General features: G+C 64.1%; 107 protein-coding genes and 1 tRNA gene (1 of these 108 cut by a window edge). 55 read left to right on the forward strand and 53 right to left on the reverse strand.

The features are described from left to right. Positions 1-357 (forward strand): integrase core domain-containing protein (locus tag C7451_RS13910; protein WP_146215371.1); only part of this gene is annotated, 357 nt, incomplete at its 5' end. Positions 358-393: 36 nt separating this feature from the next. Here C7451_RS13910 and C7451_RS20010 read toward each other — a convergent pair. Beyond that, complete coding sequence (locus C7451_RS20010; protein ID WP_167398556.1) at positions 394-1,062, reverse strand: reverse transcriptase domain-containing protein; 669 nt, start codon at positions 1,060-1,062, stop codon at positions 394-396. A 1,004-nt stretch (positions 1,063-2,066) separates the two neighbouring features. Here C7451_RS20010 and C7451_RS13920 point away from each other — a divergent pair. Then, positions 2,067-2,879: a tyrosine-type recombinase/integrase gene (locus tag C7451_RS13920; RefSeq protein ID WP_167398557.1), complete on the forward strand. Its 813-nt coding sequence runs from the start codon at positions 2,067-2,069 to the stop codon at positions 2,877-2,879. Positions 2,880-3,431: 552 nt separating this feature from the next. Next, positions 3,432-5,711, forward strand: a complete 2,280-nt coding sequence (locus tag C7451_RS13925) for a TonB-dependent receptor (RefSeq protein ID WP_110299583.1) — start codon at positions 3,432-3,434, stop codon at positions 5,709-5,711. A gap of 89 nt (positions 5,712-5,800) precedes the next feature. Here the strand turns inward: C7451_RS13925 and C7451_RS13930 are convergent, their stop codons facing one another. Beyond that, on the reverse strand, positions 5,801-5,995 hold the full coding sequence (locus C7451_RS13930; protein ID WP_110299584.1) for a hypothetical protein: 195 nt from the start codon (positions 5,993-5,995) through the stop codon (positions 5,801-5,803). Positions 5,996-6,014: 19 nt separating this feature from the next. Beyond that, positions 6,015-7,337, reverse strand: a complete 1,323-nt coding sequence (locus C7451_RS13935) for an MFS transporter (RefSeq protein ID WP_110299585.1) — start codon at positions 7,335-7,337, stop codon at positions 6,015-6,017. Positions 7,338-7,465: 128 nt separating this feature from the next. Between C7451_RS13935 and cyoA the strand changes: the two genes are divergently transcribed. Genes cyoA through C7451_RS13970 form a run of 7 tightly spaced genes read left to right on the forward strand, consistent with a single transcriptional unit; the run spans position 7,466 to position 14,238 of the window. After that, positions 7,466-8,671, forward strand: a complete 1,206-nt coding sequence (gene cyoA, locus C7451_RS13940) for a ubiquinol oxidase subunit II (RefSeq protein WP_110299586.1) — start codon at positions 7,466-7,468, stop codon at positions 8,669-8,671. Next, positions 8,668-10,689: a cytochrome o ubiquinol oxidase subunit I gene (gene cyoB, locus C7451_RS13945; protein ID WP_110299587.1), complete on the forward strand. Its 2,022-nt coding sequence runs from the start codon at positions 8,668-8,670 to the stop codon at positions 10,687-10,689. The genes cyoA and cyoB overlap by 4 nt, the downstream gene beginning before the upstream one ends. Before the next feature lie 4 nt (positions 10,690-10,693). Continuing rightward, positions 10,694-11,320, forward strand: a complete 627-nt coding sequence (gene cyoC / locus C7451_RS13950) for a cytochrome o ubiquinol oxidase subunit III (protein WP_110299588.1) — start codon at positions 10,694-10,696, stop codon at positions 11,318-11,320. Then, positions 11,320-11,706 (forward strand): cytochrome o ubiquinol oxidase subunit IV, encoded by a 387-nt coding sequence (cyoD, locus tag C7451_RS13955; protein ID WP_110299589.1) that lies wholly within the window; start codon positions 11,320-11,322, stop codon positions 11,704-11,706. Before cyoC ends, cyoD begins: the two co-directional genes overlap by 1 nt. Beyond that, a complete protein-coding gene (locus C7451_RS13960; RefSeq protein WP_110299590.1) occupies positions 11,703-12,410 on the forward strand; it encodes an SURF1 family protein in 708 nt (235 codons plus the stop codon). The genes cyoD and C7451_RS13960 overlap by 4 nt, the downstream gene beginning before the upstream one ends. Then, positions 12,407-13,702 carry an ATP-binding protein gene (locus C7451_RS13965; protein ID WP_244181903.1) on the forward strand — a complete coding sequence of 432 codons (1,296 nt, stop codon included), beginning with the start codon at positions 12,407-12,409 and terminating at the stop codon, positions 13,700-13,702. Before C7451_RS13960 ends, C7451_RS13965 begins: the two co-directional genes overlap by 4 nt. Beyond that, positions 13,699-14,238, forward strand: a complete 540-nt coding sequence (locus tag C7451_RS13970; RefSeq protein ID WP_110299592.1) for a response regulator transcription factor — start codon at positions 13,699-13,701, stop codon at positions 14,236-14,238. The genes C7451_RS13965 and C7451_RS13970 overlap by 4 nt, the downstream gene beginning before the upstream one ends. Positions 14,239-14,430: 192 nt before the next feature. On the opposite strand, the gene mtgA is transcribed toward C7451_RS13970, so the two are convergent. From mtgA to C7451_RS13985, 3 genes are read right to left on the reverse strand one after another with little or no spacing between them, the layout of a single operon-like run. Next, complete coding sequence (mtgA, locus tag C7451_RS13975; RefSeq protein WP_110299593.1) at positions 14,431-15,126, reverse strand: monofunctional biosynthetic peptidoglycan transglycosylase; 696 nt, start codon at positions 15,124-15,126, stop codon at positions 14,431-14,433. Between the two features lie 7 nt (positions 15,127-15,133). Then, a complete protein-coding gene (locus C7451_RS13980) occupies positions 15,134-15,637 on the reverse strand; it encodes a DUF192 domain-containing protein (protein WP_110299594.1) in 504 nt (167 codons plus the stop codon). Continuing rightward, complete coding sequence (locus C7451_RS13985; protein WP_110299595.1) at positions 15,631-16,203, reverse strand: regulatory protein RecX; 573 nt, start codon at positions 16,201-16,203, stop codon at positions 15,631-15,633. The genes C7451_RS13980 and C7451_RS13985 overlap by 7 nt, the downstream gene beginning before the upstream one ends. Before the next feature lie 209 nt (positions 16,204-16,412). Here C7451_RS13985 and C7451_RS13990 point away from each other — a divergent pair, with 209 nt between their 5' ends. The 5 genes from C7451_RS13990 to C7451_RS14010 all read left to right on the forward strand — a co-directional run bounded on the left by C7451_RS13990 (position 16,413) and on the right by C7451_RS14010 (position 22,837). After that, complete coding sequence (locus C7451_RS13990) at positions 16,413-18,140, forward strand: fatty acyl-AMP ligase (RefSeq protein WP_110299691.1); 1,728 nt, start codon at positions 16,413-16,415, stop codon at positions 18,138-18,140. A gap of 213 nt (positions 18,141-18,353) precedes the next feature. Next, a complete protein-coding gene (locus C7451_RS13995; RefSeq protein WP_110299596.1) occupies positions 18,354-19,559 on the forward strand; it encodes a toxic anion resistance protein in 1,206 nt (401 codons plus the stop codon). A 13-nt stretch (positions 19,560-19,572) separates the two neighbouring features. Beyond that, positions 19,573-20,295: a hypothetical protein gene (locus C7451_RS14000; protein ID WP_110299597.1), complete on the forward strand. Its 723-nt coding sequence runs from the start codon at positions 19,573-19,575 to the stop codon at positions 20,293-20,295. Positions 20,296-20,308: 13 nt separating this feature from the next. Further along, positions 20,309-20,917 (forward strand): YqiJ family protein, encoded by a 609-nt coding sequence (locus C7451_RS14005; protein WP_110299598.1) that lies wholly within the window; start codon positions 20,309-20,311, stop codon positions 20,915-20,917. A gap of 270 nt (positions 20,918-21,187) precedes the next feature. After that, positions 21,188-22,837, forward strand: coding sequence for a flotillin family protein (locus C7451_RS14010; RefSeq protein ID WP_425266494.1), 1,650 nt, complete (start codon positions 21,188-21,190; stop codon positions 22,835-22,837). Here C7451_RS14010 and C7451_RS14015 read toward each other — a convergent pair. Beyond that, positions 22,834-23,232 carry a gamma-glutamylcyclotransferase family protein gene (locus tag C7451_RS14015; RefSeq protein ID WP_244181905.1) on the reverse strand — a complete coding sequence of 133 codons (399 nt, stop codon included), beginning with the start codon at positions 23,230-23,232 and terminating at the stop codon, positions 22,834-22,836. The genes C7451_RS14010 and C7451_RS14015 overlap by 4 nt on opposite strands. A 36-nt stretch (positions 23,233-23,268) precedes the next feature. Between C7451_RS14015 and C7451_RS14020 the strand changes: the two genes are divergently transcribed. Both C7451_RS14020 and C7451_RS14025 read left to right on the forward strand, forming a co-directional pair. After that, positions 23,269-23,595 carry an Mpo1-like protein gene (locus tag C7451_RS14020; protein WP_110299600.1) on the forward strand — a complete coding sequence of 109 codons (327 nt, stop codon included), beginning with the start codon at positions 23,269-23,271 and terminating at the stop codon, positions 23,593-23,595. Positions 23,596-23,648: 53 nt separating this feature from the next. Further along, positions 23,649-23,873: a hypothetical protein gene (locus C7451_RS14025; protein ID WP_110299601.1), complete on the forward strand. Its 225-nt coding sequence runs from the start codon at positions 23,649-23,651 to the stop codon at positions 23,871-23,873. On the opposite strand, the gene C7451_RS14030 is transcribed toward C7451_RS14025, so the two are convergent. The 7 genes from C7451_RS14030 to C7451_RS14060 form a co-directional block, all read right to left on the reverse strand. Then, on the reverse strand, positions 23,860-24,270 hold the full coding sequence (locus C7451_RS14030) for a hypothetical protein (RefSeq protein WP_110299602.1): 411 nt from the start codon (positions 24,268-24,270) through the stop codon (positions 23,860-23,862). The two genes, C7451_RS14025 and C7451_RS14030, sit on opposite strands and share 14 nt — an antisense overlap. Before the next feature lie 4 nt (positions 24,271-24,274). After that, positions 24,275-25,510 (reverse strand): NupC/NupG family nucleoside CNT transporter, encoded by a 1,236-nt coding sequence (locus C7451_RS14035; RefSeq protein ID WP_110299603.1) that lies wholly within the window; start codon positions 25,508-25,510, stop codon positions 24,275-24,277. 108 nt (positions 25,511-25,618) lie between these two features. Continuing rightward, positions 25,619-26,554, reverse strand: coding sequence for a DMT family transporter (locus C7451_RS14040; protein ID WP_208625220.1), 936 nt, complete (start codon positions 26,552-26,554; stop codon positions 25,619-25,621). Positions 26,555-26,614: 60 nt separating this feature from the next. Then, the gene (locus tag C7451_RS14045) at positions 26,615-27,541 is read right to left on the reverse strand and encodes a hypothetical protein (RefSeq protein ID WP_146215372.1); all 927 of its coding nucleotides are present in this window, start codon (positions 27,539-27,541) and stop codon (positions 26,615-26,617) included. A gap of 25 nt (positions 27,542-27,566) precedes the next feature. Continuing rightward, entirely contained in the window at positions 27,567-28,199 is a 633-nt protein-coding gene (locus C7451_RS14050; protein ID WP_110299605.1) for a glutathione S-transferase, read from the reverse strand. 10 nt (positions 28,200-28,209) lie between these two features. Then, positions 28,210-29,043, reverse strand: a complete 834-nt coding sequence (locus tag C7451_RS14055) for an ATP-binding protein (RefSeq protein WP_110299606.1) — start codon at positions 29,041-29,043, stop codon at positions 28,210-28,212. A 122-nt stretch (positions 29,044-29,165) separates the two neighbouring features. Beyond that, a complete protein-coding gene (locus C7451_RS14060) occupies positions 29,166-30,902 on the reverse strand; it encodes an acyl-CoA dehydrogenase family protein (protein ID WP_110299607.1) in 1,737 nt (578 codons plus the stop codon). A 49-nt stretch (positions 30,903-30,951) separates the two neighbouring features. On the opposite strand from C7451_RS14060, the gene C7451_RS14065 reads away from it, so the two are divergent. Further along, on the forward strand, positions 30,952-31,920 hold the full coding sequence (locus C7451_RS14065; RefSeq protein WP_110299694.1) for an L-threonylcarbamoyladenylate synthase: 969 nt from the start codon (positions 30,952-30,954) through the stop codon (positions 31,918-31,920). Between the two features lie 107 nt (positions 31,921-32,027). Here C7451_RS14065 and C7451_RS14070 read toward each other — a convergent pair whose 3' ends face one another. Both C7451_RS14070 and lgt read right to left on the reverse strand, forming a co-directional pair. Beyond that, positions 32,028-33,098, reverse strand: a complete 1,071-nt coding sequence (locus C7451_RS14070) for a class I SAM-dependent methyltransferase (protein WP_244181924.1) — start codon at positions 33,096-33,098, stop codon at positions 32,028-32,030. Between the two features lie 5 nt (positions 33,099-33,103). Next, positions 33,104-33,994 (reverse strand): prolipoprotein diacylglyceryl transferase, encoded by an 891-nt coding sequence (gene lgt / locus C7451_RS14075; protein ID WP_244181907.1) that lies wholly within the window; start codon positions 33,992-33,994, stop codon positions 33,104-33,106. Positions 33,995-34,061: 67 nt separating this feature from the next. Here lgt and C7451_RS14080 point away from each other — a divergent pair, with 67 nt between their 5' ends. After that, positions 34,062-35,780 carry a class I adenylate-forming enzyme family protein gene (locus C7451_RS14080; RefSeq protein WP_110299609.1) on the forward strand — a complete coding sequence of 573 codons (1,719 nt, stop codon included), beginning with the start codon at positions 34,062-34,064 and terminating at the stop codon, positions 35,778-35,780. A gap of 31 nt (positions 35,781-35,811) precedes the next feature. Further along, the gene (locus C7451_RS14085) at positions 35,812-38,553 is read left to right on the forward strand and encodes a [protein-PII] uridylyltransferase (protein WP_110299610.1); all 2,742 of its coding nucleotides are present in this window, start codon (positions 35,812-35,814) and stop codon (positions 38,551-38,553) included. A gap of 4 nt (positions 38,554-38,557) precedes the next feature. On the opposite strand, the gene C7451_RS14090 is transcribed toward C7451_RS14085, so the two are convergent. Next, entirely contained in the window at positions 38,558-38,827 is a 270-nt protein-coding gene (locus C7451_RS14090) for a hypothetical protein (RefSeq protein WP_110299611.1), read from the reverse strand. Positions 38,828-38,911: 84 nt separating this feature from the next. Continuing rightward, positions 38,912-40,204, reverse strand: a complete 1,293-nt coding sequence (locus C7451_RS14095) for an adenylate/guanylate cyclase domain-containing protein (RefSeq protein WP_167398558.1) — start codon at positions 40,202-40,204, stop codon at positions 38,912-38,914. Positions 40,205-40,335: 131 nt separating this feature from the next. Here C7451_RS14095 and C7451_RS14100 point away from each other — a divergent pair, with 131 nt between their 5' ends. The 5 genes from C7451_RS14100 to C7451_RS14120 all read left to right on the forward strand — a co-directional run bounded on the left by C7451_RS14100 (position 40,336) and on the right by C7451_RS14120 (position 45,321). Beyond that, entirely contained in the window at positions 40,336-41,508 is a 1,173-nt protein-coding gene (locus C7451_RS14100; RefSeq protein WP_110299613.1) for an acyl-CoA dehydrogenase family protein, read from the forward strand. A gap of 106 nt (positions 41,509-41,614) precedes the next feature. Beyond that, positions 41,615-42,850, forward strand: coding sequence for a hypothetical protein (locus tag C7451_RS14105; RefSeq protein ID WP_110299614.1), 1,236 nt, complete (start codon positions 41,615-41,617; stop codon positions 42,848-42,850). A 91-nt stretch (positions 42,851-42,941) separates the two neighbouring features. Then, complete coding sequence (locus C7451_RS14110; protein WP_244181909.1) at positions 42,942-44,183, forward strand: hypothetical protein; 1,242 nt, start codon at positions 42,942-42,944, stop codon at positions 44,181-44,183. 74 nt (positions 44,184-44,257) lie between these two features. Further along, positions 44,258-44,905: a glutathione S-transferase family protein gene (locus C7451_RS14115; RefSeq protein ID WP_110299615.1), complete on the forward strand. Its 648-nt coding sequence runs from the start codon at positions 44,258-44,260 to the stop codon at positions 44,903-44,905. Beyond that, entirely contained in the window at positions 44,902-45,321 is a 420-nt protein-coding gene (locus tag C7451_RS14120; RefSeq protein WP_110299616.1) for a GFA family protein, read from the forward strand. Before C7451_RS14115 ends, C7451_RS14120 begins: the two co-directional genes overlap by 4 nt. A 177-nt stretch (positions 45,322-45,498) precedes the next feature. Here C7451_RS14120 and C7451_RS14125 read toward each other — a convergent pair whose 3' ends face one another. Beyond that, a complete protein-coding gene (locus C7451_RS14125) occupies positions 45,499-46,131 on the reverse strand; it encodes an ankyrin repeat domain-containing protein (RefSeq protein WP_244181911.1) in 633 nt (210 codons plus the stop codon). A 101-nt stretch (positions 46,132-46,232) separates the two neighbouring features. Here C7451_RS14125 and C7451_RS14130 point away from each other — a divergent pair, with 101 nt between their 5' ends. From C7451_RS14130 to C7451_RS14140, 3 genes are all read left to right on the forward strand, one after another. Then, positions 46,233-46,832: an SCO family protein gene (locus C7451_RS14130; RefSeq protein ID WP_110299697.1), complete on the forward strand. Its 600-nt coding sequence runs from the start codon at positions 46,233-46,235 to the stop codon at positions 46,830-46,832. Continuing rightward, positions 46,820-47,257: a YcgN family cysteine cluster protein gene (locus tag C7451_RS14135; RefSeq protein ID WP_110299618.1), complete on the forward strand. Its 438-nt coding sequence runs from the start codon at positions 46,820-46,822 to the stop codon at positions 47,255-47,257. The genes C7451_RS14130 and C7451_RS14135 overlap by 13 nt, the downstream gene beginning before the upstream one ends. Positions 47,258-47,368: 111 nt before the next feature. Next, on the forward strand, positions 47,369-48,112 hold the full coding sequence (locus tag C7451_RS14140) for a M48 family metallopeptidase (protein WP_146215373.1): 744 nt from the start codon (positions 47,369-47,371) through the stop codon (positions 48,110-48,112). A 130-nt stretch (positions 48,113-48,242) separates the two neighbouring features. Here the strand turns inward: C7451_RS14140 and C7451_RS14145 are convergent, their stop codons facing one another. The 8 genes from C7451_RS14145 to C7451_RS14180 form a co-directional block, all read right to left on the reverse strand. After that, positions 48,243-48,530, reverse strand: a complete 288-nt coding sequence (locus C7451_RS14145; RefSeq protein WP_110299620.1) for a type II toxin-antitoxin system RelE/ParE family toxin — start codon at positions 48,528-48,530, stop codon at positions 48,243-48,245. Beyond that, positions 48,527-48,775: a type II toxin-antitoxin system ParD family antitoxin gene (locus tag C7451_RS14150; RefSeq protein WP_110299621.1), complete on the reverse strand. Its 249-nt coding sequence runs from the start codon at positions 48,773-48,775 to the stop codon at positions 48,527-48,529. The genes C7451_RS14145 and C7451_RS14150 overlap by 4 nt, the downstream gene beginning before the upstream one ends. Positions 48,776-48,833: 58 nt before the next feature. Further along, positions 48,834-52,523, reverse strand: a complete 3,690-nt coding sequence (locus C7451_RS14155) for an SDR family oxidoreductase (protein WP_110299622.1) — start codon at positions 52,521-52,523, stop codon at positions 48,834-48,836. A gap of 43 nt (positions 52,524-52,566) precedes the next feature. Continuing rightward, entirely contained in the window at positions 52,567-58,059 is a 5,493-nt protein-coding gene (locus C7451_RS14160; protein WP_110299623.1) for an AMP-binding protein, read from the reverse strand. A gap of 198 nt (positions 58,060-58,257) precedes the next feature. Next, a complete protein-coding gene (locus tag C7451_RS14165; RefSeq protein ID WP_110299624.1) occupies positions 58,258-59,340 on the reverse strand; it encodes a serine hydrolase in 1,083 nt (360 codons plus the stop codon). Positions 59,341-59,669: 329 nt separating this feature from the next. Further along, positions 59,670-61,262 carry an L-aspartate oxidase gene (gene nadB / locus C7451_RS14170; protein ID WP_110299625.1) on the reverse strand — a complete coding sequence of 531 codons (1,593 nt, stop codon included), beginning with the start codon at positions 61,260-61,262 and terminating at the stop codon, positions 59,670-59,672. Continuing rightward, a complete protein-coding gene (locus C7451_RS14175; protein ID WP_146215374.1) occupies positions 61,262-61,819 on the reverse strand; it encodes a hypothetical protein in 558 nt (185 codons plus the stop codon). Before C7451_RS14175 ends, nadB begins: the two co-directional genes overlap by 1 nt. After that, on the reverse strand, positions 61,816-62,751 hold the full coding sequence (locus C7451_RS14180) for an ABC transporter ATP-binding protein (RefSeq protein ID WP_110299627.1): 936 nt from the start codon (positions 62,749-62,751) through the stop codon (positions 61,816-61,818). The genes C7451_RS14175 and C7451_RS14180 overlap by 4 nt, the downstream gene beginning before the upstream one ends. 255 nt (positions 62,752-63,006) lie before the next feature. Between C7451_RS14180 and C7451_RS14185 the strand changes: the two genes are divergently transcribed. The 4 genes from C7451_RS14185 to msrB all read left to right on the forward strand — a co-directional run bounded on the left by C7451_RS14185 (position 63,007) and on the right by msrB (position 66,890). Further along, positions 63,007-63,345 carry a P-II family nitrogen regulator gene (locus C7451_RS14185; RefSeq protein ID WP_110299628.1) on the forward strand — a complete coding sequence of 113 codons (339 nt, stop codon included), beginning with the start codon at positions 63,007-63,009 and terminating at the stop codon, positions 63,343-63,345. 12 nt (positions 63,346-63,357) lie between these two features. Then, positions 63,358-64,755 carry an ammonium transporter gene (locus C7451_RS14190; protein ID WP_425266489.1) on the forward strand — a complete coding sequence of 466 codons (1,398 nt, stop codon included), beginning with the start codon at positions 63,358-63,360 and terminating at the stop codon, positions 64,753-64,755. A 315-nt stretch (positions 64,756-65,070) separates the two neighbouring features. Beyond that, positions 65,071-66,309: a cytochrome P450 gene (locus tag C7451_RS14195; protein WP_110299629.1), complete on the forward strand. Its 1,239-nt coding sequence runs from the start codon at positions 65,071-65,073 to the stop codon at positions 66,307-66,309. A 77-nt stretch (positions 66,310-66,386) separates the two neighbouring features. Continuing rightward, positions 66,387-66,890 (forward strand): peptide-methionine (R)-S-oxide reductase MsrB, encoded by a 504-nt coding sequence (gene msrB, locus C7451_RS14200; protein ID WP_110299699.1) that lies wholly within the window; start codon positions 66,387-66,389, stop codon positions 66,888-66,890. 138 nt (positions 66,891-67,028) lie between these two features. Here the strand turns inward: msrB and C7451_RS14205 are convergent, their stop codons facing one another. The 4 genes from C7451_RS14205 to C7451_RS14220 form a co-directional block, all read right to left on the reverse strand. Beyond that, entirely contained in the window at positions 67,029-68,408 is a 1,380-nt protein-coding gene (locus C7451_RS14205; protein ID WP_110299630.1) for a DEAD/DEAH box helicase, read from the reverse strand. A 332-nt stretch (positions 68,409-68,740) separates the two neighbouring features. After that, positions 68,741-68,941, reverse strand: coding sequence for a zinc-finger domain-containing protein (locus tag C7451_RS14210; RefSeq protein WP_110299631.1), 201 nt, complete (start codon positions 68,939-68,941; stop codon positions 68,741-68,743). 56 nt (positions 68,942-68,997) lie between these two features. Then, positions 68,998-69,207 carry a putative signal transducing protein gene (locus C7451_RS14215; protein WP_110299632.1) on the reverse strand — a complete coding sequence of 70 codons (210 nt, stop codon included), beginning with the start codon at positions 69,205-69,207 and terminating at the stop codon, positions 68,998-69,000. Between the two features lie 6 nt (positions 69,208-69,213). After that, positions 69,214-69,777 (reverse strand): pyridoxamine 5'-phosphate oxidase family protein, encoded by a 564-nt coding sequence (locus C7451_RS14220; RefSeq protein ID WP_110299633.1) that lies wholly within the window; start codon positions 69,775-69,777, stop codon positions 69,214-69,216. A gap of 81 nt (positions 69,778-69,858) precedes the next feature. Here C7451_RS14220 and C7451_RS14225 point away from each other — a divergent pair, with 81 nt between their 5' ends. The 7 genes from C7451_RS14225 to C7451_RS14255 all read left to right on the forward strand — a co-directional run bounded on the left by C7451_RS14225 (position 69,859) and on the right by C7451_RS14255 (position 74,838). Beyond that, complete coding sequence (locus tag C7451_RS14225) at positions 69,859-70,503, forward strand: queuosine precursor transporter (RefSeq protein WP_110299634.1); 645 nt, start codon at positions 69,859-69,861, stop codon at positions 70,501-70,503. Next, positions 70,500-71,396: an acetylglutamate kinase gene (gene argB, locus C7451_RS14230; RefSeq protein WP_110299635.1), complete on the forward strand. Its 897-nt coding sequence runs from the start codon at positions 70,500-70,502 to the stop codon at positions 71,394-71,396. The genes C7451_RS14225 and argB overlap by 4 nt, the downstream gene beginning before the upstream one ends. Positions 71,397-71,475: 79 nt before the next feature. Continuing rightward, positions 71,476-71,766, forward strand: a complete 291-nt coding sequence (locus tag C7451_RS14235) for a YggT family protein (RefSeq protein WP_110299636.1) — start codon at positions 71,476-71,478, stop codon at positions 71,764-71,766. A 60-nt stretch (positions 71,767-71,826) separates the two neighbouring features. Next, complete coding sequence (gene folD / locus C7451_RS14240; RefSeq protein WP_110299637.1) at positions 71,827-72,717, forward strand: bifunctional methylenetetrahydrofolate dehydrogenase/methenyltetrahydrofolate cyclohydrolase FolD; 891 nt, start codon at positions 71,827-71,829, stop codon at positions 72,715-72,717. After that, entirely contained in the window at positions 72,717-73,472 is a 756-nt protein-coding gene (locus C7451_RS14245) for a hypothetical protein (protein ID WP_110299638.1), read from the forward strand. The genes folD and C7451_RS14245 overlap by 1 nt, the downstream gene beginning before the upstream one ends. Further along, a complete protein-coding gene (locus C7451_RS14250; RefSeq protein WP_110299639.1) occupies positions 73,469-74,089 on the forward strand; it encodes a MarC family protein in 621 nt (206 codons plus the stop codon). The genes C7451_RS14245 and C7451_RS14250 overlap by 4 nt, the downstream gene beginning before the upstream one ends. Before the next feature lie 386 nt (positions 74,090-74,475). After that, positions 74,476-74,838, forward strand: coding sequence for a hypothetical protein (locus C7451_RS14255; RefSeq protein ID WP_146215375.1), 363 nt, complete (start codon positions 74,476-74,478; stop codon positions 74,836-74,838). 78 nt (positions 74,839-74,916) lie between these two features. Here C7451_RS14255 and C7451_RS14260 read toward each other — a convergent pair whose 3' ends face one another. The 4 genes from C7451_RS14260 to C7451_RS14275 all read right to left on the reverse strand — a co-directional run bounded on the left by C7451_RS14260 (position 74,917) and on the right by C7451_RS14275 (position 80,185). Further along, positions 74,917-78,492: an autotransporter domain-containing protein gene (locus C7451_RS14260; RefSeq protein WP_110299641.1), complete on the reverse strand. Its 3,576-nt coding sequence runs from the start codon at positions 78,490-78,492 to the stop codon at positions 74,917-74,919. Positions 78,493-78,689: 197 nt separating this feature from the next. Beyond that, the gene (locus tag C7451_RS14265; RefSeq protein WP_110299642.1) at positions 78,690-79,157 is read right to left on the reverse strand and encodes a Dps family protein; all 468 of its coding nucleotides are present in this window, start codon (positions 79,155-79,157) and stop codon (positions 78,690-78,692) included. 101 nt (positions 79,158-79,258) lie between these two features. Next, entirely contained in the window at positions 79,259-79,822 is a 564-nt protein-coding gene (locus C7451_RS14270) for a TMEM165/GDT1 family protein (RefSeq protein WP_110299643.1), read from the reverse strand. Positions 79,823-79,843: 21 nt separating this feature from the next. Further along, the gene (locus C7451_RS14275; RefSeq protein WP_110299644.1) at positions 79,844-80,185 is read right to left on the reverse strand and encodes a hypothetical protein; all 342 of its coding nucleotides are present in this window, start codon (positions 80,183-80,185) and stop codon (positions 79,844-79,846) included. A gap of 252 nt (positions 80,186-80,437) precedes the next feature. On the opposite strand from C7451_RS14275, the gene rpmG reads away from it, so the two are divergent. The 5 genes from rpmG to C7451_RS14300 all read left to right on the forward strand — a co-directional run bounded on the left by rpmG (position 80,438) and on the right by C7451_RS14300 (position 84,165). Next, positions 80,438-80,605 carry a 50S ribosomal protein L33 gene (rpmG, locus tag C7451_RS14280; RefSeq protein WP_023839125.1) on the forward strand — a complete coding sequence of 56 codons (168 nt, stop codon included), beginning with the start codon at positions 80,438-80,440 and terminating at the stop codon, positions 80,603-80,605. Positions 80,606-80,707: 102 nt separating this feature from the next. After that, positions 80,708-81,361, forward strand: coding sequence for a LolA family protein (locus C7451_RS14285; RefSeq protein WP_110299645.1), 654 nt, complete (start codon positions 80,708-80,710; stop codon positions 81,359-81,361). Positions 81,362-81,747: 386 nt separating this feature from the next. Then, positions 81,748-82,554, forward strand: coding sequence for an exodeoxyribonuclease III (locus C7451_RS14290; protein WP_110299646.1), 807 nt, complete (start codon positions 81,748-81,750; stop codon positions 82,552-82,554). Between the two features lie 25 nt (positions 82,555-82,579). Continuing rightward, entirely contained in the window at positions 82,580-83,629 is a 1,050-nt protein-coding gene (gene ribA / locus C7451_RS14295) for a GTP cyclohydrolase II (protein ID WP_110299647.1), read from the forward strand. Next, a complete protein-coding gene (locus tag C7451_RS14300) occupies positions 83,626-84,165 on the forward strand; it encodes a L,D-transpeptidase family protein (protein ID WP_425266491.1) in 540 nt (179 codons plus the stop codon). Before ribA ends, C7451_RS14300 begins: the two co-directional genes overlap by 4 nt. Before the next feature lie 84 nt (positions 84,166-84,249). Here the strand turns inward: C7451_RS14300 and C7451_RS14305 are convergent, their stop codons facing one another. From C7451_RS14305 to C7451_RS14330, 6 genes are all read right to left on the reverse strand, one after another. Continuing rightward, positions 84,250-84,684, reverse strand: coding sequence for a hypothetical protein (locus tag C7451_RS14305; RefSeq protein WP_146215376.1), 435 nt, complete (start codon positions 84,682-84,684; stop codon positions 84,250-84,252). 550 nt (positions 84,685-85,234) lie between these two features. Continuing rightward, complete coding sequence (locus C7451_RS14310; RefSeq protein WP_110299649.1) at positions 85,235-85,996, reverse strand: LytR/AlgR family response regulator transcription factor; 762 nt, start codon at positions 85,994-85,996, stop codon at positions 85,235-85,237. Then, positions 85,986-87,098 carry a sensor histidine kinase gene (locus tag C7451_RS14315; protein ID WP_110299650.1) on the reverse strand — a complete coding sequence of 371 codons (1,113 nt, stop codon included), beginning with the start codon at positions 87,096-87,098 and terminating at the stop codon, positions 85,986-85,988. The genes C7451_RS14310 and C7451_RS14315 overlap by 11 nt, the downstream gene beginning before the upstream one ends. A gap of 105 nt (positions 87,099-87,203) precedes the next feature. Further along, positions 87,204-88,931: a gamma-glutamyltransferase gene (ggt, locus tag C7451_RS14320; protein WP_110299651.1), complete on the reverse strand. Its 1,728-nt coding sequence runs from the start codon at positions 88,929-88,931 to the stop codon at positions 87,204-87,206. 43 nt (positions 88,932-88,974) lie between these two features. After that, positions 88,975-89,181, reverse strand: a complete 207-nt coding sequence (locus C7451_RS14325) for a DUF2061 domain-containing protein (RefSeq protein WP_110299652.1) — start codon at positions 89,179-89,181, stop codon at positions 88,975-88,977. A gap of 144 nt (positions 89,182-89,325) precedes the next feature. After that, entirely contained in the window at positions 89,326-90,357 is a 1,032-nt protein-coding gene (locus C7451_RS14330; RefSeq protein WP_110299653.1) for a quinone-dependent dihydroorotate dehydrogenase, read from the reverse strand. Positions 90,358-90,477: 120 nt separating this feature from the next. Between C7451_RS14330 and C7451_RS14335 the strand changes: the two genes are divergently transcribed. Further along, on the forward strand, positions 90,478-92,286 hold the full coding sequence (locus C7451_RS14335) for a DUF885 domain-containing protein (protein WP_110299654.1): 1,809 nt from the start codon (positions 90,478-90,480) through the stop codon (positions 92,284-92,286). Between the two features lie 297 nt (positions 92,287-92,583). Beyond that, positions 92,584-93,423, forward strand: coding sequence for an AraC family transcriptional regulator (locus C7451_RS14340; RefSeq protein WP_167398559.1), 840 nt, complete (start codon positions 92,584-92,586; stop codon positions 93,421-93,423). A gap of 8 nt (positions 93,424-93,431) precedes the next feature. Here C7451_RS14340 and C7451_RS14345 read toward each other — a convergent pair whose 3' ends face one another. Continuing rightward, complete coding sequence (locus tag C7451_RS14345; RefSeq protein ID WP_110299656.1) at positions 93,432-93,848, reverse strand: ATP-binding protein; 417 nt, start codon at positions 93,846-93,848, stop codon at positions 93,432-93,434. Between the two features lie 44 nt (positions 93,849-93,892). Between C7451_RS14345 and C7451_RS14350 the strand changes: the two genes are divergently transcribed. From C7451_RS14350 to C7451_RS14360, 3 genes are all read left to right on the forward strand, one after another. Further along, positions 93,893-94,327: a FecR family protein gene (locus C7451_RS14350; RefSeq protein WP_110299657.1), complete on the forward strand. Its 435-nt coding sequence runs from the start codon at positions 93,893-93,895 to the stop codon at positions 94,325-94,327. 17 nt (positions 94,328-94,344) lie between these two features. After that, positions 94,345-94,926: an OmpA family protein gene (locus C7451_RS14355; RefSeq protein WP_167398561.1), complete on the forward strand. Its 582-nt coding sequence runs from the start codon at positions 94,345-94,347 to the stop codon at positions 94,924-94,926. A 164-nt stretch (positions 94,927-95,090) separates the two neighbouring features. Beyond that, positions 95,091-96,761, forward strand: coding sequence for a formate--tetrahydrofolate ligase (locus C7451_RS14360; RefSeq protein WP_110299659.1), 1,671 nt, complete (start codon positions 95,091-95,093; stop codon positions 96,759-96,761). A gap of 63 nt (positions 96,762-96,824) precedes the next feature. Here C7451_RS14360 and C7451_RS14365 read toward each other — a convergent pair whose 3' ends face one another. After that, complete coding sequence (locus tag C7451_RS14365) at positions 96,825-97,505, reverse strand: YiaD family glycine zipper/OmpA-like lipoprotein (RefSeq protein ID WP_110299660.1); 681 nt, start codon at positions 97,503-97,505, stop codon at positions 96,825-96,827. Positions 97,506-97,721: 216 nt separating this feature from the next. Here C7451_RS14365 and C7451_RS14370 point away from each other — a divergent pair, with 216 nt between their 5' ends. Next, positions 97,722-99,035 (forward strand): hemolysin family protein, encoded by a 1,314-nt coding sequence (locus C7451_RS14370; protein WP_110299661.1) that lies wholly within the window; start codon positions 97,722-97,724, stop codon positions 99,033-99,035. A 17-nt stretch (positions 99,036-99,052) separates the two neighbouring features. On the opposite strand, the gene C7451_RS14375 is transcribed toward C7451_RS14370, so the two are convergent. Beyond that, positions 99,053-99,553 carry an outer membrane protein assembly factor BamE gene (locus tag C7451_RS14375; RefSeq protein WP_244181912.1) on the reverse strand — a complete coding sequence of 167 codons (501 nt, stop codon included), beginning with the start codon at positions 99,551-99,553 and terminating at the stop codon, positions 99,053-99,055. 177 nt (positions 99,554-99,730) lie between these two features. On the opposite strand from C7451_RS14375, the gene C7451_RS14380 reads away from it, so the two are divergent. Beyond that, entirely contained in the window at positions 99,731-100,258 is a 528-nt protein-coding gene (locus C7451_RS14380) for a ubiquinol-cytochrome C chaperone family protein (protein WP_110299663.1), read from the forward strand. Then, on the forward strand, positions 100,258-100,791 hold the full coding sequence (locus C7451_RS14385) for a YceD family protein (RefSeq protein WP_244181913.1): 534 nt from the start codon (positions 100,258-100,260) through the stop codon (positions 100,789-100,791). Before C7451_RS14380 ends, C7451_RS14385 begins: the two co-directional genes overlap by 1 nt. A gap of 88 nt (positions 100,792-100,879) precedes the next feature. Here the strand turns inward: C7451_RS14385 and rplT are convergent, their stop codons facing one another. From rplT to C7451_RS14400, 3 genes are all read right to left on the reverse strand, one after another. Beyond that, positions 100,880-101,242: a 50S ribosomal protein L20 gene (gene rplT, locus C7451_RS14390; protein WP_023837523.1), complete on the reverse strand. Its 363-nt coding sequence runs from the start codon at positions 101,240-101,242 to the stop codon at positions 100,880-100,882. Positions 101,243-101,285: 43 nt separating this feature from the next. After that, positions 101,286-101,489, reverse strand: coding sequence for a 50S ribosomal protein L35 (gene rpmI, locus C7451_RS14395; protein ID WP_023837522.1), 204 nt, complete (start codon positions 101,487-101,489; stop codon positions 101,286-101,288). A gap of 142 nt (positions 101,490-101,631) precedes the next feature. Further along, positions 101,632-102,009, reverse strand: coding sequence for a VOC family protein (locus tag C7451_RS14400; RefSeq protein ID WP_110299664.1), 378 nt, complete (start codon positions 102,007-102,009; stop codon positions 101,632-101,634). Between the two features lie 160 nt (positions 102,010-102,169). Between C7451_RS14400 and C7451_RS14405 the strand changes: the two genes are divergently transcribed. After that, on the forward strand, positions 102,170-104,302 hold the full coding sequence (locus C7451_RS14405) for a PQQ-dependent dehydrogenase, methanol/ethanol family (RefSeq protein WP_167398562.1): 2,133 nt from the start codon (positions 102,170-102,172) through the stop codon (positions 104,300-104,302). 31 nt (positions 104,303-104,333) lie between these two features. Here C7451_RS14405 and C7451_RS14410 read toward each other — a convergent pair whose 3' ends face one another. From C7451_RS14410 to C7451_RS14425, 4 genes are all read right to left on the reverse strand, one after another. Then, a complete protein-coding gene (locus C7451_RS14410; RefSeq protein WP_110299665.1) occupies positions 104,334-107,111 on the reverse strand; it encodes a bifunctional diguanylate cyclase/phosphodiesterase in 2,778 nt (925 codons plus the stop codon). Positions 107,112-107,244: 133 nt separating this feature from the next. Next, positions 107,245-107,320, reverse strand: a tRNA-Ala gene (locus tag C7451_RS14415). A 75-nt stretch (positions 107,321-107,395) separates the two neighbouring features. Then, a complete protein-coding gene (locus C7451_RS14420; RefSeq protein WP_146215377.1) occupies positions 107,396-108,202 on the reverse strand; it encodes a hypothetical protein in 807 nt (268 codons plus the stop codon). Positions 108,203-108,460: 258 nt separating this feature from the next. Continuing rightward, positions 108,461-109,204: a Bax inhibitor-1/YccA family protein gene (locus C7451_RS14425; protein WP_110299667.1), complete on the reverse strand. Its 744-nt coding sequence runs from the start codon at positions 109,202-109,204 to the stop codon at positions 108,461-108,463. Positions 109,205-109,303: 99 nt separating this feature from the next. On the opposite strand from C7451_RS14425, the gene thpR reads away from it, so the two are divergent. Next, positions 109,304-109,900, forward strand: coding sequence for an RNA 2',3'-cyclic phosphodiesterase (gene thpR, locus C7451_RS14430; protein WP_279629501.1), 597 nt, complete (start codon positions 109,304-109,306; stop codon positions 109,898-109,900). Between the two features lie 4 nt (positions 109,901-109,904). Here the strand turns inward: thpR and C7451_RS14435 are convergent, their stop codons facing one another. Beyond that, a complete protein-coding gene (locus C7451_RS14435) occupies positions 109,905-110,297 on the reverse strand; it encodes an acyl-CoA thioesterase (RefSeq protein ID WP_110299668.1) in 393 nt (130 codons plus the stop codon). Positions 110,298-110,530: 233 nt separating this feature from the next. Here C7451_RS14435 and C7451_RS14440 point away from each other — a divergent pair, with 233 nt between their 5' ends. Further along, the gene (locus tag C7451_RS14440; protein WP_146215378.1) at positions 110,531-112,135 is read left to right on the forward strand and encodes a hypothetical protein; all 1,605 of its coding nucleotides are present in this window, start codon (positions 110,531-110,533) and stop codon (positions 112,133-112,135) included. Positions 112,136-112,151: 16 nt separating this feature from the next. On the opposite strand, the gene clpA is transcribed toward C7451_RS14440, so the two are convergent. Beyond that, a protein-coding gene (gene clpA, locus C7451_RS14445) for an ATP-dependent Clp protease ATP-binding subunit ClpA (protein WP_110299670.1) crosses the window boundary here: on the reverse strand, positions 112,152-113,656 show its 3' portion. 835 nt of this gene lie beyond the right edge of the window; 1,505 of the gene's 2,340 nt are visible here — the last part of the coding sequence; its start codon lies off the right edge, out of view; it ends in the stop codon at positions 112,152-112,154.

A 113,656-nucleotide genomic window follows, 5' to 3' on the forward strand; every position in this document is an offset into this window, starting at 1 on the left:
CACGACCGGCGGCCAGTTCATCGGGGCGGACTGATCCATCACAGCGATCGCGGAAGCCAGTATGTCTCGATCAAATACACTGAGCGCCTCGCCCAAGCCGGCATCGAGCCTTCAGTCGGCAGCGTCGGCGACAGCTATGATAACGCTTTGGCAGAAACGATTAATGGCCTTTACAAGGCCGAGGTGATCCACCGTCGCGGACCTTGGCGATCTTTCGAGGCCGTCGAGTTCGCAACGCTCGAATGGGTCGACTGGTTCAACCACCGGCGGCTCCTCGAACCTATCGGCAACATCCCACCCGCCGAAGCCGAACAACGCTACTACGCCATGCTGGACGACGTTCCTGTGGCCGCCTAACTTAAGCCAATCTGCCTCCGGGAAACCCGGGGCGGTTCAGATTGGCCTGGCCGCAGTTACCTCAAATGGTCCGGCAGCCGAGGACGCAAAAGCCCCTCGGACAAGGTCCACAATAGCGTCCACCTCCGTCTGCCTCACGAATATGCCGAGATTATCGGAATACGCGTGAAGGCTCGGGACGAATAAGCCTGACATTGATGCCGCATGGCGATCCGCCAACTCCCCCAGCACCTTTGACATGACAAATTCCGCCACCAACGGAGACAGCGCTGACCCTGTTGGCAAGCCCTGCCGAACCATCATTTCAAATGCCCCGCTATCGGCAATACCGAGGCGGGCTGCGACGTTGTCCCTCACAGGGAACACCGCCATTCCCCCAACATGCACCTGAGAACGAATTATGTCCTTGGGGAGCGGGAGATTGTCCTCCAACCACGAATGCGACACAGACTGGTAGAACTTCGTCACATCCATCTGCACAAACACGTGGTCTGATGTCAGCCTTGGCAGCTGGCTCAGGAGGGATTTGCTGACTGCGGATCGCCCACGCCCTTGCCCAGTCTGCCGAAGCATGAACTGACTAGGGTGGAAGTCAACAAATGGGTCGAGGCTGGACCTGATCAGGCGCTGACGCGCCGCATCGATCGAGCCGAATTCGTATATGGCCCGGTATTGACCGGGAATTGATTTTGCGCGCGTGGACAAGGTGTATCTCGCAGGCGAAGTCAGGTCACCGACCCGCCCCAGCCCGTCCGAGATGCAGGCCCAGCGCCTTTCCCGCAGGTCAGCCTCTTCGGCCCCAGAAAGGAATGGATGGCTTCGCAGGGCACGGGGCAACGAGCAGAAGAGTGCCTTAGCGCGTGCCGCCAATGCCCCCCTGAGATCAACGGCGGTTCGCCTGGCAGACCTATGTGCACCGCGTTGCAGATGCGCCCGTATCCGCTCCTGGCGCTGGTCAACTTCGACAGAGCAGGCGCGCAGTATCTGGGCCTCATCCGCTCGCGTGATCGACGAGGGCGATCGCCCCCCTCGCACGAGCTCCACCAGAACACTCTTTCCGTCCGTCACCATCAAAACCAGCGCCTTTACGACCCAAACAGGCGGCCCTGTTGAACCATCCGCACCTCATCGTCAAGTCATTATATCGAAAAAGTTTAGCATTTCGTTGTCATTCACAAGTATCCGTACCAATTTTCTGGTACAGATTGCGCCGTGCGACTACCAGACTGCAACCCTGCTGCAACTTTTTGTGTTTGCATTGAGCTTGATACCTACATATGTGGATCGACCTTATTGCATGGAGGTCGAGTATGCTGTTAACTGCCCGCCAGGTGATGGATGAGTTCGGGCTCCCATCGCTAAGTACCGTTGCGACCATGCGCAGACGAGGGCTGCCATTTATAAAAATCAGCAGAAATCATCTATTTGATCGTAATGATGTAATCCGCTTCATTGAAGGTATAAAAGAAAAGATATGCCGAGAAGAAATAACGGGCCCTACCTCAAATACTATTCGCCCAGAAATAGCTACTACATCTTCTATAGCGAACACGGGGTTACCCGCAAGCGCGCCACGGGTACATCAGACCGCCGAGAAGCTGAAATCGCTCTCGCGCGGTTCATCACGAACCGCCAACGGGAAGGACTAAGCCAGACGGCTCCCAAGGAACCGTCCATGTTCACGGTCGCCGATGCTTTGGAGCTTTACGGTGAGGAGCACGCCCCCGGGAACTGCAGACCCCGCGCGAATTGGCTATGCCATTTCCGCCCTATTGCCGTTCTGGGAGAATAGAACTGTTGACCAGATCACCAAACAGACATGCCAGAGCTATGCGAAGCAACGGCAACGATCGCCGGGAACGATCAGACGAGAATTGACGACGCTGCGGGCGGCCATCAATTTCGCATTTGCGGAAGGCCGCATCACCCGCACAGCACCGATCTGGATGCCCGAACGGCCAAGGGGACGTGACCGATGGTTAAAGAAGACAGAGGCAGCGGCGTTGTTGAATGCAGCCCGCACCCACGGCAGGCAGACTCGACTCTATCTCCCCCTGTTTATCGTTATAGCCCTGTACACCGGCGCTCGGAAGGAGGCGATATTGTCGCTTCGCTGGTCGCAGATAGATATGGATGCTGGGATCATCGACTTCCACGATCCGACGCGCACGCGGACCAACAAACGCAGGTCACGTATTCCGATACCGGACCGCCTCAAGACATTCTTGAAGCTCGCCGCACGGCGGGGCAACGGAGGATATGTGATTAATCGCAACGGAGAGCGCATCCTCGACATCAAACGCGCATTTGCAGTCGCCTGCCGGGTCGCGGGCTGTGCGAATGTCACGCCGCACACGTTGCGACATACATGCGGCACGTGGATGGCACAGAGCGGGGTACCATTGTTCGAGATCGGCGGCTGGCTAGGTCAGTCTCATGAGCGCACGGTCGAACTTTACGCCCATCACTGTCCTGAACATCTCTTGCGGGCCAAGCAGGCCGCAGATCGTAAGTCGCGATGACCACAGCTTCGTGCGTCGGAGCATCGCAATTATCCGACCCCACAACATAATTCGACCAATAATTGCATTTTCTGCAACTTCGTATCAGGCGGCTGGTTCTGTGGTAGTTATGTGTTCGCTACCCAGGCTATCGTGACAGTTTGCGGACCGTATAGACGCTTTGAATCAACGCATTTGCGCGCGTTTGCGCACAATCCCGAGCCCTCCGAAGGCAGAGGCCACAGGTTCGAATCCTGTCGGGTGCGCCAGTTTTCCGGCGCTTGCGAAGTGGTATGCGCACCTCCTGCCCACTGCACACGCCATCCCAGCTGTCTGTTGCTGACAGCATCCTAAGCTCTTGAAAGCAGTGGCGACGTCTGTCGCGGAGCTTGTCGCTCCGGAACCGCCGAGCAGCGCCTGCATGTCTCAAATATGCCACAGAGGTGAAAATTATTGCGGCGCAGCACAGCTTTGGTTGACGCTGCAGGCCCCATTCAGCGATGGGAATGGAATACGCGGCCCGTGTTGCCGCTGTTTCCTTTCTGCCACACTTGTAACCTTGGGGAATTTCCGATGCGCGCATTGTCCCGCCGCCTTGTTTCGTCGATCGCGCTTTCCGCGGCCGCTTTCGGATGCGCGCTTGCCTGCCCTGCCGCCGCACAGAGCGCGGGCGAACAGGCGGATGATGCAGCGCCCGGCGTCGGCGTCATCGTCGTGACCGCGCAGAAGCGCGAGCAGGACCAGCGCGACGTGCCGCTGTCGATCTCGACGCTGAGCAACGATGCGCTGGCGGCGGTGCAGGCGGGCGGCGGCGACATTCGCGGTCTCGCCGGACGCGTGCCCAACCTCAATATCGAAAGCTCGTTCGGCCGCAGCTTCCCGCGCTTCTACATTCGCGGCCTCGGCAATACCGATTTCGACCTCAACGCCTCGCAGCCGGTCAGCCTGGTCTATGACGATGTCGTGCTGGAAAACCCGATCCTGAAGGGCTTCCCGATCTTCGACCTCGACCGGATCGAAGTGCTGCGCGGCCCGCAGGGCACGCTGTTCGGCCGCAACACGCCCGCGGGCATCGTCAAGTTCGATACCGTCAAGCCTGGTGCCGATGGCGGCTATGCCAAGGCCAGCTGGGCGCGGTTCAACACCATCCAGCTCGAAGGCGCGGTCGGCGCGAACCTGGGCAACGGCTTTTCGTTCCGCGCCTCGGGCTTCTACCAGCACCGCGATCACTGGGTCGACAATATCGACAATGGCGCTGGCGATGACCTGGGCGGTTATGACGATTTTGCCGGTCGCCTTCAGCTGCAATATGAGGACGGCCCGCTGACGGCGCGGCTGACCGGCCAGGTCCGCGTGCTCGATGGCTCTGCCATCCTGTTCCGCGCCAACGTGTTCCAGCGCGGCAGCAACGAGCTGATCGGCCTGGGCGGGCCCGGCACCGAATTCCGCCGCGACCAGATCCGTTCGGACGGGATCAACTTCCAGGAGCTGAACACCTATAATGTCGGCCTGACCGTCGATTATGATTTCGGCAATGCGACCCTGACCTCGGTCACCTCCTACTGGAACGGCAACCTGAAGAGCCGCGGCGATATTGATGGCGGGTTCGGCAATGCATTCGCGCCGAGCCAGGGTCCGGGCTTCATTCCCTTCTCGGCGCAGACCCGTGACGATGTTCCAAGCCTCGATCAGTATACGCAGGAAGTCCGCCTCGCCTCGAACACCACGAGCGGCCTCGGCTATCAGATCGGCGGCTTCTTCTTCAACGAGCGGCTGAACATCTCCACGCTCGATTATGGTGCTCCTGCCGATACGGTTGCAGCGGCGGTGGCACGGCAGCGTCAGGTAACCAATGCGTTTGGCCTGTTCGGCACGCTCAGTTACACCTTCGACAACGGCCTGATCCTCCAGGCCGGTGCGCGGTACAATGACGACGATCGCGACTTTGCCGCCAACCGTCCGATAGACACACGCCCAGGCTTCCTCGGCTTTGGCGGCCCGGTTCCGGTGCTGCGTACCGAGGCGAAGGCCAATCTGCTAACCTGGGACCTGAGCGCGGTATACCCTGTCAGCGACGAGGTGAACATCTTCGCCCGCGCCGCGCGCGGCTATCGCGCACCGTCGATCCAGGGTCGCCTCGCCTTCGGTCGCTCGCTTTCGGTTGCCGATGCCGAACGCACCATGTCGTACGAAACCGGCATCAAGACCGTATTGTTCGACGGCGCGGCACGGTTCAACCTCACGGGCTATTATTTCAACACCGAAGACCTGCAGCTGACTGCGGTCGGCGGCGGCGGAAACGTCACCGCGCTGCTCAATGCCGATGATGTCGAAGGCTATGGCTTCGAGGCAGAGCTGGCGGCGCGCCCGACCGATGGCCTCGATCTCAGCATCGGCATTGGCTTCAACGAGAACGAGATCAAGTCGCCGGGTCTGGGAGTCGCGGGATGCGGCGCACCGTGCACCGTGCTCGACGCGCCGATCGCCGGGCGTCCGGGCATTTTCTCGATCGACGGCAACCGTCTGCCGCAATCGCCGAAATGGTCGCTCAACTGGACCGCCGGTTACGCGCATCCGGTCGGCAATGGCGAGCTGTATGTCTTCACCGACTGGTATTATCGCTCGCGCATCCAGTTCTTCCTCTACGATTCGGTCGAGTTCAGCGACGACAGCCTGATCGAGGGCGGACTGCGCTTCGGCTATCGCACCGAAGACGGCAAGTTCGATGTCGCCGCCTTTGCGCGCAACATCACCAACAATGTCTCGGCCACCGGCGGCATCGATTTCAACAATCTGACCGCCTATGTGAACGAGCCGCGCATCTTCGGCGTCGAGGTCGGCACGCGCTTCTGATCTCCGGCCAGGGCGAGGCAGCAACAAAAAGGGGGAGCAGCGCACTGTTCCCCCTTTTTCGTGTTCGCGCGGGTCGAGGCGCAGCGCCGCTAGCCCCACCAGCCGAAGAGAGCAGCGATGACCGTAGCGCCGCCGATCGGCGCGACCACCGCGAGCAGCAGGTTGAAGCCGATGGCCTGCATCAACCGCTTTTCCTGCGCGGCGCTGATGCGGCGCGGCGGCCTTGGCGGTTCGCGACGCGGCGGGTCGAGCGGCGGCCAGTCGGGATCGAACGGAACGAACATCGCCGGCTTGCTCCGCCGCTTACTGCTGCTGGCCGAGTTCGCGGTTGAACCACAAGGCGGTCAGCGTGGCGAGTGCGCCCGAGAGCAGGTAGGCGCCTGCTGCGAGCAGCCCGTAATTGGCGGACAGCCACAGGGCGACCATCGGCGCAAAGCCCGCGCCGAACAGCCAGGCGAGGTCCGCAGTCAGCGCGGAGCCGGTATAGCGGTGCTTGAGCGGGAAGGACGAGGACAAGGCACCCGAGGATTGGCCGAAGGCGAGGCCGAGCAGGATGAACCCGCCGAACATGAACGCCGCCTCGCCCGCACCGCCCGCGTCGAGCAGCTGGGGAGCAAAGCCGCTGAACGCAGCGATGGCAACGGCGGTAGCAGCGAGCAGGGTACGCCGACCATAGGCGTCGGCGAGCTTGCCCGAGGCGAGGATCGCCAGCACGCCCAGCGCCGCGGCAAAGGCCTCGATCAGCAGGAAGCGCACCGGCGATTCCTCGGTGAACAGGAACACCCAGCTCAGCGGATAGACGGTGACCATGTGGAACATCGCAAAGCTGGCGAGCGGGGCGAACGCGCCCAGCACGATGATCTTCCACTCGCTTCGCACGGTCGCCAGAACCGGTTCGGGCTGGAGCGTCTGGCTTTCGAACAGCTCGGTATATTCGGGTGTGACCACGATGCGCAGCCGCGCGAACAGCGCGACGACGTTGATCGCGAAGGCAACGAAGAACGGATAGCGCCAGCCCCAAGCAAGGAAATCCTCTGCCGGCAGCGCCGAGATCAGGAAGGCGAAGAGCAGGCTGGCGACGATCAGCCCGAACGGTGCGCCCAATTGCGGGATCATCGCATACCAGCCCCGCTTTTCCTTGGGTGCATTGAGCGCGAGCAGCGAGGCAAGACCGTCCCACGAGCCACCCAGCGCCACGCCTTGCCCCATGCGGAACAGCGCGAGCAGCAGCGCCGAGCCAATGCCGATCGTGGCATGGCCGGGCAGGAAGGCGATCGCGGCAGTCGATCCGCCAAGCAGGAACAGCGCGATCGTGAGCTTTGCACCCCTGCCATAGGCCCGGTCGACCGCGGTGAAGATCAGCGTGCCCGCAGGACGCGCGGCAAAGGCGAGCGCGAAGATCGCGAACGACCAGAGCGTGCCTTCCAGTGGATCGAGATAGGGGAAGACCAGCTTGGGGAAGACCAGCACCGAGGCGATCGCATAGACGAAAAAGTCGAAGAATTCCGACGTCCGGCCAATCACGACGCCAATCGCGATTTCACCCGGCCCGACCGAATGGCCATCGTCATTGACCGCGCGCGCATCGCGCTCGGCCTCGGTCGTCGGGACGGTGCTGGCCACCATGGTGGTTCCTCAAACATTGGAGTGCGGACAAAATACTACGCACACCTTATGCAACTTTGATCCAGATCAATGCACTTGGACAAAATGTCCTATGTGCGCGCCGCGCGCGCAGGTCTAATTGGGCTGTCATGTCTGGGATCCTGACTCGCACTCGCCTTCCGCTGGGAATAGCTGCCACCTGCCTGTTGCCGCTGCTGGGCGGCTGCAACATGGTCGTGCTCGATCCCGCTGGCGATGTCGCGCAGCAGCAGGGCGATCTGGTCGTCATCTCGACGCTGCTGATGCTGATCATCATCGTGCCGGTGATGGCGCTGACCGGATATTTCGCGTGGAAATATCGCGCTGCGAACGAGGCCGCGACATACAAGCCCGACTGGGACCATTCGACCCAGCTCGAACTCGCGATCTGGGCGATTCCGCTGCTGATCATCATCTGTCTGGGAGCGGTGACCTGGGTCGGCACGCATCTGCTCGACCCCTATCGCCCGCTCGCCCGCACCGCGCCCGGACAGGCGGTGACCGAAAAGGACAAGCCGCTCGAGGTCCAGGCTGTCGCGCTCAACTGGAAATGGCTGTTCATCTATCCCGAGCAGGGCATTGCCACGGTCAATGAACTTGCCGTGCCCGAAGGCCGGCCCTTGCGGTTCCGCATCTCTTCGTCGTCGGTGATGAACAGCTTCTACGTTCCTGCCATGGCCGGACAGATCTATGCGATGCCCGGCATGGAGACCAAACTGCACGCGGTGTTCAACGAAACCGGCAATTACGAGGGCTTCTCCGCCAATTATTCGGGCGCAGGCTTTTCGAACATGCGCTTCGCCGCGCGGAGCATGACGGCAAAGGGCTTTGACCTATGGGTGGCCAAGGCGCGTGCCGAAGGCCAGACGCTCGACCGCGCGACCTATCTGAAGCTCGAACGCCCGAGCGAGAAGGAACCGGTGCGCCGCTATGCCAGCGTGGAGCGCGACCTGTTCGACCGCATCGTCAACATGTGCGCCGAGCCGGGCAAGATGTGCATGCACGACATGATGGCGATCGATGCGCGCGGCGGCATGGGCCTTGCCGGGCTGCACAACGTGCGCCAGCTGGCTTACGACAAGCACGCCGCGCGCGGCACCGGTGATACCGCGAGCGACCGCTATATCGCCGAAAACTGCACCAACCCCGAACTGCTGAGCGCCAGCCTGGCGCGGATCGAGGATCGCGTGATCGATCTTTCCACGCTGACCGGCGCGGGCCTCAACCGCCCGGGCGGCCCGCTGTTCCGCAAGCGGCAGACCTCTACCAAGTCGCCTGAGCTGACTCAGGCAGGCACCACGGACCCCGTATCATGAGCACCGACGCCATTCCCTCGACCTCCGCTGCCGAGCCGACCTTCCTGCTCGGCAAGCTATCCTGGAACTCGCTGCCGCATGACCCCATCGTGCTCAGCACCATGGTCGTTGTCATCATCGGCGGCGTCGGCCTGCTCGCGCTGGTCACGCGCTACAAGCTGTGGGGCTATCTGTGGAAGGAGTGGTTCACCACGGTCGACCACAAGAAGATCGGGATCATGTACATGATCCTTGGCCTCGTCATGTTCCTGCGCGGCTTTGCCGATGCGATCATGATGCGGCTGCAGCAGGTGATGGCGTTCGGCGGGTCCGAAGGCTATCTCAATGCGCATCATTACGACCAGATCTTCACCGCGCATGGCGTGATCATGATCTTCTTCGTCGCGATGCCGTTCATCACCGGCCTGATGAACTATGTGGTGCCGCTGCAGATCGGCGCGCGCGACGTAAGCTTCCCGTTCCTCAACAATTTCAGCTTCTGGATGACGACATCGGGCGCGGTGCTGACCATGGCCTCGCTGTTCGTCGGTGAATTCGCCGCGACCGGATGGCTCGCCTATCCGCCGCTCTCGGGCATAGCGTACAGCCCCAGCGTTGGTGTCGATTACTATATCTGGGCGCTCCAGATTGCCGGGGTCGGCACGACATTATCCGGCATCAACCTGATCGTGACGATCCTCAAGATGCGTGCGCCGGGCATGGGTCTGATGAAGATGCCGGTGTTCACCTGGACGTCGCTGTGCGCCAACATCCTGATCGTCGCCAGCTTCCCGGTGCTGACCGCCGTGCTCGCGCTGCTGACGCTCGACCGCTATGTCGGCACCAATTTCTTCACCAACGACTTTGGCGGGTCGTCGATGATGTACGTCAACCTCATCTGGATCTGGGGCCATCCGGAGGTGTACATTCTCATCCTGCCGCTGTTCGGCGTGTTCAGCGAAGTGACCTCGACCTTCTCGGGCAAGAAGCTCTTCGGTTACACGTCCATGGTCTATGCAACGGTCGTGATCACGATCCTGAGCTATGTCGTGTGGCTGCACCATTTCTTCACCATGGGTTCGGGCGCGTCGGTCAACAGCTTCTTCGGCATCACCACGATGGTGATCTCGATCCCCACTGGCGCCAAGCTGTTCAACTGGCTGTTCACCATGTATCGCGGCCGCATCCGCTACGAACTGCCGATGATGTGGACCGTGGCGTTCATGCTTACCTTCACCATCGGCGGGATGACGGGCGTACTGCTCGCGGTGCCGCCTGCGGACTTCGTGCTGCACAACTCGCTGTTCCTGATCGCGCATTTCCATAACGTGATCATCGGCGGCGTGCTGTTCGGCATCTTTGCGGCGATCAACTACTGGTGGCCCAAGGCGTTCGGCTTCAAGCTCGACAAGTTCTGGGGCAAGGTCAGCTTCTGGTGCTGGGTGCCGGGCTTCTGGGTCGCGTTCGCGCCGCTCTACGTGCTCGGCCTCATGGGCGTGACGCGCCGGATGCGGGTGTTCGATGACCCGAGCTTGCAGATCTGGTTCGCCATCGCTGCGGTCGGCGCGTTCATGATCGCCGCCGGGATCGCCGCAATGCTCATCCAGTTCGCGGTCAGCATCTGGAAGCGCGAGGCGCTGGCCGAGACGACCGGCGACCCGTGGAACGGCCGCACGCTCGAATGGGCGACCAGCTCGCCCCCGGCCGATTACAATTTCGCCTTCACCCCGCGCATCCACGCGCTCGATGCCTGGTACGACATGAAGGCGGCGGGCGTCGAGCATCCGGCCGAGGGCTACAAGGACATCCACATGCCGAGCAATACGGGCGCCGGCGTCATCCTGGCGGGGATCAGTACCGTCGCCGGGTTCGCGCTGGTCTGGCATATCTGGTGGCTCGCGGGCCTCAGCATGGTCGGGCTGATCGGTGCCGCAATCGCGCACACGTTCAACTACAAGCGCGACTTCCACATCCCGGCGTCGCAGGTGGCGGCGACCGAGGCAGCGCGCCTGCGTCAGTTGCAAGCGGCAGGAGCCTGAGCCCATGAGCAGCATCACCCTGCCCGCTGGCGAAGACAAGCCAGTCTATTACGAGATCGACGAGCATCCGCATCCCGAGGGTCACAGCACGCTGCTGGGCTTTTGGATCTATCTGATGAGCGACTGCCTCATCTTTGCGATCCTGTTTGCCTGCTATGCGGTGCTGGGCGGCAATTTCGCCGCCGGACCCGGGCCGAAGGACCTGTTCGACCTGAACCTGATCGCGCTCAACACCGCGATGCTGCTGTTCTCCTCGCTGACCTATGGCCTGGCGATGATCGCGATGCAGAACAGGAACCTGCGCCATGTGCAGATGTGGCTCGCGGTCACCGGCCTGTTCGGCGCGGCGTTCCTCGCGATCGAGCTCTACGAATTCTCGCATCTGATCCATATCGGCGCGACGCCCCAGCGCAGCGCGTTCCTCTCGGCCTTCTTCACGCTGGTAGGAACGCACGGGCTGCACGTGACCTTCGGCCTGATCTGGCTGGTGACGCTGATCGTCCAGCTCGGCCGCCATGGCCTCAACCCCGCCAACCAGCGCCGCGTTGCGTGCCTCAGCCTGTTCTGGCACTTTCTCGACGTGATCTGGATCGGCGTGTTCACCTTTGTCTATTTGATGGGAATGCTGTGATGAGCGCTGCCACCACCCATGCCGAACAGGCCGCGCACGATGCCCATGGCATCGAGATCCCCCACGCCTCGTACCGCGACTACACGATCGGGTTCGTCCTTTCGGTCATCCTGACCGCGATCCCGTTCGGGCTGGTGATGACCGGCGCGCTGTCGCCTGCGGTCACAGCGGTGACGATCCTCGGCTTGGCCGTGGTGCAGATCGTCGTCCATATGGTCTATTTCCTGCACATGAGCCCCAAGGCCGAGGGTGGCTGGTCGATCACCTCGCTGATCTTCACGATCATCGTCGTCGGCATCATGCTGTCGGGATCGCTCTGGGTGATGAGCCATCTCAACGCCAACATGATGCCCCAGGCGCATGAAGAGATGAGCCAGATTCCGTGACCCGGTCCCGGCCAGCCGCGCGGGTCGTGCTGGTCGCCTCGCTGCTCGCGCTGGCTTTGGTCGGCTTCGGCCTCAGCGCCTGGCAGATCCAGCGCCGCGCGTGGAAACATGCGCTGATCGAAGCGGTGGACAGCCGCAGCACCGCCGCGTCGGTCGCCGCGCCCGGGCCATCCGAATGGCCGCGCATCACACAGGAGCGCGACGCCTATCGCCGGGTCACGTTCACCGGACGGTTCGTCCATGATCGCGAGACGCTGGTGCAGGCGGTGACCGAGCGCGGCGGCGGCTATTGGGTTCTCACGCCGCTGGTGGGCGAGCGTTTCACCGTGCTGGTCAATCGCGGCTTCGTGCCACCCGAGCGGCGCGATCCGGCAACGCGCGCGGCGGGCAATCCGACAGGCAATGTCACCATAACCGGCTTGCTGCGCATCACCGAACCGGATGGCGGCTTCCTGCGCGCGAACGATCCGGGGGCGAACCGCTGGTATTCGCGCGATATTGCCGCAATCGCCAGCGCGCGCGGGCTGACCCGCATCGCCCCCTATTTCATCGACGCCGATGCCGCGCCCAATTCTGGCGGCTATCCGGTCGGCGGCCTCACCGTCATTCGCTTCAGCGACAACCATCTGGTCTATGCGCTTACCTGGCTTGCCCTCGCGCTCGGGTGCCTCTGGGGTGCAAAGCTGGTATGGCAGCGGCGATGATCGCGACACCCGCCCCCCAGATTACCGATGCCGTGCGGCGCAACATGGCGCTGCTCATCCAGCTGCGCTGGCTGGCGGTGGGCGGACAGCTGCTGACCATATTGGTCGTGCACGGACCGATGGACATCGAACTGCCGCTCGCGCCGCTGCTCGCCGCGATCTCGCTGCTGGTGTTCATCAATCTGGCGACGCTCTACATTCTCAGGCGGCACACGGCGGGGCTGGAATATGCGCTGTTCACCGCCTTGATGTTCGATATTGCCGCGCTCACCTGGCAGCTGCATTTCACCGGCGGGCTCGCCAATCCGTTCGCAGCGCTCTTCCTGCTGCAGGTCGTGATCGGCGCGATGGTGCTGCGCCCTGCCGCATCCTGGGCGATGGTCGCGGCATCCCTGGGCGCGCTGGCCGTGCTCGCGATCGACCCCGTCCCGCTGGCGCTGCCGCCCGAGTTGCAGGACGAGGAATTCAGTCTCTACCTGCAGGGCAGCTTCGTCTGTTTCGGGCTGATCGCGGTGCTGCTCGTCGCGTTCGTCACGCGGATCGCGCGGAACCTGCGCGAACGCGATGCCGCGCTGGCCGCGATCCGCCAGCGCGCGGCGGAGGAGGATCATATAGTGCGCATGGGCCTGCTCGCCTCGGGCGCTGCGCATGAACTCGGCACCCCGCTCGCCACGCTTTCGGTGCTGGTCAACGACTTCCGCGCCATGCCCGAACTGAACGCCGTCACCGATCTGTCCGCCGATCTCGACGACATGGAAAACGCGGTGCAACGCTGCAAGACGATTGTCAGCGGCATATTGATGTCCGCGGGCGAGGCGCGCGGCGAGGCCACCGAGCGCACGACCATGCGCGCGTTCCTGCGCGATATTGTCGACGAATGGCGGGTGACGCGCGGGCTCGATACGCTCGAATATCACGACCGGTTCGGTCAGGACGTTGCGATCGTCTCCGATCCGGCGCTGCGCCAGGTAATCGGCAATGTCATTGACAATGCGGTCGAGGTCTCGCCGCAATGGGTCGGCATTCGCGCTGCACGTGAAGGCGAGGCGCTGCAACTGACCGTCACCGACCGCGGGCCGGGGTTCACGCAGGACATACTCGATGGCCTGGGCAAGCCCTATCGCTCGACCAAGGGCAAGCCCGGCGGCGGCCTCGGACTGTTTCTGCTGGTCAACGTGATGCGCAAGCTGGGCGGAGAGGTGCGTGCGGGCAATCGCGAGCAGGGCGGCGCGGAAGTCACCATATGGTTGCCATTGGATGCCATTGCATATCCTGCAGGAGAAAGGACATGACCGATCCCCGCCAGCTGCTGATCGTCGAGGACGACGAGACCTTTGCCCGGACGCTGCGCCGTTCGTTCGAGCGACGCGGCTATGCGGTCGACAGCGCGTCGGGTCATGACGGGCTTGTCGCGCTGCTCGATGGCGGGCTTCAGCCCAGCCATGCGGTGATCGACCTCAAGCTTGCAGGCAGCGTCTCGGGCCTGACCTGCGTGCAGGCCGTCCGCGCCGCTGCTCCGGATGCGAAAATCGTCGTGCTCACCGGCTTTGCCAGCATCGCGACGGCCGTCGAGGCGATCAAGCTGGGTGCCGACCATTATCTCGCCAAGCCTTCGAACACCGACGATATCGAAGCCGCCTTCGCGCGCACCGAAGGCAATGCCGATACCGCAGTCGACACCCGCCAGTCCTCGATCAAGACGGTCGAATGGGAGCATATCCACCAGACTTTGGTCGATACCGGCTTCAACGTCTCCGAAACTGCGCGGCGGCTGGGCATGCACCGGCGCACCCTCGCGCGAAAGCTGGAGAAGCGGCAGGTGCGGTAAGGGGCGGCTGCGGGATCATGGGAATTGGTTTGCCTCATGTAACCACCTCCGCTCAGCCTGAGCTTGTCGAAGGCCCCGCGATACGGCCAGCGTGGGCGCGGGTCCTTCGACGACGCGGGCTGAAGCCCGCTGCTCAGGATGAGCGGAGGTGGGAGCAGGGTAAAGCCCCTGCAGCGCTAACCGCAAATCTCCTCAAGGCCGCGCGCAGCTATCCAGGCCGTCGCGCTGGACGATGCGGATGCGGCGGGCGATGTTGTTGCCATAGCGGCGCACAAAGCCGCTGGGGTTCTTGACCGATCGCTTCTTGGGCAGCGGCAGGGCTGCGGCCATGCGCGCAGCCTCGTCGCGTGACAGCGATCCTGCGCTCTTGCCGAAATAGCGCTGCGATCCCGCCTCGACGCCATAGGTGCCGATGCCGGTTTCGGCGACGTTGAGATAAACTTCCATGATCCGGCGCTTGCCCCAGATGCCCTCGATCAGCACGGTGAACCAAGCCTCCAGACCTTTCCGGAAGAAACCGCCGTTCTGCCAGAGGAACACGTTCTTGGCGGTCTGCTGGCTGATCGTCGAACCGCCGCGGATACGTCCACCTTCCATGTTCCGCCGCATCGCCTGCTCGATCGCCTCGGTATCGAAGCCGTTATGCGTGCAGAACTTGCCGTCCTCTGCCGCAATGGCGGCGGACACCATGTCGCGGTCGATCCGGTCGAGCGGCGTCCAGTCGCGCGTCGCCCCGTTGCTGTCGGTCAGCATCGTGATCGTCGTCGGCGGTGGCACGAAGCGGTAGACGAGCACCATCGCCACCGACAGCAGGACGAAGCCGAACACCAGCTTGAACAGCAGGGCGATGAGACGCGCGATCACGCCCCGTTTGCGCGCAGCCGCCATGCCTGCCTCAACGCTTGTCGCGCCAGGTGACGGTGTCGCCGGGCTTGATCCCGAGCTCGGCCGCCCGCCCTCCGGCAAGTTCGAGCACGGCAGCCACAGGGCCGGTCGAGCTCAGCGGAGCGATCGAATAGGGCACGGCATTGGCCGCAATGCTTTCGATGCGGCCATCGGCACGAATGAACAGGAGGTCGAGCGAAATGACCGTGTTCTTCATCCAGAAGCTCGCAGGCTTCGGCGTCGGGAAGGGAAACAGCATGCCGGCATCGGGCGCCAGCTCGGTCCGGAACATCAGGCCCTGGGCCTGCTCCTGCGGACTGCGGGCCATTTCCACGGTAAACTGGTGCGATTTCGTGCCGCTCCTGATCGTCAGCGGAACGAGATCAAGCCCGGCAGGCGACAGATCGGGCTTCTCCGCCGCCGGACGCTGTGCCGCCGCATCGCTGGGTGCAGAGGCGTTGCATGCCACCAGGGCCAGCGTCGCCAGCATCGCACCGCAGAATCTCGTCACCATGAATCTCTCCCGATCAACTCGTCCAGCCCCGTTATCTCTTCCATGCTATCGGCGAAAACAAGGCTGCGAGCGAGTGCAAAATCATGCCCTGCGCGGATGAAGGCCTGCAACTGCTTCTGGCGCCGCTCGGCCGGGGCAGGCTCAGGGGCGAACGGGCCGATCCGCTTGCGCCGGGCAAAGGCGATGGCTGATGCTGCCGCCTGATCGCTCGCCGTCTCCCTCACCGCTCCTCGCTCAACCTCGCCCACGCCTGCAGCCACCAGGGCCTGCTCGACCCGGCGCGCGCCATAGCCCCGGCGCAGCAACGCGCCGCCTTTCATGGCGGCAAACGCAGCATCATCGACATAGCCGAGTTCGACGCAGCGATCGGCCAGCCGATCGAAATCGGGAGCGCGCTCCTCGGCCCATCCGCGCTCGCGCACCTTGCGCTGCATATACTGGACGAGCCGCGCGCGCGTCGTGGCAAACCGGCCCAGATAATGGAGCGCCAGATCCTTGAGCGCCTGCTCGTTCAAGGGCTTGGGGGGGCGCTTTTCGCGCTTGCGTCGATCATCGGGAGCGGTCATGCGCCATTTTTGTGCCACAGTCGGGTCGAATTTAGAACGCTTGTCATCGGCTAGAGGCAAGACGGGGCATTTCGGGAATGAGGCAGCGGAGGACGCGGCGTTCATCTCGAGGCCATGACGGCATGGGCAGACGCTAGCGGGTCTGGTCCATGCAGGCGCGACAGACCGGGGAACCGGCGCGCGCAGAGGAAAGCAACGGGTTAAAACGCATGACGCAATTGCAGCCAACTCCCACCGCCGACGCGCTGCCGCGCCGGTTTGCCGATTTCGCGACGCTGGGCGATGCGCTTGACTATGCCGCACTTGGGCAACGCGGGTTCAACTTCCACGATCCGCGCGGCACACTGGTTCGCCCTTATCCCTATAGCGAGCTGCGCAGCGACGCGCTGGCTCATGCAAGGCGGCTGATTGCGCGCGGCGTGAAGCCGGAAGACCGGATTGCCATCGTCGCCGAAACCAGCGCGGAATTTGCCTCGCTGTTCTTCGGCGCAGTCTATGCCGGCGCCTGGCCGGTTCCGCTGCCGCTGCCCACCAGCTTTGGCGGCAAGGAAAGCTATGTCGAGCAGCTGGGCGTGCAGTTGCGCAGCAGTGACCCCAGATTCCTGTTCTATCCCGCCGAGATCGCGGAAATGGGCAGCGAAGCCGCAAGACGCTGCGGTGTCGAGGGCATCGACTGGGAGAGCTTTGCAAGCGAAGCGGCGCCCGAGGTCGAGTTGCCGAGCGCCAGCCCCGAAGATATCTGCTATCTGCAATATTCGAGCGGATCGACCCGCTTTCCGCACGGCGTCGCGGTCACCCATGCCGCGCTGCTGAGCAATCTCGCCGCGCATTCGCACGGCATGCACGTGTGCGAGACCGACCGCTGCATCTCGTGGCTGCCCTGGTATCATGACATGGGCCTCGTTGGCTGCATGCTCTCGATGGTCGCCAATCAGGTCTCGACCGATTATCTGAAGACCGAGGATTTTGCGCGGCGTCCGCTCGCCTGGCTCGACCTGATCAGCCGCAACCCCGGCACCTCGTGCAGCTATTCGCCGACCTTCGGCTATGACATCTGCGCGCGCCGCATCGGCAGCCAGTCGCGCGTCGAGGAGCGCTTCGACCTGTCGCGCTGGCGGCTCGCAGGCAATGGCGCGGACATGATCCGCCCCGATGTCATGCAGGCGTTCGTCAACGCCTTTGCCCCTGCCGGGTTCAAGGCCAGCGCCTTCCTGCCGAGCTATGGCCTGGCTGAAGCGACGCTTGCTGTCACGCTGATGCCGCCGGGCGAAGGCATTGTCGTCGATCTGGTCGAGGAACAGCGCCTGTCGGGCGCGCCGGTCGATCCGTCCAAGCCCAAGCGCTACCGCTCGATCGTCAATTGCGGCAAGGCCTGCCGCGACATGTCGATCGAGATCCGCGATGCCGATGGCAAGGTGATGCCCGATCGCGAGATCGGCAAGGTCTGGACCGCAGGCCCGTCGATCATGCACAGCTATTTCCGCGATCCCGAAGCGACCGAGGCCTGCCTTGTCGATGGCTGGCTCGATACCGGCGACATGGGCTATATGGTCGATGGCTATCTCTATATCGTCGGCCGCGCCAAGGACATGATCATCATCAACGGCAAGAACCACTGGCCGCAGGATATCGAATGGGCGGTGGAACAGCTGCCCGGGTTCAAGTCGGGCGACATTGCCGCCTTCTCGATCACCACGCCGGCTGGCGAAGAGGCCCCTGCCGTGCTGGTGCAGTGCCGCACCACCGACGAGGCCGAACGGCGACGGCTGAGGGACGAAATCCGCGAGAAGGTGCGGTCGATCACCGGTATGAACTGCGTGATCGAACTGGTGCCGCCGCGCACGCTGCCACGCACCTCTTCGGGCAAGCTCAGCCGCGCCAAGGCCCGCAACCTGTATCTGTCAGGGGAAATCCAGCCGTACGAACTGGCGGCCTGAACCGATTTGCAGCAGGCGGTGTTCCATTCCGGAACACTTGCCAGCTCTAGCTGATCCGGACGACGCGATGCCCCGGCCATTGCCTGGTCTTGCCGCATTGCGCTTGCATTCCCGCGCTGTATTGTTATCTTAACACAGTAACACTTATCACTTGCCTGAAACCGGGACTCCCCTCATTTTGGTGTCCAGGCGGGAACGGGAGCTGACATTGCCATGGCGACGCAAACTGCGATTGCGGACAAGAAACTGACGCTGGAGGCACCCGATCCGGTGCCGATCGTGACTGCTGCCGAGGCGACGGGCCTGGTGCCGGTGTCCGAAGAGGTGCGCTCGAAGCTCGACGAGAAGGTTGACGGCTTCATCAGCGATCTGGTCGCGCAGGACGTCAACTCGCCCGAATTCGGCAAGCGCGTCGACCAGATCACCAATATGGGCCGCAAGGAAATCACCGATGCGGCGGGCCAGTCGAACCGCTTTCTCGATCGCCCGGTGCGCGCGATGGACAGCGACAATTCGGTCGGCGCGAACCTCGCCCAGCTGCGCCGCACGGTCGAGGATCTCGACCCCGGCAAGAAGGGTGACCTGTTCACCCGCAAGAAGATTTTCGGCATCATCCCCTTCGGCAACAAGATGCGCGACTATTTCGACAGCTACAAGTCGAGCCAGGGGCATATCCAGTCGATCCTGGGCAGTCTCCAAAGCGGCAAGGACGAACTGCTGATGGACAATGCCGCGATCGACGTCGAACGGCAAAATCTGTGGGCCGCGATGGGCAAGCTCGAGCAGATGATCCATGTGTCGAAGACGCTCGACGCGCGGCTCGAAGCCAAGGCCGCCGAGCTGGAAATGACCGATCCTGCCAAGGCCAAGGCGATCAAGGAAACAGCGCTCTTCTATGTCCGCCAGCGCACGCAGGATCTGCTCACCCAGATGGCGGTGACCGTGCAGGGCTATCTCGCGCTGGACCTCGTCAAGAAGAACAATGTCGAGCTGGTCAAGGGCGTCGACCGCGCCAGCACCACCACGGTCGCGGCACTGCGCACCGCCGTCACCGTCGCGCAGGCGCTGGTCGGGCAGAAGCTGGTGCTCGACCAGATCACCGCCTTGAACACCACCACCGCGAACATCATCGATTCGACCGGCACGATGCTCAAGGACCAGACCGCGAAGATTCACGAACAGGCGGCATCGGCGACGATTCCGGTCGAGACGCTGCAGCGCGCCTTCCAGAATATCTATGACACGATGGACAATATCGACACGTTCAAGGTCAAGGCGCTCGACAGCATGAAGACCACGGTCGACACGCTAAGCAAGGAAGTCGAGAAATCCAAGGGCTATATCGCGCGCGCCGAGGGCGCCTCGCAGGGCGGCGGCACGACGTCCGGCCCGTCGCTGCTGAGCTCGCTGGAGGCTTGAACCAGGCTTGCCCATGTCCAAATCGCTGACCAGCCAGTCCGACCAGATCCTCGCCGATGCCGCCGCGGTCAAGCGCCGGGTGCAGATGGGTCCGTCGATCGGCAGCAAGTCGCGCGCATTGAAGCGCGAGCATCTGTGGAAGAAGATCGCGGCGATCGCGATCAGCATCGGCGTTATCCTGGTGGCGGCGGGCATCGTCGGCGCGATCATCGATGGCATCGGCTTTTATGGCGTGCTCCTCACCGTCCTCGCGGCGGTTGTCGCCACGGTCGTGCTGGGCAGCGGCATGAAGCTGAAAGTACCGACGCCCGAGCGGCTGGCCAAGGAGCCCTTGAAGGTGCTTGCGGGCAAGACCGAGATCTGGCTCGAGAGCCAGCGCCCCGCGCTGCCCGCGCCCGCCGTCACGCTCGTCGACCAGATCGGCGTGCAGCTCGACATGCTCGCGCCGCAGCTTCAGACGCTGGAAGAAAACAGCGAACCGGCACGCGAAATCCGCAAGCTGGTCGGCGAACATCTGCCCGAGCTGATCACCGGCTATCGCAAGATCCCGGCGAGCATGCGCCAGGAAAAGCGCGGCGAGCGGACCCCCGACGAGCAGCTGATCCATGGCCTCGGCGTCATCGAACGCGAAATCGCCAGCGCCACCCGCACCATTGCCGAGGGCGATGCCGACAAGCTCGCGATCCGCGGCCGCTATCTCGAACTCAAATATGATGGTGTTGCCGACACCGAGTGATTAGGCTGGTGCGATGCTCGATTTCCTGCTCGCCAGCCAGAACACACCCTTTGCCGCAGCCATCGTATTGATGCTGCTGATCGGCGGCGCGCAGGTAGCTGGCCTGGGCGATTTCGATGCCGATCATGACCTGGGCGATGCCGCGAGCGATGGACTGCTGTCGCTGCTCGGCCTTGGTCGCCTGCCGTTGCTGCTCTGGGTCGCCCTGTTCCTGATGATCTTCGGCATCATCGGCTATGCGGGCCAGCAATTCTGGCAGGCGCTGACCGGCAGCCTAGCCAGCGCGTGGCTTGCAGGCCCAGTCGCCGCCGCCGTCTCGCTGCCCTTCACCGGCGCAGGCGCGCGCGTGCTGGCGCAGATCATGCCGCAGGACGAAACCACCGCTGTGGCCGTCGATTCCCTGGTCGGCCGCTTCGCCACCATCCAGACCGGCACCGCCCGCCCCGGCTCACCCGCCCGCGCCCGCGTCACCGACGTGCACGGCCACCCGCATTACGTGATGGCTGAACCCGACAATGCCGACCAGGTGCTGCATGAAGGCGAGGACATCCTGCTGGTCCGCCGTGAGGGCGAGGTCTTCCGCGCGATCAGCAAGGGTGGTCATTTTCTGCCGGGGTTGTGAGAAAATTGCTCTCTCCCCTTCAGGGGGAGAAACGAAGGCTTGGCAGCTTGCTGGCTAGCCAGAGTTGAGGGAAGCGGGCGTGGCGCGGGGCCTTCGACAAGCTCAGGCTGAGCGGGTCTGATCATCCGCAAACTGGCGTCAGTTCTGCTTCGATTGTCCTCGCAACGGCCTCTTCGACTGGTTAGCTTCGATACCAGTTTCAACGATTCTTCCTGGCCCCAAGGAGCCCCCATGACCGACATCATCCCCAGCGGGGTCGTTACCATCGCCATGCTCGCGGGCACGGTGTTCGCGTTTCTGCTGATCGTTGGCCTCATCATCACCCGGCTGTACAAGCGCGCGACCAAGGAGATTGCTTTCGTCCGCACCGGCTTTGGCGGGGAGAAGGTGGTAATGAACGGCGGTGCGCTGGTGCTGCCGGTGCTGCACGAGACGATGCCGGTGAACATGAACACCGTGCGGCTGGCGGTGGAGCGCAAGAATACCGATGCGCTGATCACGCTCGACCGGCTGCGGATCGACGTGAAGGCGGAATTCTATGTGCGCGTGCGGCCCGATGCGGGGGCGCTCGCCATGGCGGCGCAGACGCTGGGCCTGCGCACGATGCAGCCCGAGGCATTGAAGGATCTGGTCGAGGGCAAGTTCGTAGACGCGCTGCGCTCGGTCGCGGCGGGCATGACGATGAACCAGTTGCACGAGCAGCGCAGCGATTTCGTGCAGAAGGTGCAGCAGGTCTCGTCGGCCGATCTGGCGATGAACGGACTGGAGCTCGAATCGGTCTCGCTGACCGGGCTCGACCAGACCAGCATCGAGCATTTCAACGCCAACAACGCGTTCGACGCCGAGGGCCTGACCAAGCTGACCGAGCAGATCGAGCTGCGCAAGAAGGCGCGCAACGATATCGAGCAGGATACACGCGTGCAGATCGAGACCAAGAATCTGGAGGCGGACAAGCGGTCGCTCGAAATCTCGCGCGACAATGAATTCGCCCGGCTGGAGCAGGAGCGCGAGATCGAGATGCGCCGCGCCGAACAGGCGGCCGAGGTCGCCCGCGAACAGGCGCTGCGCAACCAGGAGGCCGAAGCGGCGCGGATCGAGGCGAAGAAGCTGGTCGACAGCCAGCAGATCGAGGCCGACCGCGCGGTGCAGCAGGCGCGGATCGCGCAGCAGCAGGCGATCGAGATTGCCCGGCAGGAACAGCAGATCGCCATCCAGAACAAGAGCCGCGAGGAAAGCCAGGCCAAGGGCGAGGCCGATACCGCGCGCGCCACTGCGGTCGCCGCCGAGGAGCAGGTGACCACCGCACGCGAGACCGAGATTGCCGAGCGTTCCAAGCGCATCGAGCTGATCGAGGCGGCCAAGCAGGCCGAGCGCGATGCGATCCGCGTCAAGGTCGAGGCAGAGGCCGAGAAGGCCGCCGCCGCCAACCGCGCCGAAGCGGTGCGGCTGGAGGCCGAGGGCGAATCCGAAGCCGAAAAGCTGCGCGCGGACGCAGCGCGGGTGCGCTTCGAGGTGGAAGCTGCAGGCCAGCGCGCGGTCAACGAAGCGGCGAACCTGCTGTCATCCGACCAGATCTCGCTGCAGACCAAGCTTGCGCTGCTCAAGGTGCTGCCCGAAGTCATCCGCGAGGCGTCCAAGCCGCTGGAAGCCATCGATTCGATCAAGATCGTCAAGGTGGACGGGCTGGGCCAGTCGGGCGGCACGTCCGGGTCCGCGAATATGGGCAGCAGCGGCAATCTCGCCAGCGACGCCGTCGCCGCCGCCCTGAGCTATCGCGCCCAGGCCCCGATCATCGACGGGCTGATGAAGGACCTCGGCCTCAACGGCGCGTCGCTCGACGGGCTGGTGGCGGGCGCGGCGCAGATCGAGGCAGCCCCGGCAGCCAATGATGCGCCGCCGCCTGCGGAGGGAACTGCTTAAGCGCTCAGCCAGTCGCCGCCGGGTATCCGCTCCAGCGCGTCGCGCGGCAGGTTCCAGACATAGACCATCGCGGAGACCGCCCCGCCTGCCGTCATGACAGGCGCGATCTCACGGCGATAATCGTGCGGCGGCGGATCGTCGGGGCCGCAGCTTTCGAAAATGTCGAGCCAGGGGAGGCTGGCGGCGGGGTCGGTGAGGCGCAGCAGATCGCCGGTGATGCTATCGCTGCCCTCCAGCACCAGCGCCGGGTACCAGCTGACGCGGTAAAGCGTGCCGGTGAGCGTACCCATGCCCAACCACTCGCTTTCGCGCGCGAGCCGTGTCGCATTGGGATGATCGCTTCCCCGGCGCAGCGTGCCGTAGACGAACAGCAAAGGGGTCTGGATAGCGGACATGGATTATGGCTATCATGCCGCCAGGAGACAATCGAGATGCAGCGCTACACCAGCTTTGCCGAATTCTGGCCTTATTACCTGAGCGAGCATAGCCGCCCGCTGACCCGCGCATGGCATTATGTCGGCACGACGCTGGTCGTGCTGCTGGCGCTGGCGGCGCTGCTCACCGGGAGTTTCCTGCTGTTCGCGATGATGCCGGTCGCGGGCTATTTCTTCGCCTGGATCAGCCACTGGCGGATCGAGCGAAACCGGCCTGCCACCTTCACCTATCCGCTCTGGTCGCTGGCGGCGGACTTCAGGATGTGGGCTCTGTGGCTGACCGGCCGGCTGGGGCCCGAGCTCAGGCGCGCCGGGGTCGCCTGACGGGAACCGCCCTGCGCGCCCCGGCGTAGTCCGGGCAGCAAGGAGAGTTCCCCATGACCGATACCGAAAACCGCCAGCCGACCGATCCCGTCGACTGCACCGATGAAACCGCCCAGCGCGCAGGCGCGAAGAAGTCTAGCCTGAACGAGCAGGCGCACGGTGATACCGAACCGCCCGAGCCCGATGTCGACAAGGACAATGTCAGCGAAGACGAACTCGACGATGCGCTCGACGATTCGATGGACGCGTCGGACCCGCCGGCCTTTACTCAGCCCTGACGCGCTTTGCGCGACCGACGAGCAGCGGGAACAGGGCCAGTGGACCCTGTCCCGCAAGGCCCGCCACTCCGGGCATGTGGAAGAGATCGTCATACCATTGCTCCGCGCTGATCCCCAGCGCGAGGCCCAGCAGAAGCTCGGCGAGCATGAGGACCAGCGATCCGGTTATCCCCATGACGACCAGGTCGCCATTTCCTGCAAGAGCGGAAGATCGCTGGACGATGGCGTGTGCGCGCCAGGCCATGGCGAGCAGCAGCAGCGGAAGTTCGATCAGTACGGCGATCGATGTTCCCAGCGCAGGCGCGACGATCAACGTTCGGATGACACCGAGGACGAACCCCAGTGCAAAGGCTTCGAGCCCGTAGCGCAATCCCGCACGAAGTGCCGGGCCCCGCATATCGTCACACCGTGATCAGCAACCCGGCGAGCGCCGCGCTCATCAGGTTCGCCAGGCTGCCGGCGGCCAGTGCCTTCAATCCCAGCCGCGCGATCATCGGCCGCTGGCTGGGGGCGAGCCCGCCGGTCACCGCCATCTGGATCGCGATCGAGGAGAAATTGGCAAAGCCGCACAGCGCGAAGGTGACGATCGCGATGGTGCGCGCGGACAGCCCGGCATCGGGACCGCCGAGTTCGATGAAGGCCACGAATTCGTTGAGCACGATCTTGGTGCCGAACAGCCCGCCTGCGCGCAGCGCCTCGTCCCACGGCACGCCGATGAGGTACATGATCGGCGCAAAGACATAGCCGACGATCTGCTGGAACGAGAGGCCGGGCTGACCAAACCAGCCACCGATGCCCGCCAGCATGCCATTGGCAAGCGCGACCAGCGCGACGAACGCCAGCACCATGGCGCCGACCGCCACGGCCAGCTTGACGCCGGTCTGCGCGCCCATGGCCGCCGCCATGATGACATTGGCGGGGCGCTCGTCCTCATATTCGACATCGAGCGGCATCACGGCTTCATTGTTCCGGTCGGCTGGATCGTCGGGCATGATGATCTTGGCCATCAGGATGCCGCCGGGCGCGGACATGAACGCAGCGGCGAGCAGATAGTCGATGCGGATGCCCATCGCGGCATAGGCGGCGAGGATCGTGCCGGCGACGCCCGCCATGCCGACGCTCATCACCGTGAACAGCTGCGCGGGCTTGAGCCCCGCCAGATAAGGGCGGATCACCAGTGGCGATTCGCTCTGGCCGACGAAGATGTTGGCCGCCGCGCACAGGCTTTCGACCTTGGAAATGCCGATCAGCTTCTCGATGCCGCCGCCGACCCACTGGATCACGCGCTGCATGATGCCGAGATAATAGAGGATCGACACCAGCGCCGAGAAGAAGATGATCACCGGCAATGCGGCAATCGCAAAGCTGTTGCCGCCGACCTCGGGGCTGGCGAGCGGGCCGAAGATGAAATTGGTACCCGCCTGGGCATAGCCGAGCAGATTGGCGACGCCGCGCGACATCGCCTGGATGGCGGTGCGTCCTGCGGGCACATAGAGCACCAGCACGGCGATGCCCGCCTGCAGCGCAAAGGCGGCGCCGACAACACGCAGCCTTATGGCGCGACGGTTGTTCGACAGCAGCAGGGCAATCACCAGAATCAGCGCAATGCCTGCCACCCCCAGCAAAATCCGTGTCATGCCTGCGCCCGTGTCCCGTCTATCGAATTTGAAGATTGTCCCCGGTTCTGCCTAGCCAGAATGACGCGGCGGGGAAAGCAGGAACTGACGCTCGCCCTGGCCAGCGGATCAGGCGGGTTGACGCTTTGCAACCTGCCAGCAGCCGCTGACGATCAGCGCCGCGCCGGCCAGGGTGGTCCAGCCGATCGTCTCGTCGAAGATCAGCCAGCCGAACAGCGCGCCCCAGATGAACATCGAATATTCCAGCGGTACCAGCGCCTGCGCCTCGGCCCGGGCATAGGCCCAGGAAAGCAGCGACAGCGACAGGATCGCCAGCACCGCCGCCAAGGTCAGCAGTCCCCAGCCCAGCGGCGCTGCCATGGCCGAATCGCCCGGCAGAGCGCCGGCAAAGGGCATGGCGAGCCCGATCCAGAAGGCCATGATGACATTCTGCACCAGCACGATTTCCTGCGGGCTGGCGATCTGCGCCTGCTGGCGCTGCAGCACCAGGTTCCAGGCATAGAGCACGGCCGACGCCATGATCGCGGCGATGCCCTGCCATCCGGGCGCGCTGTCGCTCGCGACCGCTGCACTGCCCAGCCAGCCGAGCCTGCCTGCCGATATGACGAGCACGCCGCCAAAGCCCAGCACCGATGCCAGCACCGCGCCGCGCCCGATTCTTTCCTTGAGCAGGACTGCCGCGAGGAACAGGGCGATGATCGGCGCGATGAAGGTGATCGCTACCGCTTCTGCCATGGGTGTGCGCGCGAGGCCCCAGAAGAACAGCACCGCCATGCCCGCGACCACCGTGCCGCGCAGCAGGTGCAGTCGCAGGGCTGCGCCGCGGGGGAGGCGTCGGTTGCCTCTGGCGACGAAAAGGATGCCCGCCAGCACCGACCCGATCACGCAGCGCCAGAACAGAGCTGCGATCACGCCGATATCGATCGTCACCGCCTTCATCGCGCTGTCCATCGCGCCGAAGAACATCATCCCGCCCAGACAGGCGAGCATGGCCAGAAGCGGCGCGCGCGGCGATGTCGTGAGCGGAGCGGGAACGGTGGCCATGCCGCCGCTATCGGGGCGCGAAGCTGCGCTGTCCAGTGCTGTCAGCCAGGCAAGGGGTTTTCAGCGGTCCAGCTTTGCCAGCGCCGCGCGCGTCGCATCGCGATAGGCAGTGCCGTCATGCCGGTGCGCGCCGACAAAGTGCATGAACCGGCAATCGGCATCCCAGGGTTCGGCCCAGTAATTGGCATACTGGCGATAGGGCAAAAGCACGGGATCGGGATCGTTGGCGACGACGAAGCTGGAGGTCACCTGCTCGCTGCCCCATTCGGCCATAGCCTCGCGGCCGAGCAGCCGGACCATCTCGTCATGGAAGAAGCGCGCGGTCTCGCGCCCGTTGCCACCCCGGGCAAAACCGGCGAACCCTGCGCAACCACGGATATAGTTCAGTCGCTCGGCGTCGGACACAAGGGCGAGCGAACGTTCCATGCGCGCCTGGATATGGCGCGCATCGGCGGGAGAATTGGGCGCAGGCGGCTGAAATCCGGTACAGTTCCTCACCCCGATTTCCCATTCCTCTCCGCCCAGCAGGGTGAAGCTGCGATTGGCGGCAATGGCGTCGGCCACCACGCCGGGATGCCCCAGGGTCACCGTGTCGCTGTCCAGCTGTATGACATAATGGTCATGGCGCCGGTCGAGTATCGACAGGAAACGCTCCCATGCGCCGCCGGCCGGGAAGCCGCTATGGTCGACATCGGCAATGTCGATGATTTCGGGATTGCCGCAATGCCAGGCGAGCACCTCGCGATCCTCGGTGGTCAGCGTTCCGTCAGACAGGATGACCACCCGTCCCTGGCGCAGATGCCCCCAGAAGGACTTTACCGCGACCAGATAGGGCAACAGCACCGCCGTGCCCATCATCGAAAAGATGATCAGCCCATCATGTGCGGGGCGGATCGGCGCGGTTTCCAGCACCGGACGGCACACCGAATCATGTCGCCAGTTGTCGAGGCGCGCTTGCAGTCGATAGGGCAGAAACCGGGTCAGCATCGCAGGCACGCTTAGCATCTGGCGGTTAACCGGTGGCAAACAGGACAGGCGCGTCGCCCGGCTGCCAGGGTGGCAGGCGCAGCATCGCGGCCCCGAACAGATCAGACGCGATCAGTCCCGCCAGCCAGGCATGGACCTGCGGCACAGGCTGCGTATCGAACCAGGCCTGATCGGTCGCGGCAAACTGACGGACAAACGGGAACAGTGCAACATCGGCCAGTGTCCGCAAAGGCCCGCACAGAAAGGCGCTGGCGGCAAGACGCTGATCGAGCATGTCGAGAAACGCCATCCCTGCTGCGCGGTGTTCGATCGGGTCGCTGCCATGCCGATTGGGGTATTTGTAGCGATCGAGATGGTGCTTGAATGGCCCGTCGAACGTATCGATCAGCGCCCGGTCATCGCCCTGCAGCCAGCCTTCGGGATCATGGCGTCCCAGCGCCCAGCGCATGATGTCCAGGCTCTGGTCGATCACCGTCGCGTCGGGAAGCAGCAGCACCGGCACCGTGCCCTTGGGCGACGCATCGAGCATCGCCTGAGGCTTGGCGCGCAGCACGATCTCGCGCAGCTCGACTGCCTGGCCGCTGACCAGCAGCGCCATGCGCGCGCGCATCGCAAAGGGGCAGCGGCGGAAGCTGTAGAGGACAGGCAGCATCGTCATGCCGCCAGCATCAATCGAGCAAGCGGCCTGCGCGGCCCGCCAGTTCGGTCACATAGTGCCAGGCAATACGGCCCGAACGCGCGCCCCGCTGCCGCGCCCAGAGCAAGGCGTCCTCAGGAGCGAACTCGAGCCCGTACGCATCGGCATAGCCGCTGATGATATCGAGATAGGCATTCTGGTCGCAGACCGGGAAGCCGAGGCTCAGCCCGAACCGGTCGGCCAGCGCCAGCCGGTCGTCGACTGCATCGCGCGGATTGATCGGATCGTCCTGTTCGCTCATTTGCCGCTCGACGATCGCGCGGCGGTTGGAGGTGACCGCGAGCCGGACATTGGCCGGACGTGCCATCGCTCCGCCTTCGAGCAGCGAGCGCAGCGACCGCGCGGCGCTGGCAGCTTCGGGGCCGTCGAAGCCGATATCGTCGATAAAGAGCACGAAGCGGCGATCGACCTGGCCCAGCGCAGAGAACAGTGCAGGCAGCTGGATCAGCGCATCAGGCTCGCCGCCGGTCTGGACCAGCGCAATCGGTGCGCCCGATCCTTGCGCATCCGCGACCGCCGCCTTGACCAGAGCCGACTTGCCCATGCCGCGCGACCCCCAGAGCAGCACGTCATGCGCAGGCACCCCTGCGGCATGGCGCCGGACATTTTCGACAAAACTCGCCTTGTGCGCATCGATGCCGCGCAGGCGCTCGAGCGGCACGGCCTTGAGCTCGGGCACGGCCTCGGCTCCGCGTGCGCTCCAGACATAGGCAGGATGCGTGGTCCAGTCTGTCTCGCGCACCGGCGGTAGCGCGAGGCGTTCGAGTGCCTCTGCGATGCGGGCGAGAAGCTCAGTTTCATCCATAACCGGGCTCCCCCTACCCGTTTGTCCCGAGCGAAGTCGAGGGACGTGATCGGTACCGTTCGAACATACGTCCCTCGACACGCTCGGGACAAACGGAGTTGGAGGCTGCGCTCACCAACCGATCAAGCCGCCAGCGCCTCGGCATCCAGTGCATAGAGCAGGTCCGCGCCCGCCATGGCCGCTGCCTTCAGGCCCCCCGCCTCGGGCACCATGCGCTCCAGATAGAAGCGCGTCGTCACCAGCTTGGCTTTCAGGAATTCGGCATTGCCTTCGCCCGCGTCGAGCATCGCTTGCGCCGCGCGGCTCTGCTTGAGCATCAGCCAGCCTGCCGTCATCACCGCCATCATCGTGCAATAGGGATAGCTACCGGCGAGCCGGTCATCGACGCTCGCGCCGACCATATACTCGGTGACTTCCGCGACATCGCCGGCGAGCGAGGCCAGCGCGGGGTGATTGCCGGCATCGGCCTGCACCTCTGCGATCAGGCCGCGCACCACATCGCCGCCCGCCATGCCGAGTTTGCGCCCGACCAGATCCGCTGCCTGGATGCCGTTCGTGCCCTCGTAGATCTGCGCAATGCGGATATCGCGATAATATTGCGCCGCGCCGGTCTCCTCGACATAGCCCATGCCGCCATGGACCTGCACACCCAGCGAGGCGATCTCGCTGCCGAGATCGGTGCCATAGGTCTTGGCGAGCGGGGTCAGCAGATCGACCATCTCGCGCGCACCGGGCACGCCCAGATTGGCGCGGTCGACCTGGCCCGACGCGTAATAGAGCAGTGCACGGATCGCCTCGGTCCCCGCCTTCATGCGCAGCAGCATGCGGCGGACATCGGGATGCTCGATGATTGCGACCGGATCGCGGCCGGCCCCTGCGCGCGCCGACTGGACGCGTTCGCGCGCGAACCACAGCGCCTTTTGCGTTGCGCCCTCGGCGATCTGCACGCCCTGCAAGCCGACATTGAGCCGGGCGTTGTTCATCATCGTGAACATCGCGCGCATGCCGCCAAATTCGGGACCGATCAGCTCGCCGACGCTCTCGCCTTCCTCGCCGAACTGCAGCACGCAGGTCGGCGAAGCGTTGATGCCCATCTTGTGCTCGATCGACACCGTCTTGATGCCATTGGCCTCGCCCGGATTGCCGTCCGCGTCGAGCCGGTACTTGGGCACCAGGAACAGCGAGATGCCCTTGGTTCCGGCAGGCGCATCGGGGGTGCGCGCCAGCACCAGGTGGATGATGTTGTCGGCCATGTCATGATCGCCGAACGAGATGTAGATCTTCTGCCCGCGGATCGCATAGGTGCCGTCGCCGCGCGGGGTGGCGGTGGCGCGCAAGGCCCCCACATCGCTGCCCGCCTGCGGTTCGGTAAGGTTCATCGTGCCGGTCCATTCGCCGGTCGAAAGCTTGGGCAGGTACAGCGCCTTCTGCTGGTCGCTGCCGTGATGGTGCAGCGCCTCGATCGCGCCGACGGTCAGGATCGGGCAGAGCGCGAAGGCCATGTTGGCCGCGCCGAGCGAATCGAGCGCGACGGTCGCCAGGCTGAACGGCAGGCCCTGGCCGCCATGATCGGCAGGGGCGCTCAAAGCGCTCCAGCCCGCTTCGACATAATGCTGGTACGCCTCGCGGTACCCCTCGGGCATTGTCACCGCCCCGTCGATCAGCCGCGCACCGACGGTATCGCCGATGCGGTACAGGGGCGCGAATTCCCCGGCGGCAAATTCGCCTACGCCCTCGACAATCGCCTCGACCAGATCGGGCGTCGCTTCGGCAAAGCGATCATGGCCTTGCAGTTCGTCGATGCCGGTGATCGTCTTCAAGACGAACAGCTGTTCGGTGGTCGGTGCGGTGAAAGTCATGCTCTATTCCCTGCTGTCCCTTGCGTTTGAGCGCTGTATAGGCAGCAACATGCAAGCTTCCAAGCCTTCTGACCCGCGGATCGTGCCTGCCGATGCTGACGGAATGGCGCGCGCGGTGACGATCCTGCGCGAAGGCCGGCCCGTCGCGCTGCCGACCGAGACGGTCTATGGCCTGGCTGCCGATGCTTCGCGCGCAGATGCCGTAGCGGCGATCTATCGCACCAAGGGCAGGCCCGATTTCAACCCGCTGATCGTGCACGTGCCGGACATGACCAGCGCGCGGGCCATCGCGAGTTTTGATGAGCGCGCAGAAAAATTGGCCGCCGCCTTCTGGCCGGGTCCGCTGACGCTTGTTCTGCCGCTGCAAGAGGATGCAGGAATCGCGCCTGCGGTCACCGCAGGACTGCCGACGATCGCGCTGCGCTGCCCCGCGCACCCGGTGATGCGCGAGGTATTGCAGGCGAGCGGGCTGTATCTGGCCGCACCGTCCGCCAACCGTTCGGGGGCCATCAGCCCGACCGAGGCCGCGCATGTTGCGGCAAGCCTCGGCGACGGGCTTGAGCTGATCCTCGACGGGGGGCCGTGCAAGGCGGGGCTCGAATCGACCATAGTTGCGCTGCGCAACTTCGAGGATGCGCCTTCAGGCTGGCAACTGCTGCGCCCCGGACCGATCGATCCTGTCGCGATCGCAGCCCTGCTGGGCGAGCCTGCCATCCCGCTCGCAGACCAGCGAATCGAGGCACCGGGCCAGCTCGCCAGCCATTACGCACCCGGCAAGCCGCTGCGATTGGGAGCAGTGTCGGCGGATGCAGACGAATGGCTGATCGGTTTCGGCGATGTGGCAGGCCAGGACACGCTGTCGGCGGCGGGCGATCTCGCCGAGGCAGCGGCCAGTCTCTACGCCGCGCTCCACCGCGCCGATGCGAGCGACCGTGCCCGCATTGCAGTGGCGCCGGTGCCGGTGGGCGGCATGGGCGACGCCATCAATGACCGGCTGAAGCGCGCAGCGGCGGGCTAGAATATTTCGCCATCTCTACCCGTCACCCCCGCGCAGGCGGGGGTCCCGCTTCTGCGCCAACGTACCGAAGAAGCGGGATTCCCGCTTTCGCGGGAATGACGAAAACTTCAGGCTGCGCCTCCAAAACCCGCACCCACCGGCCAGCCGGGCCCGCGATAGGCAAGCACCTTGAACAGCGCGCCCATCTGATCGGGCGACACCAGCCGGTCGAGCGCGGTCATGATCTCCTGCGCCTTGGCGGGCTGACCCCTGGCGAGCACGGCCGCGCGCTGCGCGATGCCCAGCGCCATCAGCCAGTCGCCCTGCCCGACCGGACCGTGGCAATCGACATCGCCCGCCAGCGCGATCTGCTTGAGCTGCGCGAAATCGACCAGTGCGGTCAGATCGGCAAGGCCGGGATCGACGAACGGATCGACCTTCTGATGCGCGCGCACCGCCTGCAGCGTGCTGCCGGTCTGCGGTTCGGCATAGCCATAATCGATGAACAAGGCCGCCCCGCCCTGCGCCTTCAACCGCGCGGCAATCTCATAGGCCATGCCCGCCGCTGCCGGATTGCTCTCGAGGATCGTGCCGAGCGGGCTGTCTGCCCATTCCTTGGGCACTGCCGAGTCCATCGGCCGCGCCCCCGCGACCGGCAGGAAGCGCTCGCCATTGTGCACCACCACCCGCTCGCGCCAGCCCTGTTCGGCGCGCACGATCTGCCGCACCGGCAGCGCATCGAGAAATTCGTTCGCGACGATCAGCAAAGGCCCCTCGCGCGGAACGCTATCCAGCCCGTCATGCCAGGTGGCACCAGGCACGCTCAGCTTCTGCGCCATGCGCAGCGCGCTGCTGCCCTCGATCAGATGCACCTTGGGGTGGAACTGGAACTGCCCCATGGCACGCAGCGCATCGGCAGCAAGCGTACCCCGGCCGGGCCCGAATTCGACGAAATGGCAAAGCTGCGGCTTGCCGGCCTGCTGCCATTGATCAGCCAGCCACAGCCCGATCATCTCACCGAACATCTGGCTGATCTCGGGCGCGGTGATGAAATCGCCGGTCACGCCGAGCGGATCGGCGCGGTTGTAATATTGCGCGTTCGCCTCGGCCATGTAATGGGCGACGCTGATCGGTCCCGTGGCCCCGATCAACCGCCTGAACACCACCTCCAGCCCCTGGGGCGGATCCTGCTCTTCCACGAGGATCAGGCTGTCGCGGGCAGCGGCTTGGCCGTGCGCCCGCGCGAACTGACGATCAGGTACAGGCCGATCAGGATCATGGGTACGGTCAGCCACTGGCCCATGCTCATGCCCGTCTGATTGGCGAATTCGATCAGATGCGCATCGGGATTGCGGAAATATTCGACGATGAAGCGGGCAATTCCGTACCCTGCCAGGAACACGCCGCCCAGAAAGCCCGGGCGATGGCGGACCTGTGTCTTCCAGAACAGCAGCATCAGCACGATGCCCAGCACCAGCCCTTCCAGCCCGGCCTCGTAGAGCTGGCTGGGATGGCGCGGCAGTGCATCGGGATCGGTGGGGAAGATCACCGCCCAGGCGACGTCGGTCGGGCGGCCCCAGAGCTCTGCATTGACGAAATTGGCGAGGCGCCCGAACAGCAGTCCGAACGGCACGACACAGGCAACATAATCGCCGACGCGCAGATAGCTCAGCCTGTTGCGCCAGACGAGATAGCCGATCGCCAGCAGCACGCCGATCAGCCCGCCGTGGAAGGACATGCCCCCTTCCCACACCTTGAACACTTCAAGAGGGGTCTCGTACAGATCGGGCCGGTAGAAGGTGACATAGCCCAGCCGCCCGCCCAGGATGATGCCGAGCGTCGAATAGAGCATCAGGTCATCGGCATGGCGCTGCGCCATCGGCGCGCCGGGCGCCTTCAGCATGCGGCCCATATACCAATAGCCCAGCAGGATGCCGAACAGATAGGCCAGGCTGTACCATTTTAGCTGGAACGAACCGATCGAAAGGGCGACCGGCGACAGCCCCAGCTCCTCGAAGCGGATCGCGGTCTTCGCGGCAACGGTCCCAGAGGTCGATGCGATATTGGCGGCTAGCGCCGAAATGGGCAGGATCAAGGCTTTTCCCCAAGGGTTTTCCCCTTCATAAGGGCAGCCAAGCACAAGCGAAAGAGGAGAGATTTTGATGGCGACCGAGCTGGACCAGATGATGGATGAAGCCATCCAGGCGCTGACCGGCGAAGGAGGAATGCTCCCGCTGACGACCTTCGAGAAATATGGCCACAAGCTGCCCATGATCGCGTCGGCTCCGCCAGCGCTGTCGCATTTCTTTGCCTATTTCTGCATGCAGCATGCCGATGCCGAATTTCTGGTCGATGGCGAAACGCGGCTGACCTTTGGCCAGAGCTATGCCGCCGCGCGCCATGTCGCTGCCGCCCTGGTTGCAGGCCATGGCATCCGGAAGGGCGACCGGGTCGGCCTCGCCGCGCGCAATTCGGCCAACTGGATCATCGCCTATATGGGCATCTTGATGGCGGGCGGCGTCGCCACACTGCTCAACGGCTGGTGGCAGGGCCCGGAACTGTGCGCAGGGATCACCGATGTCGATTGCACATTGGTGCTTGCCGATGACCGCTGCGCGAGGCGCATTGCGGAATGCGGCGCGACCGGCAATGCCCGCTTGATCGTGTTCAGCCATGACGGCCCGCCCGAAAGCGGCCTTGCGCCGGTGCTCGAAGCCGGCGGCGACGCATCGACCGAGCTTCCCGAACTGACCGGCGACGATATTGCCACCATCCTGTTCACTTCTGGCTCCACCGGCCAGTCCAAGGGTGCCTATTCCGACCATCGTGGTGTGGTGCAGGGCGTGTTCAGCTATGTCGCACAGACGCTGATGGCGCTGAACATCGTCACCCGCCAGGGCAAGCCGCCCGAAGGCCAGCCCGCCACGCTGCTCAACGTACCGCTCTTCCATGTCACCGCCGAGGTGCCGGTGCTGCTGCAGAGCTTCGTCATCGGCCGCAAGCTCGTGCTGATGCCCAAATGGGATGCCGAAGAGGCGATGCGGCTGATCGAGAAGGAGAAGATCAGCTATTTCGTCGGCGTGCCGCTGATGAGCTACGAGATCGCCCAGCACCCCAATCGCGACAAGTATGACCTCAGGACCTGCGTCACCTTTGCCGCAGGCGGCGCGCCGCGCCCGGTCGAGCATGTCAAGCGCATCAAGGAGACGATGGACTGGGCCTTTCCGATCCTGGGCTATGGCCTGACCGAAACCAACGGTGTGGGCTGTGGCAATTTCAACGAGAATTACATGGCCAAGCCCGACAGCACCGGTCAGCCGTCGCGTCCGCTGGTCGATCTCGCCATTCTCGACGACAATGGTTACCCGCTGCCCCAAGGCCAGGTGGGCGAGGTTTCGATCCGATCGATCGCCAATTTCCTCGGTTACTGGAACAACGAGGCGGCGACGAAGGCGGCGATCATGCCCGACGGCTATTTCCGCACCGGTGATCTCGGCTATCTCGACGCCGACGGCTATCTGTTCATCGTCGACCGCAAGAAGGACATCATCATCCGCGGCGGCGAGAACATCAGCTGTGTCGAGGTGGAATCGGCGATCTATGCGCATCCCGACATTGCCGAGGCGAGCGTGTTCGGCATTCCCGACGAGCGGTTCGGCGAGATTGTCGGCGCGGTCTATGTCGTGCGCGAGGGCGCGAGCCTGAGCGACGAACAGCTTACCGAATTCCTGTCGGGCCAGCTCGCCGCGTTCAAGGTCCCGGCGCGCCTGTGGCAGAGCGCCGAGGCGCTGCCGCGTCTGGGTACGGCAAAGATCGACAAGGTCAGCTTGCGCAAGTCCTATCAGGCTGCCGTGGCGGCCGAAGCGGGAGCAGCCACCTGACCTTAACTTCGCGCCTGTATCGCTGCTTGCCATGAACCCCGTTGCCAACCAGCGCGCGATCATCGATCGCCGTGCGCTCGACGCCCGCATCGCCGAATTCGCTGCCGAACTCGGCGACAAGGCACGCATGCCGGTCGTCACGATATTGCGCGAGGCGCTGGCGGCAGGGCGCGCGGAAATTGCCGCGCGGCTGCATGCCAATCCGGCGGCGGGGCACGACTGCGCCGCCGCCCAAGCGTTTCTGATCGATCAGATCGTCCGGCTGATCCACGATTATGTCGTGCGATTTCAGTATCCGGTCGCCAATCACAGCGCGGGCGAGCATTTCTGCATCGCGGCGGTGGGCGGCTATGGCCGGGGCGAGATGGCCCCGCACAGCGATGTCGACATCGCCTTCCTTACCCCCATGCGCAAGAACAGCTGGACCGAGCAGGCGATCGAGGCGATCCTCTATATCATGTGGGATCTGGGGCTGAAGGTCGGCCATTCCAGCCGCTCGATCGACGAGATGGTCCGCCAGGCGCGCGGCGACCTCACCATCCGCACCGCCCTGCTCGAAGGGCGCTATGTCTGGGGCGACCAGGATATCTATCGCGAGGCCTCGGTGCGTTTCTGGAAGGATGTCGTCACCGGCACCGCGCGCGATTTCGTGTCGCAGAAGCTGGAGGAACGCGACCAGCGGCACAAGCGCATGGGTGACAGCCGCTATGTCGTCGAACCCAATGTGAAGGACGGCAAGGGCGGCCTGCGCGATCTGCACACGCTCTACTGGATCGGCAAATATATCCACCAGGTGCGTTCGGCGGCCGAACTGGTCGACGCGGGGCTTCTGACCATGACCGAATATCGCGGTTTCCGCCGTTCGGCCAATTTCCTCTGGGCGGTGCGCTGCCATCTGCACGATATTACCGGACGCGCAGAGGACCGGCTGACCTTCGACCTGCAGCGCGAGGTGGCGACGCGGATGCGCTTTGCCGACCGTCCGGGCAAGTCGGCGGTCGAGCGGTTCATGCAGTATTTCTTCCTCAACGCCAAACGCGTCGGCGACCTGACCGGCGTGTTTCTGGCGCAGCTGGACGACCAGTTCGCCGCGCGCGACCGGCGCTTCATTCCCGCGATCCTGCGCAGGCGCCCGCGCAAGCTTTCCGGCTTCATCCTCGATCGCGGACGGCTCGCCCTGCCCCGCCCCGATTTCTTCCGCGAAGACCCGATCCGGCTGATCGAGATCTTCCAGCTGGCCGACCGGCACAAGGTGGAAATCCACCCCAGCGCGATGCGCCAGGCGAGCATGGATGCGCATCTGATCGACCGGCATGTCCGCGCCGATCCGCGCCCCAATTCGCTGTTCATGGATGTGCTGTGCAGCCCACGCGACCCGGAACTGGTCCTGCGCTGGATGAACGAGGCAACGGTGTTCGGCCGCTTCGTGCCCGATTTCGGCCGCGTCGTCGCGCAGATGCAGTTCGACATGTACCACCATTATACGGCGGACGAGCATTCGATCCGCGCCATCGGCCTGCTCGCGCGGATCGAATCGGGCGAGCTCAAGGACGACCACCCGCTCGCCTATGACGTGATGCAGAAACTGATCAGCCGCCGCGTACTGTTCGTCGCGACGCTGCTGCACGATATTGCCAAGGGCAGGCGCGGCGATCACAGCGTGCTCGGCGCCGAGGTCGCGATGAAGCTCTGCCCGCGGCTCGGCATGACGGAGGCGGAAACCGAGCAGGTTGCCTGGCTGGTGCGCTATCACCTGCTGATGTCGGCCACCGCGTTCAAGCGCGATCTGACCGATTACAAGACCATCGCCGATTTCGCCGCCATGGTGCAGAGCCCCGAGCGGCTCAAGCTGTTATTGGTGCTGACCGTGGTCGACATTCGCGCGGTCGGCCCCGGAATCTGGAACAGCTGGAAGCGCCAGCTGCTCGGCACACTGTTCGAATCGACCGAGGAACTGCTGCGGCTCGGCCACAAGCAGCATGGTCGGCGCGAGCGCGTCATCGCCAAGCAGGAAGCCGCGCGCGCGGCCTTGGGGATCGACGAGGCCCGCTTTGTCCAGCTAGCGCGCAAGCTCGACGACGCATACTGGATCGCCGAGCCGGACGATATCATCGCGCAGAACCTCAAGCTGATCGATGCGCACGATACCGAGCCGCTGACGGTGGCGGCAGAATTCTATCCGGCACGCGGCGCGACCCTGGTGACGGTCAGCGCGGCCGACCATCCCGGCCTGTTCTATCGCATCGCAGGCGGCATTCACCTTGCAGGCGGAAACATCATCGATGCGCGCATCCACACCCGGCGCGACGGCATGGCGCTTGACAATTTCCTGGTGCAGGATCCGCTCGGTCGCCCGTTCATGGAAGAAAGCCAGATAGCGCGCCTGAAGACTGCCATTGCCGATGCGCTGGCCAACCGCGTTGCCTTGACCCCGCGCCTGATCGCGCGCCCGGTCGCCCGACCCCGCGCCGAAGCCTTTAGCATCGCGCCCAATGTTCTGGTCGACAACAAGGCGTCAAACCGTTTCACCGTGATCGAGGTCAATGCGCTCGATCGGCCTGCCTTGCTCAACCGCCTGGCGTTCGCCCTGTTCGACCTCAAGTGCATCGTCCACTCGGCGCATGTCGCCACCTATGGCGAGCGCGCGGTCGACACCTTCTATGTCACCGATCTGCTGGGGGGCAAGATCGACAGCAAGAGCCGGCTGAAGACATTGGAAAAGCGATTGCTGGCAGCAGCCTCGCAAGACAGCGAACAGGCGGTCGCGGCTTGAGCCGTCAGATCTTGCCGGTCAGGATTGCCCAGCCGGCAAGACCATTCATGCCGGTATAGACGATATAGGCAGGCAGCGCGATCGTGTAGCCCAGCGCAGCAAAGCCGAGCGCCGAGAGCAGGATCAGATATTCCAGCATATAGCTGCCCCAGCCGCGCATGAAGCCCTGGAACAGTGCGTGCATCTGCGCCGCCATGGGGTGCCCGGATTCCATCGTCGCCTTGTGCAGGGCGAAGTTGATGATGCCGCACAGGAAGATGAGAATGGTTGCCATGGCGTTAATCTAACGCCATTCGCGCTGGAGTTGGAAGCCCTCAAATCGTGCTGGTCGATTTCGGGACGCCCGGGGCGAAAGGCGTTAACCCGCGAGCCGGACGATCTCCGCCTCCGGCTGCTGCCTCGCCAGGCGATAGACCGGCATGTCGCCCACGCCCTTGAGCGTGATGACCTGCGGCAGTTCGAACTGCCGGTCGCCCCGCCCGCGCATCCATGTGCTCTCGGACACGGCGATTCCATCTGGATGGGCCGTGCCCTCGATGCGGCTGGCGATGTTCATCGTTTCGCCCCAGTAATCATAGGCCATGCGCGTCTCGCCGATCACGCCGCCGACCACCGGGCCGGTATGGATGCCGATGCGGATGTGCAGATCGATGCCGGTCGCGGCGCGCAAGCCGGGCAGTCCGGCAATCACCGCCTCACCGAAGCAAATCGCGGCATCGGCGCTGTTATGTGCGGGATTGTTGCCACCGCTGATCGCCAGATACGCATCGCCGATCGTCTTGACCTTCTCCACCCCGGTTTCTGCTGCACATTTGTCGGCGAGCAGGAAGAAGCCGTTCAGCAGATCGACCAGATGCCCGGGCGAGATCCGCCGCGACAGATCGGAAAAGCCGCAAATGTCGATGAACACCACCGAGACGTCGGGATAGGCATCGGCCACGACCTGGCCTGCCTTCAGGCGCGCGGCGACTGCGGGCGGCAACACGTTGAAAAGCAGTTCCTCGGTTTTGGCCTTTTCAGCTGCAAGCGCGCCAGACAGGAGGAAGCTCTGGCGATGCGCCTGACCGACCGACCAGTTGAGCAGCACCATCACGGAGGCGCTGGTGATGTACGTCATCGTGCCATAGAGCACGGGCACCAGCGCGCTGCCGGTCTCGATCATCACGGTGAAATAGATCGCGGCGTGCGCCGCGAGCCAGGCGCCGAACCAGCGCGTCTGCCCGGCAAAGGCAATGGCGGCAAAGGCCATGACGATAAGACCGTTGATGGCGATCGGCGCATGCAACTGCACATGCTCGCGGTGCATTTCCTCGAACAGAAGGGCGTTTTCCGCCATGATCAGAAAGGCGACGCCGAGCAGGCTCGCAAAATCGGTCATCGGCCGCGCCGCATAGCCGCGCCAGAAGGTGGCGCCGACAAAGCCTGCGAGAATTGCGAGTATCGGCAGCAGCAGGAGCGAGAATTTCACCTCGTCTGCGCGGGAGAAATATAGCGGGTTGACCAGGGCGTAGCCGATCAGCATCGCTGCCAGAAAGCCTGCGAACATGCGCATGTGGACAACGCGCGCCTCGCGCTCTTCCGTCACGAACCGCGCTTCGAGCGCGGCATCGCGGAAACGACCAGTCCTGGTCCGCGCTACATGGGGCATCATGTCATCCGGCTGCATTGTCGGCTCCCCCGCCCTGTCGGCTGCGGCATGGTGCTCCCCATTAGCATGGAGGAATTGACAAAGCGGTAACGCCGCCGGAATCGTGGTTCCAACAAGCACAAGCGGAGGATGCCTTGACCGATTTCGACAGCTGGCGCGCACGTTCGCCCTTTTACGACGACAGCCACGAGGCCCTGGCGCAATCGGTCCGGCGCTTCGTCGCGCGCGAGATCGCCCCGCATATCGATCAATGGGAAGCAGAGGGCGAGCTGCCGCGCGAGCTGCACCGCAAGGCCGCCGAGGCGGGCATCCTGGGCCTGCGCTATCCGGAAGCCTATGGGGGCCATTCCGAAGGCTTCGACATCTTCCACGGGATGACCCAGACGGAGGAACTGGCGGCGGTCGGCGCGGGCGGGCTGTCTGCCTCGCTGATGACGCACGGCATCGGCCTGCCGCCGGTGCTGGCACTGGGCAGCGAGGAATTGAAGCAGCGTGTCGCGCCGCCGGTGCTGGCAGGCGAGAAGATCATCGCGCTCGGTATCACCGAACCGTCGGGCGGGTCGGATGTCGCGAACCTGAAGACCCGTGCCGAAAGACAGGGCGATCATTATGTCGTCAACGGCTCCAAGATGTTCATCACGTCGGGCATGCGCGCCGACTGGCTGACCTGCGCGGTGCGCACCGGCGGGGCGGGCGCGGGCGGCATATCGCTGCTGCTGATCGAGATGGACGCGCCCGGCGTTACCCGCACCCGGCTCGACAAGATGGGCTGGCGCTGTTCGGACACGGCTGCGATCTATTTCGAGGATGTGCGCGTTCCGTTCGAGAATCTGATCGGGCCGGAAAATGGCGGGTTCATCGGCATCATGCGCAATTTCAACAGCGAGCGCCTTGGCATGGCCATGGGCTGCTGCGCCTATGCGCGGGTGTGCCTGAAGGAAGCGGCCGAATGGGCGCAAAGCCGCGAGACCTTCGGCAAGCCGCTGGTCAAGCACCAGTCGATCCGCATCAAGCTTGCGGACATGGCGCGCCGCATCGCCGCGACCCAGGCCTGGGTCGATCAATGCGCCTGGGCGGTTGAAAACGGCCGCGACCAGCCCGCGGATTTCGCGATGCTGAAAGTCCAGGCGACCCAGATGCTCGAGATCGTCGCACGCGAGGCGGCGCAGATCCTGGGCGGGGCGAGCTATATCACCGGATCGAAGGTGGAGCGCATCTATCGCGAGGTCCGCGTCAACGCGATCGGCGGCGGATCGGAGGAGATCATGCTCGATCTGGCAGGAAGGCAGCTGTTCGGCGGAAAATGAACGGGAATGGCGACGATTGTCGCGTTTCTGCACGATAACGGTTCGGGAAATGGTGGCTTGAACGGCCGCGTCATGGCCTGCTGCGGTGACGCGGGAGGGCCGGGACATGCATATCTTCAAGGAAGAGGGCTATATCTCGCGCATCTATTATGAATCGATGCGCGACAATTTCGAAGGTTATGCCTGGGATCTCCATCCAGACAGCAAGCTGGAGCAGGAGAGCAACCAGCAGAAGACCGATCAGCTCAATGCACTGCGCGACGAGTTCGACGAGCTTGATCCGCTGAAGGGAGCCCATCCCACGCTGGGGCAGCTGTTCAAGATCGAGCTCGCACTCGTCTGGCTTGTTCCCGAAGCCGCCCTGCGCGCCCGTTTCTGGACGATCGAAGACAGGTTCCATCGCGTGGTTCCTACGAGCGTTGCACAGTCCTATCGCTCAAGCTTTACCTCGCAGCCGATCGAGGAGGTGTCGGACGAGGTACTGCGCCAGCGGGCGCGCAATCTGCTCGACGTCATCCACGCGAATTATCTGATCAATCTCGCGCGCGAAAACTCGATCAAGCGGATGATGACGATCCTCGGCGTCATGGCCTTTGCAATCCTGATCGGCTCGCTCAGCTTCGTGTGGTTCTCGGCTGAGCTTGCGGTGCAAGGCCTGGTCGCGATCATGGTTGCCGGAATGTTCGGCGCGATGATCTCGATCATCCAGCGGCTGCAGAAGGCGACCTCGCGTGACGCCATGGTGGAAGATGGCATATTCGAGCTCATCGGCCTCAGGGTCGGCTGGGTCAGCGTGCTGATGTCGATCGGCATTGGCGGCGTGTTCGCGCTGTTCATCTATGTTCTGATATCGGGCAATCTGTTCGACCAGCTGCTGCCGCACAGCAATAATCCTCTTGGGGATTCGGGCGGCGGAGCATTGGGGGATGCAGGTGGCGGCGATCTTGTCGGGCTCGATGTTCCGCAAGCAGCCGCGCCCGATATTGAAACCGCCGATGCACCCGGCAACCCATCCGCCATGACAGGCGACACCGGTGCCGGACCGGTAGCGGAGGATGACCGCGCGGCAGCACTTGCCGATACGAACCCGCCCACACGCGGTCCCACATGTCCAAAACTGCCGATCTGCCCGGCGGACAATGACAGAATGTGGGTCGATCAGGTTCGTACATCGCTCGGCCTGACTGACCGCATCGATTTCTACAAGATGATCGCTACTGCATTCATTTCGGGGTTTGCCGAGCGGTTCGTGCCCGACATCATCAACAAGCTGGGCAAGCAGAACCCCGTTTCGGCCACCGGCAGCGCGCCGGGAGCGGGCGGCGGCAACCCGACGATATGACCTGGCGCACTGCGGCCAGGACTCCCCCCGGCTAGAGGACAATGCTATCAGGCGACTCGCCTGCATGTCCTTGTTCCCAGAGGAGTCCATCATGCCCCTGCGCCTGCGTCGTCACGCCGCTCTCAGCCTTTCCGCCGCAGCCATCGCGGTGCTCGTCGCCAGCCCGGTGAGCAGCCAGCAGGCCGCTTCCCCGATCGCACGGTATGACATGGATGTCGGCACCGTCACGGGCCTGGCTGCAATGGGCAGCGGCATGGGCGCCGGTCTCTCGATGATGTTCGGCGGCGGCGGCAACAAGCAGGCGCACGAGCTGGTCTTGCGGCTCGGATCGGTCAATGCGGCGGCCGACGGCAAGCCCAGGGCTGATCATTTCATGCCTGCTGTCGCCCGGCTGGGGGCATCGGTGCCGCTGCTGACGCCCAAGCCCGGTACCCGTGTCGATACGCCCGAGGAACTGCCCCGTGATTTCCAGCGCCCCAAGGGACGGCTGCTCATCTATTGGGGATGCGGTGCCAAGGCGGGCCCCGGCCAGCCGGTGGTAATCGACTTCGCCAAGCTGAGCGCAGGCCAGATACCGCCCAACCTGTTCGCAGGCGCGATGCCGATCGATCACAGTGTCACCGTCGGCAACAGCAAGACCTATGGCGAATGGCCCAATGCCGAGACGCGAAAGCTGCTGAGTGCGGACAGCTCGCTGCTGGGCGAGCACCGCATTGCGGGCAATTATTCGCCCGAGATCAAGTTCGCGCTGGCGCAGGATTTCATGCCCGCGATCACCGGAAAGTCCTCTCCGCTGGCGGGCGGCGCGACGCAGATCAGCTGGAACAGCGTCGCCAATGCCACCGGCTATTATGCCTGGGTGATGACCGCAAAGGCCAACAGCAAGGGCGAATTCCAGGACATGGTGTGGTGGTCGTCCTCGGCCTCGCGCCAGTTCGGCGGGGCCCTGTGGGACTGGATCGCACCTGCCCAGGTGGCGAAGCTGATCCAGCAGCAGGTCGTGATGCCGCCGTCGCAGACGACCTGCACCGTGCCCGCCGAGGTGACCGCAGCAGGCGGCGAGTTCGGGCTCGGCAACCTCTATGCCTATGGCCCCGAAGCGAATTTCGCCTGGCCGCCGCGTCCTGCCAATGCCAGGACGCCCTGGAAGCCGGAATGGACCGCGCGCGTGCGCTATCGGTCCAACTCGATGTGGCTGCTCAATGGCCCCGACATGGACGCGATGATGCGCGGCGGCGACAGCAGCGAAGCCGAACCGCCCAAGAAGAAGAAAAAGTGCAAGGGTGGCCTTGGCGGCCTGCTCGGCGCGGTGGTCACCGGCGAGGGCTGCTGACTCCGCTTGGAGCGCCGATATGTTCCTGCTATGTTCCCAGCGCAACCTCGAGTCGGAACAAAGGGGATGAAGCGATGAGCGAGTTGATATTCTACACCAACCCCATGTCGCGCGGGCAGATCGCGCGCTGGATGCTGGAAGAGGTGGGCGCGGACTACGAGCAGCGCCTGGTGCAGTATGGACCCGAAATGAAGGGGCCGGATTACCTGGCGATCAACCCGATGGGCAAGGTTCCGGCGATCGTGCATGACGGCAAGGTCGTCACCGAATGCGCGGCGATCTGCGCCTATCTGGCCGAAGCCTTTCCGGAAGCCGCGCTGGCCCCGACGGCAGAGGAACGCGCCGATTATTATCGCTGGATATTCTTCGCCTCCGGACCGATCGAACAGGCCGTGATCAGCCGCTCGATGGGCTGGCAGACGCCCGAGGACAAGCAGGCGATGCTGGGCTTCGGCAGTTATGAGCTTGCCGCCGCGACGCTCGCCAGCTGGCTGGCGGAGCATGATTATGTCTGCGGCGATCGCTTCACTGCGGCCGATGTCTATGTTGGCGCGCAGGTCGATTGGGGCCAGGCGTTCGGTACCCTGCCTGCCCTGCCTGCCTTTGCCGCCTATGCCGAAAGGCTGCGCGCGCGCCCGGCCTATCAGCGTGCCAAGGCGATCGACAACGAGCTGATCGCGCAGGCCAAGGCCAAAGCCGAGGCCGAAGGAGCCAGCGCATGACCCGGCAGGAGGGCGGATGCCATTGCGGCGCGGTGCGCTATGCCGTCGATGCACCGGGCGAACAGGACGAACCCGCGCGCACGGCGCTGTGCCATTGCGTCGATTGCCGTCGCTGTGCGGGTGCGCCCGCTGTCGGCTGGACGGCAGTGGCAGGCACGACCTTTCACCTGCTGAAAGGCGAGCCATCGGTCTATCGCTCGTCCGAACATGCCGAGCGCAGCTTCTGCGCGGTCTGCGGGACGGGCCTGTTCTATGTCAACGAGGCGGTGTTGCCGGGGCTGGTCGATATCCAGACCGCAACCTTCGATGATCCCGACGCCTTTCCGGCCATGGCGCATATCCAGACGGCAGACCGGATAGGCTGGATGAGAAACGCGCACGAGCTGCCCGAGTTCGAGCGTTTTCCTGAAGGGTGAGGAAATCCTCCCCGAGCTTGTCTCGGGGAGGGGGACCGCCGACCGCAGGTCGGTGGTGGAAGGGAAGCGGGATCGCGCTTCCCTTCGAAATGCACTCCATCCCCCGGCCCCTCCACCACCCGCTGCGCGGGCGGTCCCCCTCCCCCAACAAGCTGAGGGAGGATTTGGGGTAAAGCCTCACCCCGTCGGACCAAACACCTTGGGCGTCTTGGTGCCTTCCTTGCGTTCCTTGTCGTTCGCGACGATAGCCTCGAGAATTTGCGGATTGCGGAAATCGCCATCGGCATAATCACGCGCCGATTGTCCTGCGATCGTATCCTGCTTGTCAGGATTCGCGCCATTTTTCAGCAACAGGCGTACCATCGCCAGATCGCGCAGCTGGACCGCGCGGATCAGGGCGGTTTCACCCGAATTGTTGGTCGCGTCCACCTGTGCCTTGCGGGACAAAAGCGTGTCGGCCCCCTCGACGAAGCGCAGATTGGTCGCGATCATCAGCGGCGTGATCCCGTCCTTGTCGCGTGCATTGGGGTTGGCGCCCCGCTGGAGCAGAAAACCCATCCAGGTGAGGTCGCGCCGCGCCGTGACGATATGCAGTGCGGTTTCGCCGCTGGTGATGTCCTTGGTGTTGACGATGGTGCTGCCCGGCTCGTTGAGCAACTGCGTCGCCTTGTCGCCGTCACGCTCGCGCACAGCCTTCAGAAAATTGTAGCTGTCCGAAAACTGCGCCTGTGCCGCGCCCGGCAACAGCAGCGCCAGCGCTGCCAGCAATGCCCATGGTCCACGAGTCACGATGCGGCTGAAGCCATCCACTGTTTCAGGTTCCTTGTGCAGGGTGCGCCCGGCGCGCCGGACGGCAGGTTGATCACGCCCCCTTGAAACGCGGCCCATAGCAGAGCATGGACGAACCTGTCATGAACAAAACCCTTTCGCTCCTCGCTGCCGCCCTGCTGCCCCTCTCTCTCGCCGCCTGTGGAGGCGCCGCTACCAAACAGGAGGCTCCGCTGGCAGGCGCGAAGATCGGCGGTCCCTTCACGCTGACCAATCAGGATGGCGAGACGGTGAAGGACAGCGACTTTGCGGGCAAGTTCCGCATCATCTATTTCGGCTACAGCTATTGCCCGGACGTCTGCCCGGTCGATCTGCAGAAGATCGCCGCCGGTTTCGCGAAGTTCGAAAAGGCTCAGCCCGAGCGCGCGAAGGCGATCCAGCCGATCTTCATCACCATCGATCCCGCGCGCGACACGCCGGAGGTGCTGAAGCAATATGTCGGTGCGTTTCATCCCCGGCTGATCGGCCTGACCGGTACTCCTGCGCAGATCAAGCAGGTCGCCGATGCCTATCTCGTGATGTACAAGGCCCAGAAACCTGCCGGGCCCGACCCCAAGGCCTATCTGGTCGATCACAGCCGTCAGGCCTATCTGATGGGCAAGCAGGGCGAGCCGATCGCGTTGCTGCCTTATGATGAAGACCCGGAAGCGATCGCTGCCGAAATCGACAAATGGACGAGTTGACCCCGTTCTGGGAACGCCCGCTGGCAAGTCTCGATCGCGCGCAATGGGAGGCATTGTGCGACGGCTGCGGCAAATGCTGCCTGCACAAGGTCGAGGACGAGGACACGGGGCATATCTACCCCACCAATGTCGCCTGCCGCCTGCTCGACACGCACACGGCACGCTGCGCCGACTATCGCCACCGCCGCGCGCTGGTGCCCGATTGCCTGCGGCTGACCCAGGGCAATGTCGGCTCGATCGCCTGGCTGCCCTCGACCTGCGCCTATCGCCTGCGCGCCGAAGGCCGGTCGCTGCCCGACTGGCACCATCTGCGCACCGGCAGCCACGCTGCGATGCATGCCGGTGGCCATTCGGTGATCGGCCGGGTGATTTCCGAGGTGCATGCAGGTCCCATCGAGAACCATATCATCGAGGAAGAACTGTGAGGGGTCAGGTCGCCCTCATCCTTCCGGCGCTTCGCGCCTCCTTCCCTCTCCCATCGGTAGAGGGAAGGGGCCCGCGCCGTGAGGCGTGGGAAGGGTGAGGGCGAGCGGCCGATGCCCATAGCCCGCCTGCTCCTGCGCAAGCCCGCTGCCCCTGAAGCACCGCAACGCCTGACCATCAACGGCCGCGACTATGCGCTGGTCGTCCGCCGTCATCCCCGCGCGCGCGCGATCCGGCTGCGCACCGATCCGGCCAGGGGCGCACTGCTGCTGACGCTTCCTCGCCACGCCCGGCTGGGCGAGGGCATCGCCTTTGCCCGCGCGCAGGCCGACTGGATCGAGGCAAGCTTCGCGCGCGCAGGCACCAGCACGCCGATCGAGCCCGGCGCGCTCATCCCCTATCGCGGGCATCCGCACCGGATCGACTGGAATGCACGCCATGGCCGCAAGGTCATCGCGTCCGACGGCATCATCCGCGTCGGCGGCGCACCTGAGACGCTCGAACCGCGCCTCACCCGCTGGCTCAAGGCCGAGGCCAAGCATCTGTGCACCGCCGATCTCGCCGATTACTGCGCCCGCGCCGGGACAGCTACACCGGCGCTCGCGCTCAGCAGCGCAGGCCGCCGCTGGGGCAGCTGTTCAGCGAACGGCACCATCCGCATCAACTGGCGGCTGATCCTCGCACCGGACATGGTTCGCCGCTCGGTCGTCGTGCACGAGGTCGCGCATCTCAAACACATGAACCACAGCCGGGATTTTTACGCCTGGCTCGATCACCTGTTCGAAGGCGACCGCAAGACCGCCGACCGCTGGCTGAAGGCGCATGGGCGCGGGCTGTATCTGGTAGGGGGTTGTTAACGCCTTACCCTTGGCCGCAAGCGTCTGCGCACACGTCCCTCGACTATGCTCGGGAACTCGGAAAGGCTGTAATTCTCCCATAACCACTCCCGTTTGTCCCGAGCGAAGTCGAGGGACCTATGCACAATGATTACAGATTCCGTTCGACATCCTGTGCGCTGTGCAGGAGGCGGACAACGACGATGCGGTCGGCCTCGCTCCGGAAATAGATCATGTGCGATGCCATCCGGCATTTCAGCAGCCCGGGTCGCACATCTACGGGCCTGCCTGACTTGTCGCCCCTTGCCACCGCTTCACACAAGATGCGAATGTCGTCAGTGTATCGATCCGCCTGATCTTCGCCCCAGCGGTCCGCACTATAGTCCCAAATCGCTTCGATATCGGCTTCCGCAGCTGGCAGAAAGGCGAGCGATTTCACCGCGGGGCCCGCTCCGCCCGCTTGCGCGCTTTCAAAGCATCGAAGTCAATAGGGCTAGGTTCCCCCGACTGTTCTCCTTCGATCAGCGCCTCCTGCAAGGCGCGCACCTTCGCTTCATGCTCTTCGAGCAACCGCAAACCGGCGCGCACCACATCGCTGGCAGAGCCGTAACGACCGGTCCGAACCTGATCGGCAATGAAACCAGAGAAATGATCTCCGATGGTTACAGACGTGTTGCGCGGCACAGTAATTCCCAGCAGCAGTTGACGTCGCAAGAATATACCAAAATGTATTACAGATCAATCACACCGTCATCGACGTGCCCCGGTAGATCCGCGCCCGATACCGCGAATCCTGCGCATCCGGCAGCGGCGCACCCACCAGCAGGACCGCGCGGGCGAAGCGCTTGAGCTCTTCCTGATGCTCGACGGCATTGCGCGGCTCTTCCGAACGCACCCGCCGCGTCAGGTTGATCTGGTTGGTCGGCACATCATGCACCAGCCGCTCGTTCTCCACCGCCAGCGTCGCAGTAAAGGCATGCAGCGTCGTCTTGACGAAATTGGCGAGCGCGAAGGCCGGGCCGCTCTGGCCGAACGGCACGTCGGGCGAGACCAGCACAAGCTGGCAGCCGTCATAGAGCGAGGCCTTGCGCGAGACGCGGAAATGCTGGGTGAGGTTCTCTTCGCACAGCTCCCGGAACTCCTCGGGCTCGAGCATTGCGCCTTCCTCGAACAGCCGGTCGGGCAGGCCCGCCATCGGGGTCGAGACGACCGTGGTCGGACGGCCGAAATCGGTCAGCGCCTGGTCCATCGCGCCTTCGACATCCGCGCCGCACACACGGACGGTGACCTTGTCGGCGATTTCCTGGTCGAGCAGCGCCAGAACGCTCGCACCCCCCGCCTCGCTACGGGTGAGGAGCACCAGCCGCGCCACGCCCAGCCCGCCGATCAGATGGTTGGCAGTCTCCGCGATGTAATCGGCGAGATGCTCGCCGATCACCCAGACGGTCTTGCCCTTCATCTGTTCGAGCCGCTCCTGCTTGGGGCTGCCGAACATCTCGCGCTCGGTATAGGAGCGCTCGACGCTGAGCCCGCCCGAGGGCATGAAGGTCTCGCCGCTGACCGCGCGATCGGCGAGATAGAAGACCGTGGCCTGCGCGACCTCGCTTTCCTTGGGCATCGCGCCCAGATGCAGCTGCGACAGCACGCCGCGCCCGACCTTGTCCGCTTCCTTGCCGATGCGTTCCTGCGGCAGGTACGGCATGTCGTCGGGCGGCAATGCCAGCAGCCAGCCGGTGCGGCCTTCGGCGCTCGCGCTGCGCTGCTGCCATTCGTCATGGGCAAGCAGATAGCCCGCCGAGGCAAGCCGCATCAGCAGCCGGCCCGCGATATCCGGGGTGAGCAGATAACGGTCCCAGGTGCAGATGCCGTCGCCCTCGCGCGCGAGTTCGAGGCACAACAGCCGCAGCGGATCGGGGGTCGAGCGGTCGTGGCTGAGATAGCCGGTATCGTTGCGTGCAAGGCGGCCGAGCACATGCGGCACCTCCGCGCCTTCGCGGATCGATTCGATCACCGCCGCATAGATCGCGTTCAGCCGCTTGTTCTCGAGGATCAGCCGCGCGCGGCGCAGGAACAGGCCGGGCTTGCCGCCGGTCCCCGACAACCGGTCGCCATCGACAGGGCCGGGCGCAATCGCATTGACCTGGATTTCGGGGCCGAGGAAGCGCGAGAAGCTTTCCACCATCGCGCGCTGCCCCGCCTTTGACACGGCATAATCGGCGCGGTTGGGATAGGCGACCGCGAGGAATTTCTCGCCGCCGAAATAGCTCGACACGTTGAGGATATAGCCCGAACCCTGCCGCTTCATGATCGGGACGACATAATGCATCAGCAGATAGTTGCTGATGAGATTGGCATCGAGCGTCCAGCGCCACATGTCGAGGCTCATGTCGATGACCATGTCCTCGGCGCCTGCGACGCCTGCATTGTTGATCAGATAGTCGATCCGCCCGAACTCGGCCATGGTGGCGTCGGCGGCGCGGCGCAGCGAATCGAAATCGCTGACATCGACATCGGCCATGATCTTCACGCGGCGTTCGACGCCCGAAAAGCCGACATCCTGCAGCTCGCCGACGATGCGTTCGCGCGCGGCCTCGAGCTCGCTGGCCCGGCGCGCGACCATCATGACTTTCGCACCGGCGAGCGCGAGCAGCCGCGCGACCTGGCCGCCGATTCCGGCAGAGCCGCCGGTGATCATCGCGACCTTGCCCAGATGCAGCCCGGTAATGTTCTCGGCAAAGCCCAGCATCGCCCGGCGCGCGCCTGTCTCCTCGCCGATATTGGCGGGAAGGTAGAGCGAGGTCTCGGTGATCTTCTGTTCCTTGAAGACGATGCGCGTCGCATGGCCGGCGGCAAAGCGCGTGTTCTCGTCCTCCTCGTTCGTGTAGCGCACGATCTGATTGCCCCAGGCGGCGCGCTTCTGGCGCCCCTGTGCCAGATCGACGCGCGATTCGTCGCGCCAGATGGTGATCAGCTGCGCGATCGCGGCGGTGAGGATGCGCCCTGCCTTGTTGCCCTTGCCGTCACTGGGGCCGGACATGAACACGAAACGCGGGTCCTGCATCAGGTCGTCGCGACCCTTCCAGTAGCGGCGCAGCGTGCGCGCGATGGCGATGGTGCCGGTCAGCTCGACATCGATCAGCGAATCGACTTCGGAATCGGCTGCTTCGACCAGCGAACCGCCGAAATGCCCGGCAGGCTTGACGGGAAGCACGATCGCGCTGTGGATCGCGCCGTGCGCGTCCGAATAGGCGCGGATCGCAGCCTCCATGCCCTCGGGCTCGGCGCGGTTGAAGCGCATGATGGTAAGGCCCTCTTCGGCTCCTTGCGCCTTCACCCGCGCTTCGGCCTGCGCAACATCGACCTGGCGCGTCATGCCGAGCAGCACGCGCGCGCCGCACGCCGCCTGGATCTTCGCCATGTCGAGCGCGTCTTCCCACGCCTCGCCCGCCGCGATCAGCACGGTGAGCCCCGCGCCATCGAGCGAGCGCATCGACGGGCGCGTCATATAGGTCGAGCGCGAATCCTTGCGCACCTGCATGCCGTGGGTCACGTCGATCTCGTTGCCGTTCAATGCGGCGGATTCATCGCTGGCGAGGAACAGGCATGCATCGGCAATGTCGCCGGGCACGGGCAGCGTCTTCTGCTTGGGGCTACCGCCGACCGCGCGTTCGAGCGTCATCCGGCCCATGAAATGGTTCGCGGTGGTGTTTTCCGGCTCGCCCTGCAGCGCATCCATAGCGGCGAACACGGTGCGGATGCGCTCGCTCTCGATCGGGCCGGGGAACACGGTGTTGACGCGGATGCCGGACGCGCCGAGTTCCTTGGCAAGCTCCTGGCTCAGCGCATTGAGCGCGGCCTTGGGCACGACATAGGCGGTGCGGCCATAATAGCGGGTGTGCGAGAAGATGGTCGAGATGTTCACCACCGATCCGCCCACCGGCATGATCGGGGCTGCGGCGCGGGTAAGGTTCCAGCTGACGCCGAGCAGGTTGCGCATGGCATCGGCGACGGTTTCGGTATCGCCATTGGCCTCCATTTCGGCCCGGGTCAGCGGCACGTTTTCCAGCGTCTGGCGCGGGCCTGCCGATCCCGCATTGTTGACCAGCACGTCGATCCGGCCGAGCGCCGCCTTGACCTGATCGATCCCGGCGCGCACCGAATCCGGATCGGCCCCGTCGAGGATCACGGTAAACACGCGCGCCTCGTCCACGCCGGTCTCGTCGAGCAACGCCTGCTTGGCCGCCGCCAGCCGCTCCTCGGTGCGCCCGGTCATCACCAGGGTCGCGCCCTCGCCGATGAAGCGGCGGATGATCGCGCCGCCCAGATTGCCCGCGGCGCCGGTGACCAGGGCCACCTTGCCCGCGAGCCTGCCGGTCGCCGCCTTGCCGCCAGCGGGATCGACCTTCGCGCCCCTGCCCTTGCCTGCCGTCATGTCTTTGTCTCCTGAAACGCCCGATCAGGGCGATTGGCTGGGGTCAATCCCTGGGGAGGATGGAAGTGCTGGCCCAATATTCGAGCAGTTCGTCGCGGCTGCGCAGGCCCATGGCGGGCAGCGCGTGGTTGACGACATAGGTCGCCCCGGTGTGCCGGTTGTCCCACATCGCCTGATGCGCCTCCGGCAGGCCGTCCCAGTCGACGACCAGAGGTTCGGTGACGCTGAGCAGCCCACCCGCGATCATGGCGTTCATCACCGTCACTTCGTGCGCATTGCACAGGTGCGTGCCGAAGATGTTGGCGGTGGGCATGATGATCCGCCGCTGCCGCGTCCAGACCTGCGGCGCGTAGAAGGTGTAGCGGCGGCCCGCCATCTCCTCGGCATAGACCACGCGCCCGCCAAAGGGTTTCACCAGCGAGGTCGAGACGCCGAGCGAATCCTGGCCCGCGCGCTCGATTACCAGATCGGGCACGCCGCGCGGATTGCCGGGAGAGCCCAGGATCTTGCCGATCGCGGTGCCGAAGGGCTTCATCGTGTGCTGCTGATAGCGGCGCACGCCCTCCTTGAACCGCTCGATATCCGCGCGCGCATCGGGCAGGCGCGGCAAGCTATCGGGCCAGACGAACTCGGCATCGCGGCGCTTCAACCCTTCCAGGCTGATGATCCCCTCGACCGATTCCTCGAGCCCCAAGGATTGCAGGAACTCGCGCTGGCCGTCGGTGGTGGTGACGATCACCGTGCGCGCCTTGTACAGCCGCGCCGCCTCGATCATCTCAAGCCCCAGCGGATCGGCGAGATCGCGGCTGCCGGGACCGTAATAGAGCAGCACCGATTCCCCGCCGCGCAATTGCGCGCGCGCCAGCATGTCCGAGGGTGACGCGCTGCCGGTCTTGCCCATGAAGCTGAAATGATAGCCCGAGGACGCGCCATAGAAGGCGAGCGTGCCATTCTCCTCCAGCAGCTGGAAGCTGCGCGGGAAGGCGCTTTCGCCCGCATGGCTGACGACGAAATCGGCAAGCCTGCCGCCGTTCATCCGGCGATATTCCTCAAGGATTCCCGCGCCCTCGCGCTCCCAGGCTTTCGCCGCTTCCGGATCGTCGGGCACCGGAGTGAAGGCTCCGGCGAAGCGCGGATCCTTGCGGTTGATCGCGCCGACCGCGCCCTGCTCCTTGACGAACGCGGCGCGGCTCTCGCTCGAAACCATGCCGGTCGCCTTGAGGCCCGATTTGACGCTCGATTTCAGCGCATCGAGCCCGGTACCGGTGGCCGAACCCTCGACGAAGATCGTCTTACCCGGCACGATCTGCAGCGTGGTGAACAGGCATCGGGTGATCGTGCCGAGATTGAGGACATAGGACCCGGCCTGTTCGAGCGTGAGATCGGGCGGAACGCGGTGCAACTGCGGCCCCTGGACGTTGAGGAACTGGGCATGGCTGCCGGTCTTGGTCTCATAGCCCTGGATCGCGAAGCCCGCGAACATCGGGTCGTCGCCCGCCTGCGGGGAGAGCAGGTCCGAGGTGCCCGAATAGACCACCACCATATCGCCGACGCGCAATCGCCCTTCGGCCTTGACCTCGCTGCCGAGGGAAGCGACCAAAGCGAGGCCGCCGGAACCGGTGATCTGGACGTCCTCGTCATGCGCGTCGAAGGGGGAGACGGGAATGCCGGTGAGCGCCCAGATATCGTTGAAATTGACCTCGCTGGTCAGCATGTAGACCAGAGCCTCGTTCGGCTCGGGGGCGACCACGGGGACGATATGCTCGCGCTCATGGGACGCCGGAGGCCCAAAGCGCGGTGCGCCGGTGTCGGGATCGCGGCTGATGCCGAAGGCGAGCTGTTTCGGCGGGATCGCCGTGACGCCGGGATAGAAGGGCGCACCGACTGGGAGCAGCTGTCCGCTCGCGATCATCGCCGCCTTGTTGCCCTCGTGCTCCGCATCGATCCAGACGCCGTTGCGGCGCACGGGCAGCGGCGGCGACTGCTTGTCCATGAACTGGCGAATGCCGGTCTTGCCGCCCTCGGGATCGATGATCGCTTCGGCGAAATGCTCGCCCTCGCGTTTCAGCCCCGCGGCCATACCCTCGGTCCAGCCGGTGCGCACCGCATCGAGCGCGCGCCTTCCCGCTTCACCCCGGCCCGCCCATTCGAGCTGGCGCAGGATGCGCTGGAGGAAGGCGTCCTCCAGCACCGCATCGAGATCGATATGCGCCGCATTGGCCCAGCGCTTGGTCATCGCCTTGCGATCGGCAAAAGCCTTGCCCAATGTGCTTTCCGGCCCATGCCGCGCAAAATCGCGCACCATCGCATGCGCCATGCTCAGCACATCGTCGCTGCCATCGGCGACCTGTTCTATCGCGCCGAGCTCCAGCGCTTCCTGCGCACCGATCGCGCGGCCGCCCAGGATCAGGTCGAGCGCATCGCGCAGGCCCTCGCCCGCGCGGCGCTCGGCGAGCAGGCGCGGCAAGCGCTGCGTTCCGCCATAGCCCGGCAGCAGCCTCAGATTGATCTCGGGCTGACCGAAGCGCGCGACGGGCTCGGCAATGCGATAATGACAGGCGAGCGCGAACTCCATGCCGCCCCCCAGGGCCACGCCCTGGATCGCGGCGATGCACGGCTTGCCCATGTTCTCGATCTTGGCGAACGCCAGCTGCGCGTTGTTGGGCAGAACCCCCGCTTCCTCGACGCTGTTCACCTCTTCGAGCATCTGACGGATGTCCGCGCCGGCGACGAACGAGGCCGTGCCCTGCCCGGTAAACACCACCGCGATGACATCATCCTTGCGCGCAAGATGCTCGACCACGATCACCAGCTCGTCGATCGCGCGTTCGTTGAGCGCATTGACCGGGGGGTTGGTGACAGTGACCGTGGCAACGCGCCTGCCATCGCCCAGATCGTTGTACTGGATGAGGAAATAGCGATAGCGCTCGAACAGGGCCTGATCCTCGGCGAGCTGCTGCTTGCGCTGCCAGGCGGCCACCGCGGATTGCAGCGCCTCGATGCTCTCGGGATTGCGCAGCGTCGAGGTATCGCCGATATCGCCGCCCTCGACGATCGCGCGCACCATGCGGCGCATGTATTTGCCCGAGCGCGTTTCGGGAAATTCGGCGACCTCGAGAAAATCCTGCGGCACCGCGACCGCACCCTTTTCTGTGCGGACCAGATCGGTCAGGCGGCGGCGATCGTCCTGCGTCAGGCGGCGCCCGGCAATGGTGGTGACGAACGCAATCGGCGTCGCCCCCTTTTCGCGATGCGGCGCGCCGACGACCAGCACATTGCCCACCGGCGAGCCGGGGTCGAGCGTCTTGTCGCGCAGGATCGCACCTTCGATCTCCTCGGTGCCGATGCGATGGCCCGACACGTTGATGACATCGTCCGAGCGCCCATGCAGCGAGAACGATCCGTCCTCGTGCCGGATCGCGAAATCGCCCTGGGTATAGGCCCAGGTGCCCTTCCAGCGGCCCCAATAGGTCGACGCGTAACGGGCGGCATCCCCGCGCCAGAGCGGGTTGACGCGAATGCCGCCCGACACGGCTTCGAGGCTGAACTGATCGGTATCGCCCCAGATGGTGCGGGTGAGATACGGATAGGGGAGCGCGATGACGATCTCGCCCTTCTCGCCGTTCTTGGCGCGCCGCCAGGAAACGCCGCCCGGCTCCTCGCGTTCCAGCCCGAATTCGAGATCGGGCGCGTCGGCGTCTTCGACCCAGACATCGCCGACGATCCAGGGCAGCGGATAGGTGTGGGCATCGGGGCGCAGCGGAAAATCGGTATTGCCGTAGAAATGCGTCCAGGCGATGCCGCCATGCTCGGTCGCCCAGTAGCTGTTGATATACCAGGGGGTGACATGCTCCATCGCGAAGGCCTGCACGGACGGAGAGGTCGGCTCCGCGCAGAAGGTCGCGACCTTGAGCGAGGACATGTCGTATGCCTGGATGTCCTTCAGATTCTCCGGATCCTGCATCACGCTCTTGAGGAAGGTGACGCCGGCCTTGAAGATCTGCACCTTGTGCCGCTCGATGATCGAGGCGAAGCGGCCGGCATGCGGGAAGACCGGTGAGCCTTCGGTGATGATCGTCGTCACCCGGCAGAGCAGCGAGCCTGCGATCAGGTAACTTTGGCCCGTGATCCAGCCCGGATCAGCGACGACGAACATGACATCGCCCGGCGACGCATCGAACGCCACCGGCATGGTCGCGGCGACACCCGCGCAATAGCCGCCATGCACGTGCACCACGCCCTTGGGCTTGCCGGTAGACCCCGAGGTATAGATGATGAAATTGGGATATTCGGCATCGACCGGCAGCGGCCTGGACACCGCCCAGACGGCCCGGACGAAATCGGCATCGGGCAGCGCGAGCAATGCGGCCTCGTCAGCGACATCCAGCCCGAGCGCGCGCGCAGACTCCAGGATCCTCTGACCTGTTTGAGCGGTCAGGTCGTGGCTCCAATGGTCGCGGTGCGCATTCCACACCAGATCGGGCTGCGCGGTATGGCGCACCACCACCACCGCCTCGACGCGCGGCGGTGAATCGACCAGGGCAGACGCTATCGCCATGCGCAGGTTCGCGGCCTGGGCGGCGTTGAGCGCCGAGCCCTGCGCCAGATCGTCGAGCGCACGGCCGACACCGCGCATCACGTCCGACCGTTCGACCGTCACCTCGCCATCAAGCAATTCGGTGACCGCGCCGGTGATCGCGCTGCGCACCTTGTCGTCGGTCTCGTTGGCCGGATCGTTCAACGCGCCCGCCAGCAATTCCATCGCAGTTCCGACACCGATGAAATTGTCGAGCGCAGGATCGGTATAGCTGGTTTTGAACGGCACCATCTGCGCATTGCGATAGCTGCCATCTGCAGTGATCACGATGCGCGCACCCGCATCGGCGATGCGGTCGGACAGCGTCTTGTCGCTGAAGCCGCCGAACACCGGCGTGTAAATGATGCCTGCGCGCTTGGCCCCTTCGGTCCAATAGATCTGCGCCGGAATCGACGGCATGTTGAGCGCGATGCGATCCCCCGCCTCGAGGCCGAGGTCCGCCAGCGCGAGCGAGCATTTCGCCGCTTCGAGCATCAGTTGCTTGCGCGAGACCGGATAGCAATCGACCGGCCCACCGCGGCCATTGTCGCTCGACATGTTCCAGCGGTCACCCTCGAAGATCAGCGCGGTTTCCGCGCCGTGCCCTGCGAGCACATGCCGATCGACCTCGTTGAAGCCACTATTGGTGAAGCCGCCCTCGAACCAGCGCCAGTTGGGCGGGTTGTCGGCATTCAGCCCGCGTTCCCACGGCATGTAGTCGGCAGGCAGATCGAGGCTGCGCAACACGCCGGTCTCCGCATCCCATCCGGTCCAGGCTCCGGCATCGCGGTCGAAATAGCCCCAGGCCTGGTGCTCGGGCAGATACCAGCAGATCGAAGAGCGCGCCTGGTCGCCATGGAATGCGCCCGGATCGGCGATGCAGGCATTGCGCATCGCGGTCCAGCTGGCCGCATCGGTCAGCGGATTGGCGCGCGGCGGAATGGCGGGGGACGCCGACATGGCTGCGGCGCTCAGCGGACGGGCCTGGACAGGCAGGCTTGGAAAAGGGAAGGCATGAGTTCGCAGCTCTCCTGCCGTGCCGATCTATCGCGATTCCCAAATCGCAAATGCCGGTTGCGGCGAACGAAACAAATGTCTCCCGCCGCGTCAGTATCATATTGTTTCAACCAGCGGTAGGGCTGATTGCCCGGCAGAGGCTCAACGCTGGTGCCAGCGTCCCACGGCCCGCGATACCGCCTGCATCAACTGCATCCGCGCCGGAATGCTGGCGGTCGTCTCGGCCAGCATGACCGCTACGGCATAGCGGGTTCCGTCAGGCGCGGTCATGATCCCGACATCGTTATAGCCGGTAGAAACCGGCGGCAGATCCTGGCCCGTGCCGGTCTTGTGGAGGAACTGCCAGCCCGCTGGAACGCCCGCTTTCAGCCGATTCGGACCGCTGCGCGTGCGCCCAAGCGTGTCGAGCATCAGCCGGGTCGAAGCCTGGCTGAGCAATTCGCCCCGCGCGAGCCGCGCCAGAGCATCGACAATGCCTTCCGGGCTCGCTCCGTCGATCGGATCGGCGACATAGGCCGAGAGCAGATTGCGCCGTCGGTCGAGCGGCACCCGCGCGCGTGCCGCCTGGAATGCCCGGCCTGCCGAAAGCTCCTGGCGCCATTCGACACCGGCAATCGAGCTCTGCAGCAGCCGCTCTCCCGGGCCGAAGCGGATGTTCGACAGGCCTTTGCGACGCAGGAAGTCGTTGACCGCGCCGGGACCACCGGCCGTGCGGAGCAGGGCGTCATTGGCGCTGTTGTCGCTCGCGGTCAGCGCCTCGTTGATCAGCGATCGCACGGTTTCGCGCACCACGCCTTCTCGTGCCACCCGCGCTGCGAGGGGCTGGTGAAACAGCGTCAGATCGTCGGGGGTGATCGTCACCTCCTGGTCGAGCGCCAGTTCGCCGCGATCGACTTTCTCGAGCACCGTCATCGTCACCCAGAGCTTGGAGACGCTCTGCTGCGGGAACAATTCGCCGCCACGCTGGCCGACCACCCAGTCGCCATCGATGCGCCGCACCGCGATGCCGGTCTTGCCGGGAAAGGTCCGCCAGAGTTCCTGCAGTTCGTCGCGAAGCCCCTGGGGCACGACATTGGCTGCGCGCGGGGCGAGCGGCGGAGGGACAGGTTGAACGCGGGCAGGTGGCGGGGCCACCGGACGCGGCTGTGCAACCTGTTTCGGCGCCGAAACACAGGCCGACAGCGCGGCAGTGGCAAGGATCAGGACCAGCGGACGGACGACCATGCAGGGCTTTCTAGCAGCATCTTCGGGTTGGCAACCATGCGGAATGACAGATGTATCCGCGCTGAAGCGGTCTAGCCACGGGTTCCGTGGCCGTGGCTGCTTTTGCGGCGAACAAGGCGCTGGGCGCGATGAGCAGTGCCACTCCCCTCACTATGAAGGATGGCGGCACCCTCGCCTCCCTTGATGGGAGATGCGGCGAGACTTGACAGCTTGCTGGCCAGTCGCAGCGGTGAGGGTGGCGGCGCGGCCGGGCGCCATGTCGAAAGGACCAAACCAGCCGGCCCGATCACCCACCCAATCCTCCCCCATCAGGGGGGAGGGCTTCAGGATCAGGGCACCAGCACCGTGTCTTCCGCGACCGGCAGCAGATCGGGATAATCGCTGTTGTAATGCAGCCCGCGGCTTTCCTTGCGTTCGAGCGCCGAGCGCACGATCAGGTCGGCGACCTCGATCAGGTTGCGCAGCTCGACCAGATCGGGCGTGACGCGGAAATTGCCGTAATATTCCTCGACCTCGCTGCGCAACAGTTCGATGCGGTGGCGGGCGCGCTCCAGCCGCTTGGTGGTGCGCACGATGCCGACATAGTCCCACATGAAGCGGCGAATCTCGCGCCAGTTGTGCTGGACGACGACCTCCTCGTCCGAATCGGTGACCCGGCTTTCATCCCAAGGCAGGATCTGGGGCGCCGGACCGAGCTCGTCCCAATGTTCGATAATGTCCTTGGCCGCCGCATCGCCGAAAACGAAGCATTCGAGCAGGCTGTTGGACGCGAGCCGGTTCGCGCCATGCAGCCCCGACTGGCTGACCTCGCCCGCCGCATAGAGGCCCGGCAGATCGGTGCGGCCGTTCAGGTCGATCAGCACCCCGCCACAGGTATAATGCTGCGCGGGCACCACCGGGATCGGATCGCGGGTGATGTCCAGCCCCAAGCCCAGAAGCTTGTCGTAGATGGTCGGGAAATGGCCCTTCACGAATTCCGGCGGCTGATGGCTGATGTCGAGATGGACATAATCGAGCCCCAGCCGCTTGATCTCGTGGTCGATGGCGCGCGCGACGACATCGCGCGGGGCGAGTTCGAGCCGCTCGTCGAAATCGCCCATGAAGCGATAGCCGGTTTCGGGAATCAGCAGATGCCCGCCCTCGCCGCGCACCGCCTCGGTAATCAGGAAGTTCTTGACGTCGAGATTGTACAGGCAGGTCGGGTGGAACTGCATGAATTCCATGTTCGAGACGCGCGCTCCCGCGCGCCAGGCCATGGCGATGCCGTCGCCGGTCGCGCCGCGCGGCGCGGTCGAGAACAGATAGGTGCGCCCCGCTCCGCCGCTGGCCAGCAAGGTTGCGCGCGCGGTCAGCGCCTCGACATGGCCGGTAGCGCGATTGAGCGCATAGGCGCCCCAGATGCGCTTTTCGCCCGCAGGCGCGACGCGATGCCGATCGGCGATCAGGTCGATCGCGACCATGTCGGGCAGCAACGTGATATTGGGATTGGCGAGCGCCGCCCGTTCCAGCGCCTGCTGCACCGCCCAGCCGGTGGCATCGTCGACATGCACGATGCGCCGGTGGCTGTGCCCGCCCTCGCGCGTCAGGTGCAGGTCGTCGGCATGGTCGCCGCTGCCGCCGTTGCGGTTGAACGGCACGCCGAGATCGACCAGATGCTGGATCGCCGCCGGAGCGTTCTCGACGACGAACTCGACCGTCTCGCGCCGGTTGAGCCCGGCGCCCGCGACCATCGTGTCCTCGATATGGCTGTCGAACGTGTCGCCCTCTTCGAGCACGGCGGCGATGCCGCCCTGCGCCCATGCGGTCGACCCGCCCGAAATATCGCCCTTGGCCAGCACCAGCACGCGGCAATGCCGCGCAAGGCTGAGCGCTGCCGTAAGCCCCGCCGCGCCCGACCCGATGATCAGGACATCATGTTGCATCAGCGGTAGCCACAGGTGAGCAAGGAGCGTTGAGGGGCATCGGGACTTTCCTGAAGACTGACAATCCGTTCGTAACCATCGGGCTCTCCCAGTGAGACATCATTGTCAATCTCAACGGGAAAGCCGTTATTGCGCAGCGTCGAGAACACGGCAGCCACAGGAGCGGCAAATTCGAAGCTGAACTCGCCAGGGTCGCCGCCTTCCGGGTACGTCTGGTGAATGGCGTACAGAGGCAGACCTAACATCGTCCCTGACGTGCGGACGGCGAACGACGTCCAGCCATCATGCCGCGTCATCTCCACCTTATCAAATACCCTAATGAGCGGAGCCGGTGCGGCAATCTGGCCAACACGTAGGTGGCGGTCAGGATCGACCACGGCATCCGGATCGATCGCAACCATGGCCTGCAGAAAGCGCGCTGTTTCCGGGGACAAATTGCACAGTGCGGGGTCTTCGAAGGATAACAATGCATCCAGTGCGACCGGACCGATCGACTGGCGCGGCATGCAGCCGGAAACGAGGGCAGCGATTGCAACTGTTGCAAAAACGGCTCTCACGCCACCGCCTTGGTGAGGTTCAGGAAAACATCCTCCAGATCCGGCTCGCGGGTCGAGACATCGACGATGTCATAGCCCGCCGCGCGCACGCGGCTCATCACCTGGCCCGCGTTCAGCCGGTCCTTGCTGTAGCCGATCTCGATCACCCGCTCGGTGAGCTTGCTGACCTTGTCGAAATCCGGGTCGGCAGGCAAAGCGGCAATGTCCTGGTCGAGCGTCAGCACGATCAGCTTTTCGCGCGCCATGCCGACCATCTCTGCCGTGGGCTTGTTGGCGATCAGCTTGCCATGGTTGATGATGGCGATGCGGTCGCACAGCTCTTCGGCTTCCTCGAGATAATGCGTGGTCAGCACGATGGTGACCCCGGCGCGGTTCAATTCGCGCACATAATCCCAGAGCTGCTGACGCAGATCGATATCGACCCCTGCGGTCGGCTCGTCGAGCACCAGGATCGGCGGCGAGTGCACCATGGCTTTTGCGACAAGCAGACGCCGCTTCATGCCGCCCGACAGCGTCCGCGCATAGGCATCGGCCTTGTCCTCCAGCCGCACCGCGCGCAGCAGCTCTGCGGTGCGCCGATGCGCCTTGGGCACGCCGAACAGCCCTGCCTGAAGCTCCAGCGCCTCGGCCGGGGTAAAGAACGGATCGAACACGATCTCCTGCGGCACGATGCCGATCGAGGCCTTGGCGTTGCGCGGATCGGCGTCGATGTCGAAGCCCCAGATGCGCGCCGAACCCGATGTCTTGCGCACCATGCCCGACAATATGTTGATCAGCGTCGATTTGCCCGCGCCATTGGGGCCGAGCAGCCCGAATATCTGTCCGCGCGGAACGTCGAAGCTTACGCCGTCCAGCGCCAGCTTGTCGGGGGCCTTGCCTGCACCAGCGTAAACCTTGCGCAGCGTGTCGATCGATATGGCAGCCTCAGTCACGCGATGCGGATTAGCCCGATGGCTGGCCAAGCGCAAAGGGAAAGGTGGCGCTGCCCGTGCTGTGTGCAGGTGCAGCACAAATGCTGCCTAAATTTTACGCAGCCGTTCGCATCTGCACAAAAAATGTGCGCCTGACCGCAGGGCGGATTAGCAATTCGTTAGGATTCACGGCTTCTGCGCATTTGGCACGTGCTTTGCGTAGCTTTCCTGCGGTGACGGGGCCAACCCCGCAAGAATATTACCAAAGGGGGCGTAATGAAATTCATCATTGCCATCATCAAGCCCTTCAGGCTGGACGAGGTGCGCGAAGCCCTTACCAGCCTGGGCATCGCGGGCATGACCGTGACCGAAGTGAAGGGCTTTGGCCGCCAGAAGGGCCAGACCGAAATTTATCGCGGCGCGGAATATACCACCAACATGGTCCCCAAGCTGAAGCTGGAGATCGCGGTGAGCGACGACATCGCCCCGCAGGTGGTTGAAACCATCCAGGCCGCCGCAAACACGGATTCCATCGGTGACGGCAAGATCTTCGTTTTCGACCTGGCGGCCGCGACGCGCATCCGCACCGGCGAGACCGGCGACACGGCACTGTAAGGGGAAAGGGGAATGATGAAACCTTTGCACAAGATTGGCGCTGTGGTCGGGACGACAGCGCTTAGCGTATTCACTGCAGCCCAGGCCTGGGCTGCGACCGCTGCGCCGGCTGTTGCCGAAGTGACCGAAACCGTGACCGAGGCAGCAGCCGAAGTCGTACCCGTGGTCGACAAGGGCGATACCGCCTGGATGATCATGGCAACCGTCCTGGTAATGGCGATGATCGTTCCGGGTCTGGCCCTGTTCTATGGCGGTCTGGTGCGCACGAAGAACATGCTCTCGGTACTGACCCAGGTCATTGCCGTCGCCAGCCTCGCGATGATCATCTGGGTCATGTACGGCTATGGCCTGGCCTTTGGCGGCGATGCCAACCAGTTCATCTCGACCGGCAAGTTCTTCCTGGCGGGCGTGACTGCGGACTCGACCGCCGCCACCTTCTCCGAAGGTTTCCAGATCCCCGAATTCGTGTTCATCGCGTTCCAGATGACCTTCGCGGCCATCACGGTGGCACTGGTCATCGGCGGTCTGGTGGAGCGCATGAAGTTCTCGGCGCTCATGGTCTTTGCCATCGTGTGGCTGACGATCGTCTATTTCCCGATCGCGCACATGGTCTGGTATGCAGGCGCGACGCCTGAAACCACCGGCCTGCTGTTCGACTGGGGCGCACTCGACTTCGCTGGCGGTACCGTGGTGCACATCAACGCAGGGATATCGGCGCTGGTCGGCGCGATCATCCTCGGCAAGCGCCTGGGCTATCAGAAGGACGTGATGGCGCCGCACTCGCTGACCATGACGCTGATCGGCACCGGTCTGCTGTGGGTGGGCTGGTTCGGTTTCAACGCTGGCTCGGCACTCGAAGCCAATGGTTCGGCAGGGCTCGCGCTGATCAACACCTTTGTCGCCACCGCCGCCGGCGTGCTCTTCTGGATGCTGACCGAAAAGGCGATCGGCCATCAGGGTTCGCTGCTGGGCGCCTGTTCGGGTGCCATTGCCGGCCTCGTCGCCGTCACCCCCGCTGCCGGTAACTCGGGTCCGTTCGGCGCGATCCTGCTGGGTGCCGTCACCGCCGTGATCTGCTGCCTGTTCGTGATGAAGGCGAAGCCCAAGCTCGGCATCGACGACTCGCTTGACGCTTTCGGCATCCACGGTCTGGGCGGCATCGTCGGCTCGATTGGCACCGCCGTCACCATGCTGCCTGCGCTGGGCGGCCCGGGCGCGGAAGATTACGACCTGGGCGGCCAGCTGGTCATCCAGATCATGGCGGTCGGCGTGGCCATCGTCTGGGCCGGTGTCGGCTCGGCCATCGCCTTCTCCGTCGCCAAGCTGGTCACCGGCCTGCGCGTCCCTGAAGAGGTGGAGCGTGAAGGTCTCGACCTCGGCGAGCACGGAGAGCGCGCCTATAACTACTGATTTCACGAGTTTGGTCTGTGGCGGGACCAGCTAGCACCCGCCGCAGACCTCCAGAGGTTCCTCCTGCGAACTGACAACTCAAGGCCGGGATGGCGACATCCCGGCCGTTTTTTTGCGTGCATCGCCAGAGGCTTGTCTGCGCCCGACGGCGCCTTATCGGTTTCAGATCGAAACCGTATTGACAAAATTGTCAGTAAGGTGAGACTTTCCCTTCAACAGACCGCCCCAGGCGGCACCCACCGGGACCTCGCAGCCCGGACCCGGAAGATCTTGCACCGGACCCTTTCGGGCCGGGTTGCATCGAAGGAGAGAGCCATGGCCACCGTTTTGAAAGAACCCGGCGCAGAGCTGAACTACGACATGAGCGATGCCAGCTGGTATGTCGAAGACCGCTGGCAGGAGCCGTTCCGCCAGATGCGCACCCAGGACCCGATCCACTGGACCGAAAAGGGCATGTTCGGCAATTTCTGGAACGTGACCAGCCACAAGGCGATCCAGCATGTCGAGGCGCTGCCCGAGATCTTTTCCTCGTCCTACGAATATGGCGGCATCACGCTGGCCGACCGGATCGACGACGGCACCGAACTGGTGATGCCGATGTTCATCGCGATGGACCGGCCCAAGCATACCGGCCAGCGACGCACCGTCGCGCCCGCCTTCACGCCGACCGAAATGAAGCGCATGTCGGACGACATCCGCCGCCGCACCGCCGAGATTCTCGACGGCCTGCCCTGGGACCAGCCGTTCGACTGGGTCGACAAGGTCTCGATCGAGCTGACCACGCAGATGCTCGCCATCCTGTTCGATTTCCCCTGGGAAGACCGCCGCAAGCTCACCGAATGGTCCGACTGGGCGGGCGATATCGAGCTCGTCCACAGCGAGGAGCTGCGCCAGGAGCGCCTGAAGCACCTCTACGAGATGGGCGCCTATTTCAAGAAGCTGTGGGACGCCAAGATCAACGCCGAGCCCACGCCCGATCTCATCTCGATGATGATCCATTCGGACGCGATGAGCGAGATGGACGAGTTCGAGTTCATGGGGAACCTGATCCTGCTCATCGTCGGCGGCAACGATACGACGCGCAATTCGATGTCGGGCCTTGTCTACGGCCTCCAGCAATTCCCCGACCAGCGCGAGAAGCTCGAGCAGAATCCCGAGCTCATCCCCAATGCGGTGCAGGAAATCATCCGCTGGCAGACCCCGCTTGCACATATGCGCCGCACCGCGACCGAGGATTACGACCTGTTCGGCAAGCAGATCAGGAAGGGCGACAAGCTCGCGCTCTGGTACATCTCGGGCAATCGTGACGAGAGCGTGTTCGAGGATGCCGACAAGATCATCGTCGACCGCGAGAATGCGCGGCGGCACCTGGCGTTCGGCTACGGCATCCACCGCTGCGTCGGGGCGCGCCTCGCCGAACTGCAGATCGCCATCCTGCTCGAGGAAATGGCCAAGCGCCGCATGCGCGTCAACGTGCTTGAAGAGCCGGTGCGCGTGCGCGCATGCTTCGTCCATGGCTATCGTTCGATGCAGGTGTCCTTGAGCAAATATTGAAGCCACATTGGCGCCTCAGCCGTAACTATGGCATCGTCCGCCACGAAACGGGCCGGACGATCACACGGGAACGGACGATGCAACGACGTGAATTTCTCAATGCCGGGCTGCTGGGCGCCGCGGGTCTCGGCCTGTTTGGCCTCGCGAACTTTTCCTTTGGCGCTGCCACGGCGCGCGCCAAGGGCAAGTTCGAGATCACGAGGACCGACGCCCAGTGGAAGAAGCAACTGACGGCCGACCAATATTATGTGCTGCGCCAGGAAGGGACCGAACGGCCCTATTCCAGCCCGCTCAACAAGGAAAAGCGCGCCGGGACGTTCCTGTGCGCAGGGTGCCAGCTGCCGCTGTTTTCCTCGAAAACCAAGTTTGAAAGCGGCACTGGCTGGCCGAGCTTCTATGCCCCGCTACCCAGGGCCGTCGGTACCAGCACCGATACGCTGCTCGGCTATCCGCGCACCGAAGTGCACTGCCGCCGCTGCGGCGGGCATCTCGGCCATGTGTTCGAGGATGGCCCCAAGCCCACGGGCCTGCGCTATTGCATGAACGGCGATGCGATGCTGTTCCGGCCTAGTGCCACTTGAGGCCATCATGCTCTCTCCCCTTCAGGGGAGAGATGCGGAGCCTTATCAGCTTGCTGATTAGGCGCAGCTGAGAGGGGCAAGCGCGTCGCAGGCCCCTCTCCCAACCCTCTCCCCTGAAGGAGAGAGGGCTAAATGGGTTCAACCCACCCGTTTCACGCTGTCCTTGTGTGCGCCGACTCGCGAACCGCCGCCGCCGCCAGGACGACCACCGCCACCCGAGCGACCACCGCCGCCACCGGGTCCGCGACGGCGACGATTGCCGCCCTGGCCATCGCGCTTGGGGCCATAATTGCGCCCGCCGCCACCGGTGCCGCGCTCGCCGCCGCGACCCTGGGCCGGGCGCTCGGGCGCCTTGGCCGGGGGCGGAAGCTGGGCTGCCGCTTCGGTAAAGCCCTTGGGCAGCGGCATCGGGGTCGGCTTGACCTTGGTCAGCTTCTCGATGTCCTTGAGCAGCGGACGCTCGTCATTGCTGACGAACGCGATCGCGATGCCGTCGGCGCCGTTGCGCGCGGTGCGGCCGATGCGGTGCACATATTGTTCGGGCACATTGGGCAGGTCATAGTTGAACACATGGCTGACGCCGTTGATGTCGATTCCGCGCGCGGCGATATCGGTCGCGATCAGCACCTTGATCTCGCCATCCTTGAACGCGGCGAGCGCGGCGGTGCGCTGCGACTGGCTCTTGTTGCCGTGGATCGCAGCCGAACGGATGCCGGCCCCTGCCAGCACGCGCACCACCTTGTCCGCGCCATGCTTGGTGCGGGTGAAGACGAGCGCACGCTCGGGCTTGATCTCGCGCAGCTTCAGCGTCAGCAGCGCCTGCTTTTCGCTCTGGCTGACAAAGGTGACATATTGCTCGACGCGCTCGGCCGTCGTCGATTGCGGCGCGACCTCAACCCGCACCGGGTTGTTGAGGAAACGCGCACCGAGTTCGGCAATCGCCTTGGGCATGGTCGCCGAGAAGAACAGGCTCTGGCGCTGCTTGGGCAGCATCGAGGCGATGCGCTTCAAGGGCACGATGAAGCCCAGGTCCATCATCTGGTCGGCTTCGTCGAGCACGAAGATCTCGACATTCTCGAGCGTGATCGCGCGCTGTTCGATCAGGTCGAGCAGACGGCCGGGCGTCGCGACCAGAACGTCGGTGCCCGCCTGCAGCTTGCGCTTCTGCTGGTTGATCGGCACGCCGCCGAACACGCAGTTGACCGAAAGGTTGAGGTAGCGCGCATAGACGCGCATGTTTTCGGCGATCTGTGCCGCGAGTTCGCGGGTCGGCGACAGCACGAGCATGCGCACGCCGCGATGGCTGCGGCCCTTGGCTTCCTTGGCCAGGTGATGGAGCGAGGGCAGCGAGAAGGCTGCGGTCTTGCCGGTGCCGGTCTGGGCGATGCCAAGCAGGTCGCGCCCTTCCAGCAATGCAGGGATGGCATCGCGCTGGATCGGCGTCGGCGTATCGTAACCCTTGGAATCGAGCGCACGCAGGATCGGATCGGCCAGGCCAAGTTCATGAAAATAGGACATGTAATACTCTTCAAAAAGAGCAACGCGCGAACAGCACCCAATTCGGGCGGCGCGCGCATTGCGGGGTTCAGAAGCCGCCGGAAGGTTCCGGAAACTTCAGGAAAACGCCCCGCGTGAATTGGGATGTTCGGAAATTGGAGCAGCGGGGTTTCAAGGACCCGGCCTATCGCCAGCCTGCCTTGCGGGCGGGGCTGGAACGAAGTTCACGCTGCCGGTTCATAAGGGGCATTGGGAAGGATTCCCGTGCCAAGGCGCGCTGCTTGGAGCGGCATATGATGGCAAAGCGGCAGAAAAGCAAGGAAAATCGCGGGAGGACCGCCGCGCCAAAGGATTCAGGCGGCTTCGGGCACGTCCGCAGGGCCGCCGATCAGCACATAGCGGCGATCGCAATAGCCGCATTCGACATAACCCTTCTCGTCGATCTGCAGCCAGACGCGCGGATGGCCCAGCGCGGCGCCACCCCGGATGTCGCTGGCGCCATCACAGGCAACGCGGGCGGTGTTGGTACGGACAGTTTCAGGCGGTGTGATCATGGCTGGGCGATTATCAAAAGCCGTGTCGCCATGCAATCGGGCTTTGCTCCCGATTTTCAGGCCTCGCCCAGCTTTTCGAGCACGATGCGCGCCCGCGCCGCATCTTCGGGCAGCACCATCACGCGCGCGGGCGTCATGAAGCCCAGGCCAAGCCCGGCCATGCCGCCATCGAAGATATGCGCGTCGATCCCTTCCGCGCCCAGCGCCAGCCGCGCCATTTCCGCCTCGATCCGGTCGGCATATTCGGCAATGGCCTTGAGGCTCATGCGCGCTCAGCCCTCAACGTCGGTAAAATAGCGCGTCGTCGGCGTGGTGGGCAGCCCGTCGATCGAGCGGGTGCGCCCCGCCGTTCTGGCCAGCCATTGTTCGGGATCGCTCTGGCGGTGCGCTTTCTTCAGCGTCTCGCGCTCGCGCTCCATCTGCATCACCGGCACGCCCCAGCCGCAGCTGGTCTGCACGCTGTCGACCGCAATGTCGAAAATCTGCCGCGTGCCCGGCATCAGGGTGAAATGCGCCGCCAGCTCGTCCCAATCGGCATCCTGCGGCAATACCGGACGCCCCCGGCCATAGATGCGCAGGATCAGCGCCGGATTTTCGAACGCGCAGAACATGATGGTGATGCGGCCATCGGCAATCAGATGCGCGTGCGTTTCGTTGCCCGACCCGCCGAGGTCGAGATAGGCGACGCGGTTGTCGCCGAGCACGCGAAACGCATCATAGCCCTTGGGGCTCAGGTTGATGCGCGCGCCCTCGGCTGCGGTCGCGACGAAGAATACCGGCTGGCGCGCGATGAAGGCGCGGTGCTTGTCGGTGAGATGGTCGACGAATTCGGACATGGCGGCATAGTGCGGGAACGGGGCAGGTCGCGCAAGTCCACCCCTTCCCCCCGCCCGAAAAAGCCGTTACCGCGACTCACCATGACGACCTCCACAGCCGCCGCATCGCCCGGCATCCCGCGCTCGCTTTACGTGCTTTCCGTCTTCTACGGCGGCATGGTGTGTCTCGCCGGGGTGCTCGGCAACAAGCAGGTTTCGATCGGACCGCTGGCGGTGGAAGCCGGAATCTTCGCCTTCCTGCTGCTCGTCGTCGTATCGAGCGCAATTGCCGAACTGCATGGGCGCGAGACGGCGAACAGCCTGGTCAAGTTCGGCTTCGTGCCCCTGCTGTTTGCGATGCTGCTGTCGTGGATCGTCTACGCCCTGCCCGCATCACCCGACATGGCCCCGGAAAACGCCAATGCCATCCAGCTGATCCTGGGCGCGACGGGCCGCATCTGGGCGGCGGGTGTCTGCGCCTATGGCGTCTCGCAATTCCTCAACGTCTATATCTTCTCCAGGCTGCAGAACATGCCGGGCCGGTTCCTCGCGGTGCGCGGAGTGATCGCCTCGGCGCTGTCGCAGATCGTCGACACGCTGATCTTCGTCACCATCGCCTTTTACGGCGTGTTCCCGATCGGCCAGCTGCTGATCGGACAGATGGCCGCCAAGGTCGCGCTTTCGGTGGCCCTGGTACCGTTCCTGATTGTGTTCTTCGTCCGGCTGGGCAAAAGGCTCGACGCATGACCGACCAGATTCACGATCCCGCGCTGCTCGCAAAGGCAGAGACGCTGACCGAGGCGCTGCCCTTCATGCAGCGCTATGCCGGCAAGAGCTTCGTCGTCAAATATGGCGGCCATGCCATGGGCGACCCCGAGCTGGCGCGCGATTTCGCCGAGGATATCGTGCTTCTGAAAGCCGTGGGCATCAACCCGGTGGTCGTGCACGGCGGCGGGCCGCAGATCGGTGCGATGCTGAAGCGGCTGGGCGTCCAGTCCGAATTCATCGACGGGCTGCGCGTCACCGACAGCGAGACCGCCAATGTCGCCGAAATGGTGCTGGGCGCGATCAACAAGGAACTGGTGACCTGGATCGCGGCCGCTGGCGGCAAGGCGATCGGCATCAGCGGCAAGGATGCAGGATTCGTCCGCGCTTCCAAGGTTGAGCGCACGATGCGCGACCCCGACAGCAATATCGAGCGCGCCATCGACCTCGGCTTTGTCGGCGAGCCCGAAGCGATCGACTGCACCGTGCTCAAGACCATCTCCGACGCAGGCATGATCCCCGTGGTCTCGCCGATAGGCGTCGGCCCCGACGGCCAGACCTACAATATCAACGCCGATACCATGGCAGGCGCGGTCGCGGCGGCGCTCGGCGCATCGCGGCTGTTCCTGCTCACCGATGTCGCAGGCGTACTCGACAAGGCCAAGAAACTGCTCAGCGACCTGACGCCGCAGGACATTGCTGCCCTGCGCGCGGACGGTACGATCAGCGGCGGCATGATCCCCAAGCTGGAGACCTGCGTGCACGCCGTCGAACAGGGCGTCGATGCCGCCGTCGTGCTCGACGGACGTGTGCCGCATGCGATGCTGCTCGAAATCTTCACCTCGCGCGGGGCCGGCACGCTGATCCGCGCGTAACCGTTTTAGTCTTGTAATACACCCCGGATCGTCCTAGATACGGGGCCGAGCTATCCGAAAAGCCCATATTGAGAGACCCATGCAGATCCTGCTCGAAATCCTGGATATCATCCTGCAGGTGGTGACCTGGTTCATCATCATCCAGATCGTGCTGTCCTGGCTGATCGCGTTCAACGTGGTCAGCATGCAGAACGATCTGGTGCGCCAGCTGGTCGAATCGCTGCACCGGATCACCGAGCCGCTCTATCGCCCGGTGCGCAGGATCATGCCCGATCTGGGGATGATCGATCTGGCGCCGATGGTGGTGATCCTGATCGTGATGATCCTGCGCAACTCGATCATCCCGCGCCTGTGGGAACAGTTCGCGTAAACCGCATATCCCCACGCTCTGCTGTGGCAATCGGGCACGTTTGCCGCTAGGGCTGCGGGCATGACAGCCCGGATCATCGACGGAAAGGCCTTTGCGGCCGGTTTGCGTGCGCGCCTTGCCGCGCGTGTCCCCAGTTTTGTGGAAAAGACGGGCCGCGCGCCCGGCCTGGCGGTCGTGCTGGTCGGCGAGGACCCGGCCAGCCAGGTCTATGTGCGCTCCAAGCACAAGGCGACCGTGGAAGCCGGGATGCAGAGCTTCGAACACCGCCTGCCCGCCGAAACCAGCCAGCAGGCGCTGCTCGATCTGGTCGCCGCGCTCAACGCCGATGACAGCGTCGACGGCATCCTCGTCCAGCTGCCGCTGCCCCCCCATATCGACGACAAGGCGGTGCTGGCCGCGATCGATCCGGCCAAGGATGTCGACGGCTTTCATGTCGTCAATGCCGGGCGTCTGGCCGTGGGCGAAGAGGCGCTGGTGCCGTGCACGCCGCTCGGATCGCTGATGCTGCTGCAGGATGCGCTGGGTGACCTCTCGGGGCTGCACGCGGTCGTGATCGGGCGGTCGAACATCGTCGGCAAGCCGATGGCGCAGCTGCTGCTGCAACAGAGCTGCACTGTGACCATTGCGCATAGCCGGACCAAGGATTTGCCGGGAATCGTGCGCCTTGCCGATATCGTCGTCGCTGCCGTGGGCCGCGCGGAGATGGTGCGCGGCGACTGGATCAAGCCGGGCGCGACTGTGATCGATGTCGGCATCAACCGCGTTCCAGGAGCCGAGCCGGGCAAGACGAAGCTGGTCGGCGATTGCGCCTATGACGAATGCGCTGCAGTAGCGGGTGCGATCACCCCGGTGCCCGGCGGCGTCGGCCCGATGACCATCGCCTGCCTGCTGCGCAACACGCTGGTGGCCGCACACCGCCGCGCGGGGCTGAGCGATCCGGAGGGATTGTGATGCGCCTCGCCACCGCGCTGTTCGTTCTCGCCTCTCTCACCGCACCCATCGCCCACGCGCAATCCGGGCCGCCGCCACGCGAGGATCGGCGCGGGCCGCCGTCTGGGCCACAAGGCCAATCCTATGCCAATTCGAGCGCGGTGCTTGTCGCCGAGATCGCGTTTGCAAGGGCAGCGCAGGACAAGGGCCAGTGGACCGCCTTTCGTGAGACCGCATCCGACCATGCGCTGATGTTCGTGCCGCAAGCGACGCTCGCACAGGCCTGGCTCAAGGGCCGTGCCGATCCGGCTGAGGCGGTGAAGTGGCAGCCGCACAAGCTGTTCATGGCGTGCGACGGGCGCACCGGCGCCTCGACCGGGTCCTCGCAATTTCCCGGCGGCGCCAACGGCTATTATACCTCGGTCTGGCAGAATCTGGAAAAGCCGCGCGCCAAGAAGCCCGACTGGAAATGGGTGCTCGATCATGGCGCACCGCTGAAAGAACCGCGGGCCGGTGACGAGATGATTTCCTCGCGCACCGCCGCTTGCACCGGCGAGCCCAAGGCAGCGCTCGGGGCCATTCCGTTCGGACCGCCACCCAGGGACGAGAAGCCTGCGGCTCCGGGCACCAGCGGCGCGCGGGCGTCATCTGATGGCACGATGGTCTGGCGCTGGGACGTGCGCGCCGATGGCAGCCGCACGATCACGATTGAGCTGTGGAACGGCAGCAGCTTCGATACCGTGGTGCGCGATGATGTTCCGGCAGGTGCGGCATGATCGAGCTGTTCGTCTCCGCCTTCATCACCCTGTTCGTGGTGATCGACCCGCCCGGCTGCGCGCCGATCTATGCCAGCATGACCACCGACGCCAACGCCCAGCAGCGGCGCAGCATGGCCATCCGCGCCGTGGCCGTGGCGGGCGGAATCCTGCTGGTGTTCGCGCTGTTCGGTGAGGCCCTGCTGTCCTCGCTGCATATCGAACTCAACAGCTTCCGCATCGCCGGCGGCATCATGCTGTTCCTGATCGCGCTCGACATGGTGTTCGAAAAGCGCACCGAACGCCGCGAGCAGCGCGCGCAGAAGGTGATCGAGACGCCCGAGATCGAGGATGTATCGATATTCCCGATGGCGATGCCGATGATCGCCGGCCCCGGCTCGATCGCGTCGGTCATGCTGCTGGTCTCGCAGAACGAGGGCCTCGACCGCGCGATGACGATCCTGGCGGCGCTGCTCGCCGTGCTGCTGCTGACGTTGCTCGCCTTGCTCACCGCCGGCCCGCTGATGAAGCTGCTCGGGGCCAAGGCCGAGGCCGTGATCACCCGCCTGCTCGGCGTGCTGCTGGCGGCACTGGCGGCGCAGTTCGTGATCGACGGGCTGAGGGCGAGCTTTCAATAAAGCTGGTGAGAGATTGAGGGATCGGTACGCGTCAATTCCCTCACAGATCACATCGGGCTCGCGACCCCATTTGACAGGTCGGCCTAACCACCTCCGCTCATCCTGAGCAGCGGGCTCAAGCCCGCGAAGCCGAAGGACCCGCGCCCACGCTGGCCGTATAGCGGGGCCTTCGACAGCCCCAGGCTGAGCGGGGTAGTATTATGGCGATGTTCACACCGGGCAAACGGTGTGCATGGCCCCTAGGCCGACATGGCAAGCTGCGTGTCGCCTGCCGTGCATGAATGCCCTTCCCCCAAATAACTGGGATTGCCGCGCCACCTCGTTCGCGTAACATTCGCGGCCTGCGCCATGATCGCAAGGCGCGCGGCCTTAGCGGAGCCATGGCCATGCAGGATTCCCCAGCTGCGTCCGTTGCCATTGTGCAGCCTGCCGAACAGGCCGATCTGGCAGCGACATTCGATCTAGCGCGCATCCACCGCGACGATCCAAGCCAGAAACCGTTCGTTGCCGTCCCGCGCTGCAGTCGTGATAGCACCAGGGAGATCACCGTGTGCGCGCGGTCGCCGGAGGAATTTCTGCCCAAGTTGAACGATCCGTACGGCTTTGCTGCCCAGGTCGAACAGGGCATGGGCCTGGCCGCGATCCGTCTGGATAATGGAGCCGTACTCGCTGCCGAAGTCGAGCAGGTCGATCTGGGCAATGGCGTCGTCAGCAATCGCGTAATGATCCGCTACAAGCTGAAACTCTAGCTCAGTTGGAAAAAGGAAAAAACCCGCCAGCCTTTCGGCTGACGGGCTTTTCGTCAGGGCTTGCACCCGGGCTGGTGCTTAGAAGCGGATCAGCGCCGAGAGCGAGTATTGCTGGGCCTGGAAGTCCTTGCGACCCACCGTCGTGTCGATCGCGGCGGTGAAGTCGAAGGTCGGCTGCGAGATCGTCAGGCCCACGCCCGCTTCCGCCCAGGTCCGGTCGTCCGAACGATAGGCGAAGGGGAAGCGGCCCGTGGTGCTTCCGGCGAAATTGGCACCGAAGAACGCATCGCCTTCCAGCACGTCATAGACATAATCGGCATAGATATACGGACGGAACACCGCGGTCTTCTTGGCGCTGGCCGATGCACCGACGCGCACCTGCAGGCTGTCGAACTTGTTGCGGTCGATGTCCAGAGCCGGACCGCCTCCCGTTTCGCGGACGTCGTCAAAGCCGATATACTGGTACTGGGCGGCAACGCGCGGGGTGATGACCACCGTTTCGGTCTCGATCGCCTTGGACAGGCCCAGCTCGGCGCTGAGCGACAGGCTGTCATCGCTCGTGCCCAGGTTGAACACGCGGCCGGCAATGCCGACGGCACGGTTGGTATCGACCTTGAAGCTGCCCGCGCTGATGCGACCATCGACAATCAGGCCGCCCGGCGCAGTGAACGCACCATAGACGCTGCCCTCGATCAGCTCGCCGCCAACGCTCTGCACCTGCACGGCCCGCGCATCGACATCCGAATAGCTACCCGAGATACCCAGAACCACGCCGTCACGCGGCATGTATTCCAGACCGCCGACCACGAAATAGCCGTCGAAATTCTCGCGGCGTCCGCGGGTCAGTGCGGTCGGCATCGGCGCCGACTTGCCGTTCAGATAGCCACCGCCAAGATAGATGGCGAAGGAACTGTCGAGCGAAGCCGAATCGACCACCGCCGTGTCCTGGCCATCCTGAGCGACGGCAGCCGCAGCCATCGCGCCGGGCAGCGCCATGCCGTTGGTGGCCGTGGCAGCGATGCCGAGCGGCTGGCCGATCATCGCGATCGTGCCGCCGAAATCGCCCGACAGCGCCGACTGCATGCGCGTGCGGTGGAAGCGCGAGGTGCTCGAAATCATCGCTTCGGCGACGTTCAGGCGAGTCGATTCGGTGAACGGCGCCAGCGATTCGAACGTCGCCCGGATCTGGGCGGCCGACATGAGGTCGGTGCGCAGATAGACGTCAGAGAAGGTGTTCGCCGAGGCACGGTTGGTATCGAGAATACCGGCATAGCTCGACTGAACGCGCGAGAACGGATCGATCACGTTGCGATACTGACCGGCGGTGATGCGCATATCCACCGCGTTGGCGCTGGTGGTCAGCACCGGCGTCAGGATGGCGCTGATCGGGGCGGCAGAGTTGAACGCCGCGGTGATCGCTCCGCCCGTGGTGACGATGCGATAGGTATCACCATTCTTGATCGTGTAGCCAGCGACCGGCGAGACGATCACGCGGCCGCCCAGGCTGGCAGCGCCGGTGATCGCGAGACGATCCGAGACGCCCGCGCCGACATCCACCAGGAACTGCGTGGCCGAAGACAGCACGACACTGCCATCGACGGTCAGCGTGCCGACGGTGCCGGTACCACCCGGCGCGACCGTGCCCATGATGCTGGTCAGGAACGGCGTCTGGATGGTGCCGGTGCCGGTCAGCAGGCCTGCCGCCAGGGTATAGTCGCCCACCGAACGCAGGCGACCGGCAACGTTCACAGTGCCGCCCGTCTGGGTGATGTCGATAAGGCTGGTGAGGTTACCCGCAGCAGCGACGTTGAGGCCGGCAGTATTGGCCACGGTCAGGCGGTCGATGGTGACGACGCTCGACAGCGTGGTGGTACCGGCCGCGCTCAGCGTCACGTCGAAATAGCGACCGGGTGTGCCAGCGCGGTTGTTGGGGTTGACGTTGTTGGGCACGAAGTTGGTCGCACCCGGCAGGCCGTTGGCCAGCGTTGCGGCAGGCAGCGGGCCCGCACGGAACACGCCGCTGCCATTGCGCTGGGCCTCTTCCGCCAGCTTCTCGAGCGCGGCCAGGCTTTCGGCGCTGGCAGCGGGGCTGAGCGGCGTTCCCAGGCCGAGATCGGCGCCGGCAAGCTGGTTCTGCAGACCGGCCACGGTATTGTCACCGGCACCGACCGAGTTGATCATGTCGGCCCGTGTGAGCGAGGTGGTGGCAGCGACCGGTGCAGCGCTGACTGCTGCTGCCGTCGCGACGGCGGCAGAGCCCGGCGTGTCGACGGTGCCGTTCAGCGAGACCTGCTCTGCGCCACCCGAAAGCTCCCCGGTCAGATCGGCACGGCCGATGCCCGAGGCAACGTTGACACCCTCAGCAGTGCGCGCGGGCGGCGTGAAGTCCTGCCCGGTCGCCAGATCGCGGCACTCGTTCAGGCCCAGGCCCTGGATACAGACCTGACCGAAATCGGGATCGCCACCGGCAATGCCCTGGCCAAGGCCGGTCGGGATGCCGGTAACCACCTGTCCGGCAGCATTGATGATGTTGTAGTTGGGATCGAGCGTCGTCGTCCAGCGGGTGGCGTCTTCCCAGTTGCCATTGCCAGCAGCGGCCGTGACATAGCGATAGGGGTTCGTAGCCGCGATATAATCCCAGTAGAGATAGAGCGGCTGGTAGAAGCTGGTGGTACCATAGCTGCTGAACGCCTGCGGGCCGAAGAAGCGGCTGCCGCCGGAAAGGACGCCGATCTGCAGGTTCTTGGTCGACAGCGTATTGCGCGAGGCAGTCAGGATCAGCGGACCGCCCGAGTCACCACCGGCGGTGGTGCCTTCATTCGGCAGCGGATCGTCGCGGAAGACGTTGAAATCGAACTGGCTGGCACCAGGGGTACCGCGGCGCGGATCATCAAAGTCCAGATTGTAGAGATTCTGGCCGAGCGGCGGCGTGCCGGGGGCGGCAGGGCCAAACAGGAAATCGTTGCGGTCATCAGGCGAAGCCAGTGCGCCGAGCATGTTTTCGGCTGCGCGACGGCGGAAGTCGACGCCGCCTACCGCGCCCTGTGTACCGTTGCCCGAACGACCATAGCCGGTGATCGTCACGTGATAGCCGGTGCCGCGGACCGGATCGATGGACGTGGGGGTGGGCAGCGGCGAGAACAGCAGCGCCCAGGTCGGGATACGCGCGGCCGGCGTGTCCAGCGTCGCCAGCGCGATATCTGCTTCGATGAAGCCCAGCGCCTGCGGGTTGAGCAGCGAACGCGGATCATACTGGATCTGGCTGATGTTGAAGACATTGAGCGCGGCATTGGACCGGAAGCCGTTGGCCGTCCAGTTCTGGAAACCGGGGCGCGCGTCAACATTGAACGAGAATGCCGCAGGCACAGTGCCGTCGATGCTGCTGTAGTCGGTCTGCAGGCGATCGTTGACGCAGTGAGCAGCGAACAGCACGGTGCGCGGATTGATCAGCGTGCCAGTGCAGACAAAACCGTCATTGCGGAAGAACATGCCGACGCCGTTCACGCCGCCAGCATTGTCAATGATCTGGGTCGGGGTCTGGTTGTTGTTCGGCACGATGGCCAGCGCAGGCGCCGAGGCCAGCGCTACGGCCATGGCGGTCGCAGCGGTGCCGCCCAGAATCGCCTTGTGAAGATGGGTGTTCTTGAAAGTCATGAATATCCCCTGCTCAACGGTTATGTTGATGGGGGAAGTTAGCTCGCGCGCAGCGAAAGGCAACGCGGCGGCATTCTTCTGGTTCCGATTGTGACAACCTGTTGCCGCATTGACACATTTTGTTACAAAACAGGCAGAAAGGCACCGCCATTCCCCCTCAAACGAGGGGGATGGCGGCTTTCAATATCGTACCGGAATTACTTGCCCAGCGTTTCGGTCAGGAACCATGCGCGTTCCTGCGCCTGGTCGGTCCAGTCATCGACAATTCCGTCGGTAGCGTTGTCGCCAGCCTGGCCGGCGAGTTCCTTCACCTCGCGCAGCTTGGCGGCAAAGGCGAGATTGTCGTCGCGCAATTCCTTCAGCATCGCCTCGGCCGACACGCCCGACTTGTCGTTGTCGGCAATCGAACTGCGCCGCGCGATATCGCCGATCGAGGTCAGCGTGCGGAAGCCGTTCTTGCGCACCCGCTCGGCAATGGCGTCGGTAATCGCCAGGATCTGCGCTGCCTGGTCGTCGAGCAGCAGGTGATATTCGCGGAAATGCGGCCCTGCGACATGCCAGTGGAAATTCTTGGTCTTCAGGTACAGCGCAAAGCCATCGGCCAGCAGGCCATTCATCGCTTCGGCCAGCGCCTTGCCGGCATTGTCACCCTTTTTGTTTCCCATGACGTGCTCCTGTTCTTGCAGCGGATGATCCTAACATAGGTTGGCCTTGCGCAAATCCCATGACGAAATGTCGCCTCAGCCTGATCGAGCGGCTCGATGCCTCAAACCAGGCCGAATGCGCCCAGCGCGAGCGCAGCGCCGATGAGCGTGATGACAACACCGGCGCCGAGCCGCACCGAACGGATCGGCCAGTCGGCCAGCTTGGCCTGCCAGACGATGGCAGGCACCAGCCCGACCACCATTCCGGCCCAGCCGCCGACCAGTGGCCAGACCCAGTCGTGGTTGCGCGCTGCTGTCGCCGCGATGATGAACTGCCCCTTGTCGCCGAATTGGAGGATGAACAGGCCCAGCAGCCCTGTCAGCACCGGCCCGGTGCGCCATCCCGGCAGGGTGTCGACCGCCCGGCGCGGTGCCAGCATGCCCAGCCCCGCGAACAGCAGCGACAGCGCGTAGAACAGGCGGAGCGCATCGAGACTGATCCATGTGCCGACCGCCACACCGCCCAGCGCCCCGATCGCTGCCATCGCCCCACTGGCCAGGATCACGCCGATACTCAGCGGTACGGGCCGATCAAATCGCTGCCCCAGCGCGGCGCACAGCAATTGCGCGCGGTCGCCCGCCTGCGTGATCGCAGTCAGCAGAAAAGTGGTGAAAAAGGCCTCCATCAGCGCAAGCGATAGCGCAGATCAGCGCACCCCGCGCACCGCAATCGACGCCAGCATCGCCGCGCGCATCTCGCCATCGCCCGAATCGCAGGCAATCGCCTCGTCCATCGCATCGAGATAATGCGCGGCCATCGTCCGGCTCCAGCCATGGGCGAGCAGATGCTCGAGACCATAAGCCAGGTCGCTCACACAGGGTAGCGCATTGGCCTCGGCCATGTGCCGCATCTTGCCGATTTCGCGCTGCAGGTCGTCACGGGCGACGCGCCGGGCCAGCGAGCGTATGTGCCCGGCCTGCAGGCGCAATTGCTGGCGTGCCAGCTTGAGCCGATCCTGAAGGGGGTCCGAGGCCGTACTGTGCTGCATGGGTTACGCTCCTGCATGATGCCGGTGACAGTCTGACGGTCGCACAAACCGGTTAACTTTTTGGGCAAGCCTGTTTGCCATGTTGCAGGCGTCGAACCCCTGGGCAGCTTGACAAGGCCGGGCGCATGCGGCATGGGCCACCTTCGCGTTTGAAGGGCGGCCGCATGTGCCGCTCTTTGTGTTTGTGATTCTCGCGGGTGGTGGCGTCAGGCTCTCATCCGAACCCGAATATCTAACCCAAAGGAACAGGTCATGGCCAAGCCAGCCACTGTCAAGATCCGCCTGGTCAGCACCGAAGGCACCGGCTTCTTCTATGTCACCAAGAAGAACCCGCGCAACATCACCGAGAAGATGACCTTCCGCAAGTACGACCCCGTCGCGCGCAAGCACGTCGAGTTCAAGGAAGCCAAGATCAAGTGATCTTGTCCGGTCTGTGACGATGAACCGGCGATTCAGCACCGGTTCAATCGCAACGGACCAGGGGTTTCGGCGTATTTTCCGCTTTATGGAAGCCTGATCCCGATGCTGAAGTCCTCTTTCAAGCCGATTGCCGCCGCACTGCTCGCCAGTGCGGCTTTTGTCATGCCTGCCGTGTTGCCCAGTGCGGTACTCGCCCAGGCTGCGACTCAGGGCGACGAACTTGCCCAGGTCTCGCGACACCTGAAGGCCATGCAATCGCTGCGTGCCAGCTTCACGCAGACCGATCGCAACGGTCAGATGCTCACCGGCACGCTGACGCTGAAGCAGCCCGGCAAGATCCGCTTCGAATATCAGAAGGATGCGCAGCTGCTGATCGTCAGCGACGGCCGCGCGCTCACGATGATCGACTATCAGGTCAAGCAGGTTCAGCGCTGGCCGATTCGCAACTCGCCGCTGGGTGCGCTGCTCGATCCCAATCGCGACCTCACCCGATATGGCAAGCTGGTGCCGACCGGCGACCCCAATGTCGTCAGCGTCGAGGTGCGCGATCCCAAGCGCCCCGAATATGGCGTGATCACGCTGATCTTCACCCGCAGCGGCTCCGCCCCGGGCGGGCTGTCGCTGGTCGGCTGGGTCGCGCTCGATTCGCAGAACAAGCGCACCACCATCCGGCTTTCGGGCCAGCAGTATAATGTCGCGGTCGCGGACACCGCTTTCGCCTGGACCGACCCGCGCGGCAGGGGCCCACGGCGGTAACGCCACCCATTGCAATCGTCACCCCCGCGCAGGCGGGGGTCCCGCTTATTTTCTCAGCCCAAGCCGAATAGCGGGATTCCCGCTTTCGCGGGAATGACGGTGACATTGCCCTTGAAGCCCCCTGCTGACGAACCGACGCCCGCCATCGACGAACTGCGAAAGATTCTCAAATCCGTTCACATGGCAGAAAGCCTTGGCCCGCTAGAACGGTGTTCGAAGACGGCGATGAGGTTTCCCCCTGTTACCTGATCGAACCACCGGCTTCACCCAAGCGTGACGAACGCAAAAAGAACCCTCGTTCCAATGCCCCCGGGACGAGGGTTTTTTGCGGCCCATTCGCAGTTTAGGGCTTGGGTTTGCCACCGTCGCTGGTTAGAGCCTCTGCCATGGCTGCCCCTCTGAAAATCGCTTCGTGGAACATCAACTCGGTCCGCTTCCGGCTCGCCTCGGTGCAGCGGTTCCTCGCCGAAGAACAGCCCGACATCCTGTGCCTTCAGGAAACCAAGGTCATCGACAACGACTTTCCCGAAGGCCCCTTCCGCCAGCTCGGCTATAATTTCCAGAAGCTGCACGGTCAGCCGATGCACCATGGCGTGGCGATCATCAGCAAGATGCGGCTCAGTGACGACAACCGGCTCGACTGGCAGGCCAATGGCGAGGCGCGGCATATCGGGGTGAGCATCACCGGCCCGCTCGGCGGCACGGTGCGGCTGGAAAATGTCTATGTGCCCGCAGGCGGCGAAGTGCCCGACCGCGAGGTGAACCCCAAATTCGGTCAGAAGCTCGATTTCCTCGAGCGCATGACGCAATGGTCGCGCGGGCTCGACGGGCGCACGATCATCCTGGGCGATTTCAACATCGCCCCGCTCGAATCGGACGTGTGGAGCCACAAGCAGCTGATCAACACGGTCAGCCACACCGCGATCGAGATCGAGCGGCTGAAGGCGCTGCAGGATGCACACAACTGGGTCGATATCGGCCGCAAATTCTATCCCGCACCTGAGCGGCTCTACACCTGGTGGAGCTATCGCGCGCGCGATTGGTCGGTCTCGGACAAGGGCCGCAGGCTCGACCATATCTGGGTCTCGCCCGATCTGGTCGAGGCGGTGAAGAGCCACCGCGTGGTCGAACCGTGCCGCGGCTGGGCGCAGCCTTCCGACCATGCGCCGCTGATCAGTGAGTTCCTGTTCTGATGCGCCTCGCCCCGGGGGGACGGCGATGAACGCGCGCGCTGCGGCCCGGGCGCTCGATGCGCTGGCCCGGGGCTGGGACATCATCGTCGAGAGCGAGAGCGGCAGGCTTGCGCTGCGCCCGGTCGAAACCGGCGGCGCACCATTGGGCACCGGACGAAAACTGCTCATTTCCGCCGCGCGCGCGATCACGCTCAAGCTTGCCAACCAGAAGGAAGCCGCGCGCCACGATGCGCCGGTGCTGATCGCGGTGCCCGGAGCGCTCGATGCGGCGCGCGCCATTGCGATTGCCGATCCCTCGCTCGATCTCGCGCAGCCGATGAAGGGGCCGTTCGCCGCCCAGCCGCTGCCGGCACCAGAGGCTGCGGAAGCCGCGATGCAGCTCGCGCGGCTGGCAGGATTGCTGCCTGCCTATCATCTGCTCGGCGACGGCGAAGCCGATTTCGACGCGCCGACGGTCACCCCCGCCGATGTCGCAGCTTATGCCGACCCGGCGCAGCTGCGCATCGCGGCGCGCGCGCGGCTGCCGGTGAGCGCGAGCGAGAGCGCCGAGATCGTCGCGTTCCGCTCGGACGCCGATTTTCACGAGCATGTTGCGCTGATCATCGGCACGCCCGATGACAGCATCCCCGTCGTCCGTCTGCACAGCGAGTGCCTGACCGGCGATGTCTTCGGCAGCCTGAAATGCGATTGCGGGCCGCAGCTGAACGGCGCGCTGCACGCGATGGCGCATGCGCGCTGGGGCATATTGCTTTACCTGCGCCAGGAAGGGCGCGGCATCGGCCTGATCAACAAGCTGCGCGCCTATCAGCTGCAGGACCAGGGGCATGACACGGTCGATGCCAACAACCGCCTGGGCTTCCCCACCGACGCGCGCGATTTCGCGGTGGCGGCGCAGATGCTGAACGCGTTGCGCGTGCCCGCGATCCGGCTGATGACCAACAATCCGGAAAAGCAGGCAGTGCTCGCCAGCCTGGGGGTCGAGATTGCAGAACGCCTGCCGCTGCAGATCGAGGCCAATCCGCACAACGCGCGCTATCTGGTCACCAAGCGCGACCGCACCGGCCACCAGCTGTGAGCGACACCGTCCGCGTCGATACGATTCTAGTCGATACGGGGGCGCTGACCGTCACCCTGGGCGACTGGACCGTGCCCTGCACCATCGGCCGCAGCGGTGCGTGCGCCGCCGACGCCAAGCGCGAGGGCGATGGCTGCACGCCCAAGGGCACCTGGCCGATCCGCGCCGCGTTGTTCCGCCCCGGCCGCAGCAGCCCCCCGCCGGGCTTCGCGCTCCCCTGGCGCTGGACAGGCGCACACGACGGGTGGTCCGACGACGCGCAAGACCCTGCGTACAACCGCCCGGTGCGCCTTCCGCACGCCTTCAGCGCCGAAACCCTGCAACGCGAGGACATGCTCTACGACGTGGTGCTGGTGCTCGGCCATAACGACGCGCCCCCGGTGCCGGGCGCTGGCAGCGCGATCTTCTTCCATTTGTGGAACGAGGCGAAACCGGCGGAGGAGCGCACGACCGAAGGGTGCGTGGCGATTGCGCGGGCGGATATGGAGGCATTACTGCCGATGCTCAGGCCGGGGATGGCGCTGGAGATCGGATGAGCGGGGTTGGCGGCGTTTGGGAGGTCCGCTTTTAACGCGTTTTCCAAACGCATCGTTTTACGGCTAATGGGCGGAAAACGGAATTCAGAGCTGATGGAAGGAAACGCCAAAATCATCGCCATCCATGGCAAAGGCCGAGAAACGACGTTCGGGGAAATCACGAGCCAGCTTTGCGCCGAGCATGTCTGCCATGACGCTTGCTAGACGCACGCACTGGGCATTCTTCAATGTTGGATCCGCTTCGTATCGCGGAAACATGCCATCAAGCAGATATGCGTTCATGGCGGTCTCGATCTGCTGACGACTAAGTTCTCCACTGGTCTCCCAACCCCGTAGCCGCTCGACATCAAGGGGGGCCCGAAGCACGTAGTGCTCAAACTCGACAAACTGGGGCCATAACATCGAACATAGCGCTAGGGAGTGGTCAGCCCGACCTTCAATGAAAACCCAAGCGTCAGCGGAAATTCCGTCACCGTTATTCCATTGAGCAAGTTCTGGGATAAGGTCTACCGCGTCCATTTAGTTGTTCTAGCAACAACACGGATGACGGCAACGGGGTCGTTCGCAGAACGGCAGCTTTTTTCAGAATGACTGGACAGCCGCCACACCTCCGCTCAGCCTGAGGCTGTCGAAGGCCCCGCTATACGGCCAGCGTGGGCGCATGTCCTTCGACTACGCGGGCTGAAGCCCGCTGCTCAGGATGAGCGGGGCTGGGTGAATGGGTGGCTTTGGCGAGACGGATGCAGGCCAGCCACGAATGGTAAGACCAGGCGCGTTCCCCTCCCTGCAAGGGAGGGGTTAGGGGTGGGTTTGGGTGGTGATCGCCGGGGTTGCACACTACCTCAACCGTTGCTGACCCACCCCCTGCCCCTCCCTTGCAAGGAGGGGAGTTTTTGGGTCGGATAGCGTGGTGGGAAGGCAGGTCAGCCCTCTCCCCTTCAGGGGGGAGGGTTGGGAAGGGGGGCTGCGCTCCGCCCTGCGCTACACGCTGGCCCCTCTCAACTGCGGCTAGGCAGCTTTGCTGCCAAGCCTTTGCATCTCTCCCCTGAAGGGGAGAGAGCAATCTTGCTTAGCGCCCCGCCATTTCCTTCACCCTTGCCAGATACGTCCGCCCCACCCTCAGCTCGCTGCCATCGGCCAGGCACGCGAACCACACGCCGCCGCCATTGTGGCGCAGGCTCGTGATATAGTCGTTGCGCACGATGTGCGAGCGGTGGAGGCGGACGAAGCGGGAGGGGTCGAGCCGTTCCTCGAGCGTCTTGATCGTCTCGTGCATCAGATAGCTGCGCGTGCCGACGTGGAGGCGCATGTAATCGCGCTCGGCGTCAATGCGCTCGATCAGGTCGGCGTCGATGCGTTTCAGCTCGCTGCGGTGCGGCACCCAGAATTCGCGCACCCAGTCGCCCTGCGCGGGCGTTGCCACCGGCGGGTTGGCGAGTACCGCGCTGCGCCGTTCGAGCACGCGCGCGACCGCGCGTTCGAGCCGGTCGGTGGCGACGGGCTTCAGCAGATAGTCGATCGCGGCGAGATCGAACGCCTCGACCGCGAACGCCTGATAGGCGGTGACGAAGATGATCGCGGGCGATTGCCCGGTCTTGCCGAGCGCGCGCGCGACGCCCATGCCGTCCAGGCGCGGCATGTTGATGTCGAGGAATACCAGCTCGGGCTTCAATTGTTCGGCGAGGCGCAGCGCGGATTCGCCGTCGCTCGCTGTGCCGACCAGGCTGATCCGCGGTAGCCGTGCGCACAGCAGCTGCAACCGCTCGACCGCGAGCGGCTCGTCGTCGACGATCATGGTTCGTAGCGGGGCGGCGTCGCTCTCAACAGTCATGACGCACCGCCGGCAAGGTCAATTCCACCACAAAGCCTCCTTCAAACGGGACATGCCATTCGATCCGCCCCGCGCTGCCATAGCGCGCGTCGAGCCGGTCGCGGACATTGGCGAGGCCGATGCCGCTGCCCTTGTCCGAATCGGTCGGGATGACATCGCCATCGTCGCTAACCGTCAGGTGCAGCACGCCATCACCCTCGCGCGCGCCGATGCGGATGGTGACCGGGCGAGTGGCGCGGGCGACGCCGTATTTGATCGCATTCTCGACCAAAGGCTGCAGGATCAGCCCGGGCACGCAGCAGTCCATCAGTTCGTCCGGAATATCGATCTCGATCCGCAGCCGATCGGGAAAGCGCACTTCCTCGATCGCGAGATAGAGCTGCTGCAGTTGCACCTCGTCCTCCAACCGCACATCGTCGAGCGGATCGCCGGTCAGGCTGGTGCGGTAGAAGGTCGAGAGGTTCATGATCATCGATTCGGCCTCGTCGGGCCGGTTGCGCAGCACCAAAGTCGAGAGCGAATTGAGCGTGTTGAACAGGAAGTGCGGATTGACCTGATAGCGCAGGGACCGAAGCTCCGCCTGCTGCGCGGCCTGGGCGAAGCGGGCTGCCCTTCGCTCGGCGGTGCGGACCTCGGCAGCGTAGCTGAGCGCGAGATAGAGCATCGCCCAGGAGCTCAGGAAATAATAGCTCGAGATGGCGAATTCGAGCACGTTGGCGACCGGATCGAGCGTCACGATCTTCTCGGCCAGCTCGTTGTCCTGGAACACGCTCATCGGGTCGTAGACGTTGAACGCGAAATAGTTGAACACCGAGATGGCGAGAGCCGCCGGGATGGAGCCGACCACCGCGGCGATGATGCGCGGGGTCAGCGGCTTGTCCTCGAACCAGCGCAGGCCGAAATACAGCACGATATTGACCAGCACCCCGAAGAGGGTCACCGCGATGCGGCGCACCACCAGCTCTTCCTGCGCGGGAAAATCGAGCACCGCCGCGCGCAGCGTGACGATGATCATGTAGAACAGCCAGAATCCCAGGATCGAGAGCAGTGCCACCTGCTGGTCGACACGGGGGCGGGCATGACGGGTTAGGGGCAGTTTCATTGCCCCGATCCTTAACCCCAGATGACTGCGCTGTCTGCCCCGCGCCCTTGTGCTGGTCGAAGCGCGCGCGGCATTGGTCGAAAGCGTGGGCCCCAGACCGGGCAGTTACTCTGCAAGCGCGACGCCCGGGCTGCGCGGATCGGCATAGCCGGTCCAGCCCTTGCCATTGAACTGTGCGGCGTTGAGCTTCGATCCCAGCTCGTCAACGACCACCGGCTGGCCGAAGGCGGCGAGTTCCTCGTTCATGCCGCCCAGATCGGTCTTGCCCTCGACGATCAGCGAGCCGTTTCCGAAATAGATATTGGGCAGCGCCAGCGCCTCGCCTGCAGGCAGATTGAAATCGATCACCCCGATCAGCGCCTTGGTGACGTGCATGATGATGCGCTTGCCGCCTGCCGAACCGACCGCGAGCACCGGGCGATCCTGGGCATCATAGACGATATGCGGCGACATCGAGGACAGCGGCCGCTTGCCCGGCTGCACCCGGTTGGCGACCTTCCTGCCGTTCTTCTCGGGCGCGAAGGTGAAATCGGTGAGTTCGTTGTTGAGGAAATAGCCGTTCGCAATCAGCTGGCTGCCGAACGGGCCTTCTACCGTCGAAGTCATGCTGACGATATTGCCCGCGCCATCGACCGCGACGAAGTGGGTGGTGCCAGCGACCTCGCTCGAGACGGCAGCGGTGCGCGGTTCCGAGCCCGGCGGGGTGCCCGCTTCGTACTTGTTCAGCGCCTTGGCCGGATCGATCAGCGCCGCGCGCGACTTCACATAAGCCGGGTCGAGCAGACCGTTGACCGGGACCGAGACAAAATCGGCGTCACCCAGATAGCTCTCGCGATCGGCATAGGCGAGCTGCATCGCCTCGCCGATCAGGTGCCAGGTCTTCGCATTTCCCGGGCCGAGTGCGCCGATGTCATGCGGCTCGAGCATGCCCAGGATCTGCTGCACCGTGGTCGCACCCGATGAGGGCGGCCCCATGCCGCAGACCTTGTAGCCGCGATAGCGCGAGCATACCGGCGGGCGTTCCTTGGCCTTGTAGGCGGCCAGATCCGCAAGCGTCATCGGCACCGGATTGACGCTGGCCTTGCTCACCGCATCGACCAGCGCCCGGCCGTGCTTGCCGCTGTAGAAAGCATCGGGACCCTGTTTGGCCACCGCGCGCAACAGTTCGGCGAGCGCCGGGTTGGTGACGCGGTCGCCGGCCTTTTTGGGGCCGGTGGTGTTCCAGTAGATCGCGCGCGCATCGGGGAAGCGCGCCCAGATCGGCGCCAGCCGCGCCAACGCCCGGGCGAGCGCGTCATTGACGACAAAGCCTTCCTCCGCGAGGCGGATAGCCGGACCGAACAGCTCTGCCCAGGGCAGCTTGCCCCATTTGGCGTGCGTCATCGCCATCAGCCGGATATTGCCGGGCACGCCGACGCTGCGCCCGCCCTGAAACGCCTCGATGAACGGTAGCGGCTTGCCATCGGCGCCGAGCAACAGCTTCTCGCTGGCCGAGGCTGGCGCCATTTCGCGCCCGTCGATGGTGGACAGCGTGCCTGTTGCCGCATCATGGTGCAGCAGCAGTCCGCCGCCGCCGATGCCGGAACTTTGCGGCTCGACCACGGTCAGCGCGAGCATCATTGCCATCGCGGCATCTGCAGCGGAACCGCCCTTGCGCAGGATTTCCTGCCCGGCCGCTGTCGCGCGAGGATCGGCGGAGGAGACGACCCCCTTGCCGAGCGGCGCGGTGGCGGAGGTATCGGCGGGCGGCGCGCTCTGCGCATGGCAGGCGATCGAGAGCGAGGATAGCGCCAGCGCGGCGGCGGCAACGAACGTGCGGGGAATGAAGCTCATGACCGGGGTTATAGCGCCGGGCAGCAGGGCGGCAAGCTCTGGCTCAACTCAGCGCCATTCCGGCTGTAACAGGCGGTTTGGCGACCCAGAGCCTTTCGTGGAAGAAAAAGGCGACCGCATTGATCATCGGCTCGATGATCGCGAGACCGCTGGCGATCTCGATCGATCCGGTGAACGCATAGGCGACCGAGAAACCCACGGTGAGGTGGACCGCGAGATAGCTCAGCGTCTTGGCAAGATCGCGGGGCATGGCAAAGCTCCTGTCGAGTGAACAGGACTATTGATAATCATTTGCAACTTAGCTTGCCAATGAGAGTTTTGCGCGGCGTTGATCGAGCAGATCGATCAATCCGGGTGGATCGGCTTCGCGTCTTCGCGTGAACCTCCGGAACCCTCATTCCGCCCCCACCGCCTCGGATAGCGTCTGGAAGCCATCGCGCTTGAGCAGCGTCTTCAGCCCGCGATTGATCCGCCCGGCGAGCCCCGGCCCCTCGTAAACAAGGGCCGAATAGAGCTGCAGCAGCGAGGCGCCGGCGCGGATGCGGGCATAGGCATCTTCCGCACTGGCGATGCCCCCGACACCGATGAGCGGGATCGCGCCGCCGCTGGCCTGCCGAAAATCCCTGAGCCGCTGCTGCGCCAGATCGCGCAAGGGCGCACCCGACAGTCCCCCCGTCTCGCCCGCATGGCGCGAGCGCAAGCCAGGCCGCGAGATGGTGGTGTTCGACACGATCAGCGCATCGAGCCTCTTGTCGATCGCGATCCGGGTGATGTCGTCGATATCCGCTGCTTCCAGATCGGGCGCGAGCTTGAGGAAGACCGGGCAAGCCTGCGTTCCGCGCGCCTCCAGCACCGCATCGAGCAGCGCGGAAAGGGCACCGGCGTCCTGCAACGCACGCAGCCCCGGCGTGTTGGGCGAGGAAATGTTGACCGTCAGATACCGCGCGAGCGGCGCCATGGTCCGCGTCATCACCGCGTAATCGGCAATGCGATCGACTGAATCCTTGTTCGCGCCGATATTGACCCCGATGATACCGCTGCGCCCCTGCCCCGCCTGGAGACGCGCGACCACGGCATCCGCGCCATCGTTGTTGAAGCCCATGCGGTTGATCACCGCCTTGTCCTCCACCAGCCGGAACAGCCGCGGGCGCGGATTGCCCGCCTGGGGCAGCGGCGTCACCGTGCCGATCTCGACAAAGCCGAAACCGAAGCCGAACATCGCATGCGGCGCTTGCGCATTCTTGTCGAAACCGGGAGCCAGCCCCACCGGCGTGGGAAATTCGAGCCCGGCCACGCGCATCGCCAGCATCGGATCAGCCTGGGGCGGCGCGGAGGCGGGCATCAGCCGGAGCCCGGCAATGGTCAGCCGATGGGCATCCTCGCCATCGAGCAGGAACAGGGCGGGCCGTGCGAGCGAGAATATCATGGAAAAAGCCTATGGCTTTGCGACGGGCCGATGGTCAAGCGGCCGCGACATGGTTTACGCGGGGGCCTGCACTGTATACGTTTTGCGCTAACCATCCCTGAAATAACGGAAAGTCGCTTCATGCTCCTGCGCCCGATTGCCCTTGCACTTGCCATGGCCGCCAGCCCGCTGGCTCTCGCCATGCCTGCTTCCGCACAGAGCTCTGCCACCAGGGCCGAGACCCGCAGTGCCGAACTCGCCGCGTTTTTTGATCAGGTCGATGCCGACAATCTTGCCGCATCTCCGCAGGGCAAGGCCTATCGCGGCATTCGCGATGAGGATTACGGCAAGTGGAACGACCCCTCGGACGCGGCCGACCAGGCCAATTTCGAGCGCGGCCAGCAAGCGTTGGCGACGATGAAGGCACGGTTCGATCCTGCCAGGCTCTCGCCCGAGGATCGCCTGAGCTATCGCCTGTTCGAATATCAGGCCGAACGCTCCGCTCGCGCGCACCCCTATCGCAAGAACGATTATGTGTTCGACCAGATGAACGGTGCGCAGAGCCAGATGCCCGCATTTCTGATCAACATCCACAGCGTGAAGACCAAGGCCGATGCCGAAGCCTATGTCCAGCGGCTGCAGGGCATGGGGCCGCAGATGGACGCGCTGGTTGCCGAGGCCAAGGAGCGCACCGATGCCGGGGTAATGCCGCCCCGATGGGTGTACCCGTTCGTGCTGGACGATGCCCGCAACGTGATCAAGGGCGCGCCGTTCGACAGCGGTGCACCATCGACGCTGCTGGCCGACCTTACAAAGAAGGTGGAAGCGCTTGGCATCCCGGCGCCGGAAAAGGCCGCGCTGATCGAGGCCGGACGCGAGGCTCTGCTCAGCAGCGTCAGGCCCGCCTATCAGCGCCTCATCGCCGAGATGGAGCGGCAGCAGGCCATTGCCCCGACCGACGACGGCATCTGGCGGCTGAAGGACGGTGCGGCCTATTATTCCCAGCTGCTGGCCAATTACACCACCACCGATCTTTCTGCCGACCAGATTCACCAGATCGGGCTCGACAATGTGAAGCGCATCCACGGCGAGATGCGCGCCATCATGGACAAGGTCGGGTTCAAGGGCAGCCTGCAGGACTTCTTCGCCTTTGTCCGCACCGATGACCGCTTCTATTTCAAGACGCGCGAGGAGTATCTCGCAGCGGTCGATGCCAAGCTGAAGGCGATGCAGGCGAAGCTTCCCGACTATTTCGGGACGCTGCCCAAGGCCCCGCTGACGGTGAAGGCAGTCGAGGCCTTTCGCGAGAAGTCGGCAGGCAAGGCCTTCTACCAGAGCCCGGCGCCCGACGGATCGCGTCCCGGCACCTATTACGTCAATCTCTACAATCTGAAGGACATGGCCTCGACCGAGCTTGAGGCGCTGGCCTATCATGAAGGCGTGCCCGGCCATCACCTGCAGCGGGCCGTGCAGACCGAGCTCGGCGAATTGCCGCCCTTCCGCCGGTTCGGCGGGGTCACCGCCTATACCGAAGGCTGGGGCCTCTATTCCGAAGAGCTTGGCAAGGACATGGGCTTCTACCAGGACCCCTATTCGGATTTCGGCCGGCTGGGCATGGAATTGTGGCGCGCCTGCCGGCTGGTCGTCGATACCGGGATCCACCACAAGCGCTGGAGCCGCGAGCAGGCGATTCAGTATCTGACCGACAACACGCCGAATCCGCCAGGAGACATTTCCAAGGCGATCGAGCGCTACATCGTCTATCCCGGGCAGGCGACCGCCTATATGATCGGCAAGCTCAAGATCATGGAACTGCGCGACAAGGCCCAGAAGCAGCTCGGGCCGAAATTCAGCTATGCGCGTTTCCATGATGCGGTGCTGAAAAGCGGACCGGTGCCGTTGACGGTGCTGGAAGAGCAGATCGATGCCTGGATCGCGCAAGGCGGCTGAATTCCGCCAGTTTTGGGCCGACCAGGGCAGGTCACGGTTTTTGCAGGATTTTTCACGATGTCGAATCTGTCCAATCTTTCGGACAGGTCATCGCTTATACGCCGCCTTGCGACCCGAAGGGCTCTAGGCAGCAACGCCGAGAGTTCTTTTCCTAAGAGGCGATCCCGTTTTTTGCGGGGTCGCCTTTTTTTTGGTCCGAAATGGAGATATAGCGTCAGCCGGGTCGACATAAAGATAACCGGCGATGGGGGGATGGCGCAGACGCTGCACCCGTTGGCCGGGCGATTGGGGTCGCCAATGCCACATCTCGAATATGCGCTTCCCGGCGAATCGGTACGCGAATTCGTGTCCGTCTATTATCGCTTCGACTGTCCAGAGCCGTTCGTGACCGATGGCGAGCGGGCAGCGATCGCCCAGTTGCGGCTGGGCACATGCGGACGCGTCACGATGCATCTGCCCGATGGCAGCTCCACCACCTGCACCGGAGCCGTGCTCTGCGGACCGACAACGGCTGCCGTGCGGTTCGAGATCGAAGGCCCCTTCCACATGTTCGGCATGGGGATCACCGCCGCCGGATGGGGTGCCCTGACCCAGGCCAGTGCGGCCGATTTCGTCGACAAGGTTGTCCCTGCCGCGACGATCTTCCCCAGGATCAACGAACGGCTCGAGCTGCTGCGGACGCTCGATTCGCTGCCGCAGATGTGCGCCGCGGCGGACGAGATTCTCCAGGGCTTCATCGATACCGCATCGCCCGAAATGGTGCAGTTCACCCGCATGGTCGATGCATGGCTCGCCTCCTCGGTCTCGCCGCTGGTGAGCGATCTGCACGCGCAGAGCAATCTTTCCGAGCGCCAGCTGACCCGCCGGGTCAAGCAGCTGTACGGCATGCCGCCCAAATATCTCTCGCGCAAATATCGCGCGCTGCGCGCAGCCAGGTCGCTGATCGATGCCGAGCCCGACGAGGCCGACTTCCTGCGCGATGCCTTTTATGACCAGTCGCACATGATCCGCGAACTGAAGCTGTTTGCCGGGACCACGCCCACGCGATTGCGCACGGGCGAGGGCGAACTGGCGCGACTGATCGACCAGCGCAGCCAGCTGAAAGGCGCCATCAATCCGCTGGTCGCCGATACCTGAACCGGCCTTCAGGCAGGCAAGACGATCTCAAGCAGGTTGAAACCGTTATCCCTGCGATAACCGGCAATTTCGGCCCATGCCCTGATCAGCGCCAGCCCCGCCCCGCCGCCGCGCTCGGCATTGGGCATGTCCGTTTCCGGCATGTCGCGCGGATCGAAGGGTTGGCCGTTGTCCGCCAGCACGACCTGCACGGATCCGGCAGAATCATCGAGCGCCAGCCAGCCTTCGAAACCGGCCTGGCCCGCACCATGATCGTAAAGATTGGTAACGGCCTCTTCGACCACGATGGAAAGCTTTGCCCTTTGCGACGGCGCAAGCCCATAGTGCGCGCTGAACCGCTGGGCCAGCTCGACAGCCCGATGTACCGATTCGGGACCATTTGCCGTCAATCTGCAGCTATTCGGTTTGAAATTGCGCCGCTCCATGGGGCAGGTTATGCCATGCCAGCGGGCAATAGGGGATGCCTATTATGAAACGCGCACTGCTTGTCACATTATCGCTGCTGGCAATGACGGCCCAGCCGGCCTGGGCGGATATCGGCCGGGTCAAGAAAAGCGCCGGCATCGCCTCGATCGAGCGCAAGGGGGCAAAGATCAATCCGGCGATAGGGACCACGCTGCTGCCGGGCGATGTGCTGGTCACCGGGCAAGGCGGGCAGATCGCGATCACCTTTGCCGACAACACCAGGTTCTCGGTAGGCCCCAATAGCCGTGTTGCCGTCGACAAGTTCGATTTCGACCGCACGACGCGCAGCGGAGAGTTCGAGACCCGGGTCGAGCGCGGTTCGCTGGGTGTGGTGTCGGGACAGATTGCCAAGTCGCGGCGCGACGCCATGAAGGTGCGCACCCCGACCTCGCTGCTTGGGGTGCGCGGCACCCGCTTTATCATCAACGTGCCGCAATGATGCGCGCAGGCGGCCTGTTGTTCGCATTGGCGCCGTTGGCGCTCGCCGGATGTGCCGGGCCCTCGCTGCTGCTGCTCGATAACGAGGACGGCTCTTCGGAGGGCGCGCTCGCGGTGATCGACGAGAAATGCGGCAATCCCGAGGGATCGACCATTGCCGGGTCCTTCACCCGCACCAGACTGGCAGGATGCACACCGCGTCCGAAAGGGGTCGGCGAAGACGGTCTGAAGCCGGACGAGCGCAGCCTGATCGGCGCGCTCCCGCCGCCGCCTGCGCGGTTCATCATGTATTTCGTGCAGGATACCACCGTGCTGGCGCCGGGTTCGGAGGGGATGATCGAGGCCCTCGACCGGCATTTCAAGTCGCGCCCGGGCGCCGAGCTCGAGATCATCGGCTATACCGATACCGTGGGCAAGGCAGACTATAATCTGGCATTGTCGCAGAAGCGGGCGGACGAGATCAGGGGTCGGCTGATCGAACTCGGCTTTCCGCCCGAAGTCATGACCGCGACGGGACGCGGCGAGCGCGAACTGCGCTTCCCCACACCCGACGAGACCGAAAATGGCGGCAATCGCCGCGTGGAGATCATCGTCCGCTGATCATCGGCGCTTGCCTGACCCGACCGGTTGACTAGAACGGTGGCCATAACACCGCATCTGGCGTTCTGCGGCAAAGGCCGGACCCCAGGGCCGGTCAGGCATCATATCGCACCGAATTCCGGCAGTCGCCGGACAACGGAACCATCGGGACAATCGAACCCTCCATGCTCACCGATATCCAGATTTCGCGCGCGGCCCATTTGCAGCGCATTTCCGCGATTGCCGAAAGGCTCGGGCTCGGCGATGCGGCCATCGAACCCTATGGCCATCACAAGGCCAAGATCGATCTCAGGGCGGCCGGGCTGGAGGGTGCAGAACCCCGAGGTCGGCTGATCCTCGTCACCGCGATCAATCCGACTCCAGCCGGCGAGGGCAAGACGACGACGTCGGTGGGCCTCGCCGATGCCCTCAACCGGATCGGCCACAAGACCGTGCTCGCGCTGCGCGAGCCGTCGCTGGGCCCATGTTTCGGTACCAAGGGCGGGGCGACCGGCGGCGGCTATGCCCAGGTCGGTCCGATGGAAGACATCAACCTGCATTTCACCGGCGATTTCCATGCGATCACCTCGGCGCACAATCTGCTCGCCGCGATGATCGACAATCATGTCCACTGGGGCAATACGCTCGACATCGATGTGCGCCGCATCGTCTGGCGCCGCGTGCTCGACATCAACGACCGGGCGCTGCGCTCCATCGTCCAGTCGACAGGCGGCGTCGGCAACGGCTTCCCGCGCGAAAGCGGGTTCGACATTACTGTCGCATCGGAGGTCATGGCGATACTCTGCCTCGCGCGCGATCTGGATGACCTGGAAGAGCGGTTGGGGCGGATCGTCATCGGTTACTCGCGGGAGCGCCAGCCCGTTACCGCGAGCGACCTTAAGGCGGCCGGCGCGATGGCGGTGCTGCTGGCCCAGGCCATCAAGCCCAATCTTGTGCAGACGCTGGAGGGCAATCCCGCGCTGCTGCACGGGGGACCGTTTGCCAATATCGCGCATGGCTGCAATTCGGTGATCGCAACCCGCGCGGCGCTGGCGCTGGGCGATTTCGTGGTAACCGAAGCCGGTTTCGGCGCAGACCTTGGCGCGGAGAAATTCTTCGACATCAAATGCCGGCAGGCGGGGCTCAGACCCGCAGCAGCGGTGCTTGTCGCGACGGTGCGCGCGCTCAAGATGAATGGCGGCATCGCCAAGGCCGATCTGGCGCGAGAGGATGTGGAGGCCGTGCGGCGCGGCAGTGTCAATCTGGTCCGGCATATCGAGAATGTCCGCCAGTTCGGCGTGCCGGTGGTGGTGGCGATCAATCACTTCGATAGCGACAGCGATGCCGAGATCGCGGTGCTGCAGGAAGTGGCAGAGGGTCAGGGTTGCGAGGCGCATCTGTGCCGCCATTGGGCCCTGGGAGGCGCAGGCGCCGAGGGGCTGGCTCATGCGGTGGCACGGATCGCAAGCAGCGATGCGGCGCAGTTCGAGCCGCTCTATCCTGACGCCATGCCGCTGATGGCCAAGATCGAAACGGTGGCGAAACGAATCTACCGCGCGCAATCGGTCTCCGCGACTGGCGCTGTTGCGTCACAGCTGCAGCGATGGGAAGAAGCCGGGTTCGGGCACTTGCCGGTGTGCATGGCCAAGACCCAGTACAGCTTCTCCGCCGACCCGGCCCTGCTGGGGGCGCCGACGGACCATGTCCTGCCCGTGCGAGAGGTGCGCCTGAGCGCAGGCGCAGGCTTTGTCGTCGCTATCTGCGGCGAGATCATGACCATGCCCGGCCTGCCCCGCATTCCCGCTGCCGAAGGCATCCATCTGGATGCCAAGGGCGAGATCGAGGGACTGTTCTAGCCGGTCAAGCTCCGGGCAGGGGAGGAAAGGCTCACTCCCCTCCCCCGAAGCCACGGAATTGCGTCAGCCGTTGACGTCGGACTGGGTTACCGGGACGATGCGGATCTCGACGCGGCGGTTCTGCGCGCGGCCTTCTTCGGTCGTGTTCGAGGCGACCGGCTGTGATTCACCGAAACCGCGAGTCGCCAGACGTGCGGACTGAACGCCACGGCTCGTCAGATAGCTGGAAACCGACTGGGCACGGCGTTCGGAAAGGGTCTGGTTGTAGGCATCGCTGCCGGTGGAATCGGTGTGCCCGTAGACATCGATATAGGTGCTCTCATACTGAACCAGGGTCGAGGCAACGTCGTTCAGCGTGTTGCGGAATTCGGGCTTCACGGCCGAACTGTCGACATCGAAGGTCACCTGGCTGGGCATGTTGAGCAACAGGCTGTCGCCATCACGCACCACGTCAATGCCGGTGCCAGCGGTCTTCTGGCGAAGCTCGCGCTCCTGCTGATCGAGATAATAGCCGATACCCGCACCTGCGACAGCGCCAATGCCCGCACCCACGATCTTCTCGGTGCGATCACGGCGACCGCCGACGATATCGCCCAGCAGATAGCCGCCCAGCGCGCCGCCGATGCCGCCGATCGCAGACTTGCTGATGCGCTGCTGGCCGGTGTCCGGATCGGTCACGCAGGCACCGAGTGCCAGACTGGCAAGGCCTGCAAAGGCCGCGATACGGATGGTCTTGCTGTTCATCTTTTGCTCCCGCGATTCAGGTCATTGGTCGTAAGGACGTCTCGTTGCGTCTTACCCGTTATTCGGCTGAGCGGCTGAATGGTTCCCGAACCGAAATGTAACATCGTATAATTATGGGCATGGCGGGTCCCTGAAGCAGCCTGGTTGCAAGTGCGAAAGCACGTGACACCGCGCGCTCGCGCGATATAGGGTGCAAGCTTAACCCGATAAGGCCCGATGGACCCTCTTCCCCCCTTTCCCTGGCTTGATGTCGTCATCATTCTGGCGCTGATCGTGCTCAACGGCGTGTTTGCCATGTCGGAACTGGCGATCGTCTCCGCGCGCAATGCGAAGCTGGAAGCGATGGCACGCGATGGCAGCACGGGCGCCCGTACCGCGCTGAAGCTGGGTTCTGACCCTGGCAAGTTCCTCTCCACGGTCCAGATCGGCATCACCCTGATCGGCATTCTGGCCGGTGCCTATTCGGGCGCCAGCCTGGGCGAACCGGTCGGCGAGCGTCTCGCGCTGATCGGCGTACCGGCAGACATTGCCGACAGTGCGGGCTTTGCACTGGTCATCGGCGTGACCACCTATCTGTCGCTGGTCATCGGCGAACTGGTCCCCAAGCAGTTCGCGCTGCGCAAGGCCGAGGAACTTGCCGTCATCATGGCGATCCCGATGGACCTGATGGCACGCGGCGCTGCCCCGCTGGTCTGGGTGCTCGACCGGTCGAGCGCGCTGATCTTCCGCCTGCTCGGCCTGAACCGCGAATCGGAGAATATCGTCACGGCAGAAGAGTTGCAGATGATCTTTGCCGAAGCGACCAAGTCCGGCGTCATAGAGGAATCGGAGCGTGCGATCATTTCAGGCGTCGTGCGCCTGGCCGATCGCCCGGTCCGCGAGGTCATGACGCCCCGCACCGAGGTCGACTGGCTGCCCGCCGATGCGGGGCTGGACGATCTGCGCCGGATCATGGCCGAATCGCCGCACAGCCGCCTGCCCGTCGCCAATGGGTCGGTCGATGCGATCATCGGCATCGTCACCGTGCGCGACCTTCTGACCGCGATCATCGAAGGCGCACCGCTCGATCTGGCCGCACTGGCCCGCACTGCCTCGATCGTGCCGGACCGGGTCGATGCCATGGACGCACTCAAGGTGCTGCAGAAGGGCGAGGTGCCGATGGCACTGGTCCATGACGAATATGGCCATTTCGAAGGCCTGGTGACGCCGGCCGACCTCCTGCAGGCGCTGGTCGGGGATTTTGCGTCCGATCAGGGCGAAGGCGATTCGCCGATGGTGGTCGAGCGCGCCGATGGCAGCCTGCTGATCTCGGGCGCACTGCCGGCCGACAGCATGGCCGAGCGCCTGGGGATGACCCTGCCCGAAGATCGCGATTACGCGACAGCGGCAGGCCATGTGCTGCATTGCCTGCGCCACCTGCCGAAGGAGGGCGAGGTGTTCACCGATCAGGGATGGCGATTCGAAATCGTCGACATGGACAACCGCAAGGTCGACAAGCTGCTGGTCAGCCGCATCTCAGAGAGCGACTGAAGCTTTCAGGCCAGGGTTTATTGCGGAGCGCCACCAGCACCCGCGCCCGGTGCACCCACTGCGCCGATATTGCCGAACAGATCCTGGAAGAAGGTACGGTTGCGGCCCAGGGTCGGTGTCTTGTCGCTTTCAGGATCGATCTTGGCGACCTGATCCAGCCCCGTGAAATCGACCTTGGCAACATTGCCCGCCTTGTCGAACTGCACCCGCATAACCTGCTGCGCGGTCGGGCGCGGATTGGCAAAGGCGAGCTGGCGCGTATCGCGGGCGAAATAATACCATTCGCTGTCGCTGAACTGGCCGGTAAAGGTCGGGCGACCGAGCGTGCGCTCGACGGACTGGCGATTGTCCACCCCGGGCAGGATCTGGCTGGCCAGCGTCTGGTCGTAGATGAATCCCTGATGCCCGCGCAGCTGGCCGCATCCGGACAGAAGCGGCAAGGCGGTCAGCGCGACCAGCAGGGCAGCGCGGGATCGCATGGAGCGCGGCGCGCGGAAGGTCTGGGCTTTGCTGGTCATCGTCTTTCCTTGGCGGGGCATCCGCTTTTTCTGCGGCAGGCTTGTGCCCGGGCCGAACCCGAACGCATGCCTTGCAACTTGCCGTGGCCGCCTCAATATGCACTAAGCCGCTGCATCACAAGTGGCCAATGAATTGTGGCTTAACGCCGCGATTTCCCTGCAGGATAAGCAAGTCCCATGTCCGTCCTCTCCCGTCTGTTCAGCCGCAAGGATCCGCGCGAAACCGCGCGTGCCGCCTATGACCGCATCGTCGTGATGGGCCGCGACCCGTTCTGGTATATGGATGGACAGGTCGAGGACAGCGTCGATGGCCGTTTCGAGGCCGTGACCATGGTGCTGGCCGCGGTGCTGCTGCGGCTGGAACATGACGATGCAGACCCGCAAGTGCGGCAGTTTTCGGTGTTCCTGGCCGAGCTGTTCGTCGACGACATGGACGGCCAGCTGCGTCAGAACGGGGTCGGAGATCTGGTGGTCGGCAAGCATATCGGCAAGATGATGAGCGCGCTGGGCGGCCGGCTTGGCGCCTATCGCGAAGCCCTGGCCAGCGGCGACCAGAGCCGGTTGGGCGAGGCCCTGCGCCGCAATCTCTATCGCGATGCCCCGGTGACCGATGTCGCCGTGGCAGCAACGGCAGACAGGCTGGGAGCGCTTTACGCAGAGCTGCGCGCCAAGCCGGCTGCCGCGATCATGCAGGGAGCGTTCTGATGCAGGAGATGACCGAGTTCTCGCGGCCGATCGACCTGCGCGCCATCCCCCGGCATGTCGTCGAACTGAGCGCCAGTGCGACGGAGCGTTCCGCGCTCGCACGCCGGTTCGACATCGTCTCGATCGGTTCGCTCACCGCGACGGCCACTATCGAGGAGCGCGCATCGGGCGTGGAGGTCACAGGACGGATCGAGGCCGCGCTGGTGCAGGCCTGCGCGATTTCGGGCGAGGACTTTCCGGTGCGCATTGCCTCCGACTATCGCCTGCGCTTCTTGCCCGAAGCGGAATACGAGGCCGCACTGGCCGATGCGGGGGAGGAGGTCGAGCTCAGCAGCGACGATCTGGACACCATCGCCTATTCGGGCAGTACCATCGATCTGGGCGAGGCGATCGCCCAGACGCTGGCGCTGGAGATCGACCCCTATGCCGAGGGACCCGGTGCCGACGCTGCTCGCGCCGAATATGGACTGTCGACGCCGGAAGCCAGCGGCCCCTTTGCAGCGCTGCAGGCGCTGAAGGGCAAGCAGGGCTGACGCTGCAGCCGACAGCAGCAAAGCAGAATCGAAAAAGCGCCGGAAGCCCTGAGGCCCCGGCGCTTTTCTATATCCGTCCGTGCGGCAATCAGGCGGCGGGCAGAGCTGCCTGTGCCTGCTTGACCAGACCCTTGAACACTTCGCCTTCGTTCATCGCGAGATCAGCCAGGACCTTGCGGTCCAGTTCGATGCCGGCGAGCTTCAGGCCATGCATGAAGCGGCCATAGGTCAGGCCTTCCATGCGGGTTGCGGCGTTGATGCGCTGGATCCACAGAGCGCGGAAGTTGCGCTTCTTGGCCTTGCGGTCGCGATAGGCATACTGACCTGCCTTTTCGACGGCCTGACGGGCGATGCGGATGGTGTTCTTGCGACGGCCATAATAGCCCTTCGCCTGGGCGAGAATGCGCTTGTGCTTGGCGCGGGTGGTAACACCCCGTTTGATGCGTGCCATGAGTTATATCCTTGTGAAAATCGAGAGAAAGGGTCCGGCGGGATCAACCCAGGCCGTAGGGAGCCCATTTCTTGATGGTCTTGGCATCGGCGTCCGAAATGACGCTGGTGCCGCGATTCTGGCGGATATACTTGGCATTGTGGCTGATCAGCCGGTGGCGCTTGCCAGCGACGCCGTGCTTCACCTTGCCGGTGGCGGTGAGCTTGAAGCGCTTCTTGACGCCGCTCTTGGTCTTCAGCTTGGGCATTTTGGTCTCCTTTTTGGAAATCCGCATCAAGCGAACATGGCAGCCCATAACCAGCCAGCCCGCTTATTCGGAAGCGTGCGCGCCTAGCGGGATTCTGCGCCGATTGCAAGGCACAGAATCCCGCCAGGAGCTTTCGGACCGATTACAGGCGGTGCATTGCACAGACCTTGTTGCCGGCAGGATCGCGCAGATAGGCGAGGTACAGCTTCATGCCGGCGCCTTCGCGCACACCAGGCGGGTCTTCGATCGCGGTACCGCCATGCGCCAGGCCGGCCGCATGCCAGGCATCGCAGGCCTCGGCCGAGCTCGCCGCAAAACCGATGGTGCTGCCATTGCCGCAGCTCGCGGGCTTGCCGTCGATCGGCTTGGTCAGAAGGAACAGACCGCCATTGTTCATATAGATGACGCGGCCCTTGGGATCGACCATTCCGGGCTTGCCGCCCAGCGCGGCCATGGTCGCATCGTAGAACGCCTTGGACGCGTCGATATCGTCCGCGCCCAGCATGACGTGTGAAAACATGAAACTCTCCTGTGTTAGTCGGCCAGTTTTTAACCGAGTGGTTAAATCATCATGGACAAGCCGTCTGGCCCCCGTCAATATCCGCAAGCGCAAAGACAGCCATTGGCCGCCAAAGGTCAAGACAAAACGGGGCTGGACGCATGGAGAGAGGAGCGAGGCGATGAGGCTGAAAGCGGCTGTGGGAGCGGCGCTGGCGCTGCTGGCGGCATCCTGTTCGGGCGGGGGCGCGGACAAGGCTACCGACACCACAGGAATCGACGGCGCGCGGATCATCAGGGCGAGCGGCGAGGAATGGCTCAGCTATGGCCGCACCTATGACGAGCAGCGTTTCAGCCCTCTCGACCAGATCAACACCGGCAATGTCGGCGAGCTGGGCCTCGCCTGGTATGCCGATATGGATACCGCACGCGGCCAGGAAGCGACGCCGCTGGTGATCGACGGCAAGATCTACGTCACCACCGCCTGGTCCAAGGTCAAGGCCTTCGATGCCACGACCGGCAAGCCGCTCTGGGACTATGACCCCAAGGTACCCGGCGAGACCGGGGTCAAGGCGTGCTGCGACGTCGTCAACCGCGGGCTCGGCGCCTGGGGCAACATGCTGTTTCTCGGCACGCTCGACGGCCGCCTGATCGCGCTCGATCGCGGCACGGGGCGCGAAATCTGGAGCAAGGTCACGGTCGATCAGGACAAGGCCTATACCATCACCGGTGCGCCACGCGTGATCGATGGCATGGTGATCATCGGCAATGGCGGCGCGGAGTTCGGCGTGCGCGGCTTTGTCGCCGCCTATGATGCCGCGACCGGCAAGCAGCTGTGGAAATTCTACACCGTGCCCGATCGCCCCGGCGCGAACGAGGCCGAATATCTGAAGGCCGCCGAGACCAGCTGGAAGGGCGAATACTGGAATATCGGCGGCGGCGGCACCGTGTGGGACGCGATGGCCTATGATCCCGAACTCGGCCTGCTCTATGTCGGCGTCGGCAACGGATCGCCCTGGAACCAGGCCTATCGCAGCCCCGGCGGCGGCGACAACCTGTACCTGTCCTCGATCGTCGCGATCCGGGTGAAGACCGGCGAATATGCCTGGCATTACCAGACCACGCCAGGCGAGACCTGGGACTATACCGCCACGCAGCACATCATGCTCGCCGATCTCGACATCGGCGGCAAGACGCGCAAGGTGCTGATGCAGGCGCCGAAGAACGGCTTTTTCTACGTCATCGACCGGACGAACGGCGAGTTCATCTCTGCCAACAATTTCGTGCCGGTCAACTGGGCCACCGGCATCGACCCCAAGACCGGACGTCCGATCGAGAACCCGGCTGCCCGCGTCGACAGGACAGGCCAGCCCTTCATCGTCTCGCCAGGGCCCCTTGGGGCGCACAACTGGCACCCGATGGCCTATGACGCGAAACAGAAGCTCGTCTTCATCCCGGCGCAGGTCACCAGCTACCCCTATATTCCGGCTGCGGGCTGGAAGCCGTCAAAGCTGGGCTTCAATGTCGGCATGGACACCGCCAGCAACGCGATGCCTGCCGACAACGCGGTGCGCGAAGCGGCGAAAAAGGCGACCAAGGGCGTATTGATCGCCTGGGACCCGGTGGCGCAGAAGGAACGCTGGCGCGTGACACTGGGCGGTCCGTGGAATGGCGGCGTGCTCGCCACCGCTGGCGGACTGGTGTTCCAGGGCAATGCGATGGGCAATCTGGTGGCCTATGATTCGGCCAGCGGCAAGAACCTGTGGAGCTTCGAGGCACAGACCGGCGTGGTCGCAGCGCCGATGACCTACAGCATCGACGGCCAGCAATATGTCGCGGTGCTCGCGGGATGGGGCGGCGCATGGGCAATCACGGCGGGCGTGCTCAGCGACATGTCGGGCCCGGTGCGCAACATCTCGCGGCTGCTGGTGTTCAGGCTGGGCGGCAAGGCCAAGCTGCCCGCCATGCCCGCTGCGGATGACCTGCCGCTCGATCCGCCGGGTCTGACGGCAGCGGCAAACGTGGTCCAGGGCGGGGCGCAGCTCTATGGCCGCTACTGCACCGTATGCCATGGCGACGCGGCGATACAGGCTTCCGGCCGGGGCGGCATCATCCCCGATCTGCGCTATTCTGGTACGCTCGCCAGTGCGGAGAACTGGAAGATGATCGTCCATGATGGTGCGCTCAAGGACAATGGCATGGTCAGCTTTGCCTCGGTGATGAGCGCAGCCGAGGCCGACAGCATCCGCCAGTATGTCATTGCCCGGGCAAACGAGGACAAGGCGCTGGCGGCGAAGAAGGTGGCGATGAGGTGATGGGGCGGTGGCGGAACCGCCGCCATTCCGGTCAGGCGCGGCGCGCGACCTGATCCTCGCCTGGCAATTGCATTGGCGCAGGGCGGCCGAACAGATAGCCCTGCGCCTCGTCGCAGCCTTCGTCGACGAGCAACTGCAGCTGGTCCATCGTCTCGACGCCTTCTGCCAGCACGGGGATGCCGAGCGATCTGCCGAGTGCCAGCACGGCGCGGATGATCGCATGAGCCTGCGGGCTTTCCCCCGACTGTAGCAGGAACGACTTGTCGATCTTGATCTTGTCGAACGGGAAGGAATGCAGCGTGTCGAGCGACGAATAGCCGGTGCCGAAATCGTCCATCGCGACGCTGACCCCGAGCGCCTTGATCCGGCGCAGGCTGTGCAGCGCACGGGTCTTTTCGCTGATCAGCGCGGTTTCGGTAATCTCCAGCTCCAGCCGTCGCGGAGCCAGACCCGTCTCGAGCAGGATCGACGCAACCATTTCCGGAAGATCGGGCTGCAGCAGCTGTACAGGCGACAGGTTGACCGCAACCTTGTCCTGGCTGGGCCAGCTCGCCGCCTCCGCACAGGCCGCGCGCAGCACCCATTCGCCGATCTTGATGATCTCGCCGGTCTGCTCGGCGATCGGGATGAACTCCATCGGCGAGACCTGCCCCAGCCGCGGATGCCGCCAGCGCAGCAGCGCCTCATAGCCGCTCAGCTGGTTGGTCCGCAGTGACCGCTGCGGTTGATAGAGCAGATGGAATTCGTCCCGCGCCAGCGCATGGCGAAGCTCGTTGGCGATCTGGCGGCGGTGACGCGCCTCCTCGTCCATTCCGGCCTGATAATAGCAGATCGTCTCGCCCGGACTCGCCTTGGCACGATACATGGCAAGGTCGGCGTTGTTGAGCAGGCCTTCACGCCGCTGGGCATCGCCCGGATAGGTGGCAATGCCGAAACTTGCCCCGACAACGGCCCCCTCGCCGTCGCTGACCGCCAGTGAATGGCTGATCCGTTCGACAAAGGACTCGAGCTCTGCCGGGTCGGAAAAATGCTTGGCCACGGCAAATTCGTCGCCGCCGACGCGTGCAGCAATCTCGCCGCGCTCGAGCACCTGCATCAAGCCGGTGCCGATCTGCTCGAGCACGCGGTCGCCTGCCGCATGGCCATGGGTGTCGTTGATTTCCTTGAACCGGTCGAGATCGATCGCAATCACCGCAACCTGGCGCCGCTGCGCCGCTGCGCGCACGATTTCGCTGTCGAGCCAGCGGTTGAGGCTGACACGATTGGGCAGGCCCGTCAGCCCGTCATGCAGCGCCATATGCACGATCTGCTCTTCCGACCGCCGCCGCGCCGTGATGTCCTCGATCGTCGTGACCCAGCCGCCATCGGCCATGGGTCTGCTCGACATGGCGACGACAAGCTCGTCGTCGAGTTCGAGCACGAAAGGCGGGAGGCTTGCATCGTGCAGCGAGTCTTCCAGCCGGGTCCAGACCCGGGCCAGCTGCGATTCGGCTGCGGCCTCGCCGATGCGCGACGCCATCGCCTGGCGCAACAGGTCCATCGCTCCGGTGCCGGGGGCGCAATCGTCCTCCGGCAGGGACCACATTTCGGCAAAGCGCTGATTCGCCAGCACCAGCCTGCCCTTCGCATCGAACAGGCACAGCCCCTGATGCATGTGGTTCAGCGCCGCATCACGATGGCGACGGGCCTCGGCAATCTGGTCCTGGTCCTGCTTGAGCCGCGTCATGTCGCGGGTGATCTTGGCAAAGCCGAGAATGCGGCCCTGTTCGTCGCAGAATCGCTCGATGCTGACATGCGCCCAGAAACGGGTGCCATCCTTGCGGACACGCCAGCCTTCGCCGGTAAACTTGCCGGTTTCGCGCGCCGTCGCCAGCGACTGATCGGGGATGCCTGCCGCGCATTCCTCGGGCAGATAGAAGCCGCACAGCGACTGGCCGACGATCTCGTCGGGCGTATAGCCCTTCAGCCGCTGGGCGCCTGCATTCCAGTTGGCCACCCGCCCTTCGGCGTCGAGCATGTAGATGGCGCAGTCCGAAATGCCCTTGATCAACGCACCGAACTGCATCTCGCTCGCCCGAATGGCGGCGCGCGTACGCTGGGCGATGATGATGCCTGCCAGACACAGGGTCAGCAGACAGGCCGAGGCAAGGCTGATCAGTACCGACATGGTGGTCGGCGACAGCAGCGTCTGGGATCCCTCGATCCGCGAGGGAATGAGGTCGATCGCCGTCATGCCCGAGAAATGCAACCCGACAATCGCAGCGGTCATGACCAGCGCGGCCGATACGCCAGAGGCAAGGCTGTTTCGAAAGCGGGCGAGCGCAAGCGCGGGATAGAGCGGCACGACGGCCAGCACGATCGACAGCGCCAGATAGCCCACATTCCAGCGGATCAGCGCCGGCATTTCGAGCGCCGCCATGCCGACATAATGCATCGCCGCAAAGCCCGACCCGGCCAGCACGCTGGCGACGATCAGCGCGCGCGCACCCTGTCCGCGCGTCGCGATCAGCAGCGCCGCGATCGTCGTGGCCAGCACCACCAGCAGCGAGCCGACGGTCCGGGCAACCTCATAGCCGACGATGATCCCCGGGTCATAGCCGAGCATCGCGACGAAATGCGTCGCCCAGATGCCGAAACCGGTGGCAAAGCCCCCCGACACGGTCCAGCCCAGCCGCGCGCGGGCCGAAGCAGAACGCGACTGGCGGATCATCAGCACTGCCGTGACGGTCGACAGCAGGCAGATCGCCGCGGCCAGCAGGACGAAGCGGATATCGTGGTCGTCGCGAATGCAGAAGAGAATATCGAACAAGGGGCCAGCTCCGGGGAAAAAGCTGACCTGCCATAAGATGAAACGGGTTAATTAATTCTCGCAGCCAAATCAATTCGTTGGCCGACGGGCTGTGTCCGATTGTAAAACCTGCCGCACGGGATTGCGGGGGACCTGGTGGAGCCGAGGGGAATCGAACCCCTGACCTCGTCATTGCGAACGACGCGCTCTCCCAACTGAGCTACGGCCCCACATTGCGGTGACGCGAGGCTATAATCGCTCGCCTCGCGCCTATCCAGAGGAAAATTCGGTCGCCTGGGGCGCCCTCAGTCGCCGCTGCTGGGAAGAACGGTGGGCAGGACCGGGGGATTGTTGCTGGTCGGAGCCGCGTTGCCGGGCGCCGTGCCCAGGGCCGGCTGAACGGTCGGGCTGGTGCCCGCCTGCGCAGCCTGGGCCGCCCGCATTTCCGGGCTGCCATACAGCGCAATCCATTTCTGAAGATCGCTCTGATAGCTCTCGTAGGAAGCGTAGAACCGGTCGAACACCCCTTCGAGCGTCGGCAGCGCGCGGACCGAGAACGTCACGAGATCCTTGGACGGGAGTGCAACGGCTTCCTGGCCGAGGACCAGTGCCGCATCGCAGAAATCGCCCTTGACCGGCGGGAACGCGAAGAAATTGTAGACCTGGGTGTTTTCGGTATCGCGGATGCGGGCATAGCCGGTGCCATAACGCTTGCGATATTTCTCCTCGACGACCTTGTTGACTCGGTCGAGCTCGCGCTTGTGGGTCTTGAGGAACTGGTTGTAGTCGTCCGCAATGCGATAGTGCTGCGGGTTCTGGCAATTGAGCGCGGCGACATTGAACGCAGCGCGGAAATACCACAGCTTCTCGTTGTCATCGATGTCGCGCATCGGCGTGTCGCGCAGGCCATCGGCGCGCAGCATCGGGATGGCCATGGCCGAAACGGCATTGGATGGCGGGCTCGGCATGCGCGGCGGAGCGACGGGAACGGGCGGCGGCGGCGGCGCCACGGCGATCGGAGCGGGCTTGGCCCCGCCACAGGCTGCGATCAGCGTTGTAAGGCCAACCGTCGCGGCCAGAGTGATTGCACGGCTAAGGGCCATACGCGCCATGTTCAGTGTCTCCCGGTGCCGCGCGCCGGGCCTGTGCCGTTCCGCGCGCGCTCTCATGGGCATGGTTTATGCCCGGCAGCGGGCGATCTCAACACCAAAACGGTGAACCGTTAAAGCTCTGCCATGGCGATACACCCTGCAGCCGGGACGAACCGAGTCCTGCAGGCGATCAACCGAGTGAGCCATCTGAGGAGACAAGAAAAGCCCGGCGGAGCATCTCCGCCGGGCTGTCAGGGTTCCAGTGCTTTTCCGGACAGATCAGTCGCGACTGCCCATGATGCTCAGCAGCGCCTGGAACATGTTGATGAAATCGAGATAGAGGTTGAGCGCCCCCATGATCACGACCTTGCCCATCATGTCGCTGCCTGCGATCTGGAAATACAGGCTCTTGAGCTTCTGCGTGTCATAGGCGGTGAGGCCCGCGAAGATCAGGACGGCGGCATAGCTGATGACCAGGCCCATGACCGACGACTTCAGGAAGATATTGAGCAGGCTGGCCACGATCAGGCCGACCACACCCATGATCAGGAAGCTGCCCCAGCCGGTCAGGTCCTTCTTGGTGGTGTAGCCGAACAGGCTCAGGCCCGCGAACGCAGCTGCGGTCGAGAAGAAGGCCAGCGCGATGCTCTCACCGGTATAGACCAGGAAGATTGTCGACATGCTGAGGCCCATCAGCGTGGCGAAACCCCAGAACATGCCCTGCAGCGCAGGGGTGGAGAAGCGGTTCATGCCGAAGCTCATCGCGAACACGATCACGAGCGGCGCAAAGATGATGACATATTTCAGGATGCCCGGGCCGAACATGATATCGGCGGCCATGCCCGACTGGGCGAACAGCAGCGCAACGATACCAGTCAACAGGATACCGCTGGTCATGTAATTGTAGATGGACAGCATGTACTTGCGCAGGCCTTCGTCACGGGCCGCACTGACATTGCCGGGCGCATTGATCGAACCGGCGCGCATGCGCTCCGCCGTACGAGGATCAAAACGGTCAGCCATCGAAAAAGTCTCCTTTGCCCGGCATTGTTGCCGGATAGCCACAATATCGCCCTTTGACGGGGAATTTTCAAGCGAAACCGGTTTTCAGTTCATCGCCCTTTGCTAGGATACAATTCTTACCATGCGATTGTTCCCCGGGAGAGAGCAAGTCTGAGACTGTTTCTGGCCCTTGTTCCGCCCGCGCCCGTTCGCGAGCGCCTGATCGACCGGATGCAGGGGCTGGCATCGGCGCGCTGGCAGGACGAAGCGCAGCTGCATCTGACCTTGCGCTTCATCGGCGAGACCGACCGCCATGGCACAGAAGCGCTGCTGCTGTCTCTGGGGTCGGAGCGCCTCGCCCCGATCACGGCGCGGCTCGAAGGGTTCGGCTGGTTCGACCGCAAGGACCGGGTCGATCAGCTCTGGGCGGGCCTTGCCCCGCGCGATCCACTGGCGGCGCTGCATGCCAGGCTGGACCGGCTGTGCGTGCGCGCCGGATTCGAGCCCGAGAGCCGCAAGTTCGTGCCGCATGTCACGCTGGCCCGGTTCGCGCGCAGCACCGCACCCGACCCGGCCGCGATCGCCCAATGGATGGCCGCACAACCGGTGCTTGCCAGCGAGTTGTTCACCATGGACGAGCTGTTGCTGATGCAGAGCCATATGGGCCGCGCGGGCAGCGTCTACGAGCCGGTCGCCTCGTTCCGGATGCGCAGCTGACGCTTCAGGGCTGGAAGGCCGCGACGATATCGGCGGTGACTCGCGCGGGCCGACCCGTCGCCTTGTCGAGCATCGCCCAGGTCGAGACGGCGGTGACGATGTCGCGCCCGCTCGCATCGGCAAAGGCTGCGTGGCGGGCAAAACGCGCGCCCTTGGGTGTGCCTGGAACCCAGGTGCGTCCGATCGCGGTCTCACCGAGCCCGATATTGCCGCGATAATCGATCTCGTGCCGCACGATCACCCAGAAATAAGCGGCCACATGCGCGGGGTCGGCGGCCGCATTCCAGTGTGCGACCGACAGCTCCTGCAGCCACTGCACCCAGACGGCATTGTTGACATGGCCGAGTTCGTCAATGTGCTGGGGCTGGGCGGTGAAGGGGAGAGAGAAGGTGGTCATTGCATCTCTGTAGAAGCTCGCTGCACCGAAATGAAGGAAAGAGATAGCCAGCAGTCCAAGATCGCACACGCAAAATGAGTATGAATATCCTCTAGCCAAAACCGATTTTCTGCGCCACGATCTCGCCAATTTCAGAAAGGTCGCCGCCCAATCAGGTTATGCTCTTTTGCAAGACTGCATAAGCGCGTGAATAATCGTTTTTGCCAGTTTTTATGGCCAAACAGGGGGTTACCATGAAAGCGAGCCTTTTTGCCTTATTGAGCCTAGTTGCATTCACAGCTTCCGCCGACCCGCTATCTGCCAGAGAAATTCCCACATTTGCCTTCAAGCCTGATTCGTATGTCCGCCTTCGCGTCGTCGTTGAAGCTGAATCCCAGATCGACGAGAATGTCTTCGACACGAAATTCTGTCCGGATAAATTCGCCTTCGAGATGAATCTGGCCGATTTGCTTGCAGGAGACCGGACGGCATCTCTAATTGTGAGAGTAACTGCTCCGAACCAAGCTAGCACCCCAGTCGAACTCAACATATTCGATATCAATCGAAAAAACGGCGGGATTTTCTCGGGCCCGAGTTGCAAGCTGGGGATAAACCAGATCGACTATAAAACGCCTTTGCATTTGGGTGCGCAGTATAGAGACATGACAATGCAAGTGGGGCTGAAGCTGGCTGACGCGAAAGGTTCAGCTCAACTCTTTGCCGATGGCCTGAGCGGGTTCCTCACCATTGCCAATGCCATTGCCCCGCTTCCAGCACCTCTGTTGCGCGCAGAAAATGGGCTCGTTACCAGGGTGACGGAAGGTCTGGCCCGGAAAACGGACGTGAGTGAAGCCGTGGACCTCAATATCGGTTCCAAGGGGAAGCATTCCAAGACCTGGACCCTGTCCAGCAGCGTTCGGCCGGGAATGCCCAAGCTGACTATTCATGCCTATCTGGAAAATGTGGGCAGCTTCTTCACCATGCCTGGCGACAAATGGGATCCTGCGCTGCTGCTGCTAACCAACCTTCCTTCCAATGAAATCATCAAAGCAAAGGACTTTGCCACCTTTCTGCCAAGTCTGGGCAGCGATTATTCCCAGTTTGTCGCTGCAGCCAGCATAGGTGCCTTTGATGCTGAGTGCGACGATCTGCGGCAGCGAATTTCCGATCTCGGATTTTCGCCGATGGACCGTTCACTGCTCCTATGGGCGGTGGCCTGGAACCGGACGGCGATGCGCGATAACAAGGATATCGACCAAACCCTCTGCATGAAAACGACCTTCGCAGAGCTTGCTCTGTTCGATGCGACCAAATCGATTGTCGCGCGCAAGCCCGATCCAGTGCCACCGGTCATGCTGCCCGCAACAGAGGCACAGATGCGGTTGGCCATAGAAGCCAACGAACGATTGGCGACTTTCATGCTGACGCCAGAATCTCTGGTGAACGAGACCATGGCAGAAGACCTTTTTGCCTTCCCCCTAGAAATAGAGGACAGGGTGCAGTCGTCGATCCTCCTTAACCCCAACATCCAGCTCAATAATGCTGCACAGTGGCAGACCCGCAGAGTGAATCGCGATCGGGCAATTGCTAGCCGGGTAGGTTGTTATCTTTTCCTTCCCAACTCCAGCGGCGGGCCATCGCGCATGGCATTTATTGCCCTGCTCAATACCGATACGGGCCAGCGGGAAACGCTTGTCGAGCTCTTCTTTTCATCCACGCCAGTCCCGACCGATAGAGCCTTGGTCAATCGGATGGTTTTGGTCAATGAGGCGGGCGCAACCGCTGAGCTGGCGCTGATGAAAACAAAGTTTGCCAGAGGCTGTGGCCTCAGCGGCTGGCGGCCAGCCCTGCTGGACTGACCGCCCGACTGCTTCTTCAATCCGCGTTGGTATCGCTTTCCTTCTTGGCCGATCCGCGCGCCTTTTTGGGCTTGCCTGCCTTGGGCGGTGCGGGGACGATCTCGAAGGCCATGGCGCCATCCTTCATATGGACGTTGACCTCGCCGCCCTGGACCAGCTTCCCGAACAGCAGTTCCTCCGCCAGCGGCTGCTTGATCTTCTCCTGGATGAGCCGCGCCATCGGGCGGGCACCATAGAGCCGATCGTAACCGCGCTCGCACAGCCAGTCGCGCGCTTCCTGGTCGAGCCGAATGTGCACGTTCTGGTCGGCCAGCTGCAGTTCGAGCTGGAGGATGAACTTGTCGACCACGCGGGCGACGACTTCGGTGCCGAGATAGCCGAACGGCACGATGGCATCGAGACGGTTGCGGAATTCAGGCGTGAACATCTTCTTCACCGCCTCGTCCGACGCGTCCTCACGGCTGACATCGCCAAAGCCAATGCCCTCGCGCGCCATGTCCGCCGCGCCCGCATTGGTCGTCATGATGAGGACTACATTGCGGAAATCGACGGTCTTGCCGTGGTGGTCGGTCAGCTTGCCATTATCCATCACCTGCAACAGGATGTTGAACAGGTCGGGATGCGCCTTCTCGATCTCGTCGAGCAGCAGCACGCAATGCGGCTGCTGATCGATCGCATCGGTGAGCAGGCCGCCCTGATCATAGCCGACATAGCCCGGAGGCGCGCCGATCAGCCGGCTGACCGAATGGCGTTCCATATATTCGGACATGTCGAACCGCTGGAGCGGAATGCCCATGATATTGGCGAGCTGCCGCGCAACCTCGGTCTTGCCGACGCCGGTGGGGCCGGAGAACAGATAGTTGCCGATCGGCTTGTCCGGATCGCGCAGGCCCGCGCGGCTCAGCTTGATCGCGCTCGACAGCACCTCGATCGCCTTGTTCTGGCCGAACACGACGCGCTTCAGGTCGCGCTCGAGATGTTCGAGCACCTTCTTGTCGTCCTTCGACACCGACTTGGGCGGGATGCGCGCCATCGTCGCGATCACGCTCTCGATCTCGCGCGCGGTGATGATCTTGCGCCGCTTGGCGGGCGGCACCAGCATCTGCATTGCGCCGACCTCGTCGATCACGTCGATCGCCTTGTCGGGCAGTTTGCGATCGTTGATATAGCGTGCCGACAGCTCGACTGCGGTCTTGATCGCATCGGGCGTGTACTTGACCTTGTGATGGTCCTCGAACGCGGTGCGCAGACCCTTCAGGATCTTGATCGTGTCCTCGATGGTCGGCTCGTTCACGTCGATCTTCTGGAACCGGCGCAGCAATGCGCGGTCCTTCTCGAAATGGTTGCGGAACTCCTTGTAGGTGGTCGAACCGATGCAGCGGATGGTGCCGCCCGACAGCGCGGGCTTGAGCAGGTTCGACGCATCCATTGCGCCACCACTGGTCGCACCGGCGCCGATCACGGTGTGGATCTCGTCGATGAACAGCACCGCATGCGGCATCTTCTCGAGTTCCGAGACGA

It is taken from the genome of Blastomonas natatoria (genome assembly GCF_003201955.1).
Classification (GTDB): Bacteria; Pseudomonadota; Alphaproteobacteria; order Sphingomonadales; family Sphingomonadaceae; genus Blastomonas; species Blastomonas natatoria.

Coding starts and splice junctions, on each gene's coding strand:
- C7451_RS13925 (WP_110299583.1), top strand. CDS start 3,432: ATGCGCGCATTGTCCCGCCGCCTTGTTTCGTCGATCGCGCTTTCCGCG.
- C7451_RS13930 (WP_110299584.1), bottom strand. CDS start 5,995: ATGTTCGTTCCGTTCGATCCCGACTGGCCGCCGCTCGACCCGCCGCGT.
- C7451_RS13935 (WP_110299585.1), bottom strand. CDS start 7,337: ATGGTGGCCAGCACCGTCCCGACGACCGAGGCCGAGCGCGATGCGCGC.
- cyoA (WP_110299586.1), top strand. CDS start 7,466: ATGTCTGGGATCCTGACTCGCACTCGCCTTCCGCTGGGAATAGCTGCC.
- cyoB (WP_110299587.1), top strand. CDS start 8,668: ATGAGCACCGACGCCATTCCCTCGACCTCCGCTGCCGAGCCGACCTTC.
- cyoC (WP_110299588.1), top strand. CDS start 10,694: ATGAGCAGCATCACCCTGCCCGCTGGCGAAGACAAGCCAGTCTATTAC.
- cyoD (WP_110299589.1), top strand. CDS start 11,320: ATGAGCGCTGCCACCACCCATGCCGAACAGGCCGCGCACGATGCCCAT.
- C7451_RS13965 (WP_244181903.1), top strand. CDS start 12,407: ATGATCGCGACACCCGCCCCCCAGATTACCGATGCCGTGCGGCGCAAC.
- C7451_RS13970 (WP_110299592.1), top strand. CDS start 13,699: ATGACCGATCCCCGCCAGCTGCTGATCGTCGAGGACGACGAGACCTTT.
- mtgA (WP_110299593.1), bottom strand. CDS start 15,126: ATGGCGGCTGCGCGCAAACGGGGCGTGATCGCGCGTCTCATCGCCCTG.
- C7451_RS13980 (WP_110299594.1), bottom strand. CDS start 15,637: ATGGTGACGAGATTCTGCGGTGCGATGCTGGCGACGCTGGCCCTGGTG.
- C7451_RS13985 (WP_110299595.1), bottom strand. CDS start 16,203: ATGACCGCTCCCGATGATCGACGCAAGCGCGAAAAGCGCCCCCCCAAG.
- C7451_RS13990 (WP_110299691.1), top strand. CDS start 16,413: ATGACGCAATTGCAGCCAACTCCCACCGCCGACGCGCTGCCGCGCCGG.
- C7451_RS13995 (WP_110299596.1), top strand. CDS start 18,354: ATGGCGACGCAAACTGCGATTGCGGACAAGAAACTGACGCTGGAGGCA.
- C7451_RS14000 (WP_110299597.1), top strand. CDS start 19,573: ATGTCCAAATCGCTGACCAGCCAGTCCGACCAGATCCTCGCCGATGCC.
- C7451_RS14005 (WP_110299598.1), top strand. CDS start 20,309: ATGCTCGATTTCCTGCTCGCCAGCCAGAACACACCCTTTGCCGCAGCC.
- C7451_RS14010 (WP_425266494.1), top strand. CDS start 21,188: ATGCTCGCGGGCACGGTGTTCGCGTTTCTGCTGATCGTTGGCCTCATC.
- C7451_RS14015 (WP_244181905.1), bottom strand. CDS start 23,232: ATGTCCGCTATCCAGACCCCTTTGCTGTTCGTCTACGGCACGCTGCGC.
- C7451_RS14020 (WP_110299600.1), top strand. CDS start 23,269: ATGCAGCGCTACACCAGCTTTGCCGAATTCTGGCCTTATTACCTGAGC.
- C7451_RS14025 (WP_110299601.1), top strand. CDS start 23,649: ATGACCGATACCGAAAACCGCCAGCCGACCGATCCCGTCGACTGCACC.
- C7451_RS14030 (WP_110299602.1), bottom strand. CDS start 24,270: ATGCGGGGCCCGGCACTTCGTGCGGGATTGCGCTACGGGCTCGAAGCC.
- C7451_RS14035 (WP_110299603.1), bottom strand. CDS start 25,510: ATGACACGGATTTTGCTGGGGGTGGCAGGCATTGCGCTGATTCTGGTG.
- C7451_RS14040 (WP_208625220.1), bottom strand. CDS start 26,554: ATGGCCACCGTTCCCGCTCCGCTCACGACATCGCCGCGCGCGCCGCTT.
- C7451_RS14045 (WP_146215372.1), bottom strand. CDS start 27,541: ATGCTGACCCGGTTTCTGCCCTATCGACTGCAAGCGCGCCTCGACAAC.
- C7451_RS14050 (WP_110299605.1), bottom strand. CDS start 28,199: ATGACGATGCTGCCTGTCCTCTACAGCTTCCGCCGCTGCCCCTTTGCG.
- C7451_RS14055 (WP_110299606.1), bottom strand. CDS start 29,043: ATGGATGAAACTGAGCTTCTCGCCCGCATCGCAGAGGCACTCGAACGC.
- C7451_RS14060 (WP_110299607.1), bottom strand. CDS start 30,902: ATGACTTTCACCGCACCGACCACCGAACAGCTGTTCGTCTTGAAGACG.
- C7451_RS14065 (WP_110299694.1), top strand. CDS start 30,952: ATGCAAGCTTCCAAGCCTTCTGACCCGCGGATCGTGCCTGCCGATGCT.
- C7451_RS14080 (WP_110299609.1), top strand. CDS start 34,062: ATGGCGACCGAGCTGGACCAGATGATGGATGAAGCCATCCAGGCGCTG.
- C7451_RS14085 (WP_110299610.1), top strand. CDS start 35,812: ATGAACCCCGTTGCCAACCAGCGCGCGATCATCGATCGCCGTGCGCTC.
- C7451_RS14090 (WP_110299611.1), bottom strand. CDS start 38,827: ATGGCAACCATTCTCATCTTCCTGTGCGGCATCATCAACTTCGCCCTG.
- C7451_RS14095 (WP_167398558.1), bottom strand. CDS start 40,204: ATGATGCCCCATGTAGCGCGGACCAGGACTGGTCGTTTCCGCGATGCC.
- C7451_RS14105 (WP_110299614.1), top strand. CDS start 41,615: ATGCATATCTTCAAGGAAGAGGGCTATATCTCGCGCATCTATTATGAA.
- C7451_RS14110 (WP_244181909.1), top strand. CDS start 42,942: ATGCCCCTGCGCCTGCGTCGTCACGCCGCTCTCAGCCTTTCCGCCGCA.
- C7451_RS14115 (WP_110299615.1), top strand. CDS start 44,258: ATGAGCGAGTTGATATTCTACACCAACCCCATGTCGCGCGGGCAGATC.
- C7451_RS14120 (WP_110299616.1), top strand. CDS start 44,902: ATGACCCGGCAGGAGGGCGGATGCCATTGCGGCGCGGTGCGCTATGCC.
- C7451_RS14130 (WP_110299697.1), top strand. CDS start 46,233: ATGAACAAAACCCTTTCGCTCCTCGCTGCCGCCCTGCTGCCCCTCTCT.
- C7451_RS14135 (WP_110299618.1), top strand. CDS start 46,820: ATGGACGAGTTGACCCCGTTCTGGGAACGCCCGCTGGCAAGTCTCGAT.
- C7451_RS14140 (WP_146215373.1), top strand. CDS start 47,369: ATGCCCATAGCCCGCCTGCTCCTGCGCAAGCCCGCTGCCCCTGAAGCA.
- C7451_RS14155 (WP_110299622.1), bottom strand. CDS start 52,523: ATGACGGCAGGCAAGGGCAGGGGCGCGAAGGTCGATCCCGCTGGCGGC.
- C7451_RS14160 (WP_110299623.1), bottom strand. CDS start 58,059: ATGTCGGCGTCCCCCGCCATTCCGCCGCGCGCCAATCCGCTGACCGAT.
- C7451_RS14165 (WP_110299624.1), bottom strand. CDS start 59,340: ATGGTCGTCCGTCCGCTGGTCCTGATCCTTGCCACTGCCGCGCTGTCG.
- nadB (WP_110299625.1), bottom strand. CDS start 61,262: ATGCAACATGATGTCCTGATCATCGGGTCGGGCGCGGCGGGGCTTACG.
- C7451_RS14185 (WP_110299628.1), top strand. CDS start 63,007: ATGAAATTCATCATTGCCATCATCAAGCCCTTCAGGCTGGACGAGGTG.
- C7451_RS14190 (WP_425266489.1), top strand. CDS start 63,358: ATGATGAAACCTTTGCACAAGATTGGCGCTGTGGTCGGGACGACAGCG.
- C7451_RS14195 (WP_110299629.1), top strand. CDS start 65,071: ATGGCCACCGTTTTGAAAGAACCCGGCGCAGAGCTGAACTACGACATG.
- msrB (WP_110299699.1), top strand. CDS start 66,387: ATGCAACGACGTGAATTTCTCAATGCCGGGCTGCTGGGCGCCGCGGGT.
- C7451_RS14205 (WP_110299630.1), bottom strand. CDS start 68,408: ATGTCCTATTTTCATGAACTTGGCCTGGCCGATCCGATCCTGCGTGCG.
- C7451_RS14210 (WP_110299631.1), bottom strand. CDS start 68,941: ATGATCACACCGCCTGAAACTGTCCGTACCAACACCGCCCGCGTTGCC.
- C7451_RS14215 (WP_110299632.1), bottom strand. CDS start 69,207: ATGAGCCTCAAGGCCATTGCCGAATATGCCGACCGGATCGAGGCGGAA.
- C7451_RS14220 (WP_110299633.1), bottom strand. CDS start 69,777: ATGTCCGAATTCGTCGACCATCTCACCGACAAGCACCGCGCCTTCATC.
- C7451_RS14225 (WP_110299634.1), top strand. CDS start 69,859: ATGACGACCTCCACAGCCGCCGCATCGCCCGGCATCCCGCGCTCGCTT.
- argB (WP_110299635.1), top strand. CDS start 70,500: ATGACCGACCAGATTCACGATCCCGCGCTGCTCGCAAAGGCAGAGACG.
- C7451_RS14235 (WP_110299636.1), top strand. CDS start 71,476: ATGCAGATCCTGCTCGAAATCCTGGATATCATCCTGCAGGTGGTGACC.
- folD (WP_110299637.1), top strand. CDS start 71,827: ATGACAGCCCGGATCATCGACGGAAAGGCCTTTGCGGCCGGTTTGCGT.
- C7451_RS14245 (WP_110299638.1), top strand. CDS start 72,717: ATGCGCCTCGCCACCGCGCTGTTCGTTCTCGCCTCTCTCACCGCACCC.
- C7451_RS14250 (WP_110299639.1), top strand. CDS start 73,469: ATGATCGAGCTGTTCGTCTCCGCCTTCATCACCCTGTTCGTGGTGATC.
- C7451_RS14255 (WP_146215375.1), top strand. CDS start 74,476: ATGCAGGATTCCCCAGCTGCGTCCGTTGCCATTGTGCAGCCTGCCGAA.
- C7451_RS14260 (WP_110299641.1), bottom strand. CDS start 78,492: ATGACTTTCAAGAACACCCATCTTCACAAGGCGATTCTGGGCGGCACC.
- C7451_RS14265 (WP_110299642.1), bottom strand. CDS start 79,157: ATGGGAAACAAAAAGGGTGACAATGCCGGCAAGGCGCTGGCCGAAGCG.
- C7451_RS14270 (WP_110299643.1), bottom strand. CDS start 79,822: ATGGAGGCCTTTTTCACCACTTTTCTGCTGACTGCGATCACGCAGGCG.
- C7451_RS14275 (WP_110299644.1), bottom strand. CDS start 80,185: ATGCAGCACAGTACGGCCTCGGACCCCCTTCAGGATCGGCTCAAGCTG.
- rpmG (WP_023839125.1), top strand. CDS start 80,438: ATGGCCAAGCCAGCCACTGTCAAGATCCGCCTGGTCAGCACCGAAGGC.
- C7451_RS14285 (WP_110299645.1), top strand. CDS start 80,708: ATGCTGAAGTCCTCTTTCAAGCCGATTGCCGCCGCACTGCTCGCCAGT.
- C7451_RS14290 (WP_110299646.1), top strand. CDS start 81,748: ATGGCTGCCCCTCTGAAAATCGCTTCGTGGAACATCAACTCGGTCCGC.
- ribA (WP_110299647.1), top strand. CDS start 82,580: ATGAACGCGCGCGCTGCGGCCCGGGCGCTCGATGCGCTGGCCCGGGGC.
- C7451_RS14305 (WP_146215376.1), bottom strand. CDS start 84,684: ATGGACGCGGTAGACCTTATCCCAGAACTTGCTCAATGGAATAACGGT.
- C7451_RS14310 (WP_110299649.1), bottom strand. CDS start 85,996: ATGACTGTTGAGAGCGACGCCGCCCCGCTACGAACCATGATCGTCGAC.
- C7451_RS14315 (WP_110299650.1), bottom strand. CDS start 87,098: ATGAAACTGCCCCTAACCCGTCATGCCCGCCCCCGTGTCGACCAGCAG.
- ggt (WP_110299651.1), bottom strand. CDS start 88,931: ATGAGCTTCATTCCCCGCACGTTCGTTGCCGCCGCCGCGCTGGCGCTA.
- C7451_RS14325 (WP_110299652.1), bottom strand. CDS start 89,181: ATGCCCCGCGATCTTGCCAAGACGCTGAGCTATCTCGCGGTCCACCTC.
- C7451_RS14330 (WP_110299653.1), bottom strand. CDS start 90,357: ATGATATTCTCGCTCGCACGGCCCGCCCTGTTCCTGCTCGATGGCGAG.
- C7451_RS14335 (WP_110299654.1), top strand. CDS start 90,478: ATGCTCCTGCGCCCGATTGCCCTTGCACTTGCCATGGCCGCCAGCCCG.
- C7451_RS14340 (WP_167398559.1), top strand. CDS start 92,584: ATGCCACATCTCGAATATGCGCTTCCCGGCGAATCGGTACGCGAATTC.
- C7451_RS14345 (WP_110299656.1), bottom strand. CDS start 93,848: ATGGAGCGGCGCAATTTCAAACCGAATAGCTGCAGATTGACGGCAAAT.
- C7451_RS14350 (WP_110299657.1), top strand. CDS start 93,893: ATGAAACGCGCACTGCTTGTCACATTATCGCTGCTGGCAATGACGGCC.
- C7451_RS14360 (WP_110299659.1), top strand. CDS start 95,091: ATGCTCACCGATATCCAGATTTCGCGCGCGGCCCATTTGCAGCGCATT.
- C7451_RS14365 (WP_110299660.1), bottom strand. CDS start 97,505: ATGAACAGCAAGACCATCCGTATCGCGGCCTTTGCAGGCCTTGCCAGT.
- C7451_RS14370 (WP_110299661.1), top strand. CDS start 97,722: ATGGACCCTCTTCCCCCCTTTCCCTGGCTTGATGTCGTCATCATTCTG.
- C7451_RS14375 (WP_244181912.1), bottom strand. CDS start 99,553: ATGACCAGCAAAGCCCAGACCTTCCGCGCGCCGCGCTCCATGCGATCC.
- C7451_RS14380 (WP_110299663.1), top strand. CDS start 99,731: ATGTCCGTCCTCTCCCGTCTGTTCAGCCGCAAGGATCCGCGCGAAACC.
- C7451_RS14385 (WP_244181913.1), top strand. CDS start 100,258: ATGCAGGAGATGACCGAGTTCTCGCGGCCGATCGACCTGCGCGCCATC.
- rplT (WP_023837523.1), bottom strand. CDS start 101,242: ATGGCACGCATCAAACGGGGTGTTACCACCCGCGCCAAGCACAAGCGC.
- rpmI (WP_023837522.1), bottom strand. CDS start 101,489: ATGCCCAAGCTGAAGACCAAGAGCGGCGTCAAGAAGCGCTTCAAGCTC.
- C7451_RS14400 (WP_110299664.1), bottom strand. CDS start 102,009: ATGTTTTCACACGTCATGCTGGGCGCGGACGATATCGACGCGTCCAAG.
- C7451_RS14405 (WP_167398562.1), top strand. CDS start 102,170: ATGAGGCTGAAAGCGGCTGTGGGAGCGGCGCTGGCGCTGCTGGCGGCA.
- C7451_RS14420 (WP_146215377.1), bottom strand. CDS start 108,202: ATGGCGCGTATGGCCCTTAGCCGTGCAATCACTCTGGCCGCGACGGTT.
- C7451_RS14425 (WP_110299667.1), bottom strand. CDS start 109,204: ATGGCTGACCGTTTTGATCCTCGTACGGCGGAGCGCATGCGCGCCGGT.
- C7451_RS14435 (WP_110299668.1), bottom strand. CDS start 110,297: ATGACCACCTTCTCTCTCCCCTTCACCGCCCAGCCCCAGCACATTGAC.
- C7451_RS14440 (WP_146215378.1), top strand. CDS start 110,531: ATGAAAGCGAGCCTTTTTGCCTTATTGAGCCTAGTTGCATTCACAGCT.